The following is a 113,544-nucleotide window of genomic DNA, read 5'->3' as shown; positions in this document are numbered from 1 at the left end:
CGACGGCGTCGCCGGACCGCAGGACGCCCGCGCCGCGCGCGACATGCTCGACGGCGCCTGGGAGCAGCTGCGCGAGGGCGACATGCTCTACGAGCGCCAACTGCGGCACGTCACGGTCACCGACCCGCTGGAGACGTACGCCCACTTCGCCCGGGTCGGCTACCGGCACGCCGCGCTGGAGGAGTTGCTCGAATCGATCAGCCGGCTGCGGGCCGTCCACGCCGTCGAGATCCAGGGCAGCCGCCAGCTCGCGGTGGCGAACGCGCGGCGGGTCATCGGGCTGAGCCACCGACCGGACTGGGCCGAACTCGCCGCCCGTACCTGGCTCGGCGCGCTCCCCGAGCCGTGGACCATCGCCTGGTCGATCGCCTACCAGGTCACCCACACCGTCTTCCACCTCACCGACTGGGGCGCCCGGCCCGCGGACCTGCCCGCGCCGATGCGCGACTACCTGCGCGCCTGGCTGCCGGTCTGGCTCGACATCTGGATGGAGATCGGCCAGTGGGACCTGGTCGGCGAACTGCTGATCGTCGACGCGTGCATCGGTGAGCCCGCGCTCGGCAGTTCCGGCTGGGAGGCCCTGGCGGCGGTGCAGCGGGAGGACGGCCTGGTTCCCCGGGACGCCGAACCCATCGAGGAAGAGCCGGAGTCGGCGATCAGGGCGCACGAACACACCGCCGTGGTGGCGGTGGTGGCCGCGACGGTCACCCTCTCCCGGGCGCTCAACGGCACCGACGCGGCGGCAGAATGAACGAGCTCGACGCGGCCGTCCGGGCGGCAGTCCGGGCGGCCGCGCCGTACGCGACCGCCGTCACGGTGGCCGTGGCGAGCGGGGGGCGGGAGCAGGTGCGGTGCTACGGGCACCTCGGGCGCGCCGAGCGTCTCGGGTCTCTCTCGTGCCTCGGACGTCTCGAACGTCTCGGGCACGAACGGGCGGCCGCGGCGGGCAGGTCGGCCGCGTCGGCTCCGTGCACTCCGGACACCGTCTTCGAACTCGGCTCGGTCAGCAAGACGTTCACGGCCTTGCTGCTCGCGGCGGCGGCTGCGGACGGTGAACTCGCGCTGGACGAACCGGTGGAGCGCCACCTCCCGCCCGACTGGGCCCCGGTGACGGTGCGTTCGGGCGGTCCGATCCGACTGCTGCACCTGGCCACCCACACCTCGGGGCTTCCCCGGCTGCCGCCGGGGCTGCTCGTGGGGGCCGTCGCGGACTGGACCGGAAACCCGTACGCCGCGTTCGGCGAGGAGCAGTTGCGGGTCGCGCTGACCCGAACCACCCTACGGTGCGCGCCCGGTAGCCGGTACCGGTACTCCAACTACGGGGTCGGTTTGCTCGGCCGGCTGCTCGCCGAGGCGGGCGGACGGCCGTACGGACAGCTGCTCGCCGAGCGCGTCTGCCGACCGCTGGGCCTCGCCGCCACCACCTGCGCGCCGGACGCGCCGAACCGGGCGGTCGGGTACCGGCGCGGCCGGGCCGTCCCGCCGTGGAGCATTCCCGGGCTGCCGGGAGCGGGCGCGGTCCGGTCGAGCGGGGCCGACCTGCTGCGCTACCTCCAGGCGCACCTCGACGCGCCGCACCTCGACGCGCCTCACCTCGGCGGTCGGGGCGGCGCGCTGCGGGAGGCGCTGACCGAGGTCCAGCGGGCGCGGCTGCGACTGCCGCACTCCACCGACGAGTTGTGCCTGGTGTGGAACCGCCGCCGCTCGGGCGGGCGCGAGCTGTACTTCCACACCGGGGGGACCCGGGGCTTCACCGCCTTCGTGGGGTTCGCACCGGAGACGGCGGCCGCGGTCGCGGTGCTCGCCAACACCGGGCCGACACTGGACGGACGGTTCGTGCAGGCCGGGTACGAGGTGCTGCGGGCGGCCGCGCGGACGAGCACCGCCGGTCGCGGGTACCGCCCGGTGCCCCCGTCGACCACGGCCCCCGACCGTCCACCGGAGCGGGCCGGCAGCCGTTCCTCGCCTCCGGCTGCCGACGGTTCCTAAGCGGCCACCGCCTTGGCCCGGTCGGCGGCGATGTGCACGGCCAGGCCGGCGAGGACGGTGCCCATCACGTAGCGCTGGATGCGCAGCCAGGCCGGGCGGCGGTTGAGGAAGGCGGCGATGCCGCCCGCGCTCATCGCGATCAGTCCGTTGACGGTGATCGCGATCACGATCTGGATCAGCCCCAGCAGCAGGCTCTGCAGGGCGACGTGGCCGCGCTCCGGCGCCACGAACTGGGGCAGCAGCGAGAGGTACATGATGGCGATCTTGGGGTTGAGCAGACAGGTCAGGAACCCCATCGTGAACAGCCGGCGCGGCGGGTCCGGCGACAGCTGCTGCGGGGCGAACACCGCCGTGCCGCCCGGCTTGACCGCCTTCCAGGCCAGCCAGAGCAGGTAGCCGGCGCCAGCCAGCTTGATCGCGGTGTAGAGGGCGGGCACCACCGAGAACACCGCGGCCACCCCGGCCGTCACCGCGACGAGGTACACCAGGAAGCCGGTCGCGACCCCGAGCAGCGAGATCAGCCCGGCACGGCGGCCCTGCGCGATCGAGCGCGAGACCAGGTAGATCATGTTGGGCCCCGGCGACAGCACCATGCCCAGCGCCACGGCGGCGATCCCGAGCGCGGCGTGGCCGTCCACGGCGGATGTCAGCGTGTCCATGGGAGGAGGCTAGGACGGGCTCTCGGCTCGGCGCAATGACGACTTCGCGCTCGGTGCAATGATGGTGGGGCGCGACAGCTGCGCGGGGCACAGGGCGCGCAGGGCACAGGGCGCGCGGGACACATGCCACGCAGGACACGAGGGCCCGCAGGACCCGGAGGGATCGACGCCGATGGACGACTACCGCCTGATCGCCGACCGGGTCGCCGCCGACATCGCCGACGGACGGCTGCGGCCCGGCCAACAGCTGCCCACCCAGCGGGCCTTCGCCCGCAGCCGGGGCATCGCCGCGTCGACGGCCGGGCGGGTCTACCACGAACTGGGGCGTCGCGGGCTGACCGTCGGAGAGGTCGGGCGCGGGACCTTCGTCCGGGCCGGGCGCGGCGCGGACAGCGGACGGGTCGCGCTCGCCGAGCCGGCCGACGGGCCCGTGGACCTGGAGCTCAACTACCCGGTCGTTCCCGGGCAGTTCGAGCTGCTGACGGGCGCGCTGGCGCCGCTGCTGCGCGCGGACGCGCTCGGCGACGCGCTGCGGCCGGTCGGCGCGGCCGGGACGGGCGCGGCTCGACGGGCCTTCGCGGGCCTGCTCTCCACCGGCTCCTGGGAGGTCGACGCCGCGGACCTGCTGTTCGCGGGAAACGGGCGGCAAGCCATCACGGGTGCGCTCTCCGCGCTGGTGCCGCCCGGGCAACGGCTGGGGGTGGAGGCGCTCACCTATCCGGTCGTCAAAGCGGCGGCGGACCGGCTGGGCATCAGGCTGGTGCCGCTGGCGATGGACGAGCACGGACTGCTGCCGGACGCCGTCGCGGCCGCCCACCGGGCGGCGCCGCTGCGCGCCGTGTACGTGCAACCCCGACTGCAGAACCCGCTCGGCGTGAGCCTGCCGCGCGAGCGGGCGGTGGCGCTCGCGGAGGAGCTGGGGCGACTCGACCTGCCGGTGGTCGAGGACGCCGTCTGGTCCTTCCTGCGGCCCGAGCTGACACCGCTGGCCGCGCTCGCGCCGGAGCGCACCGTTCTCGTGGACAGCCTCTCCAAGCGGCTGGCACCCGGTCTGACCACCGGGTTCGCGATCGTCCCGGCCGGGCTGCGGGAGCAGGTGGCGGGCGCGTTGCGGTCGGGCGGTTGGGCGCCCAGCGGGTTCGCGCTGGAGGCGGCGGTGCGCTGGATCGGGGACGGCACGCCGGCCGCGGTCGAGGCGGCGAAGCGGGCGGACGCGGCGGCCCGGCAGCTGCTGGCGCGCGAGGTGCTGGCGGGACAGCGGCTGCGGGCCGACCCGTGCTCGTACTACCTGTGGTGGGAACTGCCGGACGCCTGGCGGGCCGAGACCTTCGTCGCGGCGGCGGCGCGCGCCGGGATCGCGGTCACGCCCGCGACGGCGTTCGCCGTGGACCCGCGGCGCTCGCCGTCCGCCGTCCGGGTCGGGCTGGCCTCGCCACCACTGCCGGTGCTGGCGCGGGCGCTGGGGGTACTGGCGCGGATCGCGGGCGAGGGCGGGGGCGGGGGCGACGAACAGATATCAGCTGACAGCTGACAGATTTCGAAATCTGTCAGCTGTCAGCTGTTACCTGTTACTTGTCACCCCTCGTGGGTCAACCCGCCGCCTGTCACGTGTCGGTCGTCAGCTGTCCGACCCGCTGCGGCTCCCTCGGGCCACCGTGTCCGCCGCGCCCCCGGCGCCGACGGCCCGCAGCCGGCTCGCGGCGGTGGCGGCGAGCTGCGGGGCGAGCCGGGCGACGTCCCGGGAGCCGACCACCGCGATCAGGCTCGGCAGCAGCCAGCGGACCGGCTGCATGCCGCGCAGCCAGGCCTGGGCGTAGACGTGCGCGGACCGACGGGCGATGCCGGCCACGATCCGGTCCACCGCGGGCTCCAACGGGTACGTCTTGTTCGCCGGCCACGGCAGCCGCGACCGCATCTGCTTCAGCACGGCGTCCTCGTCGGCCCCGCGCACCATGTCGGTGTCGGTCCAACTCAGGTATCCGACACCGACCTTCACACCCTGGTAGGCGACCTCGGCGCGGATCGAGTGGGCGAAGGCCTCCACCCCGGACTTGCTGGCGCAGTACGCGCTCATCAGCGGCGCCGGAGTCAGCGCGGCCAGCGAGGCGATCTGCAGCAGGTAGCCGCGGCTCTCGGTGAGGGCCGGCAGGAAGGCCCGCGCGGTGGCGACGCTACCGAGCAGGTTCACCTCGATGACCCGGCTGAAGGCCCGGTGGTCGCTGTCCGTCAGCGGCCCGCCGATGGCGATCCCGGCGTTGGCGACGACGGTGTCGATCCGCCCGTAGTGCTCCTTGATCCGGTGGGCGGTGTCGTCGAGCGCGTCGAGGTCGGTGACGTCGACCTCCCAGCTGGTCGCGTCCGGGCCGCACTGGGCGGCGACGGCCTTCAGCTCCTCCGGTTCCAGTCCCAGCAGGGCGACCTTGGCCCCGCGCCGGGCGAGCTTGCGGGCCAGCGACGCGCCGACCCCGCGGGCGGCCCCGGTGACGACGACGACCTGCGCGGACAACGGCGGGATGGCGGTCATGCGACGGCGGTCCTCTCATCGGCGGAGTCGGTGAACTCGGCGGAGTCGGCGGAAGCGCTGGCAGCGGTGGCGTCGGTGCCGGCGCCGACGCCGACGCCGACGCCGACGCCGACCAGGTGCTCGGCGGCCATCCGGTGGATCTCGGCGGCGACCTCCGCCGGGCGTTCCAGCGGCGACATGTGCCCGACCCCGGGCAGCAGCAACAGCCCGTGCGGGTTGTTGAGTTCGGCGACCATCCGGTGCGCGTGCACCGGCGGCGTCAGCCGGTCGCTGGTGCCGACCACCACCGCCGTGGGCGCGGCGAGCCGGGCGAGCCCGGCGTGGACGTCCAGCCGGTCGAGCACGGCGGCCCAGTTGGCCCGGACGGCGGTCGGGCAGGCGTGCACGATCCGGGCCGTCGCCTCGACCTGGCCGGCGGGTGAACTCGGTCCCATGGTCGCGTACTTGAGCGCCGCCCGGCTGACCGGCGAGACCGGTCCGAGCGGCAGCCGGGAGCGCAGCAACTGCCGGTGCAGGAATCGGCGCAGACCCGGGGAACGTACGCCCGGGGGCAGGACGGTGAGCTCGGCCACCAGTTCGCCCGGTCCGGTGGAGATCAGGACGGCGGCGGCGGTGCGCTCGGCGACCTCGGGGCGGCCGCCGGCGGCCATGATGGTCATCCCGCCCATGCTGTGTCCGGCCAGCACGGCCCGCTCACCCACCGGAACGGTCCGGGCGAGTACCGCGGACAGGTCCTCGGCGAGCGCCCTGGTCGAGTAGCGGGCCCGGCTCGGCGGGATCTCGCTCCGCCCGTGGCCGCGCTGGTCGTAGGCCACCACCCGGTAGCGGTCCGCGAGTCGGTTGATCACCGGGGCCCAGAAGGCGGTCGAGCAGGTCCAGCCGTGCGCCAGCACCACGGTGGGCGCGCCCGGTTGGCCGTGCACCTCGACGTGCAGCCGGACGCCGTCCGCCGATCGGACGCTCAACTCCTCCACGGGTACGGGCGGTTCGTACCCGTCAGGCAAGTGGACGGCACTCATGCGGAAACCTCCTGGACGGTACGGGCGGTGGCCGGTGCGGCGCGCATGATCAGCTCGTACTCCCCGAGGTCCACCTTGCGGGTGGCGCGGCGGAACGAGGTGGTGGAGCCGGGCCAGAGCACGGTGTTCTTGCCGCTCGGGTCGAGGTACCAGCTGCGGCAGCCGCCGGTGGTCCAGACGGTGCGGTCCATCCGGTGCTGCAGTTCGAGGTTCCACTGCCGCTGGGCCCGCGCCGTCGGCTGCATCGCGGCGGCGCCGATCGAGCCGAGCGTGGTCAACGCGTCGATCATGTAGTTCAGTTGGGACTCGATCATGAGGATCATCGAGCTGTTGCCGAGGCCGGTGTTGGGGCCGATCACGAAGAAGAGGTTCGGGAAGCCGCGCACGGTCGAGCCGCGCAGCGCCTCCATGCCGCCCTTCCACTCCTCGGCCAGGCTGGTGCCGTTCACGCCGAACACCCGGTCGCCGATGGGCATGTCGGTGACGTGGAAGCCGGTGCCGAAGACGATGGCGTCCACCTCGTGCTCGCTGCCGTCGGCCGCGACCAGCGTGGAGCCGCGCAGTTCGCGCAGGCCGGAGGCGACGACCTCGGTGTTGGCCGCGGCGAGCGCCGGGTAGTAGGTGTTGCTGAGCAGGATGCGCTTGCAGCCGATCCGGTAGTCCGGGGTGAGCTTGGCGCGCAGCACCGGGTCCGGGACGCCCTGTGCGAGGTGGCGCTCGGCGAACTGCTGGACCAGGCGCAGCAGTCCGGGGCGGCGGACGAAGGCGTCGACCTGGATCTCACGGAGGGCGAACAGCGCGCCGCGGCGCACCTTCGCGGTGACCGGCAGGCGGCCGTGCAGCCACTTCTCCAGTTGGCTGATCTCGCGGTCGCGGCGCGGCAGGACCCAGGCCGGGGTGCGCTGGAAGACGGTGAGCTTGCCGACCTTCGGCTGGATCGACGGGATGATCTGAGCGGCGGAGGCGCCGGTGCCGACCATGGCGACGCGCTTGCCCGTCAGGTCGTAGTCGTGGTCCCAGCGGGAGGAGTGGAAGACCTTGCCGGGGAAGCCGCTCAGCCCGGGCAGGTCGGGGACCTGTGGGTCGGCGAGCGGTCCGGCGGCGGAGACGACGGCGTCGGCGGTCCACTGGCCGGCCGAGGTGGTGATCCGCCAGCGGGTCCGGTCGGCCTCCCAACGCGCCTCCAGCACCTCGGCGTTGAAGCGCAGGTGGGGGCGGAGGCCGAAGACGGTCGCGACCTTCTCCAGGTAGGCGCGAATGTCCGGCTGGCCCGAGAAGCTGCGCGGCCAGTCGGGGTTGGGCGCGAAGGAGAAGGAGTAGAGGTGCGAGGGCACGTCGCAGGCACAGCCGGGGTAGCTGTTGTCGCGCCAGGTGCCGCCGACGGAGTCCGCGCGTTCCAGGACCACGAAGTCGGTGATCCCGGCGCGGCGCAGCCGGACCGCGGCGCCGAGGCCGCCGAAGCCGGAGCCGATCACCGCCACCCGGACGTGCGGTGCGGCCTCCTCCGCCACCCGGGCACCGGTAGCGGCCGAGGTGTCGGGCGTCTCGGTCGCGATGTCGGCGTCGGCACCGGCGTCGGCACCGTACGGACCGGACGTGCCGATCGCGTCGGACGTACCGGGCGTGCCGGAGCGGGGGCGCTTGCTGCTGGATGCCATGCGGCCTCCTCCTGAGGGTGGACGGTGATCGTCGCGCTCTCCGAGGATCCTGCCCCGGAACCCTGCCAACCATGCCAGCAATCACTGGCACGGTTGGCAGGGTAGCCCTTGCCGACACCGGATGGAAGAAGCACGACGACTCCGATCCCGGGAACCCTTCCAGCCGACACACCTATGCTGATCGCCGTGGACAAGGTCAGAGCTGCTGCGGGCGACAGAAAACGCGAGTACCGGGTGGAGGAACTGGCCGAAGCGGCCGGCATCACCACCCGCACCCTGCGCTTCTACCGCGAGCGCAAGCTGCTCCAGCCGCCCCGCAAGGAGGGCCGGATCGCCTGGTACGGCGAGGAGCACCTGTCCCGGCTGCGGATGATCGGCGAGCTGCTGGAACGCGGCCACACCCTGGGCGGCATCGCCGAGCTGATCGGCGCCGGCGAGAGCGGGCGGGACGTCGCGGACCTGATCGGACTGGAGGCGGCGATCGTCGCGCCCTGGTCGGACGAGGTCCCGGTGCGCCTGGACTGGGAGGAGCTGAGGACCGCCTTCGGGGACCAGCTCACCGAGGAGAACACCGCCGAGTCGATCGAGCAGGGCTACATCAGTATCGACGAGGACGGGATCACCCACGTCAGCCGCCGACTGATGGACGCCACCACCGAGCTGGTGGCGGAGGGCGTGCCGCTCTCGGCGGTGCTGGACGCCAGCCGGCGCACCCGGGAACACGTGGACGCCATCGCCGAGATCTTCATCGAGGTGGTCACCGAGCACCTGCTCAGCGCACTGGCCGCCGACACCCCGCTGCCGCCCGGCGAGGCGGCCCGGCTCACCGAGCGCATCCTGCGGGTGCGACCGCTGGCCCGGACCGTCGCCGACGCCCAGTTCACCCTCGCGATGGACCGCCGGGTGCACGCCGAGTACGACGAACTGCTGCGCCAGCGACGGGAGAACGGATCCGAGGAGTAGCGGGGCCGTCGCACCTTCGTGGCGTGCGCGGCGGGGCTGCTGCGACAGATGACAGATTCTGAAATCTGTCATCTGTTTGTTGTCATCTGTTTGCTGTCATCCGTTCGCCGCGATCCGTCGACCGCCGGTCGGCGCCGTACCGGGACGGGCGCAGCCGGCCGGTGAATGCGAGGAAGGCCACGAAGGCGCCGAGGACGATCCAGCCGGGCCAGCCGCCGAGCCCCATGGTGAGCGGGTCCAGCTCGGCCGCCGGGTCGGCGAACTCCCTGACCATCGACACGCTCATGCTGCTCGCGAAGGTGTGCGCGAGCACGGCCGGGACCACCGACCCCGACCGGAGCCGCAGCCAGGTGAAGACCGGCAGGACGAGCACGCAGCTCACCACGAAGGCGGGCACCGCGACGTACCAGGGCCGCCCCGGGTACTGGCCGCCCATCAGCAGCGGCGGCAGGTGCCAGAGCGCGAAGGCCGTACCGGTGAGCAGGTACGCCCGGACCAGCGCGCCCGTGCCGACCTCGGCCCCCTCCCGGGTGCCGCCCCCGGCACTGCCACCGGTACCGCCGAGCCGCACCAGCCGGGGGAAGAGGAAGCCCTGCCAGCCGAGTTCCTCGCCGAAGAAGAGCGGCAGCGAGAGCGCCATCCCGAACACGCCCTGGACCACCCAGGACCCGACCGCCCCCGCGTGCAGCGCGCCGAACCCGGCGAACGGGTAGCTGCCCGCCAGCGTGCCGAGCGCCAGTACCGCCGCCGTCAGCCCGGCGAGCACCCCGACCGGCAGCAGGCAGGCCCGGACCGCCCGAGCCCACGGGCGGGGCCAGTGCAGCGCGAGGGCGTCCCGCACCCCACCACCACCGCGACAGCCGGCACCACCAACGTCACCGCGGCCGCGACCGTACCCCCGACCGCGCTCGACGAAGCGGACCACGAAGAGCGCGGCCAGCGCCGGGGCGAACATCGCGGCACCGATGCACAGTTGCTCCAGCCCGCCGACCTCCTCCCGGGCATCGGCCCGTTGGTAGCCGTCGGCGAGCAGCGGCGCCATGGCCGCCCACATCCCGGCGTAGGCGAGGACCACGTAGACCACCAGGCCGCGCCGGCGGCTGCCGGTCCTCGACGGGGATTGCGTCAGTAGCGTCATGCCGAGGACGCTACGGACCCGAAGCACGCCGGCGGAAGCACGTTCCCTACCGGTCACAGGGGTTGTCGGCTGCCGGCGGATGGTCGAGTTTTCCGGGTGTACGGCGACCGGTCCGACGTGGTAGTCGTCGTCCGGCACATGAATCCCAACGACCCCGTGGAGCGGCGCCGTTGCCCCGAGGCCGCGCCCGTACGCCCGGCACCGGCCGCGTCCTCGCCGCCAACACGCGGGGCCCGCTGCACGGAAAGCGGCGGGGGCGACGGTGGTCCGCACACCGTCGCCCCCGCCACTCGCGGCCCTGCCGGCCGGCACCCCCGGCCCGGCAGGTCCCCTGGGCTCAGTTCACGTTGACCGCCGTCCAGGTGGCGGCGACCGCGTTGTACTCCGCGCTGCCCGAGCCGTACAGGTCCGCCGCCGCGCTGAGGGTGCCCGCACGGGCGCCCGCGTAGTCGGTGGTGGAGGTGAAGTACGTGGTCAGCGCGCGGTACCAGATCTGCGCGGCCTTGTCCCGGCCGATGCCCGCGAGCGTCGAGTTGTCGTACGTCGGGCTGTTGTAGGTGAACCCGTTGATGCTCTTCGCGCCGCTGCCCTCGGACAGCAGGTAGAAGAAGTGGTTCGCCACGCCGGACGAGTAGTGGACGTCCAGGTTGCCGACGTTGGCGTCCCAGTAGTCGGCGGACTGGCCGTCCTTGCTCGGCTGGTCCATGTAGCGCAGCGGGCTGCCGTCGCCGCGCAGGTTGATCAGCTCGCCGATCCAGTAGTTCGGCGGGTTGGAGGGCAGGTTGGCGTACCACTCGACCATCGTGCCCATGATGTCCGAGGTCGCCTCGTTGAGGCCGCCGGACTCACCCGCGTAGTTGAGGTTGGCGGTCGCGGCGGTCACGCCGTGGGTCATCTCGTGACCGGCCACGTCGATCTCGGTGAGCGGGGCCGCGTCGCCGCTGCCGTCGCCGTACGACATGCAGAAGCAGTCGTCGCTCCAGAACGCGTTGACGTAGTTGGAGCCGTAGTGCACCCGGCTCAGGGCGCCGACGCCGTCGTTGCGGATGCCACTGCGGTTGAAGGTGTTCTTGTAGAAGTCCCAGGTGGTGGCGGCACCGAACTGGGCGTCCACGGCGGCGGATTCGCGGTTGGCGGCGGTGCCGTCACCGAAGCTGTCGGAGGTGTTGGCGAACAGCGAGCCGCTGCCCGAGGTGCCGTTGCCCATGTCGGTGGTGGACTGGCCGCCCCGGGTGTCGTCCTTGAGCTGGTACTGTCCGCCGCTCTCCGCGGTGGTCAGCGGGACCTGGCCGACGAAGACGCCGTTGCCGGTGCCGGCGGCGGTCTGCACCTTCTCGTGGGTGGAGAGCACCCGGCCGCTCGCGGCGTCGGTCACCAGGACCTGGCTGCTCGGGGTGCCGTCCGCCCGCACGCCCTCGACGGTGGTGCGGTACGCCAGGCGCGGGTTGCCGTCGGTGGCCCAGACCACCAGCTGGGCCTCGCCGGTCCGGTGGACGTCGGCCAGCGGCGACTCGTCGGCGTCGAGGGTCGCCCCGACGGTGGCCTTGACCGCGCCGGTGGCCTGCGCGGCGGCCTGGTCGGCCGGGACCTTCGGGGTCACGCTCGGCAGGTCGATCCGCGCGGCGACCGCCTTGGACACCGACTTCACGGCGCCGTCGGCCTTCTGGTGGACGACCAGGTCGCCGCCGATCACCGGCAGACCGGCGTAGGTGCGCTCGAAGCGCAGGTGACGGGTGCCGTCCTTGTCCACGACGGCGTCCTTGGCGACCAGTCGCTCCTTGTCGCCGAGGCCGAGCGCCTTGGCGAGCGGACCGGCCTGGCCGCTCGCCACGGCGAGCACGGTGGCGTGCTGCCGGGCGGCCTGGGCCTGCAGCGAGGGGGTGGGGGCTGCCTGGGCTGCGGTGCTCACCTGGATCACACCGGTCAGCAGGGCCGTGGCCGAGAGTACGGCGACAGCCGCGAGCTTTCGCTTCACGTACGAGTCCTTCCGGGAAACCGCGTCTGGGCGCGGTCACGCCGCGTCCCGGGGGCCGGGATCGGCACCTGTGGGGCGGAACGGGCGCTGACGTGCTGAGATCCCGTGCAGTCGAATGGCTCGCCACCAAGGGGTGGGGGTGGGGGCTACCACTGGGGGATGACCAGAAGCATGACGATCCGACACGCAAAATGACAGGTCCGCATCAGAACTTGGCCAGGTCCCGCCACCGGGTAAAGGGTGTCCATGTGGCGGGTGAATCGGGGCGATTCATGACATTCAGAAAGCCGTTTCCGTCCGAACCACATCGGGCCGCCTGCACCGACGGGCACCCGCCCGCCGAACGCGGGTTCGGCGGGCGGGATCGATCGACCGGCGATCGACTTTTACATCTGTGTAGAAGTTTCCACACGCTCCCTTGACACCGGGGTGGCGAGGTTCCGCCATCCGGCGCCCTTGCCCGCCCGCTGACCGCCTGCTACCTCAGCAGCCCGTGCGCGAAGCGGAGTTGGGCACGGCCGACAGGCCCTGTCAGCCGTTCCGGAGGTACCGGGCGTGGTCGGACACCTCCAGGACGGCCGCGATGACGGCCCTGGGCCGGTCGGCGTGGACGGCGTGACCGGCGCCGCCCACCAGGATGTGCGTCCCCCTGGTGGCACCGGACGCGATCCGCGACTGCAGGGCCGTCCAGCGGGACCGCAGCACCCGGGGCAGCCCCTCGGTCGCGCTCAGGACGGCCACCGGCACCGCGGGCAGCCGGGAGGCCGAGCGGCGCCGCCTGAGCTCGGGGGTGGTGACGGCCGTCAGCCGGTTCTCGGCGAGGACGGTCCACCGCTGGTGCTGGTGCGCGACCACGGCCGCCCCGGCCCGGGCGAGCGGATCCGCCGGGCCCGCCGACGGAGTCGCCAGCGCCGAGCGAAGCAGCCACAGCCGGTTCAGCACGTTCTCGGCCACGCGGATGGCCTGCGGCTGGAACTCCTCGTGCGCCGGGTCCACCAGGACCAGCCCGGCGACCAGCTCCGGCCGCTGCCAGGCGAGGAGTTGGGCCAGCTGACCGCCCCAGCTGTGGCCGACCAGGACGGCCGGACCGGCGTCCAGGTGCCGTACCAGGGCGGCGAGGTCGTCGAGTTGGCCGTCCAGCGTCGGGGCCTCTGCCCGGCTCGCGCCGCGGTTGGGCTCACTGGCGCCGGTCCCGGCCCGGTCGTACGCCACCACCCTTCCGTGCCGGGCGAGTTCGGGCAGGACGGGCGTCCAGGTGAGCGAGGAGGTGCCGGAGCCCGCGATCAGGACGACCGGCGCGGCGCCGCCCTGGCCGGCTTCCACCCAGCGCAACGTCCTTCCCCCGCGGTCGAGTTCACCCGGCCGGACTCCGCCGGGCGTGGATTCGGCGAATGCCTGCGCGATGGCGCCCTGGACGCCGCGCAGGTCCGGCCCGGTCCGCGTCCCCCGCCTGCCTTGCATGGTGTGCACGTGCGGCTCCCCTGGATCCGTCGTTCCGGTTCGTTTCCGCTTCGTTCCCCCGATGCCCGCGCCCGGCCTTCCCGCTCCCGTGCCGACGCGGACCAAGCGGTCGTCAGGACACCGACGTTGTCCGCCCGTTCGCTCCGGCACCGCAATTCCGTCCGTCCCGGACGTGAACGGGAAGCCAAGAGATCGGGCGCGGAGCGTACCGGCGGGGCGGCCACGGCCGGGCGGGCGCCGGAGCAGCGGGTGCGGCCGGGCGAGCGGGTGCGGCCGGGCGAGCGGGCGGGTGCCGGAACGGCGGCTCAGGCCGGCAGGACGCGCTTCAGCAGGCCGAGCAGCGCCTCCCAGTGCCGTTCGTCGGCGGCCGCGTCGTAGCGGACGGTGTCGGCCTGGGTGTAGCCGTGCAGGGCGCCGGCGTAGACCTCGGCCCGGTAGCGGACGCCGGCGGCGGTGAGGGCCGCGGCGAGCCGGTCGATCTGCTCGGGCGGCAGCGACTCGTCCTGGTCGGCGTGGCCGAAGTACAGCTCGGCGGTGATCCTTCCGGCGCCCAGGTGCGGGCTGTCCGGGCGCTCGGTGGCGAGGTTGCCGCCGTGGAAGCCGGCCGCGAGGGCGATCCGGTCCGGGTGGCTCGCGGCGGTGCGCAGGGCGAGGAGGGCGCCGCGGCAGTAGCCGGTGAGGCCGACCGGGCCGTCCTGGACCAGTGGGGAGTCGGCCAGCCAGCGCAGGTAGGCGTCCGCGTCGCGCTCGGTCGCCTCGGGCGTGAGGGTGGCGAGCAGCGGGCCGAGCCGGTCGAAGAGCGTGTCGTCGCTCTCCGGGTCGATGGGTTCCGGCAGTTCGACGACCGGCGCGCGGCCGTTCCGGTAGTAGGCGTTGGGGACGAGCACGGTGTACCCGGCCGCGGCGAGGCGGTCGGCCATGCGCTCCAGGTGTGGCCGGAGCCCGAAGGCGTCCATGTAGAGGATCACGCCCGGGTGGGCCCGGTCGTCGTCGGGGTGGGCGAGGTAGGCGTCGGCGGTGCCGTCCGCCGTCCGGACGTCCACGCGGGTTCCGCGCACGGTCATGGTGAGGGCGCTCCTTCCGTTCGGGTGGCAGCGTATCCGGTGGACTCGCCGCACGGGCCGCACGGTCTGCACGGTCTGCACGGGCCGCACGGTCTGCACGGGTCGCACGGGAACGCCGCTGCCCCGGTTCGGTGTTGGGCGGCGAGCGCGGAACCGGCCGCGCCGGTCACTCCCCCCAGGTGCGGGCGCAGAGCACCAGCCGGTAGCCGTCCGGGTCGGCGATCGTCACGCCGAACTCGTCCCAGTACGGGTTGTGGGCCTTGACCCGGACCCCGCCGGCCGCCTCCAGCCGGGCGACCAGGGCCTCGTCGACCGGCGCGCCGAGGTAGACCACGAACAGGTCGTCCACCGTCGGGGTCGGCTCCAGTGGCCGCTCCGGGTCGCGGGTGAGCTCGAAGTGCCAGGCGCCGCCGGGCGGGCCGACCATCAGCAGGTCGTGCTCGCCGGACACCCGCTCTGTGGTGCGCCACAACACGTCGAGGCCGAGACCGCCGACGTAGAAGCGCTCGGCCGCCGCGAGGTCGCGCGAGGGTCGGGCGATCCGGACCCGCATGGTGGAATCGATCACGTCCGTGACCATAGCCGATGCCACTGACCGTGAACCACGGTGCACGACAGAGAGATGGACGGACCGTCAGAGCCGCCGCAGCCGCTCCCCCTCGGAGGTCCGCGGGCAGGTCAGGCAGGCGACGGCGGCCGGCGCCACCGCGTAGTGGAGGCAGCAGCCGAGCCGGGTACGGGTGTGGTGGGCACGCCCGTCCGGGGTGCGCAGGCGGCGGAAGTCGGCGGCGCCCGGAAGCGGCTGGGTGCCGCCGGGCAGGACGGCCTCGGCGGCGGCGACGGCGGCGTCCTCCGGAGTGCCTGCGCTCTCCTCGGCGGCGACGGGGTCCTGTTCAGCGGCGGCCACGGCGGTGACCTGCTCACCGAGCATCCGGCCGAGGTACCAGAGGGCGGAGGCGAGGTCGTCCGTCACCATGCCCCAGAGCGCCCGGTCGTGGCGCCGGGTGGGCGCGGCGAACGCGGCGAGCACCGGTCCGAGGTGCGCGACCACGGCGGCCCGCAGCTCGGCGCGCAGTTCGTCGTCACCGGGGAGGGTCACATGTCCGCGCGGGCGCAGCGCGAGTGCGCCGGTGGGCGCGTGCAGCCAGAGGTCGGCGGGGTCGACCGCGGGAACCCTCCGGGCGAGGTGCCAGGGGCCGGCGACGATCAGGCAGGCCGACCACACGTAGTGGTGCAACAGCCGCGAGGCGGTGACGTGCGGGCGCGGGGCGCGGCCGTGCTCGGCGGCGATGCGGGCCTCCTCACCGGCCAGAGCGGCGGCCAACGCCCCGTCTTCGGTCGCGAGTTCGGCGCCGGAGTACCAGCCGTCGACGGCCTCCGGAGCGGGGTCGGTGACGTCGAGGAGTCGAAGCTTCAGCGCCGGGCACAGCTCCAGCAGCCGCCGGTAGTCGCCGACGAGCGCGGGGGACGCCGCGGGCGGCAGGGCGACGCGAGGCGCGACGGACAGGGGTGTTCCGGGAACCATCGGCACTCCCGAGATCGATTCCAGATGATCGATTAAGGTGAGGCTCACCTTACAACGCCTCGCGTCGCCCGGCGACCACGCACGACCTGGCGCGACGCGGTCGATCGGCGCGTCGATCGCCGGATCCGACCAAAGGGAGCCGATCGAGCGCCAGTTGGAAACCATGCAGAGATCACGAGGGGACCACGCGAGGACTGCCAGGGATCAACCGGGAGCCGATCGGCCGAATCGCCCCAACCTTGACGAACTTAGGTAAACCTAACCTAAGATATCGCCTCGTGCTGAGAACCGACCGATCGGCCTCCGAAGCCCCGGCGCCCCGCGCCCCGGCGGTCCGGCAGCCCTTGCTGCTGGCCGCCGGCGTGTGCGCGCTCGTGCTGTGCGCGGCCCTGAGCCTCGCGCTGGGCTCCCGATCCATTCCGCTCCCCACCGTCGTCGACGCCCTCACCGGCGCCGCCCACGGCTCTGACGCCGATGTGGTGACGGGCCTTCGGGTGCCGCGCACGCTCATCGGGCTGGCCGTCGGGGCCGCGCTCGGCGTCGCCGGGGCCGTCGCGCAGGGCGTCACCCGCAACCCGCTGGCCTCCCCGGTCACCCTCGGCATCAACGCGGGCGCGAGCCTCGCCGTGGTCGCCGCGATCTACGCCCTGGACCTCGCCCGCCCGGTCGAGTACGTCTGGTTCGCCTTCGCCGGAGCGGCCGTCGCCGCCGTCGCCGCGTACGCGATGTCCCGGCGCGGTGGGGACCTGGACCCGGTCCGGCTCGCGCTCGGGGGCACCGTGCTCACCGTGGTGCTCACCTCCTGGACCTCGGCGCTGATGCTGGCCAGTCACCGCACGCTGGACGAGGCCCGGTTCTGGCTGGCCGGCTCGATCGCCGGGCGTCCCCTGGACACCCTCACCCCCGTCCTGCCGTTCCTCGCGATCGGCCTGATCGGCGCCCTCGCCATCTCGCCCGCGCTCAACGCGCTGGCCCTCGGCGACGAGACCGCGCAGTCGCTGGGCGTGCCGGTGGCCCGGATCCGGGTGGCCGGCGGGCTCGCCGTGGTGCTGCTCGCGGGCAGCTCGGTGGCCGTCGCCGGACCGGTGGCGTTCATCGGACTGGCCGCGCCGCACCTGGTCCGCCCGCTCCTGGGCAACGACCACCGCCTGCTGCTGCCCGGCTGTCTGATCGCCGGTCCGGTGCTGCTGCTCACCGCCGACGTGCTCGGACGACTGGTGGTCCGGCCGTCCGAGATCGAGGTCGGCATCGTGACCGCCTTCCTCGGCGCGCCGCTGCTCGCGGTGCTGGCCCGAAGGGTGGCCCGGTGACCGCGCTCGTCCTCCCCGCCCCGGGCGGCCGGACCCTCGCCCGCCGCCGGGCCCGTACCGCGCTCTGGTCACTGGTCGCCGCCGCACTGCTGGTGCTGCTGACCGGGATCGCGCTCGGCACCGGACGGGTCGGCATCCCCTTCTGGGACGCGCTGCGCGCGCTCTTCGGACAGGGCGAGCCCGGCAACGTCCTGGTGGTGCAGCAGTTCCGCGCGCCCCGGGTCGTCTCCGCGCTGATCGCGGGCGCCGGACTGGCACTGTCCGGCTCGATGCTGCAGCGACTGTTCCGCAACCCGCTGGCCGCCCCCGACACGATCGGCATCACCGGCGGCGCCTCCTTCGGCGCGGTGCTGATGCTCGCCACCGGCGCCTCCCAGCAACTGATCCCGCTCGCCGCGGTCGGCGGCGGAGTGCTCGCGGCACTGCTGCTCGGCGGCTTCGCCTGGCGCTCGAAGATGGCCATCACCCGGCTGGTCCTGGTCGGCCTGGCGGTGCAGCAGGGCCTGGCCGCCGCCGTGAACCTGATGATCGTACGGTTCCCGGCCGAGCTGGCCTCCTCGGCGCTGCAATGGACCACCGGTTCGCTCTACGGCCGCACCTGGACCGAGGTCTGGATCGGTGGCACCGCCATCGCACTGACCGCGCTCGGCGTCCTGCTCTGCCGACGCCGGGTCGCCGTGCTCGACCTCGGCGACGACTCGGCCGGCGGCCTCGGCCTCACCCCCGCCCGCGACCGGCTCGGGCTGCTGCTGCTCACCATCACCCTCGCCTCGCTGGCCGCCGCCCTCACCGGGCCGGTCGCCTTCGTCGCGCTCGCCGTCCCGCACCTGGTCCGGCTGCTCGCCGGGCCGCCCACCCTCGGCACCCTCGGCCTCACCGCGCTCACCGGCGCCGTGCTGCTGCTCTCCGCCGACCTCCTGGTGCTCCACGTGATCCCCGTCCACGGTCTGCCGGTCGGTGCCGTCACCGCCACCCTCGGCGCGCCCTGGCTCCTGGTGCTGATGATCCGCCAGGGCCGGCTTCCCCAGAGGAGCAGCTGATGACGTCCGTCCAGACCTCCGCCGCAACGTCCGACGAGGGTTCCGTCGGCTCCTCCGCCGCAGCCGCCAACCGGCTCGCCGCACGGGGCCTGGGCCTGCGCTACGGCGACCGGACCATCGTCGAGGGGCTCGACCTCGAACTGCCCGGCGACGCCGTCACCGCGATCGTCGGACCGAACGCCTGCGGCAAATCGACGCTGCTGCGCGGGCTCGTCCGGCTGCTCGACCCGGCCGCCGGGACCGTCACCCTGGACGGCGCCGACATCCACCGGATGCCGGCCCGGGCGCTCGCCAAGCGGATGGGCCTGCTGCCGCAGCAGCCGGTCACGCCGGAGGCGGTCACCGTCGAGGCGCTGGTGCGGCTCGGACGGTACCCGCACCAGCGGATGCTCAGCCCGTGGTCCAAGGCCGACCAGGCCGCCGTCGAGGAGGCGCTGGCGCGCACCGGCACCGCCGAACTGCGCGACCGGCAGGTCGACCGGCTCTCCGGCGGGCAGCGCCAGCGGGTCTGGATCGCGCTCGCGCTCGCCCAGGAGACCGACCTGCTGCTGCTCGACGAGCCGACCACCTTCCTGGACCTGCGCCACCAGCTCGACGTGCTCGACCTGGTCGCCGACCTGCACGCCGAGGCCGGGCGCACCGTCGTCATGGTCCTGCACGACCTCGGGCAGGCGGCCCGGTACGCCGACCACCTGGTGGTGCTCAAGGACGGCCGACTCGCGGCCGCCGGTCCGCCGGCGGAGGTGCTGACGGCGGAGCTGGTGGAGGCCGTCTTCCAGGTGCCGTGCCGGGTCGTGCCCGACCCGGAGACCGGCACGCCGCTGATCGTGCCCCGGGCCCGGGTGCGGGGGCGGGGGCGGGGCTCCGGTTCCGCCGGTTCCGCCGCTGTCGCCCCGGCTTCCGGCCCTTCCAGTGCTTCCGGCGACTCCCCGGCCCACTGAACTTTCATCCCCTGCCGACCTGTTCGACCCGATCCAAGGAACCCGATGAACCACCGACTCCCGACCGCCGCCCTCGCCGTCGCCCTCTCGACCACCCTGCTCACCGCCTGCGGCAGCAGTGGCGGGAGCGGTGCCGAGTCGGGCGGCGACTCCGCGTCCTCCGCGTCCTCCTCCTCGGCCGGCACCGCCGCCGGGTTCCCGCGCAGCGTCAAGCACGCCGCGGGCACGGCCGAGCTCAAGAGCCGGCCCCAGCGCGTCGTCGTCCTCGACAGCGGCGAGCTGGACGACGTCACGCTGCTCGGCATCACGCCGGTCGGCGCGGTGTCCCCGCACATGAAGACCGAGGGCGGGTTCCCGAACTACCTCAAGGACAAGGTCAAGGACACCAAGGACGTCGGCCCGATGAACGAGCCGAACCTGGAACTGATCGCCTCCCTCAAGCCCGACCTGATCCTCTCCTCCAAGGTCCGGCACGCCAAGGTGTACTCCCAACTGAACGCGATCGCGCCGACCGTCCTGGCCGAGACCACCGGGTTCCCGTGGAAGGAGAACCTGGCGCTGTACGCCCAGGCCCTCGGCAAGGAGGACGAGGCGAAGAAGGCGCTCGCGGACTACGAGGCGCGGGCGAAGAAGCTCGGCGAGGAGATCAAGGCCAAGTTCAACGGCACCGTGCCGACCGCGTCGGTGGTCCGCTTCGTGGCCGGCCCGACCCGCCTGTACGCCAAGTCCTCCTACAGCGGCGTCGTGCTCAAGGACGTCGGGCTGGCCCGTCCGGCCTCGCAGGACGTGGAGCAGAACATCGTGGAGATCAGCGCCGAGCAGATCAACCAGGCCGACGCCGACCTGCTGTTCGTCACCACCGCAGACGACCCGACCAAGACCAAGGAGAGCGAGGTCCAGCAGACCCCGGTCTGGCAGGGCCTGAACGCCGTCAAGAACAACAAGGTGTTCAACGTCCCGGACGAGACCTGGATGTCCGGCATCGGTGTCCAGGCCGCCGACGCGATGCTCGTCGACATCGCCAAGGCCGCGGGTGTGGACGCGCCCAAGTAGCCGTCGCGCGACACCGGTGACCGGATGACCGCCGACCGCCGACCGCCGACGGATGGCAGAGAACAGAGAACAGATGACAGGCGACAGATGACAGATGACAGATGACAGATTTCAACATCTGTCATCCGTCATCTGTCGCCGTTACTTGTCATCCGCCCCTCGCCCGCTCGCCGTCTCCGCCCTCCGTCTCCGCTTCCCTCCTCCGCCATCCCCCGAGGACCCCTCCATGCGCCTCTACCTGCTCGCCCTGAACCCCACCGACTCGGTGACCGACGGCTTCCTGCCCGCCGCCGCCCGGCTCGGGCTCGACGTCACCGTCCTGACCGACTGCGCCGAACCCCACCGGCTGGCCTACGCCGCGCTCCCCTTCGCCGCGCCCGAGGTCCTGGAGTGCGACGTGCGCGACTTCCGCGCCGTCGTCAGCCTGGTCTCCCGCCGCGCCCTGGCCTCCCCGGACCACGCGCCCGACGCGCTGTTCAGCAACAGCGACCACCTGCAGATCCAGACCGCCCTGGCCGCCGACTACTTCGGCCTCCCGGCCAAGGACTGGAAGGCCGCGCTGCGTGCCAAGGACAAGGGACAGCTGCGCCGCCACCTCGCGCTGACCGGCCAGGACACCGTCTGGTCGGCCGAGTTGGCCCCCGGGCAGGACCCGGGCGAGCTGGACCCCCCGTTCCCCTGCGTGGTCAAGCCGCGCGAGGGGGTGGCCAGCGAGGACGTCACCCTGGTCACCGACGCCGCCGAACTAGCCCGGCGCTGCCGGGAGATCCAGCACCGCCGGGCCGGCGCCACCCTGGTGGTCGAGGAGTTCCTGGACGGTCAGCTGTACACCCTGGAGACCCTCGGCGACGGGCGGCGACGGCACGTCCTCGGCGGCTTCCGCACCCGGCTCTCCCCGCCGCCGGACTTCATCGAGGAGCTGCTCACCTTCGTCCCGGCGCACCCGCAGCCGGTGATCGACCAGGTTCTCGCCCAACTCGACGCACTCGGCGTGGGGTTCGGCATCTGCCACACGGAGTTCGTACTCCAGCCGGACGGCCGCGCCCGCCTCATCGAAGTCAACTACCGGGCCATCGGCGACCAGTGCGACCTGATGCTCGCCGAGATCCTCGACCTCCCCCTGTTCGAGCTCGTCCTCGGCGTCCACCTGGGCCGCGAGCTGCCCGCCGATCTGGCCGAACGGTGCGCCGCCACCCCACGCCGGGCCCGCAACGAGCTGATCTGCGCCGACCGCGCGGGCACCCTCACCGCCGCCCCGGGCCCGTACGACGAGGAGCGGGACGGAGTCCGGCTCGCCTACCGCCCCCTGCGCCCGCTCGGCGAACGTCACGAGCACTACCGCACCAACCGGGACTACTTGGGCGTCATCTGGGCCGTCGGCACCGACCAGGGCGCGGTGGACACCGCCGTCGCCCGCTTCCTCGCGGCCAACCGCTGGGAGATCACCCCGTGACCGCCGGACACCGGCCCGCAGCCGTCGAGACCCGCGTCACGACCGCCGCCCGCCCGACGACCGCCACCGCCACCGCCACCGAGCAGCTCACCCTGCGGGTGCTCTCCGCCCTGCTGCGCGAGGACGTCCTCGGCCTGCGCACCCGCGGCACCGTCGAGGACCGTCCGGACGGGCCCTGGCTGACCGTCACCGAGGCACGCCTCGCCCTGCCGGTGGCCCCGGAGGGCTTCCAGTGCGAGTACGCCGCCCGGCTCCCGTTCCTGGAGCTCGACGGGCGCCGCCGCACCGGCCCGGACACCGTCGTGGCGGCCCTCGCCGGACTGGCCGAGGCCGAGGACCGGCCCGGCTGGGCGGCCTTCGCCGAGGAGTGCCGGCAGGCCCTCGCCAACATGGAGCTGCACGAACGGACCCGCGCCGAGGTGCACGACCGGCTGACCGACCTGTACGGCGCCGACCCGGCCGACTGGACCGGCCTCGCCGCCGCCCTCGGCCACGACACCCTGGCCGCCCACCTCGACCACCCGGTCTACCCGACCTCACGCGGCCGCTCCGGCCTCACCGAGCCCGAACTGCGCTCCTATGCACCCGAGTTCCACCCGGCCTTCGAACTGCACTGGCTGGCCGTGCCGACCGACGCGCTGACCCTCCACGGCGGGCGGCCACTGCCCGGCTGGTGGCCCACCCCGGCCTGGCTCGGCCTGGCCGGCCGCTGCCCGGGCGACGGCTGGACCACCCTGCCGGTCCACCCGCTCACCGTCGGCGCGCCGCTGGACGAGGCGTTGGCGGCCACCGGCCTGGCCGGCCGCGCGGTGCTCGCCGACCGGCCGTACCTGACCGTCGTCCCGACCCTGTCCATGCGCACCGTCGCCGTCGCCGACGCCCCCGCCTGCCACCTCAAACTCCCGCTCGCCACCGCCACCCTGGGCCGCCTCAACCGCCGCACCATCAAGCCCGGCACCCTGCGCGACGGCGCGGCCGGCCAGCGGCTGGTCGAGGCCGTGCTGAAGCGCGAACCGCGGTTCGCCGGCCGGATCCTGCACGCCGACGAGCAGACCTGGGCGCACGCCGGGCACGAGCTGCTGGCCGTCCTGCTGCGCCGCTACCCGGCCGGGCTGGAGCAGGCGTCGACCGTCCCGCTGGCCGCCCTGTCGGCCCCGGCGCCCGACGGCCGCCTGGTCATCGACCACCTCGCCGACCGCTACCACGGCGGCTCCGTCCTGGCCTGCTACGACGCCCTGCTCGAACTGCTGCTGGACTGGCAGACCACGCTGTTCGGCTACGGCATCGCCCTGGAGTCGCACCAGCAGAACACCTCGCTGGTACTCGACCGGGACGGTCTGCGGCTGCTCTTCAAGGACGACGACGGCCCGCGCGTGCACACCGCCCGGATGACCGCGACCCTCGGCGAACTGGCCCCGGACGTCGTGGAGTTCGATGACGCGCGGATCTTCGGCGCGGACGACCGGGCGCTCACCGACCTCTTCGCCACCATCACCGGCCACCTGTGCACCGGCTCGCTCGCCTTCGGCCTCGCCGACCACGGCCGGGCGGAACTCGCCGACACCCTGGCCCTGTTGCGCAAGCGCACGGCGGAGGCCGTGGAACGGCTCGGGCCGGTGGGCGAACCGCTGCGGGCGGCCCTGCTGGAGGCCGAGCGCCTGCCGGTCAAGGCCATGGTCACCGCCGGGACACTGCTCAGCAAGCAACGCTCGGGCGCCGCCGACATCAACAAGCACTACACCAGCGGCCCCAACTACCTGCGCGACCCTCTGCCCGACGCCGTACGCGAGCCCGCGCACCACTCCGCACACCACTCCGCAGGCGACTCCGTGGCCGCCCACCGGACCGCCCGATGACCGTGGAGACCCTGCAGCAGCAGTCACCGCCCTCGGCCGAGCACTCCGGCGGACTCGGTCGGCGCCAGGTGCACGCCGTCGCGGCCTGCTACTTCGTCGCCTCCTTCGCCGCGCTCGGCCTGCCGCCGTACCTGACCGCGATCCTGCCCCCGCTCGGCGACCCGCAGGCCCGTTGGGCGGGCCTGCTGTACATCGTGCCGACGGTGTTCAGCGGACTCGGCGCACCGTTGTGGGGCCGGCTGGCCGACCGGTTCGGCCGCAAACGGCTGCTGCTGCGCGCCCAACTCGGGCTCACGGCCTCCTTCCTGCTGGCCGGCGCCGCCGACAGCCTGCCCGCGTTCACCGTCGCGCTGGTCCTCCAGGGCTTCCTCGGTGGCACCTTCGCCGCCACCAACGGCTATCTGGCCGCCGCGCTCGACGGCTCCCGGCTCTCCCGCGCGCTCACCCTGATGCAGGGCAGCGCGCGGGCGGCCCTGGTGGCCGCGCCGATCCTGGTCGGAGCGCTCTCGCGGTGGATCGACCCGCACCGCCAGTACCTGCTGATGGCCGTACTCCCGCTCGCGGCAGCGGTGTTCCTCTCGCTGCTGCCCGAACCGGAGGGCCCCGAGGCCCCGGCGGCCGCCACGGACCGGGCGCCCGGGAAGACCGCCACGACGCCGCTCCTGACGCTCTACGTCTTCGAGTTCGCCTTCGTCTTCGCGACGGTCATCTCCTTCCCGTACCTCATCGCCCTCGCCGAACAGCGCCTGCCCGGCGTGGACGGCACCACCACCGGCGTGCTCTTCGCACTGCCGCACCTGTGCTACCTGGTGTTCGCCGCCCGCACCCACCGGGCCTTCGACTCCCGCCCGCACACCGGCATCGCGCTCGGCTTCGGCCTCGTCGCGCTCGGCCTGGCCGGACACGCCCTCGCGTACTCGCTGCCCGTGTTCGTCGCCGTCCGCCTGCTGCTCGGGGCCGGGCTCACACTGGGCCTCGTCTGCCTCGCCGTACTCGCCGCCGGGGCCGCCCGGGGCCGCCCGCCCGGCCGGATGTTCGGCAGCCTCGAACTCGTCTCCAAGGGCGGCGCCGTCGCCGCCGGCGCCACCGCCGCACTGGCCAACGGACGGTTCGGTGCCGCCGCCCCCGTGGTGGCCGGCACCGCCGCCGCCCTGCTGGCCGCCGTCGCGGCCACCGCACTCACCCTCCCGTCCCTCCGCCAGCGCTGGAGTCGCCGATGACCGCCGAGCAGACCACCACCGAGCACAACACCCCCGCACCCGGCGAACTCCCTACTGCTGACGTGGCGGTGGCCCACACCCTGCTGAACTGTCTGCTCCGCGAGGTCTCCGCACCCGAGCACCAGACCGCCGCCGCCGACGGCCGCCTGCTGCTGCGTCTGCCCCGCCGGGGCGCCCTGCTGCGGGTCGCCCTGCGCCGCACCTCGCTGCTCGGCGCGCACCGCTTCACCGGACCGGTCGAGGTCGAACGGGACGGCAGCTGGGTCGAGTTGGGCTGGCAGCAGCTGGCCGGGTACGTCCAGGACGAGCTGGAGCTGCGCACCGGCACGGTCAACGAGGAGTTCCTCGACCAGGTGGCGTCCAGCCACCACGGCGTCCACCAGGGCCTGGACCGCCGCCCGGCCGCCGGCCCCGACCGCTACCTGGAGTCCGAGCAGGCCCTGCTGTTCGGCCACCGCTTCCACCCGGCCCCCAAGTCCCGCTCCGCCGCCCACGACGACTGGCGCCACTACGCCCCGGAGTCCCGCGCCGACTTCCCGCTGCGTCACCTCGCCGTCCGCGCCGAGCTGCTGGCCGAGGAGTCGCTCGACGGAAGCGTCAGTGCCCTGCTGGACGGGCTCGGCGCCGTACCGGCCGGCTACCGACTGCTGCCCGCTCACCCCTGGCAGTTCCAACTCATCGGCGACCACCCCCTGTTGCGCGCAGCCATGGCCCGGGGCGATGTCCTCGACCTCGGCCCGCGCGGCGAGCGGTTCACCGCCACCGCCTCGGTGCGCACCCTGCACGGCGCCGGCGCCTTCCTGAAGTTCAGTCTCGACGTCCGCATCACCAACTGCGTGCGGAAGAACGCCGCTTACGAGCTCACCGGCGCCGTCGCGCTCACCAGGCTTCTCGCCCCGGCGTTCGCCGACCTCGCCCGGCGCTTCCCCGACGCCGCGATGCTGCGCGAACCGGCCTTCCGCACCCTCGCCCTGCCCGGCGCCGACGGCCACCCCGACCGCGCGCTGTACGAGGGCTTCGGCCTGATCGTCCGCGAGGGCCTGGACGGCGTGCTGCGCCCCGGCGTCACCCCGCTGCTGGCGGCCGCCGTCGCCGACGAGCACCCGACCAGCTCCGCCCACATCTCCCGTCTGCTGGAGGCCGGTTCGGACCGGAGCGCGGACGGCACGGCAGCGCTCGACTGGTGGCGCGGCTACCTGCGGCTGCTCGTCCCACCGGTCCTGGCCGCCTACTTCGACCACGGCGTGGTGCTGGAGCCGCACCTGCAGAACGTACTCATCGGCGTGGACGCCGACGGCCACCCCGTCCAGGTGCTCTTCCGCGACCTGGAGGGCACCAAGCTCGTCCCCGACCACACCACCGGCATCCTCACCGACGCCGACGTCCTCGGCCGTGCCGGCACCCTCACCAGTCCCGGCACCCTCACCAACGCGGACATCCTCGCCGCCCTCCCGCCCGACGTGGCCGGCCCGATGACGTACGACGCCGAACGCGGCTGGGACCGGGTGGTCTACTGCCTGCTGGTCAACCACGTCTCCGAACTGCTCGCCGCCCTCGCCGATCTCCACCCCGAACTGGAGTGCGCGCTCTGGCAGATCGTCCGGGACACCCTGGAGGAGTACGCCGCCGCCCACGGCTGCCCGCCCCGGCTGCGCGCCCTGCTCGCCGGGGTCCCGCTGCCCGCCAAGGCCAATCTGCTGACCCGCTGGGAGCGCAAGGCCGACCGCGAGGCCGGGTACGTCCGGCTGCCCTCCCCGCTGGCCGGCTCCGTCCTCGCCGAGGCCGCCCGGATGCCCGCACGCCCGGACGCCGACCTGCCCGCCCACGGACCCGTCCACGGACCCGTCCGCCTTCCCGTCGGCCTTCCCGTCCGCCTTTCCGCCGGGAGCACCGCCCGATGACCGAGACCGTCCGCCGCCACGTCGCCGTCCTCGCGCCCGACGAACTGCCCGCCTACGTCTACGACCTGGCCGCGCTGCGCGCGCACGTCGCCGCCGTCCGCGCCGCCCTGCCCGAGCGGGTCGAGCTGTACTACGCCGCCAAGGCCAACCCCGAGGTGCCGCTGCTCACCGCGCTGCGCGACCTCGTCGACGGCTACGAGGTCTCCAGCGGCGGCGAGTTGGCGCACGTCCGGGCCGCCGTGCCGGACGCCCCGCTGGCGTTCGGCGGGCCGGGCAAGACCCCCGCCGAGATCGCCGCCGCGGTGGCGGCCGGAGTGTACCGCTGGCACGTCGAGAGCGAGCAGGAGCTGCACCGGCTCGCCGCCGTACTCGCCGACCGGCCGGAGACCGTCGTGGACGTGCTGCTGCGGGTCAACCTGGCGGTCGGCACGGACGCGCTCGACGCGGTGCCGCTCGCGATGGGCGGACGGCCGACGCCGTTCGGACTGGACCCGGACCAGGCCGAGGGCTGCGTCCGGCTGCTCACCGGCGACGGCCCGCTGGGGCGGCAGCTGCGCCTGCGTGGCGTGCACGCCCACCTGGCGAGCGGGCTGGCGGCGGCGGAGCAGCTGTCGGTCGCGGCGCGGATCGTCACGTGGTCGGCCGCGCTCGCGGACCGGCACGGCTTCCCGCTCGCGGAGGTGAACATCGGCGGCGGCATGGCCGTGGACTACGCGGACCCGACCGCGCGCTTCGACTGGACGGCCTTCGGCGCGGGCCTGGCCACGCTGCTCGACGCCCACCCCGGACTCACCCTGCGGATCGAGCCGGGCCGGGCGCTGACCGCCCACTGCGGCTGGTACGCGACCGAGGTGCTGGACGTGAAGCGGAGCCACGGCGAGGACTTCGCGGTGGTCCGTGGCGGCACCCACCACCTGCGCACCCCGGCGACCCGGGGGCACTCGCAGCCCTTCGACGTGCTCCCGGTGGACGCCTGGCCGTACCCGTGGCCGCGCCCCGCCGTCACCACCGGCCGTGCCACCCTGGCCGGGCAGCTCTGCACCCCGAAGGACGTCCTCGCCCGCGCGGCCGAGGGGGCGGCGGGGCTGCGGGCCGCGGACCGCGTGCTGTTCGCCATGGCGGGCGCGTACGCGTGGAACATCTCGCACCACGAGTTCCTGATGCACCCCCGCCCGGGTTTCCACTACCTGGGCGGGTGACGGCAAGCGACGAGTACCGGATGACGGATACCGGATGACGAGTAACAGATGACAGGTGACAGATAACAGATTTCGAAATCTGTCCGCTGTTATCTGTCATCCGTTAGCTGAAGTCTGTCGGCTGTTGGCTGTTCGCACCCCCGTCCGCCGCCGCCCCCTTCCCGCGGTCGTGGGAGAGTGGTACACAGCGAAGGGAGCGCGAACGTGCTGATGGACAGGGTGGCGGAGATACTCGCCGAGGCGTCGGCCGAGGCGGTGGAGCCGCGTTTCCGGGCGCTGGCCGCCGGCGAGGTGATGGAGAAGGCGCCCGGGGAGATCGTGACGGTCGCCGACCGCGAAGCCGAGGCCATCATCGCCCGCCGCCTGTACGAACTGCTGCCGATCCCCGTGGTCGGCGAGGAGGCGGTCGCCGCCGACCCGTCCCTCGCCCGGGCCCTCCACGACGAGCCCGCCGCCTGGCTGGTCGACCCGGTCGACGGCACCGCCAACTTCGTCGCCGGCCGCCCCGAGTACGCCGTGATGTGCTCCCTCGTCCGCAGCGGCCGGACCGTCGCCTCCTGGATCTGGCAGCCCGCGACCGCCACGGCCTACCGCGCCGAGCTGGGCTCCGGCGCCTGGCGCGACGGCGAGCGGCTCACCCGCCCGCCGGCACCACAGGACGCCGCCGAACTGCGCGGCTCGGTGAAGAGCCGCCACCTCGACCCCGACCACCGCCACCGCCTGCAGGTCAACTGCGCGGCCTTCGCCGAGGTCTCCCCCGGCCGGCACGCCGCCGGGATCGAGTACCCCGACGTCATCGAGGGCCGCTTCGACTTCCTCCTCTACTGGCGCACCCTCCCCTGGGACCACGCCCCCGGGTCCCTCCTCGTCTCCGAGGCCGGCGGCGTCTCCGCCCGCCTGGACGGCACCCCGTACCGCCCCGAGGCCCCCGGCTGCGAGGACGGCCTCCTGGTCGCCGCCGACCCCCACACCTGGGAACTCACCCGCGAGATCCTCCTGGGCACCTGACCGGCCCCGCATCCGACCACCCCACCCGGCGGGCCCACCCCGACGAGCCCGGTGGCCGCCACCCCGCTACCCCGCGCGTTCGCCCGCCACCTTCCGGCCCGCACCCACCACTTCCCGCAGCAACGTCCCGACCTCCCCCACCGTCGTGTGCGGATTCAGCAGCGTCAGCTTCAGCCGCACCCGGCCCGGCCCCTCCCCCGGCAGCTCCGTACGCCCGACCACCGCGCGCCCGCCGCGCAGCAGCAACCGCCGCAGCCGACCGTTCATCTCGTCCAGCGCCGCCCCGTCCGTCACGCCCGGTGGTCGGTAGCGGAAGAGGACCGTGGTGAGGACCGGGTCGGCGTGCAGTTCGAGGGAGGCCTCGGCACGGATGGCGTCGGCGGCGGCCCGGGCGAGGTCGTGGCAGGTGTCGACGAGGCGGCCGAGGCCGTCCCGGCCGAGGGTGCGCAGGGTGACGGCGAGCTTGAAGGCATCGGCCCGGCGCGTGGTGCGCAGGGAGCGGCCGAGCAGGCTGGGGTAGCCGGCCTGCTCGTCGTCGACCGGGTTGAGGTACTCGGCGCGGCGGGCGAGCGAGACGTACGTTTCGGCGCGGCGGACCAGGAAGACCCCGGCGGCGGCCGGTTGCCAGCCGAGTTTGTGCCAGTCGAGGGCGACCGAGTCGGCGCGGGCGATCCCGTCGAGCAGCGGGGCGAGCCGGTCGGAGAGCAGTGCCCCGCCCCCGTACGCGGCGTCGACGTGCAGCCAGGCGCCGTAGCGGCGGGCGAGGTCGGCGGCGGCGGTGAGCGGGTCGACGGCTCCGGTGTCGGTGGTGCCGGCGGTGGCGACGACGGCGATCGGGGTCCGGCCCGCCCAGCCCGCCTCGGCCATCGCCCGCTCCAACTCCTCCTCCCTCATCCGGAGTCGCCGGTCCACGGGGACGGGCACGACCGCCCGTTCGCCGAGCCCGAGGAGCGCGGCGGCGCGCTGGACGGAGAAGTGCGCGGCTTCGGAGGCGAAGATGCACGGCCGGACGCCCGCGGGGATGCCGTCCAGCTCCACGATGCCGTCGAGCTTCTGGTCGCGGGCCAGCATGAGCCCCATCAGGTTGGACTCGGTGCCGCCGGAGGTGAGCACCCCGGCGGAACGCCGCGGGTCGTAGCCGACCAGGTCGGCGAGTTCGGCGAGCAGCGCGGTCTCCAGCGCGGTGGCCGCGGGGGCCTGGTCCCAGGAGTCCTGTGACGGGTTGAGGGCGCTCACGGCGAGGTCGGCCGCGGCGGCGACGGCGAGTGGCGGGCAGTGCAGGTGGGCGGCGCAGGCCGGGTCGGCGGGGTCGGCCGCTCCGTAGGCGAGGAGCTCGGTGAGCCGGGCGAGCGCGTCGCGGCCGCCGGTCGTGGCCAGGGCGTCGGCGACGAGCGCGGCGATCTCGGCGGGGCTGCCCGCCGGCAGCGGTCCGGAGCGCATGGCGATGCCCGCGTCGAGGGCGTCGAGGACGGTGGCCAGCAACGGCGCGAGCGCGCCGGGTCCGGCGGCGCCGCCGGAGAGCGCGTCCGACGCGACCTCGCCCCCCGGCAGCCCGACCGGTCCGGACCCGAGGCCGCTCACCGCTGCTCCGCCGTCCCCGTACCGCCCGCCGACGTCGCCGCACCGGCGACCACGGCCGCGGCCCCCGCCCCGGACGCGGCCCGAGACCCGGATCCAGCGCCGGCCCCGGAGTCAGACCCGGCCCCCGCCCCGGCTGCGATCCGGTGACCGGCGGCCGCCGCGATCGCCTCCGCCAGCCGGTCCAGCACCGCCACCACCTGCTCGTCCGTGATGGTGAGCGGCGGGAGCAGCCGCAGCACCGCGTCGTGGCGCCCGCCGAGCTCGACGATCAGGCCCCGCTCCAGGCACGCCTCCCGCACCCGTACGGCGAGTGCCGGGTCCGCCGGGCGGGCCCCGCAGGCGTCGGCCTCGGCCGTGGGGTCGACCAGCTCGACCCCGATCATCAGCCCCCGGCCGCGCACGTCGCCGATGACCGGCAGTTCCTCCGCGAGTGCGCGCAGCCGGGCGGCCATCCGCTCGCCGACGACGGCCGCCCGGCCGGCCAGTCCGTGCGCCGCGACGTACCGGAGGGTCGCGGCCCCGGCGGCCATGGCGAGGGTGTTGCCGCGGAAGGTACCGGTGTGGGCGCCGGGCCGCCAGCCGTCGTAGTCCTCGCGGTAGACGACGACGGCGAGCGGCAGGCTGCCGCCGATGGCCTTGGAGAGCACCATCGCGTCCGGGACGATGCCGCTGTGCTCGACCGCCCACATCGCGCCGGTGCGGCCGACGCCGGTCTGCACCTCGTCCACGATCAGCGGGATGCCGCGTTCGGCGGTGATCCGGCGCATCTCGCGCAGCCAGCCGTCCGGCGCGGGGACGACGCCGCCCTCGCCCTGGACGGCCTCCAGGATCATGGCGGCGGGCGGTACGACCCCGCCGGAGGGGTCGTCCAGCAGTCGCTCGACGTACGTCGCGGCGAGGTCGGCGCCGGCCTCGCCGCCGACGCCGAACGGGCAGCGGTAGCCGTACGGGTAGGGCAGTCGGACGACCTCGCCGCCGCTCGGCAGCGGCTCCTTGACGGCGACGTTGCCGGTGAGCGCGAGCGCGCCGGCGGTCATGCCGTGGTACGCGCCGGTGAAGGCGAGCGCGCCGGAGCGGCCGGTGGCGGTCTGCGTCAGTTTGAGCGCGGCCTCGACGGCGTCCGTCCCGGCCGGGCCGCAGAAGTGCACCCGGGCGCGGGTGGCGAACGCGGCGGGCAGGCTGTCGAACAGCGCGCTGGTGAAGTCGTCCTTCTCGGCGGTGGCGAGGTCGAGCAGGTGCAGCGGGGCCCCGCTGTCGAGGGTGCGGCGGATGGCTTCGCGCACCACCGGGTGGTTGTGGCCGAGGGCGAGGGTGCCGGCGCCGGAGAGGCAGTCCAGGTAGCGCCGCCCGTCGGCGCCCTCGACGGTCATGCCGTTGGCGCGGACCGGGACGATCGGGAAGGAGCGGGCGTACGTCCTGGCGGCGGACTCGCGGACGCGCTGACGGCGCAGGATGGCCTCACCCGCGGCCGGAGCTCCGGAGGCGGCCTGGACGGGTACGGCAGCGAGCGACACGACAAACCCCCAGGAGAAGTTAGGTAAGCCTAACTTTACCGCTCCTGACCTGGCGAAAAGCCTCCAGGGCATCCAGAATCACCCGCGCGAGTGAACCTCTCCCGGTTTCGCCCCGCCCCAGTCCTCCGACACCCCCGGTCCTTCCAACGACCGTCCCGCCGGAAGGTCACGCCCCGAATCGGAACGCCTCGAAAAGTCGCGTCCCGACCCGGCAGGCCCGCGGAGGGTCACCCCGGTCACCCCGGTCACCCCGGTCACACCGGTCACCCCGGTCACGCCGGCGAGCGGCCGTACCGCCGGCGCCCGGAGCGTTCAGACCTTCGCCTTCCACCGGTAGCAGAGCTCCGGCCGCCCGACGTTCCCGTACTGCGGCTCCCGCACCGCCCGCCCGGTGTCCACCAGGTGCTCCAGGTAGCGCCGCGCGGTGATCCGGGAGACCCCGGCGGCGCTGCCCGCGGCCGCCGCCGACAGTCCGGTCGCGGCGTCCCGCAGCACGGAGGCGACGGTGTCCAGGGTGGGTGCGCTCAGCCCCTTCGGCAGGGTGCTGCGCTCGGGGGTGCGGAGCAGGGCGAGCGCCTGGTCCACCTCGTCCTGGCCGGTCGCCTCGCCGGTGCGGCCGAGGCTGTCGCGGTAGCGGGCGTAGCGCTCCAGGCGGTCGTGCAGGGCGGCGGCGCTGAACGGTTTCAGCAGGTACTGCACGACGCCCGCCGAGACCGCCTGGCGGACCATGGCGAGGTCGCGGGCCGAGGTCACCGCGATGACGTCGGTGCCGTGGCCGGCGGCGCGCAGCGTGCGGCACAGCTGCAGGCCGTGGCCGTCCGGCAGGTAGAGGTCGAGCAGGGTGAGGTCGACGGGGGTCCCGGCGGCGCGGGCCCGGTCCAGGAAGCGCAGAGCGTCGGCGCAGCTGTGGACGGTGCCGACGGCGCGGAAGCCGGGTTCGCGCTCGACGTACAGGGTGTGCGCGGCGGCCGCCACCGGGTCGTCCTCGACGACCAGGACGGAGATCCCGGCCGGGCCGGCTCCGTCGCGCGCGGTCATGCCGGGACTCCTTCCGGCGCGCGCCCCGCCCGCCCGAGCCCGTCCGGCTCCCGCGGCTCACCCGGCTCCTGCGGCTCCCGCACCTCCCCCGGCTCCCCGGACCGGCGGGCCAGCGGCAGCCGGACCGTGAGCACCGCGCCCCGGTCCCGGCCGACCTCGACGGTGCCGCCGTTGCGCCGGGCGGCCTGGGCGACCAGTGCCAGCCCGAGGCCGTGCCCGCGGCCGTCCTGCTTGGTGCTCCAGCCGCGCCGGAAGACGTCCTCGACGGTCGAGGGGGCGATGCCCGCGCCGGTGTCGGCGACCCGCAGCAGCAGGCAGTCGCCGCCCGCGCCCGCACCACCGCTGTCGCGCGAACCGTCACCGCGTGCGCCGTCACCGCGTGCGCCGTCACTGCGGGAGGCGTCGCTGCGGGAGGCGTCACTGCGGGAGGCGTCACTGCGGGAGGCGTCACCGTGCGGGCCGGCCCCGCATGCGCCGGCCCCGTCGATCCGCGCCGTGACGGTGACCTCCGGCGGCACGGGGCTCTGCGCGGCCCCGGCGATGGCGGCGTCCACGGCGTTGTCGATCAGGTTGCCGAGCACGGTGATCAGGTCCCGGGCGGAAAGCCCCGGCGGGAGCACCCCGTCGTCGATCCGGCTGTCCTCGGTGAGGGTCAACTCCACGCCCCGCTCGGCTGCTTGGGCCGCCTTGCCGAGCAGCAGCGCGGCCAGCACCGGCTCGCTCACCGCCGCGACCACCCGGTCGGTGAGCTGCTGGGCGAGTTCGAGCTCGGCGGTGGCGAACTCCACCGCCTGTTCGTGGCGTCCGAGTTCGATCAGCGAGACGACCGCGTGCAGCCGGTTGGCGGCCTCGTGCGCCTGGGCGCCGAGCGCCTCGGTGAAGCCGCGCACGGAGTCCAACTCGCCGCTGAGCGACTGGAGTTCGGTGTGGTCCCGGAAGGTGACCACCCGGCCGAGGCCGGTGCCGATGGTGGAGGTGTTGAGCACCACGACCCGTTCGGCGGTCAGGTGCACCTCGTCCCGGACCGGATCCTCGCCCAGCACGGCCGCCACCAGCGCCTCCGGCAGCCCCAGCCCGGCCATCGGCCGTCCGTCCACGTCACCGGTCAGGCCGAGGAGCTCACGGGCGGCGTCGTTGCACAGCACGACCCGGTGCGAGCGGTCGAGCAGGACAAGCCCCTCGCGCACCGAGTGCAGCGTGGCCTGGTGGTACTCGTAGAGGTGGCTGAGCTCGTCCGCTCCCATGCCGTGAGTGTGCCGCCGCAGACGGGAGTTGGCGAGGTAGGTGCCGACGCCGCCGAGCGCGAGCGCGGCCACCGCCACCCCGACCAGGGCCATCAGCGGGCCGCTGAGCTGCGCGGAGATCGACTCGACGGTGAGGCCCGCACTCACCAGCGCGACCACCCGGTGCCGGTCGTCCCACACCGGCGTGACCACCCGGACGGACGGACCGAGCGTGCCGGTGTACGTCTCGCTCCGGGTCTGCCCGGCCAGCGCCCCGTCGATGTGCCCGAGGTAGCGCTTGCCGATCTGCTCGGGCAGCGGGTGGGTCCAACGCACGCCGTCGGTGTCCATGACGGTGATGAAGGAGACGCCGGTGTCCGTCCGCACCTGCTCGACGTACGGCTGGAGCACCGCGGTCGGGTCCGGGCCGGTCACGGCCGCCCGAACGGACGGCGAGTCGGCGACGGCGTGGGCGACCGCGGTGACCTGGCGGCGGGCCGCGTCCTCGTTCCGGTCGGCGGTGAAGAGGTACGCGAGCACCGCACCGCCCGCGACCACGGCGGCGACGATCACCACCTGCACGACGAACAGCTGCCCGGCCAGGCTGCGGACCAGTCGACGGGGCAGTCGGCGGGGCAGCGGACGGGACGAGCGGAACAGCGGCAGTCGACGGGGCAGCGGGCGGGAGAGACGGGACAGGGGGAACCGACGGCGCCGGGCGGTGGGGGCGGTGCGCTCGGACATGCCAGCCAGTGTGCACCACCGGAGGCGCGGCCGACCCCGGTGCACCGGCCGTGAACTCTATGAACGCAAACGTGACCCCCGTCACGCCCCGGCCCCATAGTCGGATCGGCCCACCACCCGGGGCCGCCAGGACTGCAGGGCGAAGGAGCCGCAGATGTCGATCGCTGGAGCCGCAACGGCGGGGGGACCCAGACGCAAGGACCGGACCCACTACCTCTACCTCACCGTGATCGCCGCGGTGGTCTCGGGTGTGGTGGTCGGGCTGGCCGCCCCCGGCTTCGCCGTGGAGCTCAAGCCGGTCGGCACCGGCTTCGTCAACCTGATCAAGATGATGATCAGCCCGGTGATCTTCTGCACCATCGTGCTGGGCATCGGCTCGGTGACCAAGGCGGCGAAGGTCGGCAAGGTCGGCGGCCTCGCCCTCGGCTACTTCCTCGCCATGTCGACCGTCGCACTGGCCATCGGTCTGGCCGTCGGCAACCTCCTGGAGCCCGGCGGCGGCCTGCACCTGACCGCCGCGCTCGCCAAGTCCGGCCACGCCCAGGCCGCGGCCGGCGGCGCCCAGTCGACCACCGACTTCCTGCTCGGGATGATCCCCGACACCATGTTCTCGGCCCTCACCCAGGGCAAGGTGCTGCAGACCCTGCTGGTCGCCCTGCTCACCGGCTTCGCCCTGCAGGCGATGGGCCCGGTCGGCGCCCCGGTGCTGCGCGGGATCGAGCACGTGCAGCGGCTGGTCTTCCGGGTCATGGCGATGATCATGTGGGTCGCGCCGATCGGCGCCTTCGGGGCGATGGCGGCCGTGGTCGGCGCCACCGGTACGGCCGCGCTGAAGAGCCTCGCGGTCATCATGATCGGCTTCTACCTGACCTGCGCGCTGTTCGTCGTCGTGGTGCTGGGCACGCTGCTGCGCGTGGTCGCCGGGGTCAACGTGTTCGCGCTGCTGAAGTACCTCGGCCGCGAGTTCCTGCTCATCCTCTCGACCTCCTCCTCCGAGAGCGCCCTGCCCCGACTGATCGCCAAGATGGAGCACCTGGGCGTCAGCCGCCCGGTCGTCGGCATCACCGTGCCGACCGGCTACAGCTTCAACCTCGACGGCACCGCGATCTACCTGACCATGGCGTCGATCTTCATCTCCGAGGCGATGGACAAGCCGATGTCGATCGGCGAGCAGCTCTCGCTGCTGGTGTTCATGGTGATCGCGAGCAAGGGGGCGGCCGGGGTCACCGGCGCCGGCCTGGCCACCCTCGCGGGCGGACTGCAGTCGCACAAGCCCGCGCTGGTGGACGGGGTCGGCCTGATCGTCGGCATCGACCGCTTCATGTCCGAGGCCCGCGCGCTCACCAACTTCGCGGGCAACGCCGTCGCGACCGTGCTGATCGGACACTGGACCGGTGAGCTCGACACCGAGCGCGCCCGCCGGGTGCTGGCCGGCGAGCTGCCGTTCGACGAGCTGACCCTGGTCGACAGCCACGGCGCCGGGAGCGCCGGCGCCGGAAACCCGGCACCGGAGGTCTCGCCCGAGGCCGCCCCCGGGAACACCCCTGCAGTCGCCCCCGCGGTCACCGCCGCGGTGGCCCCGGAGGCCGTCCCCTCCCACGACACCGAGCCCGCCGCCGCCTGAGCGGCCGCGCGTTCCCCCGCACTCCCCCGGCCCGGCGCCTCCCACCAACCCCCGGAAACGGCGCCGGGCCGGGGGTCCTCCCGTTCCCCGACCCCGCTACGACCGGCTGCCCTCACACCCCCGCGATCACAGCTCCTGCGAGCCGCTGACCGCCCAGGCCACCCCACTGGCCGGATCCTCCAGCGCGACGTGCAGGTGGTGCAGCCCGGCCGCCGGCTCCTGCCAGGTGAAGCAGCGCATCCGGTCCACCAGCGCGTTCACCTCACCCGGCGCCGACCCGTCCGCCCCGGCCATCGCGACCAGCGCCCGCCACAGCCCCAGCCGCCCGTGGGCGCAGCCCTGCGCCCGTCCGACGGCGGCGGCCCGCACCAGGGCCGGGTAGGCGAGCGCGAACGGCAGGTACCCGCCGACCACCCGTCGGCCGCGGGCCAGCAGGGCGGCCGCCAGCGGGGCCTCGCCGCGGACGCAGACCACCCGCGCCCACGGCGCCAGCGCGCCCAGTTCGGCGAGTGCCCGGGTGATCCGCTGCCCACCGGGCCGTCCGTCCGTCCGCGTGACCGGCGCCGGCAGTGCCACCTCGCCGAGGCCCTCCCGGGTGGCCGGCAGGGTCAGCAGCGCGCTCCGCGCACCCCCGCCGGGCAGGTACTCCCGCACCCGGGCCGACTCCTCCCACCCCGCCGCCTCCCACGGTTCCAGCCGCAGCGGCACGCCCTCCGGGTCGGGTTCGGCCCCGTACGAGAGGTCCTCGCCGAGCAGCACCCGGGTGTGCGCGACCAGGCGGCGCACCGGCGCCGGGCCGAGCAGCGGGGCCAGCCGCAGCCAGGAGTGCCGGGTCGCCAGCACCTCCCAGAGCGGTCCGGCGTCGTGGTCGGCCACCCCGGCGACCGTCCCCTCGCCGCCATCCCGATCGAACAGCCGGACGGCCAGCTCGGGCGGCGCGGCGTAGGCGATCAGATGACCGAGCGGCGCGGTCAGGGACGCCGCGGCCTCCTCCCCCGCTTCGACCACGGCGGCCGCCCGGCCCTGCCGGTAGGCGGCGAGCAGCTCGTGCCAACGGCCGTCCTCGGCCAGGGCGCGCAGGCGGTGGTCCTCGTACGTGATCACGATTTTCAGCGTACGGGCCGGGGCGGCACATCACCTGACTTGCCGTCAGCTCGGTGCGTCGGGCCGCCCCCCTCGCGGGCGGACAGCGGCGCAGTAGGCGGCGGTGTCGACACGGCACGGTCGGCGGCGGCGCGTGGGCGCCCGGTCGGTCCGGCGGGCGCTATCCGCAGCCCCGTTCGCGCTCCCGTTCGAGGACGGCGCGCAGCCGCCCGTGGGCGCGACGACGGGTGACGGCCAGGGTGCTGCGGTGCAGCCCGAGCAGTTCGGCGGCCTCGTCGACGCTGTAGCCGTCGAGGTCGACCAGCGCCACCGCCCGGGCCTGCTTGGCGGTCAGGAGGCCCAGCAGCCGGACGACCTCCCAGCGCGCCTGCAGCTCGGCCGTCCCGCCCACCCACGGATCGGACGCGGCACGGTCCCGTTCGACCCTCGCGACCGCCTCCGGCACCTCGGGCATCGGGATCCGCCGACGCTCCCGGCGCCACTGGTCGCGCAGGATGTTCACCATCGTGGTGAACGCGTAGGCGTACGGCTGCGGATGGCCGAGGAAGCGTTCCGGGCGACGGGCGATCCGCAGGTACGCGTCGTGGACGACGTCCCCGGCGGCGAGCGGATTCCCGGTGAGCGAGGCGGCCGCCTGCTGGAGCCTGGGCAGCAGGTCGGTGAACACCCGGTTGAATTCGGCCGATTGACCGCCGGCCCCGCGCGGGCCGAAGCCCCTTTCCGGCTCGGTGTCCATCCATCGACCGCTGCAATCCGCCATGCCGCTCTCCCCGGGAATCGGCACCCCGAACACCCGATCGGGCCTGGTCGCAGCCCAATCGGACGCATTGTGACACAGGTCACATCATAGTCCGCCGCCTCACTCTGCGCAGTCGTTCGCGAGCAACACGTCACCGATCGGGCAGGGAGGGAAAGTTCGCAACGGATAACAGATGACAGCGAACAGATTTCGAAATCTGTCATCTGTTCGCTGAAGTCTGTCATCTGAACTCTGAACGCTGTCAGCCGTCAGCCGTCAGCCGTCAGCCCCCGCCCCGACGCCGCCTCACCCGAAACCCGTCGGCGCGGCATCCGCGAGCAGCCGGGCGGCACGCACCCGGCCGGCGTGTTCGACCAGGTTGATCAGCACCTCCTTGCCCGACGAACGGTGGCGCGCGTCGCAGAGCAGCACGGGCGTACCGGCGTCCAGGTCCAGCGCGTGGGCGACCTCGCCCGGACCGAACTCCCGGGCCCCGGCGAAGCGGTTCACCGCGACCACGAACGGGATGCCCCGGTGCTCGAAGAAGTCGACGGCCGGAAAGCAGTCGGTCAGGCGCCGGGTGTCGGCCAGTACCACCGCACCCAGCGCGCCCTGGGCCAGCTCGTCCCAGAGGAACCAGAACCGGTCCTGTCCCGGGGTGCCGAAGAGGTAGACCGCCAGGCCCTCACGGATGGTGATCCGTCCGAAGTCCATCGCCACCGTCGTCGTGCTCTTGCGCTCCACGCCGTCGAGGTCGTCCACCCCGCGACCGACCTCGGTCAGCCGCTCCTCGGTGCGCAGCGGGCGGATCTCGCTGACCGCGCCGACCAGCGTCGTCTTGCCGACCCCGAAGCCGCCCGCCACCAGGATCTTGAGGGCGAGCACGCTGCCGACGGGGTCCTCCGCCGCGAATGCCCCGGACGCCCCGGACGCCCCGAAGGACTCGGTCGGATCGGACCGGCCGGACCGGTGGTCAGAGTGCGCGGAGTCCATGGACGACCTCCTGGAGGATGCGCTCGTCGGAGAGCAGGGCGGGCGGGACGGGGCGGTTGACCCGGATGAGCCCGGCCGCCAACAGGTCGCCGAGCAGCACGCGCACGACGCCCACCGGCAGGTCGAGTTCGGCGGCCAGCTCGGCCACGGACAGCGGCGTGCCCCGGCACAGCGCGAGGATGCGCGCCTGCTCCGGACCGACCGGCGGATCGGACGCGTCCGGGGCGAGCGCCGGGTCGGGCAGGTCGCAGACGACGACGGCGATCAGGTCGAGCTTCCGCTCACCGGCCCCGGTGCGCCCCCGGGTCATGGCGTACGGGCGGACCAGGGGGCCGGCCTCGTCGTCGTACCAGCGGGCCCGGTGGGCGGCGGCGAGCGGGTTACGGGGCGGGCCGCCGGGCTCGGCCCGCGGATGTTCCGGACGTCGGCCGGGGGGCGGGCCCGCCGGAAACGGGACCTCGGGAAACGGGCCCCCGGGCGACGGCCCTTCGGAGGACGGGCCCTCGGGCGACGGACGGGGCACCGGGCTCACCAGCCGTCCACCGCATGCGGCACCGTGCTCAGGTGCTCCCCGACCCGGCGGACCAGTCTGGCCATCTCGTAGGCGAGCAGACCGAGATCGGCCCGGGCGTCGGCGAACACGGCCAGGCAGGTGCCCTCCCCCGATGCCGCGACCAACAGGTAGCCGCCGTCCAACTCCACCATGGTCCGCCGGACTTCGCCCGCACCGAAGTGCCGGCCGGCGCCCTTGGCCAGCCCGTGGAAGCCGAAGGCGACGGCCGCCAGGTGCTCACCGTCCTCGCGCGGGCCGGCCGAGGTGCCGACGACCAGTCCGTCGACGGACAGCATCACGGCGAACCGCACCTCGGGGGCGCGCCGGACCAGTTCGTCGAGGAGCCGGTTCAGCTCGCCCACACGGTGGGTGGTGCCGATCACGGGCGATCTCCTTGGGGTCGGGGCGGGGGCAGCGGGCCACGCGGGCCCTGCGTCGGCGGCGGATCGGCGGGCGGCTGATCGACGGGCGGCCGAGTGGCGGGCTGCCGAGTGGCGGGCCGAGCGCCGGATCGGTCCATGAGCCGGTCGTCCGGCCCGTCGTCGGGGCGCAGGCCGCGCACCCACCCGTTCTGGAAGGCCGCCATCACCGCACGCGCCGCCTCGGGGCTGCGGCTCCCGGTGCTTTCGGATCTGCGGCGCCCCGGACGCCCAGGATGCTCACGATGCTCAGGACTCCCGGGACGCTCAGGACTCTCGGAACTGCGGCTCGCCGAGCCGCGCCCCGAGGTCCCCGTACCGGGCGCCGCCGCCGGACCGGAGGGAGCGGTGCCCGTACGGCGGGTGTGCGGGCCCGGTCCGGCCGGTGCCCCGCGCAGTTGCGGAGCGAGGTTCGCCTGGCGGGTCCGGCGCGGCAACTCCTCGGGCCCCGGGTCGAGTCGGCGCTCACCCGGCCCCGGGGCGGCCTCCGGCCCCGTGCGGTACGGCTGCGGCGGCCCGGACTGCGGACGGGCGGCCGCACCCGGGCCCCCGTCCGCAGCCGGACCTGCCGCCCGGGCCCCGGAGGCCCGGAGGGGAGTGCGGCGCACCGGCCCGGGGTCGCTCCCCCGGGCGCCGAACGGCAGCAGCGCCCCACCCTCCGGCAGCGGCCCACCCGCCGCCGGAAGTCCTGTGTTCCCGGTGTCCCGTGGGCCGTCCCCGCCGCCCGTCGGGGCGAACTCCCGGTCGTGCCGGCCCGGGTGGGCGCCGCCGACCGGAACGGAGGCGCCGGCATCGACCAGTGGGACATCCAGCTCGGGCACGGGGTCGTACGGTTGACGCCAGCCGTCCGCCGACTCACCGGCCGACCAACCCGCTGTCCGAGCCGCTGTCCGACCCGCCGACCGGCCGGCTGCCCAGCCCTCCGCCCGGCCCGCCGTCGCGTCGGCCAGCAGCGCGGTCGGCAGCAGGACCACCGCGGTGATGCCGCCGTACGCGGAGGTCACCAGCGAGACCTTGACGCCCTGCCGCCGGGCGAGCCGGCTGACCACGAACAGGCCGAGCCGGTCGCTGTCGAAGAGGTCGGTCTGCGCGGCGGCGGCGATCCGGCGGTTGGCCGCGCCCATGGCCTCCGGGCCCATGCCGAGGCCGCGGTCCTCGATCTCCAACGCGTAGCCGGTGCCGACCTGTTCGCCCCGGATGCGCACCCGGGTGTGCGGCGGGGAGAAGCCGGTGGCGTTCTCGACCAGTTCGGCGATCAGGTGGGCGAGGTCCGCGACGGCGTGCCCGCCGACGGCGGCGTGCGGCAGCGGGTGCACCTCGACCCGGGCGTACTCCTCGACCTCCGAGACGGCCGCGCGCACCACGTCCACCAGCGGGACGGGCCTGCGCCAGGCCCGGCCGGGCGCGGCACCGGAGAGGATGATCAGGCCCTCGGCGTGGCGGCGCATGCGGGTGGTGAGGTGGTCGAGCCGGAACAGGTCGGCCAGCTCGGACGGGTCCTCGGTGCGGCGCTCCATCGCGTCCAGCAGGGTGAGTTGGCGGTGCACCAGGACCTGGCTGCGGCGCGCGAGGTTGACGAACACCCCGGAGACCCCGGACAGCACCTCGGCCCGCTCGACCGCCGCCGTGACGGCCGCCCGCTGGACGGTGCCGAGCGCTCGGTGCACCTGGCCGATCTCGTCGTCCCGGCCCGTCGGCCGCGGCGCCTCCGCCTCGATGTCGACCTCCTCACCCTCCCGCAACTTCTGCATGGTGGAGGGGAGTTTGCGACCGGCCAGCTCAAGTGCCCGGTTTCGCAGGCCGATCAGGTCGGTCACCAGGTCGCGCCCGATCTGCACCGAGATCACCAACGAGGCCGCCGCGCCGACCAGGCCGAGCAGCACCGCCGCGCCTGCCGGGGTGAACAGGCCCAGGGCGTAGGGGTTCTGGCGCTCGGCGGCGACCCGTCCGGCCTGGTCCTCGACGGCGCGCAGGCCGCTCGCGACGTTCCCGGCGACCATCGCCCACCGGTCCGCCGGCACCGCGGCGACGGCCGTCCGACCGTCGGCGGCCGCCCGGACCTTCTCCTCGTACCCGACCAGCTCGCGGTGATCCGGTCCGCCGGTGACGGCCAGCAGCGCCTCCCGGTCGGCGGGACGCAGGTCGGCCGGGCGCAGGTCGGTGGCGGAGCCCCGCTCGAACTCCCGCCGGGCGAAGGCCGCACCGGAGAACTCGCGCAGTTGGTCCTCGCCGAGCGCGCCGGAGAGCTGGGCCGCGCGCAGCAGCGCGTCCTCGCGGGCCAACAGCTCGCGGGAGCAGGCCAGTTCCAGCAGCACCCGGGTGTCGGCAGCGGCCGGGTAATGCGGCTGCGACTGCGGCGTGACGGCGCCGGCTGCGGCGAGGGCCCGGTCGACCGCCTCGCCGTACGCGAGGTACACCTCGGGCCAGCCGATGCTGCGGGCCAGCACCCGGCCGCGCAGCTCGGGCAGGGCGGCGAGGGAGGCGCCGAGGGCGTCCAGGCGGGCGGCGGCGTCGGCGCCGAGACCCTGGGCGTCGGCGCGGTTGTAACCCTCGTCGGGGTGCCGGGGATCGGGGAACAGCGGGGTGATCGCGCGGTCGGTGGCGGCCGCGGCCGTGCGCAGGGCACTTTCCCGGGCGGCGGTGGGTGCGCTCGCCGGGGTCGCCAATAGCTGTCCGGCCGCGGCACGTTCGGCCTGCAGCCCGGCGACCGTGTCGGCGACGGGGGTGAGCACGGTGCGCTGGGCGTCGCGCTGGCGCAGCAGGTCCCAGACGCCCTGGGCGGTGGTGACGATGGCGAACCCCCACAGGGCGACGATCGAGACGACCGGGACCATCAGCAACGCGATGATCCGGGCGCGGACGGTCCTGGGGCGCAGTCCGCGCAGCCCACGCAGTCCGTGCAGTCCGTGCAGCCCGTGCAGTCCGCTCAACCCTCGCAGCCCACGCGGCCGGGGGCCTGGGTGGGGCGGGCGGGCGAGCGGCCCGGTGTGGGCACCGCGGCGGGTACCGGGGGCGGCACCGCGGTCATCTCGCATGGGTGAGGAGCCTTTCGGGCAGGAACGAGGGCGGAGGCCGACGCGACGGAGGCAGCAGAGCGAGCGGAGGCGGCGGAGTAGGTCCTGTCGCTCAGGCCACGCGGTCGTGCCGCTCCGGGTCGTGGCGCTCGGCGCCGACTCCGGGCCCGGCTCCGGACCCGTCCCCGAGTCCGTACACGGGTCCGTCCGCGGCTCCGACGCCGGGGAAGGCGATCTCCTGCGGTCCGGGCTCCGGGCGTGCGACCGCGGCGGGGAGCTCCTCGATGCCCAGTTCGCCCGCCTCCCGGTAGCCGGCCCGTTCCTGCGCGGTCGGCGAGAGCGCGACGAAGGCCGAGGCGAGGAACAGGGACGAGCCGAGGCCGACGGCCAGCGGGAAGACGAACTCCACCGCGCTGGCCCCGCCGAGGGCGGTCCGGATCGGCTCCAGCCGGACGTGCACGGCGGCCATGCCCGTGTAGTGCATGCAGCTGACGGCCAGGCCCATGGCCAGCGCGGCGGCCCCGGCCGCGTAGCCGTTGCGGACGGTGACGGCGGCCCAGAGCGCGGCGGTGGCGGCGCCGACCGCGACCAGTACGGACAGGGCGACCGTCCCGGCGTCGTAGCGCAGACCGGCGTGCATCCGTACGGCGGCCATGCCCAGGTAGTGCATCGCGGCGACACCGAGGCCGGTGGTGACGCCGCCGGCCAGCAGGGGGAGGCCGCGGTGCCCGCCGTAGCAGACGACGGTCAGGCCGAGACCGGTGACCAGCACCGCGACCGCGAGGCTGAGGACGGTCAGCGGGACGTCGTAGCGCAGCTCGGTGCCGTCGACGGTGAAGCCGAACATGGCGACGAAGTGCATGGTCCAGATCCCGGAGCCGATCGCGGCGGCCGCCGTGACCAGCCAGTTCCGCCGGGCGGCACCGCTCGCGGCCAGACCGCGCAGCGTGCAGCGCAGCCCGAGGGCGGCGCCGGCGCAGGCCATCAGGTACGACAGGGCGGGGCTCAGCCAGCCGAGGCTGAGGTGGTTGAGAGTGCCCATGGGACCTCCGGTCGACCGGTCGGGCCCGGGGCGGTACGCGGTGCGCCCGGGCTCCCCGGGTCGGGCGGACTCCGTGCGACCGGCGGCGAGGGGCCGTCAGGTCCGCGGGGACCGGGTCTCGTCATATGCCAGCCGCACGTGCGCCTTCGACCTGGGGTGCGTGGGACGCTATCGAGAGGCCGGAAACGGCCACCCGAAGATCTGAAAAGCTGCCCGCGAGCGGCGGGCGATGTGTTCGAATAACCCGGTCGTCTGCCCGGACAGCGGACGGCGATCGGTGGGACAACGGGCGGCGAACAACGGACAGCGAACAGATGACAGAGTTTGAATTCTGAAGTCTGAAAGCTGAAATCCGAAGGTTGTCATCTGTCCGCCGAGCGCCACCCGACGACCACCGCCGACCGCCACCGCGCCCCCGTCCGCGTCAGCCTCCGGCCGTCACCCGGATCCGCATCGGACTCGCCGCCCGCAGCGTGATCCCCTGGGCGAGCGCCACCCGCCGGTCCACCGCCTCCACCTCGAAGTCCCGCAGCAGCAGCCCCAGGGTCAGCACCGACTCCAGCATCGAGAAGTGCTGCCCGATGCACGCGCGCGGCCCGCCGCCGAACGGGAACCAGGCGTAGCGGTGCCGGCTCTTCTCCTCCTCCGGCAGGAAGCGGTCCGGGTCGAAGCACTCCGGATCCACCCAGTGATCGGGGTGCCGGTGGGTGACCAGCGGCGCGACGACGACCTGCGCCCCGGCCGGGATGGCGTACCCGCCGATGACGGTCCCCTCGACCGCCCGCCGGCCGACCAGCGACGCCGCCGGATAGAGCCGCATCGCCTCCTTCAGCACCCGGGTGGTGTAGGGCAGCGCCTCCAGGTCCGCCGCCGTCGGCGACCGTCCGGCCAGCACGGTCCGCGCCTCCTCCCGGGCGAGCTTCCGGTGCCCGGGGTGCTTGGCCAGCAGGTGCAGCGCGAAGGCCAGCGAGGTGGCCGTGGTCTCGTGCCCGGCGATCAGGAACACCAGGACCTGGTCCCGGAGTTCGGCCGGGTCCAGCCGCTCCCCGTCCTCGCCGCGCGCCCGTCCGAGCAGCGTGAGCAGGTCGTCCGCGTCCGCCTCGCCGCCTCCGCGCGCGGCCCGCTCGGCGATGATCCGGTCGCAGACCTCGTACAGCGCCCGCTGGGCTTCGAGGCCGCGCCGGTTGCCCGGGGTCGGCCAGGTGCGCGGGACGCGGACCGGGGCGAAGCCGCGCTCCTTGACGTACTCCCCGAGCACCGGGAAGTTGCGGTGCACCACGGCCACCGTCTCCTCCACGTCGGCGCCGAAGAGGATCCGCGCGACCGTCCGCATCGCGAACCGGGACATCTCCTCCGCCGCGTCGACCACCCCGCCCGGTGCCGCCCGCCAGCGCTCGGCGAGCGACTCCGCCTCCCGCGCGACCGCGCCCGCGTAGCCGTCCACCCGGCGGCGGGTGAACAACGGCTGGACCAGCCGTCGTTGACGCTGGTAGTCGCCGTCCTGGCTGGTCAGCAGCCCGTTGCCGACGCTGGTCCGCAGCTCGTCGTAGAAGGCGCTCTCCTTGCGGAAGTTGGCCGCCTCGCCGGCCAGCACCTGCTGGACACCGTCCGGGGAGAACACCGCGTAGAACTCGGCCCGCAGCCCGGGTGGGCCGGCCTGGAGCCGCACCACGTCCCCGTGGTCGCGGCGGGCGGCGAGGTAGGTGCGCAGCGGACGGCGGGTGAGGTCGAACAGCGACCCGACCAGCGGGTTTCCGGCCGGTCCGGGAACGGCGGTTTCGGTGGCCATGTGCGACTCCTTCTGCAAAGGAATGCCCACCGCCGACTGTACTGACGGGTAGCCCGTGCGGGAAGGTGCGGGCACCGCCCGCGCACGGGTCACCCGTGTGCAGGGGCCTGCACAGGACACCCAGGCGCAAGGGCCACCCGTGCGCACGGGCCTACTCGTACTCGGTGCCGCCCTTGCGCGTCAGGTAGGCGTCACTGACCACCTTGGCGATCGCCCGCCCGCCGGTCACCGGGCTCCAGCGCTCGGCCACCGGCCGCACCACGACGCCCTCGCGCAGGTGGAGCCGGCGCCCGGAGAAGGTCTCCCGGCCCTGCGCGTGCCCCAGCACGGTTTCCGGGTCGAACGGCCCGCGCCACAGCTCGGGCACCAACGGCAGCTCGCCGTCCAGCAGTTCGGGCGCGGACAGCCAGGTCAGCTGCCCGTCCACCACGGCCGAGACGTCGAACGCCGCGAACCCGGGCCGCTCGGTGCGCGCGGAGACCCCGTAGCTCAGGTCCTGCACGCCCTCGCCGAAGACCTCACCGAAGATGCCGACCCGCTCGGCACCGAGCCGCTCCGCCAGTCGGGCCGCCACCGCCGGGATGTCGTACGCGCGCACCGCCCGCCAGTAGACGTTGCGCTCGTCCTCGGCGAGTGACAGCCCCTGCGCGCCGATCCCCTTGGACGACACCTGCACCTCGCCCGTCCCGGCGGTGTACGTGACCAGGCAGCAACTGCCGTGCAGCTTCTCGGTCAGCACCACCGGCTCGCCGGGCTCGAAGACGTCGGGATAGCGCTTGAGGTTCTCGATGTCCACCCAGGGCAGCAGGTCCGGGGCGCTGAGCACGTCACCGCTCATCGACGTCGGTACCGGGGGCTGCCACTTGACCACGCCGAGCAGTTCGGCGAAGTCCGCGCCCTGCTCGGCCGCCGCGCCCAGGTCGGTATCGGCGAGCGCGGCGGGCCGGCAGACGATGCCCTGGGACAGCTCGCCGCGCAGCCGTACCGCCTTCACCCGGTTCGCCGACGAGCCGGCCAGTTTGCCGATCAGGCCCAGCTCCGCGATCAACTCATCGGGCAGGACGGACTGTTCGGGGATGTAGACAGCGAAGTCGCCGGTCCGGTACACGCCCTTCGCGACCACCGCCCGGTAGAGGCCGACCTGTGCGAGCTCCAGCGCATCGGCATTCGGGTGCTCCAGGATGGTCAGCTTCTCGGCGGTGACGCGCAGCGTGGACATGGGCGGACTCCTTCCCTCGGCTCGACCGGGGCGGCACACTTCCACCGCCCGGCCGCGTACCCGGATGCGTGCGGGCACCGATGTGCGCGCACGGATACGTCCGGGCATATGTGTACAGATACACGTACGGATGTCCGTGTGTACGGACGGCGACCACTCTGGCCCCTCGGCCGCCCTCGGCGCGACGCATTTTCGGCACGTCCTCCCACGTCACCCCGGCGCCCCACCGCCCTCGACGGCCGCCCCCACGGCCCTCGACGGCTGCCCCACCGCACCCGTTCGGGCCATCCCACAGCAGCCCCGAGACCACCGCCCGCCAACGGCTGTGCAAAGCGACAGGGGATTTATCGCTCGCATTTGCGGCACTATGATCGCCGTCATGGCCGCAGTTGCGGCCGGTCCCTCGCGCCCCTCCCGGCGCGCACCCGGAGGGGAAGCACCGATGAGCACCCGCACCACCGGCACCACCCGCAGAGTCGCCGTCGCCGCCGCAGCGACCCTCGCCCTGAGCCTCGGGGTCACCGCCTGTGGCAGCGACAGCGGCAAGTCCGCCGGCGCCACGGCATCGGACGCCGCGAACGCCGCCACCTCGAACGCCGCCGCTACGGGCAGTGGCGTGCCGAAGGCGAGCGGCGCCATCACCGTGTTCGCCGCCGCCTCGCTCAAGGAGAGCTTCACCGAGCTCGGCAAGAGGTTCGAGACCGCCAACCCGGGCAGCAAGGTCACCTTCAACTTCGGCGGCAGCTCCAGCCTCGCGACCAGCATCAACTCCGGCGCCCCGGCCGACGTGTTCGCCGCCGCCAGCCCGGCCACCATGAAGACCGTGTCCGACGCGGGCGGCGCGAGCGGTCAGCCGGCGACCTTCGTCAAGAACACGCTCACCATCGCCGTCCCCAAGGGCAACCCCAGGCACGTCGCGGGCCTCAAGGACCTCACCGCCTCCGGCGTGAAGGTCGCGCTCTGCGCAAAGGAGGTGCCCTGCGGCGCCGCCGCGCAGACCGCGCTCAAGGCCGCCGGGCTCGACCTCACCCCGGTCACCCTGGAGCAGGACGTCAAGGGCGCGCTCACCAAGGTCGAACTCGGCGAGGTCGACGCCTCACTGGTGTACAGGACCGATGTGCAGGCCGATGCTGCGAAGATCGACGGCGTGGACTTCCCCGAGGCCGCCAAGGCCGTGAACGACTACCCGATCACCGCGCTCGCCAAGGCGCCGAACAAGGACGGCGCCGCCGCGTTCGTCGCGTACGTCCAGTCGCCCGAGGCCACGCAGGTGCTGACCGCGGCGGGCTTCCAGGCACCGTGAGCGACCGCACCACCGGCTCCGCCGGGAACCACCCGGATCTGAACCGCCCGAACCCGACGGTCGGCGGCCCGACGGTCGGCGGCGCGGCAGGAACGGCGCAGGCCCTGCCGCGCCGCCGACGCCGGCACAGGACGACGGGTACCACCAGCGTCCCGGTCACCCTGCTGCTCCCGGCGCTGCTCGGGCTGGCGTTCCTGGTCCTCCCGGTGGTCGGCCTGCTGGTCCGGGCGCCGTGGAGCGACCTGTCCGAGCAGCTCGCCGGCACCGCCGTCTGGGACGCGCTGCGCCTGTCGCTGATCAGCGCGACCGCGGCCACCGCCGTGTCCCTGGTCCTCGGGGTCCCGCTGGCCTGGCTGCTGGCGCGCACCGAGCTGCCGGGCCGACGGGTGATCCGGGCACTGGTCACCCTGCCGCTGGTGCTGCCCCCGGTGGTCGGCGGCGTGGCGCTGCTGCTGGTACTCGGACGGCGCGGGATCGTCGGCTCCTGGCTGGACTCGGCCTTCGGCCTCACGCTGCCCTTCACCACCACCGGGGTCGTGATCGCCGAGACCTTCGTGGCGATGCCGTTCCTGGTGATCAGCGTCGAGGGCGCGCTGCGCGCCGCCGACCCCCGTTACGAGGAGGCCGCCGCGACCCTCGGTGCCTCCCGGCTGACCGCGTTCCGGCGGGTCACCCTGCCGCTGATCGCACCGGGGATCGCCGCCGGGGCCGTCCTGGCCTGGGCCCGGGCGCTGGGCGAGTTCGGTGCGACGATCACCTTCGCGGGCAACTTCCCCGGCCGCACCCAGACCATGCCGCTGGCCGTCTACCTGGCCATGGAGTCCGACCCGCAGGCCGCGATCGCACTCTCCCTGGTGCTGCTGGTGGTCTCCGTCGCCGTCCTGGTCGGCCTGCGCGACCGCTGGCTGTCGGCCCCGTGACGCGCCCTGCCGCGGCGCCGCCCACGACGGCGCCCACGCCCGCCGTGAGCCCGTCCGCGCCCGCCCGCGTCGCCTCGGACACCCCTTCGAACGCCTGGATGCCGACCCGATGAGCACCGAACCCCTCCCGAGCACCGCCGCCCTCGACGCCCGGCTGCGGGTCGACCGCCCCGCGTTCACCCTCGACCTCGCCCTCACCGCCGCCCCCGGCGAGGTGGTCGCGCTGCTCGGCCCGAACGGCGCCGGCAAGTCCACCGCGCTGCGCGCCCTCGCCGGCCTGCTCCCGCTCACCGACGGCCACCTGCGTCTGGACGGCCGCGCCCTGGAGGACCCGGCCGCGCGCGTGCACACCCCCGCCGAGGAGCGGCCGGTCGGCGTGGTGTTCCAGGACTACCTGCTGTTCCCGCACCTCAGCGCCCTCGACAACATCGCCTTCGGCCCGCGCTGCCAGGGCCTCCCCAAGCGCGCCGCCCGGGCCGAGGCCGCCGCCTGGCTGGAGCGGATGGGCCTGGCCGACCACGCCGCGGTCCGCCCCGGCCGGCTCTCCGGCGGCCAGGCGCAGCGGGTGGCGCTGGCCCGGGCGCTCGCCGCCCGCCCCCGGCTGCTCCTGCTGGACGAGCCGCTGGCCGCCCTGGACGCCCGCACCCGCCTCGACATACGGTCCCAACTGCGGCGCCACCTGGCCGAGTTCGAGGCGGTGGCGGTACTGGTCACGCACGACCCGCTGGACGCGATGGTGCTGGCCGACCGGCTGGTGGTGATCGAGCACGGGCGCGAGGTGCAGTCCGGCACCCCGGCCGAGGTCGCCCGGCGGCCGCGCACCGACTACATCGCCCGCCTGGTCGGGCTGAACCTGTACCAGGGCCGGGCCGAGGGCACCCGGGTCGCGCTCCCGGACGGCACCGTCCTGGCCACCGTGGACGAGCTGGACGGCCCGGCGTTCGTCGCCTTCCCGCCGTCCGCCGTGACGCTCTACCGGGAGCGCCCGCAGTCGAGCGCGCGCAACCTGTGGCAGGCCGAGGTCACCGGCCTGGACCTGCACGGCGACCGGGTCCGCGCCGACCTGGCCGGCAGCCTGCCGATGGCCGCCGACCTCACCCCGGCCGCCGTCGCGGAGCTGGAACTGGCCCCCGGGACGACGGTCTGGGCCTCGGTCAAGGCCACCCAGACCCACGCCTACCCGGCCTGAGCCACCGCCGGCCGCACGCTCGCCGGGCCATATCGACAAACGGCGAACAGATGACAGATTTCAGATTTCAGATTTCGAAATCTGTCATCTGTTCGCTGACATCTGCCACCCGCCGACGATCACGCGCGCGATCGCTATCTCCTGGCCCGCTCGGGACGCAGTCGTGGACGGTCGAAGTGCGCGTCAGCCGACCCGAAGACCCACCGCCAGGGTCAGTTCAAGGACCCGGTGCGGCGATGCGAGATCCGGAAACAGCTCCCGCAGCTGCGACACCCGGTACCGGACTGTCTGAGGATGGACGAACAGCGCCGCCGCCACCTCGTCCCGCCTGCCCTGGTGCAGGAGCCACGCCCGCAACGTCTCCTCCAGCCGCCGTGCGGTCGTGACGGGCAAGGTCCGCAACGGTGCGAGGGCCCGGGCACGCAGGTCCGCGAACGCGTCCATGTCGGCGCTCAGCACCAGCTCGGGCAGGTGGGCCTCGGTGTCGCGAATATCGGAGGAGAGGGAGCGCGCGCGTACGGCTCGTGCGTACGAGGCGGCCGCACGAGTCCATGGCCGGGCCGGGCCGACCACGGCGGTGCGGTCGGTCAGCTGCCGCAAGAGGTGTGGTCGGTCGGCATCGGGGACGAGCAGCACACCGGTGGCGTCGGGCAGATCGTCGAGGACGAGGGTGCTCGGGTCGAGCGTGCGGTAGGCGGGCCGGGCCTGGGCGGCGGGCAGCAGGACCGCGGTCAGCGAAACCGGGGGTTGCCACCCGGCCCGTTGAACAGAGGCCAGCAGCACGTCCGGGCTCGCGTCGGCGAGGAGGTCGCGGGCCAGGTGTTCCAGGTGGCGCTCGTGGGCCCTGCCCCGGGCGGCCAGCTCGTCGGCATGGCCCGCGGCGCTCGCGGCGGAGAGCTCGTCGATGTAGGCGAAGGTCAGCTCGGCGAACTTGGCGACCTCGGCGGCGGGCAGACCCGCGGGTACGGCACCCGCTGCCAGGCATCGCCAGGCCACGCGGGCGCCGACGCGGTAGGCGCTGAGCAGGGCGTCCATCGAACGGCCGTCGCGCACCTCGCCGCGGCCCAGCTCGTAGGCCGCGTCACCGGCGTCGCCACCCGTGGCGTTCCCGCTCGCGAGGTCCAGGTAGTGCCCCAGGGCGGTGCGGACGGCTCGGCGGATGGTGCCACCCATGCGGCCCGAAAGGGCGTTGGCGTAGGGAGGGACCTCGTCGATGATCGCCTCGACGACCTCGTCGGCGGTGGCCGTCAGCGCGGCCCGAAGCGCGGTGACCGTCGTCTCGTCCAGGACCAGCTCGCTGGCCCTCCGGATTGCATGGCTCACGTTCTTGTTCCCTGCGAACAATTCAGCCGACCAGATTTACGTCCTACGGTCAGGACTTTACGCCCTGAGGCGCAGCAAGCTGGAGTCATGACGAGTGCAGCCCTCCGCAGCAGGGCGTGGAAACTGCTGGAGATGGTCACGACGCCGCTGCTGCCGTCGGACTACCTCGACTTGGTCAGCCCGCTGCGCGCGGGCGCCGACCTGCGCGGGCGCATCGAGGCCGTGCACCCCGAGACGGGTGACGCCGCGACCGTCGTGATCAGGCCGGGACGGGGCTGGCGCGGCCACACGGCCGGTCAGTACGTACGGATCGGGGTCGACGTCGACGGGAGGCGCCTGTGGCGTGCCTACTCCATCACCTCACCGACAGACCGCCGGGACGGCCGCATCACGATCACCGTGAAGGCGATCCCGGACGGCAAGGTCAGCAACCACCTCGTCCACAGGGCGACACCGGGCACGCTGATCCAGCTCGACCAGCCGACCGGTGACTTCGTGCTGCCGCGTGCCAAGCCCACCAAGGTGCTCTACCTGACGGCCGGCAGCGGCATCACGCCCGCGATGGGCATGCTGCGCGACACCGCGTTCGACGACGTCGTCATGGTCCACTGCGCGCCACGGCCGCAAGACGTGATCTTCCGCAACGAACTGCATGACCTGGTCGCGGACGAGAAACTGCGCCTCACCGAGGTGCACACCGACACGGACGGCAGGCTCGACATCGCCCGTCTCGGCGAACTCGTGCCGGACTGGGCCGAGCGCGAGACCTGGGCTTGCGGGCCCGCGGGCCTGCTCGACGCCGCAGAAGAGCACTGGATCGAGCACGGCGTCCAGGATCGCCTGCACACCGAACGCTTCCGCCCCCGCATCGTCGTGGCCGCGGACGGCGACGGCGGCGAGGTCACGTTCAGCGCCACCGGCAAGACCGTCGACGCGAACGGCGCCACGCCGTTGCTGGAGGTCGGCGAGGAGGCCGGCGTGCTCATGCCCTCCGGGTGCCGCATGGGCATCTGCTTCGGCTGCGTCACGCCGCTCAAGGCGGGCGCCGTCCGCGACCTGCGCACCGGCGAGATCACCGAGGCCGAGCCGGGCGTCCTCATCCAGACCTGCGTGTCCGCCGCGGCGGGCCCCTGCGACATCGAACGGTAGAAGCACCTTGACCGCTATCGACCCCACCGCCCATCTGACCGCGGAGCAGATCGAGGAGCTCGGCCGCGAGCTGGACGCGATCCGCGACGAGGTGATCGCCGGCCGCGGCGAGAAGGACGCCGCCTACATCCGCAAGGTCATCTCGGCGCAGCGCAAGCTCGAGCTGGTCAGCAGGGGCGTACTGCTGTTCTCGATCTTCCCGCCCGCGTGGCTGCTCGGCACCGCCGGCCTGTCCGTGGCGAAGATCATGGACAACATGGAGATCGGCCACAACGTCCTGCACGGCCAGTGGGACTGGATGCGGGACCCGAAGATCCACTCCACCACCTGGGAGTGGGACCACGTCTCGCCGGCCGAGCAGTGGAAGCACTCGCACAACGAGCTGCACCACACGTACACCAACGTGATCGGCAAGGACAACGACCTCGGCTACGGCATCATGCGCGTCGACGAGGACCAGAAGTGGCACCCGTTCCACCTCGGCCAGCCGCTGTGGAACTTCGTCAACGCCTGCTTCTTCGAGTACGGCATCGCGGCGTACGACCTGGAGCTCGGCAAGAACCTGCACAAGCGCCGCCGCAAGGACCCGGAGTTCCGCGCGCGGGCCAAGGCCGTGGGCCGCAAGATCCGCAAGCAGGTGCTCAAGGACTACGTGATCCACCCGCTGCTGTCGGGCCCGTCGTTCCTCACCACGCTCGCCGCCACGTTCACCGCGAACCTGGTCCGCAACATCTGGTCCCACTCGGTGATCATGTGCGGGCACTTCCCCGAGGGCGTGAAGGTCTTCGAGCGCAACTCGGTCAAGGGCGAGACGCGTGGCCAGTGGTACCTGCGCCAGATGATGGGCTCGGCGAACATCAGCGGCAGCAGGGCCATGCACTTCATGACCGGCAACCTGTCGCACCAGATCGAGCACCACCTGTTCCCGGACCTGCCGAGCAACCGGTACGCCGAGGTCGCGGTGAAGGTGCGCGCGCTGTTCGAGAAGTACGAGCTGGAGTACGTCACCGGGCCGCTGCCCAAGCAGGTGTTCTCCGCGTGGCGCAAGGTCGTCCGGCTCTCGCTGCCGAACAAGAAGCCCAAGGTCAAGACGCCGGACCGCGAGCAGGAGCTCGTCGCGGCCTGATTCCCGGCATTGGTTCTCCGGGTGTGATGACGGTGCCTGGACGACCGGTCGCGGCAAACCGAGGAGGCAGCCCGACTTCCCATGACGTCGTACACCTCCCACGGCCCCGGCCAACCGGATCGGGGGGTTCCACACTCACCAAAGGCCGGTGCGCGGGTCCGGGGGCCGAAGCTCAACAGCCTCCTTGAACGGCTCCACGAGGGCCTCGGCGGTTGGCGCCTCTTGCGGGCGAGGAGTTCGGTGTTCCCGCTGGCCAGGGTGGTGCGTCCGCCGTAGGAGTAGTTCTCGCCGGGGCGGGAGACGTAGGCGAGCAGGACGGGGCCAGCACCTGCCGGGCCTTCCCGGGTGGGGCCGGTGGCCGGGGCGGCGGGGGTGGGTGAGCAGGCGCTCAGGTGGGTGCCGGTGGCGCACCGTCCTGCGCGCCCCGGGGTTCAGCTGTCGAGGCGGCGCACCTACGAGACCACCCGACTCACCGCCGACGACGGCCTCTACCTCATCCTGTGCGCCGTCCCGCCCGGCAGCCGCGACGCCGAAACCCTCGACCTCCTCGCCGGCTGGAACAGCCCCATCCCACGAACGGGCCATCCACACGGAGGACTTGACAGGAAATCCTCGTGAAAGCCCGAGGCCTAGCTGTCAGGTCGGAGCAGCGTGGTGCGTTCACGAGCGTCGTAGGCGCCCGACGGGGCAGTAGCGTGTGCCTCCTTCGAGTGCGACAGTCGGCCCGGGGGCGATCTCGGTGAAGCCCGCGTCATGGACCACCGGCAGGCCGCTGCGGACGAGGTCCTCCCACGCAGCCGGCGTGGCCGTCCGGACCGCCAGCGCGAAGCCGGACTCCGCCCATTCCTTGCGCTGCGCCTCGTCCAGCCGCCACCAGGCGAGCTGGGCGGCGTGTCCGGTCTGTGCCATCGTCTTGCCTGCGCTCATCTCCAGCTCCGGGTTGAGCCACAGCACCGGCAGCCCGGGCTCGGGAGCCCCGACCTCGGCCGTCTCCTCCAGATCCGTCCCGGAGACCTGCAGTTTGGCGAGCTCCTTGGGCCAGCCGTCCAGCGGAACCGGCGGGAACACCCGCACCTCCGCCTCCCGCCCCCGCACCGTGACGCCCGGCAGCTCGCCCGCCCGCCGCCACTCCCCGCCCCGGGCCCGCCGGACCACCTTGCGGATCCGGGCGTCCTCCCAGGCCGCGACCCGCTCGGCCCACTCGCCGTCCGGCTCGGTCACCCGCCGGTCGGCCAGCAGCGTGAGCACGGCCCGGGCCGAGGTCTCCAGCGCGTCCGTCCGCCCCGGCGGGGTGGCCCGCTCCAGCCGGACGAGCAGCGGCAGCACGTACTGCGGCCGCGCGTCGCGGCCCTCGGGGGCCGGGAAGTCGCCGGAGCCCGCGGCAGCCGGGGAAGGCGCGACCGGGGAAGGCGCGACCGGGGAAGGCGCAGCGGGGGCAGGCGCAGCGGGCGAGGAGGACGGGGGAACGGGAGCCGGGGCATCGAACGGAGAAGTCACCCGTCCAGCATGCCAGTCCAGCCCCACGCGGCTCGGCCCACCCCGTTCGCGCTCCCCTTCACCCCGCACGCTCACGGTTCGCCCCGCACGCTCACGGTTCGCCCCGCACGCCTCCGCGCGCCCCCGTCCGCCCCGGCTCAGCGCAACCGCTGCCGCAGCTCGTCCACGGCCGCCCGGATCCCCGCGCTGTAGACGTCCGCGGGCAGCGCGTCCAGGCTGCGCACGGCCCGCTCCAACTGCTCGCGCGCGAGGTCGGGCTCACCGAGCTTGAGGTGGTCCGAGGCCAGGTTGAGGTGCAGTGAGGGGTAGAAGGCACGCACCTGGAGGGCCGGTTCGTAGGTCTGGGCACGCTCGACCGTCAGCGAGTCGGCGGCGGCCAGGGCCCGGCGGTCCCACTCCAGCTCGGCCCGCGGGTCCTCCTGCAGATCGGCCAGATAGTGCGCCAGCACGCAGCGGTGGAAGACGTCCCGCTCCCCCAGCTCCTCCCAGAGCGCCTCGAAACCGGCCCGTGCCTCGGCCGTCCGTCCGCGCTGCGCCGCCCGCACGGCGTCCAGTCCGAGCGCGCTCCGGGCCAGCGCGGGCCCGTCCCCACCGGCCGGGGGTTCGTCCGCCCGACCGGAACCGACCGGGGACGCATCGTGCATACCAGACACATCGGACATGCCCGCAGCCTAGCCGCCCACCCGCCGAACCGCCCCGCCCGTCCCGGCCGCCCGGGGTCCGGCCGGCCGACCGACCAGCCCGACGCACCCGAAGTACCCGACGCGCCCGACGCGCCCGACGCCCGGTCAGCGCCGGTAGCCGCGCTGTGGGTCCCGCTCCTCCGCGTCCTCGTACATCAGGAACCAGCCCTCCGGGTGGGTGGCCGCCAGCAGCATCTCCGTCCGCTGTTCCGAGCCCAGCTCCGGGTCGCCGTCGTCCGGCCCGTACACGCCGAACAGCTCGTCGTTGCAGCCTTCCCAGTCGTAGTCGTAGAGGTCGGCCGGGAGGTCGCCCATCATGTCCGCCACCGACTCGGGCTGCGCGCCGAGCAGCGCCCGGGCGTCCACCAGCGCCATCCGCAGCGCGATCTCGTCCGCCAGGCAGCGCGGCAGCGGCCACTCGCCGAGCGCGAGGTCGTCGGCCAGGTCGTCGAAGGCCCGGGCCATCGCGCGGCGCCAGCTCCGGTGCATCCGCCAGGTGCGCTGGGGCAGCCGGGCGAACACCGTCCAGTCGGCGTCCTCGCTGTCGGCGACCGCCTCGTCCCCGTGCTCGTCGAGGTCGTCGTAGGCGGCGTCGGCCAGGCCGAGCAGCTGCGCGTGGAGCAGGCAGGCGGTGCGCGGAGTGAGTGTCCAGTCCGCGCCCGCGCCGCCGTCCTCCTCCTCGCTCTCCAGCGGGAACAGCTCGGCGAAGTCCGGCGCGAAGTCCTCGGTCACGCTGATCTCCAGCGTGCCGCCGATCGCCTCGACCCCGGGGATGGCGGCGACCAGCCGGTCCGGGTGCAGCAGCGCGCCGAGCGCCGCGTTGGCGTCCTCGGCGACCTCGCGCAGCAGTTCACGGCGCTGGCCCGCCGGATCGATGCCCTCGAAATCCAGTTCCTCGACGGCTCTGATCGCGGCCGCGCGCAGGGCCGGCCAGTCGGTGATCCGCAGGCCCAGCACCACCGTCGCCTCGATCTCCTGCGCGCCGGAGTCCTCCGCCGCGCCCGGCCCCTGTGGATGATCGCTTCGCTCGCCCATGGGGCTACGGTACGGCTTTTCGGCCGCTCGATCACCGGTCCGGACCAGCTTCCGGAAGCCTTCTCGGCCACGGCCCGGCCACGCCTCTGTCACCCGGACGCATTACCCGGGCAGGATGGGCCTCATGGCTGACATCAATGAGTACGGCGGCGGGCAGGGCCCGAACGCCGACGTCCTGGTCGTGACCACCAATGACATCCCCGGTTTCCGGGTCGATCACGTGATCGGCGAAGTCTTCGGACTGACCGTCCGCAGCCGCCACATAGGCAGCCAGATCGGTGCCGGCCTGAAGTCCCTGATCGGCGGCGAGCTGCGCGGTCTGACGAAGACCCTGGTCGAGAGCCGCAACGAGGCGATGCAGCGGCTGGTCGAGCAGGCCAGGGCGCGCGGCGCCAACGCCATCCTGATGATGCGCTTCGACGTGACGGAGGCGGCGGACATCGGCACCGAGGTCTGCGCCTACGGCACCGCCGCGGTGATCTCCCCGATCCACTGACCGCACGCGGCGGAAACGGCGGGAACAGTCACCGGGCCCCCGATGTTTCATGGGCGTGACTGTTTACGGTGCAACGAATGCCGGTGCTGCGAACGGCGCCGCGACGAGCGGTACGGCGAACGGCACGGTGAGCGGCACCCCGACCGCCGCGCCGCCGCGTGTGGACGTCGTGGTGGTGGGCGCCGGGCAGGCGGGCCTGTCCGCCGCCTACCACCTGCGCCGCCGCGGCTTCGCCCCCTACCGGGCGGACGCCGACGGCGGCTTCGTCGTCCTCGACGCCAACGCCGAGGCCGGCGGCGCCTGGGCGCACCGCTCGCCGTCCCTGCGGATGGCCACCGTGCACGGCTTCCACGACCTCCCGGACGCCGAACTCCCGCCGGTCGCCCCCGAGGCCCCCGCGCGCGCGGTGGTGCCGGGGTACTTCGCGGCGTACGAAGCCCGGCACGCGCTCCCGGTCGTACGCCCGGTCGCGGTGCGCGCCGTACGCGCCGAGTCCGAGCGCCCCGACTCCCGGCTGCTGGTGGAGACCGACCGCGGCACCTGGTCCACCCGCGCGCTGATCAACGCCACCGGCACCTGGACCCGCCCCTTCCTCCCGCACTACCCGGGCCACTTCGCCGGACGCCAGCTGCACTACGCCGACTACCGCGGCCCCGAGGAGTTCGCGGGCAAGCGCGTCCTGGTGGTGGGCGGCGGCGCCTCGGCGGTCCAGGTGCTGTCCGAGGTCGCGGCGGTCGGCGACACGCTCTGGGTGACCCGTTCCGAACCCGTCTACCACGACGGACCGTTCACCCCCGAGTACGGGCGCGCGGTGGTCGCCAAGGTCGAGGAGCGGGTCCGGCAGGGCCTGCCGGTGCGCAGCGTGGTGAGCGTGACCGGGCTCGGCCCGTCCGTCGCCTACCGGCGTGCCGAGGAGCTGGGCGCACTGCACCGCCGGCCGATGTTCGACCGCCTCACCGAGCACGGAGTCGCCTGGGGCGACGAGGAGTCGGCGGTGGACGCGATCGTCTGGGCCACCGGTTTCCGGCCCGAAGTCGGCCACCTCGCCCCGCTGGGCCTGCGCTCCCCCGGCGGCGGCATCGCGCTCACCGGCACCCGCGCCACCGCCGATCCGCGCGTCCACCTGGTCGGCTACGGCCCCTCCGCCAGCACGGTCGGCGCGAACCGGGCCGGGCGCGCGGCGGTCAACGACCTGGTCGGGCTGCTCGGCGATCCGGCGAAGCAGCCCGCCCCGGCGGCGGTCTGACCGTCCTCGGACTGTCGGACGCCAGGGGTCGGCGGTCAAGGCTCGGCGGTCACGGCCCAGCAGTCGCGGCTCGGTGATCGAGGCTCAGCGGTCGAGGCTCAGGTCAGCGGTCGTAGTCGACCGTCACCCGGTCGGTGACCGGACGGGCCTGGCAGGTGAGGACGTAGCCGGCGGCCAGTTCCTTCTCCTCCAGGGCGAAGTTGCGGCGCATCTCCACCTCGCCCTCGGTGACCAGGGCGCGGCAGGTGCCGCAGACCCCGCCCTTGCAGGCGAACGGCAGGTCGGGGCGGGAGCGCTGCGCGCCGTCCAGGATCGAGCGGTCCCGCGGGAGGGAGAGGGTGCTGCCGCGGCCGTCGAGCACGACGGTGACCTCGCTCGCCATGCCCGGCGCGCCGCCCGACGCGGCGTCCGTCCGGTCCCAGTCCTCGTCGCGCTCCGGGAGCGGCTCGTCCTCTGCGTGGAACAGCTCCTGGTGCACCCGATCGCCCGGGACGCCCAGCTCGGCGAGCAGGTCCTTCGCCCCGGTGACCATGCCGAACGGGCCGCAGAGCCACCAGTGGCCGACGCTCCCGACGTCCACCAGCGCCGCCAGCAGCGCCCGCACCCGCTCCGGGTCCAGGCGGCCGCTGAGCAGCTCCGCGTCCCTGGTCTCCCGGGAGAGCACGTGGACCAGCTGGAAGCGGCCGAGGTAGCGGTCCTTCAGGTCGGCCAGCTCGTCCGCGAACATCACGGTGTCGCTGCGGCGGTTGCCGTAGAGCAGGGTGACGGTCGAGCGGTGGTCGGCGGCCAGCACGGAGCCGGCGATCGACAGCATCGGGGTGATGCCGGAGCCGGCCGCGAGCAGCACGTGGTCGGCGGGGACGCCGAGTTCCGGGGTGAAGAGGCCCGACGGCGTCAGGACCTCCACCTCCTCGCCGGGCCGCGCCTCGCGCACCAGCCAGCGCGAGAACAGTCCGCCCGGCACCTCCCGGACGGCGATCCGCAGCGGTCCGCCGACGGGGGCGCAGATCGAGTACGAGCGGCGCTCGTCCGCGCCGTCCACCAGCTTGCGCAGCGTCAGGGTCTGCCCGGGGCGGAAGGCGAACTCCTCCGCCAGTTCGTCCGGCACCGCGAAGGTCACCGCGACGGCGTCCTCGCACAGCCGCTCGACCCGGTCGATCCGCAGCCCGTGGAAGGTGGGGCGGCGGGCCGGGCGGATGCCGGTGGCCCGGGTACCGGCGGCGGCCGAGACATCGGCCGGGCCGGAGGTCGAGGCGGGCACCGAGGCGGCGGCCGAGGCAGGGGCCGAAGCGGACGCCGGGACGGAGGCCGGGCCGGCGGCGGAAGGCGAAGCGGCGGCGGGCGAGGCGGCGGGCATTCAGATCTCCTTGACGCGTTCGAAGGGCTCCCGGCAGGCGCGGCAGCGCCAGAGCGCCTTGCAGGCGGTGGAGCCGAAGCGGGACAGCTCCTCCGTCTCCGTGCTGCCGCACTGCGGGCACGGCACGGGAGCCGCGGTGCCGACGGCCCCGGTCACGGCTCCGGACACGACTCGGGTCCGGGTCGCGGCTCCGCTGTGGACCTCGGCTCCGCCACGGGCCTCGGCCCCGCCACGGGTCGGGCCGAGGGCGAGCGGAACCGGCCCGGCCGCGCGGACGGCGGAGGTCGGACGGGGCGGGGCGATGCCCGCCTCGGCGAGCTTGCGACGGCCCTCGGCGGTGATCAGGTCGGTGGACCACGGCGGGTCCAGCCGCAGCCGCACCCGGACGTCCGGGTACCCGGCCGCGCGCAGCCGGCGGTCCACGTCGGCGGCCATCTCGGCGACCGCGGGACAGCCCGAGTAGGTCGGGGTCAGCCAGGCGGTGACCGCACCGGTGCCGCCGTCCACCTCGACCTCGGCCAGGACGCCCAGGTCGGCCAGGGTGAGCATGGGCAGCTCCGGGTCCGGGACGGCTCCGGCGACCGCCCGGGCCAGGTCGCGGGTGGTGCCCACGGTGGCCGCGCCGACGGTTCCGGTCACCGCGTCGTCGGCCGCGAGGCGCCCGGTCACCACGTCGCCCCCGGGTGTGCGCGGGCCACCACCTGCAGCTCGGCGAGCAGCGGGCCGAGGGCCTCGGTGTGCACGCCGTCGCGGCCGGCCCGGCCGAGGACGGTGGCCAGCGGCGGCACGTCCGGCACGGTCAGCCCGGCCTCGGCGAGGACGGCGGCGAGCGAGTGCAGCACCGGCTCGCGCAGGGTCGCCGGGTCGACGCCCACCCGCAGCTCCACCGGGTGCGCCGTGAACAGCTCCTCCAGCAGCGGCCAGACGGCGTCCAGTCCGGCCTGCATCCGCTCGGCGGAGTGGGGCGTGCCGTCGCCGAGGCGCAGCGTCCAGGCGGTGGCGTACTCGCGGTGGTACGCCAGCTCCTTGACCCCTCGGGCGGCGACCGCCGCCAGCACCGGGTCGGGGTGCGCGCTCAGCGCCTCGTACAGGGCGCCGCGCGCGGTGGCGAAGAGCAGCAGCCGGGCGATCGAGTACGCGAAGTCGCCGTTCGGCGTCTCCACCAGCCGGACGTTGCGGAACTCGTGCTCCTCGCGCCAGTACGCCAGGTCGTCCTCGGTACGGCCGGAACCGTCCGCTTGGCCGGCCCGGGTGAGCAGCAGGCGGGACTGGCCGAGCAGGTCGAGGCCCAGGTTGGCGAGCGCGACCTCCTCCTCCAGCTCGGGCGCCCGGGTGCACCACTCGATCAGCCGCTGGGCGAGGACCAGGGCGTCGTCGCCGAGCATCTGGCAGTAGGCGGCCAGATCCGAGCCGTCCAGCCCGGCGGGCAGGGCGGTGTCCACGCCGAGCAGCGGGTCGGCGAAGCCCGTCCCGTACGCCCAGCGGCCCTCGCCCTCGGGGTCGGGGGTGGCCTCGGCAAGGCTGAGGTAGAGGTGGTCGTCGTGGCCCGCGTGGTCGTCGTGGCCCGCGTGACCCGGGTGAACGGCGCCGGCGGTGTGCCCCTGCGTGGCGGTGTGGTCCTGCATGGCGGTTCCCCCGTCAGATGTGCGGGACATCCTCGGGGATGTCGTAGAAGGTCGGGTGGCGGTAGACCTTGTCGCCGCTGGGCTCGAAGAACGGGTCGCGCTCGTCCGGGGTGGAGGCGGTGATCGCGTCCGAGCGCACCACCCAGAGGCTGACGCCCTCGTTGCGGCGGGTGTAGAGGTCGCGGGCGGCGAGCAGGGCCATCCGGTCGTCGGCCGCGTGCAGCGAGCCGACGTGCACGTGGTTCAGGCCGCGCCGGGGGCGCACGAACACCTCGTACAGCGGCCAGCCGGCCTTGGACCCGGCCAGGGGCACGGGCGCGGGCATGGGCGCGGTCTTGGACTCGGCCGTCGGCGCGGCCTTGGACTCGGCCGTGGGCTCGGTCACTTTCCGTTCTCCTGTTCCGTGGCGTGCTGGGCTTGCCGGGCCGGCCCGTGGTGCTGCTCGGCCGCGGCGGACTGCTCCGCGGCGCGCTTGGCCGCGTAGGCGACGGCGGCCTCGCGGACCCAGGCGCCGTCCTCGTGGGCGGCGCGGCGGCGTTCGACCCGCTGGGCGTTGCAGGGGCCCTGACCTCGGATGACCCGGTTCAGCTCGTCCCAGTCCGGCTCGCCGAAGTCCCAGCCGCCGCGCTCCTCGTTCCAGCGCAGTTCGGGGTCGGGAAGGGTCACGCCCAGGTGCTCGGCCTGCGGGACGGTCATGTCGACGAAGCGTTGCCGCAGCTCGTCGTTGCTGTGCCGCTTGATCCGCCAGGCCATCGAGCGGGCGGTGTTCGGCGAGTCCGCGTCCGAGGGGCCGAACATCATCAGCGACGGCCACCACCAGCGGTCCACGGCGTCCTGGACCATCCGGCGCTGGGCCTCGGTGCCGCGCATCAGCGTCATCAGCAGCTCGTAGCCCTGACGCTGGTGGAAGGACTCCTCCTTGCAGATCCGCACCATCGCCCGGGCGTACGGGCCGTAGCTGCAGCGGCAGAGCGGGACCTGGTTGCAGATCGCCGCGCCGTCCACCAGCCAACCGATCACGCCGACATCGGCGAAGGTGAGGGTCGGGTAGTTGAAGATCGAGGAGTACTTCTGGCGGCCGGAGATCAGCTTCTCGGTGAGCTCGGCGCGGTCGACCCCGAGGGTCTCGGCGGCGGCGTAGAGGTAGAGGCCGTGGCCGGCCTCGTCCTGGGCCTTGGCGAGCAGGATGGCCTTGCGGCGCAGTGAGGGGGCCCGGGTGAGCCAGTTGCCCTCGGGCTGCATGCCGATGATCTCGGAGTGGGCGTGCTGGGCGATCTGCCGGATCAGGGTGGCCCGGTAGGCGTCGGGCATCCAGTCCCTGGGCTCGATCCGCTGCTCGGCGGCGATGACCGCCTCGAACCGGTCCTCCGGCGCCTGCGCCGGGACCGCCTCGGCCACCTCTGCTGTCACCACGGTCCCCTCTCGTGTCCTGCCTGTCTGCCGGTCCGCCCCGGTTCGGGGCTCAGAGCTCGGAACTCGGAGCCCCTGGCACCAACCGACTGACCGTTCGGTCGGTACCATTCTGCGCGGCGGGGCGGAGCGATGGCAAGGCAGGAAACAGATAACAGCTGACAGATTTCGAAATCTGTCAGCTGTTATCTGTCATCTGTTCGCCGTCGCCTCTCAGCTCCCGACGGTCAGCACTCGGCGATCAGCTCCGGGCAGCCGGCTCCCAGCGCTCGGCGGCCGGCCGTCACCCACCCACCATCCGCTCACCCCTCCCCGCGGTCGCGCAGTCGCGGCAGCGGCACGGCGAGGAGCGCGGCCAGCAGTGCGATCCGGGGGGCGATCTGGTCCAGCCGGATGTGCTCGTGCCGGGCGTGGGCCCCGGCACCCACCGCGCCGAACCCGTCCAGGGTCGGGAGCCCGCGCGAGCCCGGCAGGTTGGTGTCCCCCGCCCCGCCCGCCGGGGCGCCGTCCAACTGCTGCCCGAGCACCGCCGCCAGCGAACGCACGTGCCGCAACAGCGGGTTGCCGGTCCGCTCGGGCCACGCCGGACGGCTGGACAGCACCTCCGTCCGCACCCGGGCACCCGGACGCAACGCGGTGAGCCGGGCGAGGTGGTCGAGCGTACGGCGCTGCGCCTCTGCGGTGGAGAACCGCAGGCCGAGCTCGGCCTCGGCCCGGCCCGCGACCACGTTGGCCCGCGAACCACCGCTGATCCGACCGGCGTTGAGCTCCGTACCGGGCTGTCCCGCGAGGCCGCGGACCAGGACGAGCTGGTCCACCAGCTCGTCGACCGCCGACACCCCGTCCTGGGCGTCGTTGCCCGCGTGCGCCTCGCGCCCGGTCACGGTGAGCCGGACCCGGCTGCTGCCGCGCCGTGCGGTCTTCAACCGGCCGTCGGGGTGGGACGGTTCGAGCCCCAGCACGGCGGCGGCACCGCGCAGGTGGCGCTCGACCAGGCGCCGCCCGTCCGGACTGCCGACCTCCTCGTCGGAGACCACGACCAGGCGCACGGCCCGGTGCGGCCGCTCCCCCAGGTCCGCGAGCAGCGCCAACGCGCCTTCCAGGATGGCGAGTCCGCCCTTCATGTCGACCACCCCGGGGCCGGTCAGCCGACCGTCCTCCTCGGTGACCGGCCAGTCCGCCAGGGTGCCCGCCGGCCAGACGGTGTCGTGGTGGCCGACGATCAGCAGGTGCGGCAGGGACTCGTCCCGCCCCTCCCATTCCAGGACGAGGTGGTCCCCGGCCGGACCGGGTTCGCGGCGGGCGGTGGCACCGGTGGCACCGAAGCCGGCCGCCAACTCCTCGGCGAGGGCGTCGAGTCGGGGGGCGTCTCCACTGGGCGACTCGATCCGGGCCAGGTCGGCGCAGCGGCGTCGGACGGCACCGGCGAGGGTACGGGCCCGGACGCTGAGCGCCTGCGGCAGACCAGGCAGCGCCGCGGTGACCGTGGCACTCGCGGTGGCGGCGGCTCTGGGAGCAGCGGCTCTGGGAGCAGCGGCCGTCCCGGGGTTCGCGGTGGACGCCGCGGTCGGGACGGCCGGGGCGGTCGGCGCGGGCGAGGTCGGCGTTGCGGCTGCGGTGACTGCGGTGGCAGCAGTGACCGCGGTGACCACGACGGCCGCGGCGCTTGCCGTGACCGTGGCCGTGGCCGCTGCTCCCGCGGCAGGGGGACCCGCGGCCGCGGCGGCCGAAGCCGCGGCTAGGGCTTCGCCGTCAGCGGCCGCCGGGACGACGGCCGGGGCCCGGTCAGGTTCTGCGGTGGCATCCGTCGTAGCGGGCGTCCCGACGATCTGGGTACTCAACGCGCGCCTCCGCGGCCGCCGCCGGTATTCAGCGGTCGGACCGGCCGACCACTCCCGCCCGGCTGCCAGGCCCGGCCGGACCACGCCGTGCGGCCGGGATGATCGGCGGCCCTCCGGAACGGTCCGTCTGGCCCAAGTGCGGTGGAACGGCTGGGCGGCGTGCTTGGCATTGCGTCCTCCTCGCTCGATCCGGTGGCCCCGGTCCGCCCGGAGCCCCGTGGACGGCGGCCTCCCGGCGGCGGGCGCAGTGGCCGGACCGCCGCAGGGAAGCCGAGATGTGAGCCTAGAAGAACCGTTCGGTTTCCTGCGAGGTGGCCCTGCTCCCAGCGCGCCGGAACCGGGCCCGACCTCGGGCACCCGTCGGGGAACAGCGGCGGGCGCACGGCGCGCGGGCCTGGATCGGCGCGCGGGCGCGGTCGCCGGATCGCGCCCATCTCCACCATGGACCCGCCGCCCGAGTTCGGCAGCGCAAAGCGCCAAGGCACGGCATTTCCACGCCGGATGGGTGACAGCGGCTCAGCACGCGGTACGAACCGGGAGCACGCCACGGCTCAGGGAAGCCCGGCCGGGCACCCGACCCGACTCCGGGGGAACATCCGGGGAACACCCGCGTGAACAACGGCCGCTGGGATGCTCCGACGAGCCCCGCCGTGCGCCGCCACGGGTGCTGTCACCGCGAGTGCCGCCACGAGTGACGCCACCGATGAGTACCGCCACCGGGTGCCGCCACGGCGGGACGGCACAGCCGTCGCGCTCAGGCGCCGTCGCCGACCAGCCCGGCATCGCGTGCCAGCAGCGCGGCCTGGACCCGGTTGCCGACGCCGAGCCCGGTCAGGATCCGGCTGACGTGCGCCTTGACGGTGCTCTCGCGCATCCCCAGGGCGCCCGCGATCTCCGCGTTGGAGAGCCCGTCGGCGAGTTCGCGCAACACGTCGGTCTCGCGCGGGGTGAGTCCGGCGACCCGGCTGCGGGCGGCGACCGACCGGGGCGCGCCGACCCGGTGGTAGCGGTCGATCAGGCGTCGCGCGGCCGCCGGGTGCAGCATCCCCTGGCCGCCCGCGACGACGTGCACGGCCCGGGCGATCTCGGCGGGCGGGGTGTCCTTGAGCAGGAAGCCGTCGGCCCCGGCGGCGAGCGCTTGGTACACGTACTCGTCCAGGTCGAAGGTGGTGAGCGCGATGACCCGCGGGGCGTCGGGCAGTTCGCGCAGGCGGCGGGTGGCGGCGATGCCGTCGAGCCGGGGCATCCGGATGTCCATCAGCGCGACGTCGATCCGCCTGCTCCCGGCGAGTTCGACGGCCTGGAACCCGTCGACGGCCTCGGCCACCACGACGAGCGCCGGATCCTGGGCCAGCAGGTCGACCAGGCCGAGCCGGACCAGCGCGTCGTCGTCCACCACCATCGTACGGATCATGCGCTCTCCTCAGGCCGCTGCTTCGGTTGCTCGGGGTGCTTCGGTTGCCCGGGGTGCTTCGGTTGCCCGGGGTGCTTCGGACGGCCCGGCGCCGGGAGCGGGCTGCCGGTACGGGCGGGAGCGGGTCCGGGCGCCGTCCGGGACGGGCGGGCCGGCCCGGGCAACCGGGCGGAGAGCCGGAAGCCGCCGTTGCCGTCCGGGCCCGCGTCGAGGTGGCCGCCGAGCGCGTCGACCCGTTCGCCCAGCCCCACCAGGCCGTACCCACCGCCCGGGCCCGGACCGTCCGGCGGCACCTCCCCCGGGCCGTTGCGGACCTCGACGGTGGTCGCCGGCTCCCCGTAGCCGACCCGGACGGTGACCGAGGCGGCGGGCGCGTACTTGCGGGCGTTGGTGAGCGCCTCCTGGACCAGGCGGTGCACGGCCAGCCGGTGGGTGGTCGGGACGGCCTCCGGGTCTCCGGAGAGGGCCAGTTCGACCTGCTGCCCGGCCTGGGTCGCCTCGGCGGCGAGTTCGGTGAGGTCGCGCAGCGCGGGCGCCGGGACGGACCCGGCTCCGCCCGGCGCGGAGGGCCCGCCACCGGTGTCGGTCCGGGCCGGCGGATCGGCGCGCAGCGCTCCCAGCACGTCGCGCAGGTCGTCCAGCGAGCGGGCGGCGGTGGTGCGCAGCAGTTCGAGCCGGTGGGTGAGCCGGTCCGGGTCGGCGGCGACGGTGCCGGCCCGGGCCTGGTCCCGCAGCACCCCGGCGTGCAGCACCAGCAGGCTGAGGCGGTGGGCCAGCACGTCGTGCATCTCCCGGGCGATCCGGGCCCGTTCGGCGGCCCGGGCCTGTTCGGCGCGCAGCTCGCGTTCGCGGCGCAGCGCGTCGACCTGGGCGTGCAGGGTGTGGATCAGCACCCGTCTGCCGTGCAGCCACAGGCCGACCGCCAAAGTAGCCGCCTGGACGAGGAGTTGGGACGCAGCGGCACCGGCCCAGCCGACCAGGGACGCCGCGCCGGACGCACTGACCACCGCGATGACCACGCCCCCGGCCATCGCCGGACCGGTCCGGCCGAGGTAGGCGAGGTGGAAGACGCTGAACAGCCCCGGGAAGGCCCGGTCGAACAGGCCGGCGGTGAGCACCGGCAGGACGGCGGAGGCGACGGGGTGGCGGCGGGCGAACAGCAGCGAGAGCGAGGCGAGCGCGGCAACGGCCGTACGCGGTGCGCGCAGCGGGCCGTCCGCCCGGAGCCACTGCACCACGGCCTCCTCGGTGGCGAGGCCGAGCAGGCCGAGCAGCAGCAACGTGTCGATCCAGGGCCGGTGGTCCGGGTCGTACCAGCCGAGCAGGTTCCTGCGCATCGGGCTCCTCCTCCCCTCACTCCCTCTGCCCTTCCGTCCCGCCGTTCCTTCCATCCCTCCGCCTTCCCGCCTCCCTGTCTCCCTGTCGTTCGGTCCGTCGGGCCCAGGCGACGCCTCGGGCTCGGGCTCGGGCTCGGGCTCGATGCTAGGGGCGCTGGGCGTCGAACCGCCCCTGTCTTCCGGCCATCCGCATCCTCGACTTTGGTCGGGGGCGCGCGTCGCTGACCGGCCGATTCGCAGCGATCCGACCCTGCCTAGCGTCGATGACATGACGAACCACCAGCTCCGGCACCGCCCCGAATCCGCCACTCCGAAACGCAGTTCGCTCTCCGGAGGGGACCGTCTGCTGTTCCTCGCCGAGGCCCTGCGCACCTTCCACGACACCGGTGCGCTGGCCCCGAGCGGCCCGGAGCTGGTGAGCGCGCTGGTCGTGCCGGTCACCAGCCGCCCGAACCACCCGATCTCCGTGCTCGAAGTGGGCGCCGGCACCGGCGTGGTGACCCGCCGACTGGTCCACGTGCTGCGCCCGGGCGACCGGTTGCACGTCGTCGAGGCGAACCCGCGGTTCGTCGACCGGCTGCGGGAGGACCCGGTGCTCGCCGCCCGCCACCCGGGGATCGAACTGCGGCTCTCGGCCTGCCGGGTCGAGGAACTGCCCTGCTGCCGCCCGTCGGTGCCGGCGGGGGCCGAACCGGAGGAGCACGCGGAGCGGTACGACGCGATCGTGTCCGGGCTGCCGTTCACCAACTTCGACCCCGCGCGGGTCCGCGAGATCCTCGACCTCTACGTGCGGCTGCTGACGCCCGGCGGCGAGCTGACGTACTTCGGGTACCTCGGCACTACGACGGCCCGCACCCTCACCTCGGGACCCCGCCGGAGCGCCCGCCACCGGGCGGTGGTGCGGCTGCTGCGGCAGTTCGAGGCGGCGTACGGGCTCGGCGCGCGCACGGTGTGGCGCAACCTGCCGCCCGCCCGCGCCCACCTCCTCCGCTCCCCGGGCGGGCGCGAGGACTGGGCGACCGAGCCGACGGGCGGGGCGGCCTCTGTCGCTCGATGACCGACAGAATTCAACTTTCAGATTTCAGATAACAGACGACAGCGAACAGATTTTGAAATCTGTTCGCTGTCGTGGCATAGTGCCACCCGGACCACCCTGCCCACACCCCCGCGCCGCCCGCGCCTCCGCACCACCCGGCCTCGCACCCTCCTCTTGGACCCTGGAGCACCCATGTCCTCGAACTCCCGCCCCGCGCAGCGCCCGCTCGGCAGCACCGGGCCCGTCACCTCGGCTCTCGGCCTCGGCTGCATGGGCATGTCCGACATGTACGGCCCGGCCGACGAGGCCGAGAGCATCGCCACCATCCATGCCGCCCTCGACGCCGGGATCACCCTCCTCGACACCGGCGACTTCTACGGCATGGGCCACAACGAGCTGCTGATCCACGAGGCGCTACGCGGCCGCGACCGCGACCGCGTGCAGATCAGCGTGAAGTTCGGCGCCCAGCGCGGCCCGGACGGCCAGTGGCTCGGCTACGACACGAGCCCCGCCGCCACCAAGACCGCCCTGAGCTACACCCTGCGCCGCCTGCGCACCGACCACGTCGACGTCTACCGCCCGGCCCGTCTCGACCCGAACGTCCCGATCGAGGAGACCATCGGCGCCATCGCGGACCTGGTGAAGGACGGCTATGTCCGCCACATCGGCCTCTCCGAGGTCGGCGCCGACACCCTGCGCCGCGCCGCCGCCGTTCACCCGATCAGCGACCTGCAGATCGAGTACTCGCTGCTCACCCGTTCGTTGGAGACCGCCGTCCTCCCCGCCGCCCGCGAGCTCGGCATCGGCATCACCGCGTACGGGGTGCTCTCCCGCGGCCTGCTCAGCGGCCACTGGGATCGGGAACGCGCCCTCACCGGAACCGACTTCCGCAGCCAGAGCCCGCGCTTCCAGGGCGAGAACCTGGCCCACAACCTCGCGCTGGTCGAGCAGCTGCGCGCGATCGCCGCCGAGAAGGGGGCGAGCGTCGCGCAGGTCGCCATCGCCTGGGTGGCCGCCCAGGGGGAGGACATCGTCCCGCTGGTCGGCGCCCGCCGCCGGGAGCGCCTCACCGAGGCCCTCGGCGCCCTGGACGTCACCCTGACCGGGGCCGACCTCGCCGCCATCGAGGCGGCCGTCCCCGCCGGCTCCGCCGCAGGTGACCGGTACGCTGCCGCGCAGATGGCCCGCCTGGACAGCGAGCGCTGACCGGCCCGGGCCGCGACACCCGCACCACCCGACGACGCCAACAGCCCACCGACGCCGAGCACCTCGACACTGCAGCTCCACGACACCAAAGCACCGCAGCTCCACAGCACCGACCGCCCGCACGACCCCAAGGACGGACCCCCGTGACCACGGACACCACACTCACCGCCGAGCAGATCCTGATCGCGGCGGAGGACGTCCTCCGGCGGTTCGGCCCGGCCAAGGCCACCGTCGTGGACGTCGCCCGCGCCCTCGGCGTCAGCCACAGCAGCGTCTACCGCCACTTCCCGAGCAAGGCCGCACTCCGCGAGGCGGTCACCCAGCGCTGGCTCGACCAGGCGCACCACGAGCTGGCCGCCATCTCCACCGAGGGCGGCCCGGCCGCCGAGCGGCTGCACCGCTGGCTGACGACGCTGTTCGCGGCCAAGCGGAGGAAGGCGCTCGACGACCCCGAGCTGTTCGCCACTTACACGGTGCTGGTCGACGAGAACAGCGGCACCGTCGACGCGCACATCGAGACCCTGGTCGAGCAGATCGCGCAGATCTTCCAGGACGGCGTGGACGGCAAGGAGTTCAAGCTCGCCCACATCCTGAACACCGCCCGCGCCGTCTTCGACGCCACCGCCCCGTTCCACGACCCGGCCTACGCGTCCACCTGGTCCGCGCCCGGCGCCGACGCCCGCTTCGAGGCCGTGTGGAAGCTCGTCCTCGGCGGCCTGAAGGCCAAGTGACCCACCCGCACGGGTGATCGGGGCGCCGGCGGACCGGAGGGAAATCGGGTGGCCGGCGCCCCGAGTCGTCCGGCAGACTGCCGCGCACAGTTGATCTCACATGGAGGATGACATGCGTGCGGCCGGACCGGTCCTGGACAGCCTGCAGGGGCTCGCCCTCGGCGACGCCTTCGGCGACCGCTGGTTCTCGGTCCCGGTGGCCGAGGCGCCCGCGGCGCTGGCCGCGCGCCTGGCCCGCCCCGCGCCCTGGCACTGGACCGACGACACCGCGATGGCCCTGGTGCTGGTCCGCCACCTGGTCGTCCACGGCGAGGTCCGACAGGACGCGCTGGCCGGAGAGTTCGCCGCCGAGTACACGCGGGAGTACGGCCGCAAGTACGGCCCGTCGATGCACCGGGTGCTGCGCGGAATCGAGGCGGGCGGGGACTGGCGCGCCGTCACCGCGAGCCAGTTCGAGGGCCGGGGATCGTACGGGAACGGTGCCGCGATGCGGGTCGCCCCGCTCGGCGCCTGGTTCGCCGACGACCTGGACGAGGTCGCCCGGCAGGCCGAACTGCAGTCACTCACCACGCACTTCCACCCTGAGGCGGCCGTCGGCGCGGTGGCGGTCGCCCTCGCGGCCGCGTTCGCCGTCCGGAGCCGGGGCGCAACCCCGCCCGACCGGGCCGAGTTGCTGACCGAGATCGCCGGACGGCTGCCGGACAGCGACGTCCGCTCCGGCCTGCGGATCGCCGCCCGGATGCCCGCCCACACCAGCGTCCGGCACGCCGCGACCGTGCTCGGCTCCGGGGCGCAGCTCTCCGCCCCGGACACCGTCCCGTTCGCCCTCTGGTCCGCCGCCGGGCACCCGGACTCGCTGCCCGAGGCCGTCTGGCGCACCCTGGAGGGCTGGGGGGACAAGGACACCACCTGTGCCATCGCCGCCGGGGTGGTCGCCGCCCGGACCGGGCTCGCCGACGTCCCGGCCCGCTGGCTGCACGCCCGCGAGGACCTGCCTGACTGGGTCACCGAGGTGGCCTGACCAACCGGACCAACCGGTCAGGGCGGCCGGTCAGCGCCGGACTATGCGGACGAGCACCCCGTAGAGGAACAGCAGCACCACCGCGCCGCCGATCGCCGACACCCAGGTCGTCAGGTCGAGGAAGCTCACCTTCACCGACCCGTGCATCCAGTGCGAGACGATCCAGGTGCCGACGTAGGAGCCGGTGATGCCGATCAGGGTGGTGCCGATCAGACCGCGCTCGCCCTTGCCCGGCATCGCCATCCTGGCCAAGGTCCCCGACACCAGGCCCAGCACGATCCACGCCATCCAGCTCATCAGTCGCCCCTCGCGTCATCGGCGTGACGGCCCCGTTCCACGATCCGGGCCCGGTCCGAAGGACGCGGGAGGGCGCCGCTTGGTTTCCGGCGCCCACGACGACCGGCGCGAACCGGCCACTCCGACGGACCCGTTTCCCCGCGACGCCCGGTGACGCGACGCCCGGTGACGTCCGGCGACTCCTCGCCGTTCCTACCGACTCCCCACGCCCCCTACCGGCGCGAGCTGCCGAACAGCAGCCGGTAGACGATGAGCAGCACCAGCGCGCCGCCGATCGCCGACACCCAGGTCGCCCCGTCGAAGAAGTGCGCGGTGATCGACCGGTGCATGAAGTGCGACGCGATCCAGCCGCCCACGAAGGACCCGGCGATACCGATCAAGGTGGTCACGATCAGGCCGCCCGGGTCCTTGCCCGGCAGCAGCAGCTTGGCCAGCGCTCCCGCCAGCAGACCCAGCACGATCCACGCGAGGATGCCCATCCGTCCGTCCTTCCCGTCATCGGCGCGACGGCCCCGTCCCGTCCGCTCTGCCCCGAAGGACGCCACCGCCCGCCGCCCGGTTCCGCCGGCGCGGGGCGGAGCACCCGGAACCGGCCGCCTCCCCTCCCTTCCCGGGCGCGCGTGGCGTCCTTCCGGCGGGCCACCCGCGCCGGAATACTGCGGCCATGCGCATCCTGATCGCCACCGCCGGATCCCGCGGCGACGTGGCTCCCTTCACCGGGCTCGGGGTCCGTCTGCGGGCGGCAGGCCACCGGGTGGCCATCGCCACCCACACCACCTTCGCCGGATCCGTCCGGGCGGCCGGGCTGGAGTTCCGCCCCCTGCCGGTCGACCCGCGCGCCGAACTCGCCTCCGCACAGGGGCGGCGGCTGCTGAAGGCCGGTGGCGGACCGGCGGTCGTCCTCCGACTCCTGCGCCTTGGCCGGAGGTTCATGCCCGCACTCGGCGAGGGCATCGTGGCGGCCGTCGCCCTGGGCACCGACCTCCTGCTGACCACCAGCACCACCAGCGCACTCGGCCAGGTCGCCGCCGAGGCAGCCGGCCTCCCCACTCTCGGACTGTTCCTCCAACCCATCGCCCCAACCCGGGAGTTCGCGCCCGCCGTCACCGGCACCCGGTCGCTCTCCCGGCCCGGGAACCTGCTCGCCGGCCACGCCGTCCAGGCCGCGACCGACCAGCTGTTCGCCCCGGCCGTCCGCCGACTGCGCCGCCGGCTCGGCCTGCCGCCGCTCGGTATCGCCCGGGCCCGGCGCGACCACCCGGTGCTGCACGGGTTCTCACCGACGGTCGTCCCCCGCCCGGCCGACTGGCACCCCCGGCTGGACGTGGCGGGCTACTGGTGGCCGGCTGCCCAGTCGGACTGGCAACCCCCGGCCCGGCTCGTCGACTTCCTCTCCGCCGGACCGCCACCGGTCTTCGTCGGTTTCGGCAGCCTGGTCGTCCCGGACCCGGAGCGGCTCACCGCCACCGTCCTCGCCGCCGCCCGCGCCGCCCGGGTCCGCCTGCTCCTCCAGGAGGGCTGGAGCGGCCTGGCCGCCGAAGACTCGGACACCGTCCTGACCATCGGCGACACCCCGCACGACTGGCTGTTCCCGCGCACGGCCGCCGTGGTCCACCACGCCGGCGCCGGCACGACCGCCGCCACCCTCCGCGCCGGCACCCCCACCGTCCCCGTCCCGGCCCAACTGGACGCCCCCTTCTGGTCCGCCCGGCTCACCGCCCTCGGCGTCTCCCCCGGTCCCGTCCCCCTCCGCGCCCTCACCCCCGCCCGCCTCGCCACCGCCCTCCGGCGCACCCTCGACACCCCCCGCTACCGCACCCGCGCCCGAGCCCTCGCCGCCACCCTCACCACCGAAGACGGCGCCGCGAAGGTCCTCACCGCCGTCGAACGGGTGGCGGCGGCCCGGTGACGGGCGGCAAGCGGCGCGGAGCGAGCAGCGGGCGACCGCGGGCACCCCACGGCGCCCCCGTCCGCCCGCTACCCCCTCCTCCTCCCCCTCCTCCTCCCCCTCCCCGCCGGCCCGCGCCCGAGACCGCGCCCGAGACCGAAGAGGAGGTAGAGGCTCGCCGACGACGCCAGGCCCACGGCCCAGCCGTAGTCGGCGAGCGGCTTGAGGAGGGGGACGAGACCGTCGGCCGGGAAGGGGCCCTGCTCGACGCCGTGGGCGTCGACGGTGGAGTACGAGCCGCCGACGGCCAGGAGGCCGCCCAGCAGCAGCGCCGCGACGGCCCGCCAGTTCCAGCCGGCCGCGTACCAGTACGTCCCGCCCGGCCGGTACAGCTCGGCGAGTTCGAGGCGGGTGCGGCGCACCAGCCAGTAGTCGGCGATCAGGACGCCGGCGACCGTACCGAGCAGGCCGCCGACCACGCCCAGCCAGGTGTAGATGTAGACGTGCGGGTCGGAGATCAGCCGCCATGGGAAGATCGCGATCCCGACGACGCCCGTGATCAGCGCCCCGGTACGGAAGTTGACCAACCGGGGCAGCAGGTTGGCGAGGTCGTAGGCCGGCGAGACGACGTTGGCGGCGATGTTGACCGACAGCGTCGCGATCAGGACGGTCAGCAGGGCGAACAGGATGCCGACCGGGCTCTCCATCTTCGCGGCGAGCCGGATCGGGTCCCACACCGGTTCGCCGTACACGGCCTGGGAGCCCGAGGTGACCAGCACGGACAGCAGCGCGAACAGCGTCATCGTGGTCGGCAGGCCGAGCGCCTGGCCGCGGATCTGGGCCCGCTGGCTCCCGCCGAAGCGGGTGAAGTCCGGGATGTTGAGCGCGAGGGTGGACCAGAACCCGATCATGCCCATCAGTGCCGGGAAGAAGACCTTCCAGAAGTCGCTGCCCCACCCCAGCGAGGACGGCTGGTCGAGCAGCGGCCCGAACCCGCCCGCCTTGACCGTGATCCACGCCAGCAGGGCGAGCGCGCCGACGATGACGAACGGCGCCGCCCAGTTCTCGAAGCGCCGCAGCGCCTCCATGCCCCGCGCGATGACGACCATCTCGATCAGCCAGAACAGCAGGAAGGAGAGCCACTGCGTCCACGGGTAGCCGGCGAACTCCCCGGCGGTGCGCCAGGATTCGCCGAGCAATGTACCGGCCAGCAGGAAGATGCCCTCCCCGCCGATCCAGGTCTGGATGCCGAACCAGGCGCAGGCCACCGCCGCCCGCAGGAGCGCGGGCAGGTTGGCCCCGCGCAGCCCGAACGAGGCCCGGGCGAACACCGGGAACGGGATGCCGTACTTGGTGCCGGCGTGCCCGGTGAGCAGCATCGGTATGAGCACGATCAGGTTGGCGAGGGCGATGGTCAGCACCGCCTGCTTCCAGTCCATGCCGATCGCGACCAGGCCCGAAGCCAGCGTCCAGGAAGGGATGTTGTGGGCCATGCCGACCCAGAGCGCGAGGAAGTTGTACGTGGACCAGGTGCGCCGCGCCACCGGGACCGGCCGCAGGTCGTCACTGGTGAATCCGTTGGAAGGCAACTCCCCGACAGACGGGTCGAGTTCGACCCGGCCGTCGGGGTGCTGCCACTGACTGCCGCCGCCTATCGCGGTGTCGTCCATGGTCAACTCCCTTCTGCTGCTGGGATCACAGGTGTCGCACGGTCATCACACGTGGGGGATGACGTCCGTCCCGTAGGCGTCGATGGTGGCTTCGATCGCGTCGTGCATCGCGTAGACGGCGAACTGGTGGACGCCCAGCGAGCGCAGCTCCGCCAGCCGGGCGCGCTGCGCCTCGGGCGGGCCGATCAGGCAGAAGCGGTCCACGATCTCGTCCGGGACGAAGGCCGTGTCCGGGTTCCCGGCCCGGCCGTGGTGGCTGTAGTCGTAGCCCTGCCGGCCCTTGATGTAGTCGGTGAGCGCCTCCGGCACCAGGTCGGAGTGCTCGCCGTAGTGGGTGACCAGGTCGGCGACGTGGTTGCCGACCATCCCGCCGAACCAGCGGCACTGCTCCCGGGCGTGGGCGAGCGCGGCGGGCGAGTCGTCGGCGGTGACGTAGGCGGGGGCGGCCACGCAGATGGTGACCGAGTCCGGGTCCCGGCCCGCCTCGACGGCGGCGGACCGCACCGCCTTGATCATGAACTCGGTGAGGTAGGGGTCGGCCAACTGCAGGATGAATCCGTCCGCCTGACGGCCGGTCAACGCAAGTGCCTTCGGCCCGTACGCGCCCATCCAGATCGGCAGCGACGCCCCCGGGCCGACCCACGGCAGGTGCATCTCGGTGCCGTCCACCTCGACGGTGCGCCCCTCCGCCAACTCCTTGACGGCGTGCATGGCTTCGGAGAGCCGGGCGAGGGTGGCCGGGCGGCGGCCGGCGACCCGCATGGCGGAGTCGCCGCGGCCGATCCCGCAGACCGTGCGGTTGCCGTACATGTCGTTGAGCGTGGCGAACAGGGAGGCGGTGACCTCCCAGGTGCGGGTCGAGGGGTTGGTGACCATCGGGCCGACGGTCAGCCGCTCGGTCTCGGCGAGGATCCGGCTGTAGATGACGAAGGGCTCCTGCCACAGGACGCAGGAGTCGAAGGTCCAGCCGTGGCTGAACCCGGCCCGTTCGGCGCGGATCATCCGGTCGATGAGCTTGCGGGCGGGCGGGTCGGTCTGCAGGACGAGGCCGATGTCCATGACTGGCTCCAGGGAACAAGGGAACAAGGGTGGGACCGCCGCCCGCACCCGCAGGTCGGGCCCGGGCGGCGGCTGGTCGACAAAGGGGACGTGCGGGTTCAGACCAGGTACTGGCAGGTGTCGCGGCGCAGGAAGGTGCCGTGCCCGGCCCGGCCGAGCCAGGTGCCGTCGTCCAGCACGACGGTGCCGCGCGAGAGCACCGTGCGCGCCCGGCCGGTGAGCCGGCGGCCCTCGTACGCGGAGTAGTCCACGTTCATGTGGTGGGTCGCGGCGGAGACGGTCTGCACCGCGGTGGGGTCGTAGACGACGAGGTCGGCGTCGGCGCCCGGAGCGATGGTGCCCTTGCGCGGGTGCAGCCCGAACATCCGGGCGGGCGTGGTGCAGGCGATCTCGACCCAGCGGCGCCGGCTGATGTGCCCGTCCAGCACGGCCTGGTGGAGCAGGTCCATCCGGTTCTCCACGCCCGGAAGGCCGTTGGGGATCTTCGAGAAGTCGCCGCGCCCGAGTTCCTTCTGCCCGACGAAGCAGAACGGGCAGTGGTCGGTGGAGACCACCTGGAGGTCGTTGGTGCGCAGCCCGCGCCAGAGCGCCTCCTGGTGCTCGCGCGGCCGCAGCGGCGTGCTGCACACGTACTTGGCGCCCTCGAAGCCGTCGGCGCCCTCCTCGGCGAGGTTGTCGGTGGAGAGGAAGAGGTACTGCGGGCAGGTCTCGCCGAAGACGTTGAGGCCGTCGTCGCGGGCCCGGGCGAGCTCGGCGAGGGCGGAGGCGGCGGAGACGTGCACCACGTAGAGCGGGCTGCCGGCGACCTGGGCGAGCTTGATCGCCCGGTGGGTGGCCTCGGCCTCCAGCAGTTCGCGGCGGACCTCGCCGTGGTGGCGCGGGGCGGTGCGTCCGGCGGCGAGCGCCTGTTCGACCAGGACGTCGATGGCGATGCCGTTCTCGGCGTGCATCATGATCAGCCCGCCGTTGACGGCACCGCGCTGCATGGCGCGCAGGATGCGGCCGTCGTCGCTGTAGAACACGCCGGGGTAGGCCATGAAGAGCTTGAAGGAGGTGGACTCGCCGGAGTCGACGAGGGCGTCCATCTCCTTCAGCACACCGTCGTTCACGTCGGAGACGATGGTGTGGAACGCGTAGTCGACGGCACAGTTGCCCTCGGCCTTGGCGTGCCAGGTGTCCAGGCCCTCGCGCAGCGAGCCGCCGACCGGCTGGACGGCGAAGTCCACGATGGTGGTGGTGCCGCCCCAGGCGGCGGCCCGGGTGCCGGTCTCGAAGGTGTCGGAGGCCGCGGTGCCGCCGAACGGCAGCTCCATGTGGGTGTGGGCGTCGACGCCGCCCGGGATGACGTAGTGGCCGGTGGCGTCGATGACGGTGTCGGCGGTCCAGGCCTCGGCGGCGGAGCTGCCGGTGGCGGCGAGGGCGGCGACGCGCTCGCCCTCGATCAGGACGTCGGCGTGGAGTTCCTCGGTGGCCGTGATGACGAGGCCGCCGCGGACGACGGTGCGCTGGTGCGGGTCGCGGGTGGTCATCGCGCTGCTCCTCAGGCCTCGGCGAGCGGTCCGTAGGCGTCGGGGCGGCGGTCGCGGTAGAACGCCCACTGCTGGCGGACCTGTTCGATCAGGCCGAGGTCGAGGTCGCGGACGACCAGTTCCTCCTCCTTGTCGGAGGCGACGTCGCCGACGAACTGGCCGCGCGGGTCGACGAAGTAGGAGGTGCCGTAGAAGTCGTTGTCGCCGTACTCCTCGGTGCCGACCCGGTTGATGGCGGCGACGAAGTACTCGTTGGCGACGGCGGCGGCGGGCTGTTCGAGCTGCCAGAGGTAGGCGGACAGGCCGCGGCTGGTGGCGGAGGGGTTGTAGACGATCTGCGCGCCCGCCAGGCCCAGGGCGCGCCAGCCCTCGGGGAAGTGGCGGTCGTAACAGATGTAGACGCCGACCTTGCCGACGGCGGTGTCGAACACGGGCCAGCCGAGGTTGCCGGGCTTGAAGTAGTACTTCTCCCAGAAGCCCTTGACCTGCGGGATGTGGTGCTTGCGGTACTTGCCGAGGTAGCTGCCGTCGGCGTCGATCACGGCGGCGGTGTTGTAGTAGACCCCGGCCTGCTCCTCCTCGTAGACCGGGACGACGATCACCAGGCCGAGTTCGCGGGCGAGGTCCTGCATCCGGCGTACGGTCGGGCCGTCCGGGACGGCCTCGGCCCAGCGGTAGTGCTCGGGCTCCTGGACCTGACAGAAGTACGGGGAGTTGAAGACCTCCTGGAATCCGATGATCTTCGCGCCCTGGGCGGCGGCCTCCCGGGCGTACCGCTCGTGGAGGGCGATCATGCTCTCCTGGTCGCCGGTCCAACGGGTCTGGACGAGCGCGGCACGGACGATCTGCGACATGGGTACCTCCGCAACTCCGCGGCCCGGCCGTGCGGTCGGGCTCGCGGTCCGATGGTTGACGGGGCGGGACTCACCCGCGGGTCCGCTCGGGGATCCGCAGGGGTCTACGTGCGTAGAAAGCGATCTGTAGACGGTAGGCCGGGCCTTGGTGGCCTGACAATACGTTGGGGGTAACGCGTCTGAGGCGATCCTGTTGCGCGGACACGCGGACGGGTCCTGGGTGGGAGGAACAGCTCATCTACCCCGCAGGTAGCCTCCTTACTCATCCGCTCCTTGCTCGTTCGAGTGAAACCGGGCACTCGGGATGCGGTTTCGGCCAGACCGCGGTTCGGCCCGTGCCGAGTCGGAGCCGAGCGGAGCCGGCAGGTGTCGGCGGCGGCTGAACCGTGACCCACTTTGGGCGGTTGAGTTCTGACCCTCGCGTCGTCGGTGGTTGTGTTCAGTCGTTGTCGGTGGAGGTGGGGACGCGGCCGAGTTCGCGGCCCCGCATGCGGTAGGACTCGCCTTTGAGGGAGTGGACCTCGGCGTGGTGGACGAGTCGGTCGATCATGGCGGCGGCAACGGTCTCGTCGCCGAAGGTCTCGCCCCACCGTCCGAACGGTTTGTTCGAGGTGACGATCACGCTGGCCCGTTCGTATCTGTTCGAGATCAGCTGGAAGAACAGGTTCGCGGCCTCGGCTTCGAACGGGATGTAGCCGACCTCGTCGATCACGATCAGCGGGTAGCGGCCGAGCTTGACCAGTTCGTCCTGGAGGCGGCCGCCGTGGTGGGCGGCGGCGAGGCGGTCGACCCATTCGGCGGCGGTGGCGAACGCGACGCGGTGGCCGGCCTGGCAGGCCCGGACGGCGAGCCCGGTGGCCAGGTGTGTCTTTCCGGTGCCCGGCGGTCCCAGGAAAATGGCGTTCTCCTTGGCCGCTATGAAGTCCAATGTTCCCAGATGCGCGAGTTGTTGGCGCGTCAGGCCGCGCAGGTGGGCGACGTCCAGTTCCTCGATGGTCTTGATCGCGGGGAAGCGGGCGGCGCGGATTCGGCCCTCGCCGCCGTGGCTGTCGCGGGCGGAGACCTCGCGCTGCAGGCAGGCGACCAGGTATTCGGTGTGGGTCCAGGCCTCGGCCTGGGCGCGCTCCGCGAGGCGCTCGGCGGCGTCCAGCAGGGCCGGGGCCTTCATCGCGCGGGCGAGGAAGGCCAGGTCGGCGGCGGTCTGCCGGCCGGTGCGGGTGGCTTGGCCGTCCGTCTTCGCCGTGTCGGTCGCGGTGTTCGCGGCAGTGCGGGCCATCAGGTGTCCTCCTTCCCGGCGCCGCCCTCGATGAGGGTGAACATACGGTCATAGGTGCCGAGCTCGCGTTGTTCGACCTCGATGCCGAGGCTGTCCGGGGCGAGGAGAGCGGCTCGGGCGGTGGCGGCGCGTGCGGCCTGCTGGTGGATCACCTCGCCGCGCAGGACGGCGGCCGCGGCGGCGTGGTCGGGGTCGGTCAGGCTCTGGTGTTTGGCCCAGCAGCGGGTGTGCCGGGCGACGATGTCGTTGCCGGCGATGACGGTCACCTCCTCGTTGTCGGCGCGGACCATCACCGTCCTGCCGATCGCGCGGGGGTGGACGGAGTAGTCGTTGGTGTCGACGCGGATGTAGTGATCGCGGCCGATGCGGGTGTGGAATCGCCACCAGTGCGGCGGGGTGACCGGAGGGATGGTGAGCATCGCGGCGCGGTCGGCCTCCCAGCGGTCGACGGGCCGGGCACCGATCGAGCGGTGCTGCCTGCGGTTGGCGATCTGCAGCCAGGCGCTCAGCTGCCGGTTGAAGTCGTCCGGGCCGCTGAACGTGCGGCCGGGCAGGAAGCTGGTCTCCAGGTAGCCGTTGGCGCGCTCGACCAGGCCTTTCGCCTCCGGATCGCGGGGCCGGCAGAGGTGGATCCGGATGGCGAGCAGGCCGGCGAATGCGGCGAACTCGCTGGTCAGCCGGCCTTTGCCGACGCCGGTCTCGTTGTCCCAGACCAGAGTCCTGGGGACGGCGCCCCAGCCGGTCAGGAGGCGCCAGTGGCCGTCGATCAGGTCGCCGGTCTGCCGGGAGGGCAGCATTCTGGCGGTGATCACCCGCGAGTGGCCGGACACGAGGACCAGGACCGGCGGCCGGCCGGACTGGCCGTAGCCGAGCGGGATGTCCACTGGCGGGAACCACAGGTCGCACTGGGCGAGCTCGCCGGGCTGGTAGACGGTCCTCGAGACCGGATCGACGGGAAGGTAGGCCGGGCGGAGCTCGCGTACGCGTTCCTTGAGGATCGTCATCCCGCGCTCCCAGCCGATCCGCTCAGCGATCACGGTGGCCGGCATCGTCGGGGTCGCCTTGAGCAGCTCACGGATCGCCGGCTCCATCGCGTCCACCGCCGAGCCCTTCAGCGGACGCTGGTAGACCGGCGGCCGGTCCGTGGCCAGGGCCCGTTTCACCGTGTTCTTCGAGATGCCCAGGTGCCGGGCGATCGCCCGGATCGGCAGGTGCTCGGCCCGGTGCAGCCGGCGGATCTCAGCCCAGTCCTCCACGGAAATCACCCTCTCCTCCTGACCCTCAATGAAGATCAGGATGATCAGACGATCGCGAGGTGGGTCACCGTTGATCCGCCGTTCAGCGGTCAGTTTTCACCCGTCGCCGAGAGCAGCCCGACCACGGGGTGACCGGGAGCCCGGCTTGACTTCGTCCGGTTCGCTCGGGAAGGATCCGGCGCATGGACTCCGGCACCACTCTGGTCTGCCGCCTGCACGTCGATCTGCGACGCCAGGCGAGTTCCATCTGTGCCTGTTGACCTTGAGCTACCCCGCCGGTCCCGCCCTGTGACGTCTGCCAGGGCCCGCGCCGCGCACCCGCACCCGCAGTCCTGACCTCCCGCCCCGCCCCGGCGCACCCGTGCGTGCCGGGCCGCTCCGTCGGCCCGCGCCCGCCCGCGTCGCCGGACCCGGGCACCCCCTGCCGACGTTCCCGCGCACCCGAGGACGCCTTGATGAGCCCGCACACCAGCCCGGCCCCCGTCTCCGAGAGCCCGACGACCGCTCCCCCCGCGGCCGAAGCCCGGGCCCCGCTCTCCCCCGGCACCCTCCGGACCCTCGTCCGCGAGCTCGCCGAGCAGCCGGACCAGTGGATCCACCACGTCCGCCTCTCCACCGAGGAACGCTGGTACCGGCGCCTGGTGGCCGAGGACGACCACGAGGTGTGGCTGATCAGCTGGCTGCCCGGCCAGTCCACCGGCTTCCACGACCACGGCGGCTCGCGCGGCGCGTTCACCGTCGCTCTCGGAGAGCTGGAGGAACTGTCCCTCGGCGGCCCGGACCAGGGCCTGCTGATCCGCCGGATCCCGGCCGGCACCGCCCGCGCCTTCGGCCCCGAGTACGTGCACGACGTGCGCAACACCGCCTCCGGGCCCGCCGTCACCCTGCACGCCTACTCGCCCCCGCTGAGCTCGATGGCGCACTACGATCTGCGGGCCGGAGGGCTCGTCCGCACCTCGGAGGAAGGACCGGAGCAATGGTGACCACGATCGACGACCTGGTGGAGCGGGCCCGCGAGGGCGTCCACCGCCCGCGCGCCCGGGAGGCCTACCAGGCCCAGCTGGACGGCGCGCTGCTGGTGGACATCCGTCCGGCGGCGCAGCGGGCGGCCGAGGGCGAGATCCCGGGCTCGCTGATCATCGAGCGCAACGTGCTGGAGTGGCGGCTCGACCCGACGGGCAGTCACCGGATCCCCGAGGCCACGGGCTACGACACCGAGGTGATCGTGGTCTGCTCCGAGGGCTACGCCTCCAGCCTGGCCGCCGCCTCGCTGCGCGAACTGGGGCTGCACCGGGCGACCGACCTGGACGGCGGGTTCGTCGGCTGGGCGGCGTCCGGCCTGCCGACCCGTCAGGGCGGCTGAGCCTGAACCTGCGCCGGACGAGGCGGACAAGCGGCCGGACGAGCAGGCACGCGAGCGGCCGGACGAGCACGCGGACGAAGGACCCGGCGGCACGCGCCCGGCGGTAAATCAGAGACAGGAGATGACGCAGGTCATAATCTGATCGGAGTTTCCGCCGGTCCGAACCTGGGCAGCCACGCGGGCGGAAGAACGCCCGGGCGGTTGGTACGACAAGCGTCACCAGCATCGATCCGCACCGCCGTTTGTCGACGAGCCACCAACAACCGAACGACCGACCGACACAGGCGCCGCCTCCCCGGGGCGCCCTGATGAGGAAACACCCCGTGATCAGATTCGAGGGCGCCGGAAAGCGCCACCCCGACGGCACAGTCGCCGTCGAGGGCTTGGACCTTGAGGTCCCGACCGGCCGGATAACCGTCCTGGTCGGACCGTCCGGCTGCGGCAAGACCACCCTGCTCCGCATGGTCAACCGGATGGTCGAGCCCACCTCGGGCCGGGTGCTGCTGGACGGCGCCGACGTCGCGAAGCTGGAGCCCGCCAAGCTGCGCCGCGGCATCGGGTACGTGATCCAGCAGGCCGGACTGTTCCCGCACCGCAAGGTGATCGACAACATCGCCACCGTCCCCTACCTGCTCGGTTGGGACCGCAAGAAGGCCCGGGCCCGGGCCGCCGAACTGCTCGAACTGGTCGGACTCGCGCCCGAGACCGCCAAGCGGTACCCGTTCCAGCTGTCCGGCGGCCAGCAGCAGCGGGTCGGCGTGGCGCGCGCCCTGGCCGCCGACCCGCCGGTGCTGCTGATGGACGAACCGTTCAGCGCCGTCGACCCGGTGGTGCGCGCCGGGCTCCAGGAGGAGCTGCTGCGGTTGCAGTCCGAGCTGCGCAAGACGGTGCTGTTCGTCACCCACGACATCGAGGAGGCCGTCCGGCTCGGCGACCAGGTGGTGGTGCTGCGCGAGCACGGCCGGATCGCCCAGCTGGCCGACCCGCACACCCTGCTCACCACCCCCGCCGACGACGGCGTGGCCGCCTTCCTCGGCCGTGACCGCGGCCTGCGCGGCCTCGGGCTGCGCCCCGCGAGCGCCGTCGCCCTGCGCCCGGTCGGCGACCCGCTCAACGGCGGCACCGAGGACGGGTCGGCGGACGGGTCCGCGGACGGACTCAGGTACGGCGGCTGGGAGTTGGCCCTGGACGACGAGCGCCGCCCGATCGGCTGGATCGACCGCTACGCCGTCACCGCCGAACTGCACCCGGCGGCCGGCTTCCGGCCGGACCTCGACACCCTGCGCACCGCGCTGGACGCCGCCGTCCTCTCCCCCGCCGGAGTCGCGGTCGCGCTGGACGCCGAGGGCCGGGCGACCGGCACCGCGAGCCGCGAGGCCATCCTCGCCGCACTCCACCCCGGGGCCGGCGGGCCCACCGGAATCGACGGACCCGCCGGGACCGACGGACCCGCCAGGACCGACGAGCCCTCCGATCGCGACACCCCCGACGGAGCCCCCGGTGGACGATGAACCGATCGTCCGCTGGTACTGGATCGGCGACCACCTCGGCTACCTCGGCCACCTGCTCGCCGACCACGCCGTGATCGCCCTCGTCCCCGTGCTCGTCGGTCTGCTGCTGGCCGTCCCGCTCGGCCTGGCCTGCGCCCGCTTCCCCCGGCTCTACCAGCCGCTGTCCGCCGTCTTCAACATCGTCTACGCGCTGCCCTCGCTGGCCGTGTTCGTGGTGCTGATCCCGTACACCGGGCTCGCCACCCAGGCGACCGTGATGATCCCGCTCACCTTCTACGCCCTGGCCGTCCTGCTGCCGACCACCGTGGACGGGCTGCGTGCCGTCCCGGACGCCGTCCGGCAGGCCGCCACGGCGATGGGGTACGGGCCGTGGCGCCGGCTGACCTCGGTCGAACTGCCCGCCGCCGTCCCGTACCTGATCGCCGGGCTGCGGGTGGCGGCGGTGTCCAGCATCTCGCTGGCCAGCGTCGGGGCGCTGGTCGGACGCGGCGGGCTCGGGTACCTCTTCATCGACGGCTTCCAGCGCACCTTCCCGACCCCGATCGTGGCCGGCATCGCGCTGATCGCGGTCCTCGCGCTGGCCGTCGACCTGCTGCTGGTGGGCGCCCGGCGGGTGCTGGCGCCCTGGGCCGTCCAGGAGAAGGGGGCGGGCTCGTGAACTGGCTGAACTGGCTGGGTGACTTCTTCACCGCCACCGATCACCGCACCGGACCGGACTCGATCGCGCACCGGGTCGTCGAGCACCTGCTGCTCTCCGGCGAGGCCCTGCTGTACGCGGCGCTGCTCGCCGTCCCGCTCGGGCTGCTGATCGGTTACACCGGGCGCGGCGTCACCGTGGTGACCGCGCTGGCCGGCGCCGCCCGCGCCCTGCCCACCCTCGGCCTGGTGACGCTGGCGGTGCTGTTCGCCGGGGTCGGCGACACCGCGGTCCTGATCCCGCTGGTCGCGCTCGCCGCGCCGCCGCTGCTGGTGGCCTCCGTCGAGGGGGTGCGCGGCACCGACCCGGACGTCCGGGACGCCGCGCGCGGCATCGGCCTGACCCATCCCCAGGTGCTGCGGCAGGTCTGCCTGCCCTCGGCCGCGCCGACCCTGCTGGCGGGCTTCCGCACCGCGACCGTCCAGGTGATCGCGACCGCCACGGTGGCCGCCTACGTCGGCCTGGGCGGGCTCGGCCGCTACGTCATCGACGGGCTGGCGACCCGCAAGTACGCCGTGACCGTGGGCGGGGCACTGCTGGTGGTGCTGCTCGCGGTCGCCGCCCAGGTGTTCTTCGCCCTGCTCGCCCGGTTCGCGCTCCCGCCCGGGGTGCGCGCCCGGCACCGGGCCCGCTGACCTCCTCTCCCCATCCTCTCCGGAAGGACATCTGTCACCATGTCGACAATGAAGCGAGGCCGCCGCGCGGTCGTCCTCGGCACGCTCGCCGCGCTCGCCCTCGGCGCCACCGCCTGCGGCTCCTCCGGCGGCGACCCGCTCGGCGGGGGTTCGAGCGCCTCGGCGGCACCGGGCGGCTCGGGCGGCCCGGGCGCGGGCGGCGGCTCCGGGTCGACCGTGGTCGTCGGCTCGGCGAACTTCCCGGAGAACGTCCTGCTCGGCTCGATCTACTCGCAGGCCCTCAAGGCCAAGGGCGTCAAGGTCGAGGAGAAGTTCAACATCGGCAGCCGCGAGGTCCTGTACGGGCAGTTGCAGAGCGGCAACCTCACCGTCCTGCCCGAGTACAACGGCGCCCTGCTCGCCTACCTGGACGCCAAGTCCACCGCGGTCAGCACCCAGGACGTGAACGCGGCGCTCGCCACGGCGCTGCCCGCCTCGCTGGGGATCCTCGCGTCCTCCCCCGCCGAGGACAAGGACTCGCTCAGCGTCTCCCAGGAGACCGCCGACAAGTACAACCTCAAGAGCATCTCCGACCTGGCCGCCAAGGCCGGTGAGTTGAGCATCGGCGGCCCGCCGGAGTTCAAGTCCCGCCGCGAGCAGCAGTTCAAGGACGTCTACGGGCTGACCTTCAAGGAGTGGAAGCCCACCGCCGACACCACCGCGAACGCGCTCAAGGACGGTGGCATCCAGGTCGGCAACGTGTTCACCACCGATCCGAAGATCGTCCAGTACAAGCTGGTCCCGCTGGCCGACCCGAAGAACGTCTTCGGCGCGCAGAACGTCACCCCGCTGGTCAACAAGTCGGGCGTGGACGCCACGGCCACGGCGGCGCTCGACGCGGTGTCGGCCAAGCTCGACACGGCGGGGCTGACGGCGCTGATGAAGCGCGTCGCGGTGGACAAGGAGGATCCGTCGGCGGTGGCCAAGGACTGGCTGAAGTCCAACGGCCTCGGCTGACGGCCGGCGCGGCGGACGGCGGGCGGCGGCCCGGGGGAGCACTCTCCCGGGCCGCCGCCCGCGTGCTCCCGCCCCCGCACTCCCCCGCCCACTCCGCCGACGGACCTTCCCTTTCGCGCCGCGAACATGACAGTCTGGGCGCCATGCGCACTCGTCTCCTCGCCGCCACCCTCACGGCACTCGCCGCGGTGAGCCTCGCTGCCTGCTCCAGCTCCGGATCCGGCTCGGGCAAGGCCACCTCCGCGGCCGGCTCCCCCACCGCCACCGCGGCCTCGACCGCCGCGCCCTCCGGTGCCGCACCCTCCGATGCCGCCTCGGCTCCGACGGCCCCCGCGCCCGGCACGGCCGCCCCCACGGCCGACGGCACGACGGGTACGCCCGCTCCCGACGCCGGCACCCCGGGAGCCCCCGCACCGGCCAAGCCCGCTCCGCCCGCCGACGCCGGTCTGCCCACCAAGCCGGGCGCCGACCTGACCGCCAAACTGATCGGCGCGCTGAACGCGATCGACCCGGCGATCGTCGGCGGCAAGCCGGACCAGGCCGTGGACCGGGCCCGCAACCAGTGCCAGTCGCTGTACCAGTTCCCCAAGGACACGGCGAAGCTGGTCGAGCTGGCCAACCAGCGCTTCACCTCGCCCGACCACCCGCAGGGCTTCGGGCCGGACACCGCTGCCAGGATCAACGACACGCTGCGCGCCACGCTCTGCCCCCCGCCGCGCTGACCCCGTTCGCGGCACCCGCGCCGCGATGCCAGAACCGCCCGGTGTCCTGAGCGCCGGGCCGCCGTGGCCGCGCCCCGTCACCGGGTGCGCGGCCACGGTCTTTTCGTTCCCGGCCACCCCGCGCCCGGAGGGCGATCCGCACCCTTCGGCCACCCGGGCCGTGTGCTGACGAACTGTTAGGTCTCTTGACAGACCAGTGGTCTAGTCCAAACATAAGCATGTCGATCCGACCGGGATGCACTGTGGGGGTGTGACCACCGGCGGCTGAGGCACTGCCCTGCCCTGCTCCGCTCCACCCCCGCCCCGTACGGCCGCGCGCACTCGCACCGCCGCCCGCGTCCACGCGAGTCGGTGGGCTGCCGCACGCCCACACACCCCCGTCTCCACCCCGCTCCCGCGTTCCCGTGTTCCTCTGCTCCCGTGCTCCCGCTCCCGCGTTCCCCCGTTCCACCCGATCCCGATCGGATCCCGGGCCAGGGGTCGCCCGGCCACACCCCACACGGCCGGCACGCCCCGGACCGCCCGCACCTCCCCAACGTCCTGCCCCACCAAGTCTGTTGGAGAATCCATGCGTCTTCGCCGAACGATCCAGGCCGCGCTGACGGCCTGTGCCACGCTGGCCGCCTCGGCCGGCCTGGTCGCCGCCGGGACGGGCTCCGCCCAGGCCGCCACCCCGCTCCCCAGTCGGGTCTTCGCTCCCTACTTCGAGGCCTGGACCGGCCAGAGCCCGGCCCAGCTGGCCGCGCAGTCCGGCGCCAAGCACCTGACCATGGCGTTCCTGCAGGCCGCCACCAAGGGCTCGTGCACGCCGTACTGGAACGGCGACTCCTCGATGCCGGTCTCCTCCGCGACCTTCGGCGCCGACATCGCCACCATCCGCGCCAACGGCGGGGACGTGATCCCGTCCTTCGGCGGCTACACCGCCGACAACACCGGCACCGAGCTGGCCGACAGCTGCACCGATGTCAACCAGATCGCCACCGCTTTCGAGAACGTCATCACGACCTACGACATCAGCCGGATCGACCTCGACATCGAGGACAACTCGCTGACCAACACCGCCGGGATCGACCGCCGCAACAAGGCGATCAAGCTCGTGCAGGACTGGGCCGCCACCAAGGGGCGGAGCATCCAGTTCTCCTACACCCTGCCGACCACCACCAGCGGGCTCGCCGACAGCGGCCTCGCGGTGCTCCGGAACGCGGTCAGCAACAACGCGCGGATCGACGTCGTCAACATGATGACCTTCGACTACTACGACAACGCCAGCCACGACATGGCGGCCGACACCCAGACCTCCGCGCAGGGCCTCTACGACCAGCTCGCCGGGCTCTACCCGTCCAGGACCCCCGCCCAGCTCTGGGGTTCGATCGGGATCACCGAGATGATCGGCGTCGACGACTTCGGACCGGCCGAGACCTTCACCCTGGCCAACGCCACCACCGTCTACAACTGGGCCGTCGCCAAGGGCATCAACACGCTGTCCTTCTGGGCGCTCCAGCGCGACAACGGCGGCTGCCCGGGCACGAAGGGCAACGACAACTGCTCCGGGATCGCCCAGAACACCTGGGACTTCACCCACGTCTTCGCGCCCTTCACCAGCGGCTCCACGGTGAGCAACGACTTCTCCGTCACCGCCAGCCCGAACTCCGGGACGGTCAAGGCCGGTTCGTCCACCTCCGCCACCATCGCGACGGCGGTGACGGCGGGCTCGGCGCAGAACGTCAACCTGTCGGTCAGCGGCGCCCCGGCCGGCGTCACCGCCACCGTCACCCCCGGCAGCGTCACCGCCGGCACCAGCGCCACGCTCAACATCACCACCACCTCGTCGGTGGCGCCCGGGAGTTACCCGATCACCGTCACCGGCACGGCGGCCTCCGGCAACCACACCGGCGTCTTCACGCTGACCGTCACCGGCACCCAGCCGGGCAACGACTTCTCGGTCGCGGTGAACCCGAACTCCGGTACCGTGGCGGCCGGTTCGTCGGTCTCAGCAGCCGTCGCGACGGCCGTGACGGCGGGCTCGGCGCAGAACGTCAACCTGTCGGTCAGCGGCGCCCCGGCCGGCGTCACCGCCACCGTCACCCCCGGCAGCGTCACCGCCGGCACCAGCGCCACGCTCAACATCACCACCACCTCGGCCGCGGCGGCGGGCACCTACCCGATCACCGTCACCGCCGGCGCGGCGTCCGGCACCCACACCGCGACCTACTCGCTGACCGTCACCGGGACCACCCCGGCGACCGGCCTGGTCAACGGTGACCTGGAGACCGGCAGCCTGGCCCCGTGGACCTGCCAGAGCGGTGGCGCCGTGGTCTCCACCCCGGCCCACTCCGGCACCCACGCGCTGCAGGCCGCGGCCACCGCGAGCCAGACCGGCGAGTGCTCCCAGACCGTCACGCTGAAGCCCAACACCAGCTACACGCTGAGCGGCTGGGTGCAGGGCAACTACGCCTACGTCGGCGTCAACGGCGGCGCCACCGCCAGCTCCTGGGCCGGCTCCGCCGGCTGGACGAAGCTGTCCATCCCCTTCACCACCGGCGCCTCCGGCACCGTCACCGTGTACCTGCACGGCTGGTACGGCCAGGGCAACGTGTTCGGGGACGACTTCTCGATCGCGTAGCGGACGACGGGCAACCGGTGGCCGCCAGCCGGTAACGGGTAGCGGGTAGCGGGTAGCGGTAACGAATGACGGATAACAGCTGACAGATTTCAACATCTGTCAGCTGTTATCCGTTGTCTGACCACTGTCCGCTGTCAGCTGTCGCCTGTCGGCGGCTCCCGCCGCCGTTTGGCCCCTGGCCGTCAGGCCCCCGGCCCCGCCCCGGCCACCGCCATCCGCGCCGGCCGGCACAGCGCCAGGTACGCCGCCGTCGCCAGCACCCCGCAGACCAGGACCACCAGCGCCAGCAGCGCCGCGGACGGCCGCCCGCCGAGGCTGCTGAGCGGGGCCACCACCGCTCCGACCAGGAAGTTGCCCGTCCCCAGCAGCGCCGACGCGGTGCCCGCGACCTGGGGCTCGACCAGGCCGAGCGCCTGCGCGGCGGTGTTCGGCAGGAGCACCCCGAGGCTGCCCATCAGCACGAACAGCGGTGCACAGAATCCGACCAGCCCGAAGTCCCACACCGTCGTCAGCAGCACCAGCGCCACCCCGGCGGCGACCGCCACCGCCAGGCTGCCCAGCATCAGCGCCCGCGGCGTGCAACGCGGCGCCAGCACCCGCCCGTTCAGCTGCGTCATCACCACGATCGCGACCGAGTTCAGCCCGAACAGCAGGCTGTAGGTCTGCGGCGAGACCTGGTACACGTGCTGGAGCACCGTCGACGACCCGCTGATGTAGCCGAACAGCGCCCCGAAGGCGAGCGAGCTGGTCAGCGCCAGTCCCAGGAACGGCAGGTCGCGCAGCAGCCGTCCCATCGTCCGCAGGGTCGCGCCCACCCCGCCGCGGTCCCGGGTCTCCGGCGGCAGCGTCTCGCGCAGCGCGCCGAACGCGGCCACGGTGAGCAGCAGGCCGAGCGCGGTGAGCGCGCCGAAGGTGCCGCGCCAGGAGGTGAACCGCAGCAGCTGTGCGCCGATGATCGGGGCGAGGATCGGCGCCAGGCCCGATATCAGGGCGATCGAGGCGAGGAACCGAAGCAGCGCGACGCCCTGGAAGCGGTCCCGGGAGATGGCCCGCGCGATCACCAGTCCGGCGGAGCCCGCCGCCCCCTGGACGAAGCGGGCGGCGATCAGCACCGACAGGTTCGGCGCGAGCGCGCACACCACGCTGGACAGCGTGTAGGCGACCAGTCCCACGAGCAGCGGCGGGCGCCGCCCGAAGCGGTCGCTGAGCGGCCCGAAGAGCAGCTGCCCGGCCGCGACCCCGAACATCGAGAAGGTGAGGGTGAGCTGGACGGCGGCCGGTTCGGCGACCAGGTCCTCGGCGATCGCGGGCAGGCCCGGGAGGTAGAGGTCGGTGGTGAGGGGTCCGAGCGCGGTCAGGCCGCCGAGGACCGCGATCGTGGCCCAGCCGGTGGCGGCCCTGCCGGCGGCGGGTGTGGTGGCGGCAGCGGTCGACGTGTCATCGGCGGGGCCGACGGTCGGGCCGGGCATGGTTCTCCTCACGGACGGGGCGACGAGGGATTCGTTCGCGCTCCGTCCTATCGCAGCCCGGCCCGGTCCCGACAGCAGGGGGTGCGTCAGAGCGCGACCGCTGCCCGCGCACACCGACGAACCGTACACGCGCGACGGCGCACCCCGCGCCCCGGCGGCGGCCCGCCGTACCTCCCGGTGCCCGGTGGAGCCGCTTGTCCGTCCGGCGGGGCCGCTGAGCCGTCCGGCGGGACCACTGGGCCGTCAGGCCGCCCCGCGGTCGGGACGGCCGGTCCCGGCCCGGGGTGCCCGATCCCCGGTCGGCACGCTCAGTGCTTGGCGACGTGCTCGGCCCGCAGCGCCGCCTGCACCGCCGCGCCGTCCTGCCAGGCGTAGAGCTGGTTGCCGTTCAGTGCCACGTTGTAGTGCCCGCAGGTGCCGCTGGCTTTGGCCGCGACGTTCTCGGGGAACCAGCCGGCCTTGAGCGACATCGGCACCGGGTGCGCCGCCTTGCCCGGCTGGCCGGCGACGCAGCCGACGGGCAGCCGCCCCTCCGGGAGGGTGGCGCGCAGCAGGCGGTCGTCGCCCGTGGTGGACATCAGGTACTTGACGCCGGAGGCGTTGTCGGGCAGCCAGGACGGCATCGAGTGGCGCTCGGCCTTGGCCTGGGTGCCGGTCGCGTACGAGGCCTGCTCCTGGTGGCGCTCGTCGTACCAGTCGGACAGCCGCGGGCCGACTGCCACGGCCGCCACGGCCACGGCCATGCCGGTGCCCGCGACTCCCAGCGCGACCTTGCTCACGATGCCCTTCATGCCCGACTGTCCTCTCCGTGTCCGTTTGCCGCGTGTCCGTGCCGGTCGCCCACTGCCAGCGGGCTGCTGTCGGCCGCCCGCTGCCGAGCGGCCGCCCGTCCGGTGTCACCATCGTGGCCCGTGTCACCCCGGCGGAGCGTCACCACCAAGTCGCGATCTTGACTCCAACCCACGGGGTACGGTCTCCACCTTCAGGCGTATGTCCTTCGGCAGGAGCAGGGAGTCCCGCAGGCCGGCGTTGCGGGGCCCGGGGCACCGGTCCCGACCGCCCGGGGGACGTGCCGACCCGGCGCTCAGGTTCGCATGCCCGGATCGAGCACGGCCCGAGCCCCGATCGAGCTTCGCTCAAGCCCGCCCCCGCCGCAGCCGGGCCTGCTGCACCCGGGGCGCGGGGGCGGCGGCGCGGGGAGGCTCAGACCGTCACGGGCACCGGGCGGGCGACCGGGAAGGGGCGGCCGTCGAGCGTCCAGTGCGGGTCGATCGGGCGCAGCAGGGAGGCGTACACCTGGGCGGCGACGTCCGGGTGGCGGAGCTCGCCGGTGGGCGGTCCGGCCGGGATGTCGTGCCCGGCGCAGGCGATCCAGGCGGTGCGCTCCTCGACCGTGCGGCCGCCGTGGCCGCCGGCGTCGACGTGACCGTGGTCGGTGACGACGATGACGGTCCACTGCTCCTCGGCGTACGTGGCCCGGGCCCGGACGGCGTCCAGGAGGCGGCCGAGGCGCTCGTCGGCGGCGCGCATGGCGGCGCGGTACTCGTCGCCGCAGCCGAGGAAGTGGGCGGTCTCGTCGACGGCGCCGAGGTAGACGAAGGAGGCCTCGGGATCGGCGGTGCCGAGGACGTGGACGGCCTCCCGGGTGACCTCCTCGTCCACGACCTCCCAGGCCTCGGGGGTGTCCTCGGCCGGGGCGATGTAGGAGAGCCGACCGGGGGCGCGGAAGAGCGGGCCGCCGGACTCGTTGATCATCAGCGGGTCCCAGCCCGCCGCGACGAAGGTGCGGCGGCGGTCGCCCCGGTTGAGGCGGGTGGCGAAGTCGGGGAACACGTCGAGCCGGTTGCCGGCCAGGTGGTTGCCCCAGACGCCGTGCTTGGCGGGCTCGACGCCGGTCACGATGGTGGCCCAGCACGGCCCGGACATGGTCGGCGTGGTGTCCGCCACGGTGACCGGCACCAGGAACCCGGCCACGCCGACCTCGTGGAGGCGCGGCATCGGCACCTCCGCCAGGTAGTCGTACCGGACGCCGTCGATCCCGACGACGAGCACCCGGGGGCGGGGCCACTGGACAGCGGACATGGCGGGGGTTCCTTTCGGTCGTGCACACGGTCGGCCGCGCCCGTCGAGGGCGCCGCCGACCGCGCCATGCTTCACCGGCCGCCGTACCGGACGGCGTCGCACCGTCGAACGGCAGGTGTCCTGCGGGTGTCGGAAGGACGTCCGTGACTCCCGGGCGGCTCCCGGGAGCTGCGCGGACCCGGGGAGTCGCGCGGAGGCCGTCGGGGAGCCGCGCGGACGCTGCCCGGGAGGCGCCGGGGTGCCCGGCGGGTGCCGAACGGGCGTCAGGCGGCCGTCCGGACGAACCGCCGGTCGGCCTCGGCCAGCTCGGCGGCCGGTCCGGCGGCACGCAGCACGACGTCCAGGACCCGCTCCGGGTCGGCGGCGTAGCAGTGCGCGAACCACGGCAGGTTGGCCTCGACCACGGCCCAGCGCTCGACCGGGTCGTACGGGTCGGCGATCGGTCCGACGTCCAGGGCGACCGCGCCCGGCAGGGTGTCGCCGACGGCGGCGAGCAGCCGGCGGGCGAAGTCGACGGCCGCGGCGGTCACCGGCGCTGGGTCGAGCCGGCCGAAGCGGGCGTAGCGGCTGCCGGTGAGCACGTCGCCGTCGCGGACGAACAGCCGGTACTCGGCGGCGAAGGTCACCGGCTCGCTGACCAGCACGGGCGTGTCCGGGCCGATCCGCTCACCGGTGCGCGGCAGCCGGGAGCCGTCCGGGTAGACGGCGGGCGGCAGCGACTTGTCGGCGGGCGGCTTGACGAACGCCGGGTGGCGCAGTGTCCAGGCCTCGGCGAGGGTGGTCAGTTCGATCCGGCGGCGGGTGAACTCCGTGGGGAGACGGGCGAGCCAGTCGTCCGCGGGTTCGAGCAGGCCCAGGCCGAGCGGAGCGGCGATCCGGGCGGCGGCGAGCGGCCCGCCGTACCAGTGGACGGGCCGCCCGGCGAACCGTTCGACCGTCTCCGGGCCGTCGAGGACGGCGGTGGTGAGACCGCGTCGGGCGGCGGCCTCGACGAGCAGGACGGTGGTACTGGTCCGCTGCGCCGAGGTGAGCAGGACTCGGTCGGCCGTCGTCGGCCCGTCCGTCCCCATGGGGGCCCGCCCGGTCACGGCCGGGGCCGGAACTCGCGGACCACCTCGATGCGGCCGACGATGTGCCGGTTGAACTCGGCCAGTTCCTCGGCCGGCACCCAGAGCTCCAGGATCGTCCGGCCGCCCGCCTGCCGCACGGGGTAGCGGGCGAGGAAGTCGGTCTCGACCCGGAAGCGGGTGACGTAGCCGACGCCGGAGGCGGGCACGTTCCAGTCACGGGCGATCCTGATCGCGTAGTCCTCGTTGAGGACGGGGTAGAAGATCGGCTGATCGGGCAGGCGGGGCGGCCAGGCACGCCAGTCGGCGGCCTCGACCAGTGCCAACTCCGCGGGGCCGGTGGGGCGCCAGAGGGTGGTGGTCGGGGGCGTCCGGGCGGGCTGACTGGTCATGGCGGGGAACGGTAGCCGGGCCGCGACGGACCCGGCCACCGGATTTCCGCTGCTCGCGGGGCGGAGGAACCGTCAGCGGTACGCGGCCTCGCCGGTGATGGCCTCGCCGAGGACCAGGGTGTGGATCTCGCTGGTGCCCTCGTAGGTGAGCACCGACTCCAGGTTGTTGGCGTGCCGCAGCACCGGGTACTCGGTGGTGATGCCGTTGGCCCCGAGGACCGTCCGGGCACTGCGGGCGATCTCCAGCGCGGCGCGGACGTTGTTGAGCTTGCCGAAGCTGATGTGCGGCGCGCGGGCGGCGCCCTCCTCCTTGAGCCGGCCGATCCGCAGCGCCACCAGGTACGCCTTCTCGACCTCCAGCATCATCTCGACCAGCTTCTGCTGGGTCAGCTGGAAGCCGGCGATCGGGCGGTCGAACTGGATCCGGCTCCCGGCGTAGTCCAGGGCGGCGGTGTAGCAGTCACGGGCGGCGCCGACGGTGCCCCAGAGGATGCCGTAGCGGGCCTCGTTGAGGGAGGAGAGCGGACCGCGCAGACCGACCACCCCGGGGAGCACGGCCTCGGCGGGCAGGACCACCTCGTCGAAGGCCAGCTCGCTGGTGACGGAGGCGCGCAGGGAGAGCTTGCCGTGCACGTCGGTCGTGGTCAGGCCGCGGGTGCCGCGCTCGACGAGGAAGCCGCGCACGCCCTCCTCGGTCTGCGCCCAGACCACGGCGACATCGGCGATGCTGCCGTTGGTGATCCACATCTTGCTGCCGGAGAGCACCCAGTCGCCGCCCTGGCCGCCCTTGCGGACCGCCCGGGTGCGCATGTTGGCCGGGTCCGAGCCGAAGTCGGGCTCGGTCAGGCCGAAGCAGCCGATCAGCTCGCCGGCGGCCATGCCGGGCAGCCAGCGCTGCTTCTGCTCCTCGGAGCCGAAGGCGTGGATCGAGCGCATGGCGAGCGAGCCCTGGACGGAGACGAAGCTGCGCAGCCCGGAGTCCGCCGCCTCCAGCTCCATGCAGGCCACGCCGTACGCCACCGCGCCGGCGCCCGTGCAGCCGTAGCCGTCGAGGTGCATGCCCAGCACGCCCAGGGCGCCGAGCTCGGGGGCGAGTTCACGGGCCGGGAAGACCCCGCGCTCGAACCAGTCGCCGATGTGCGGGCGGATCCGCTCCTCGGTGAACCGGCGGACGGTGTCGCGGATCAGCCGCTCCTCGTCCGAGAGGAGGTCACCGACGGCGAGCAGGTCGGACGGGTCGATCCGGGTCGGCTTCGTCATTGAAGCTCCTTGTAGTCTCGGCGGGGTACCGGCGAGTATTCCGCACCCGGCCGGACGGCGGGTGGGCACGAGCGAGTGAGGAAAGCGACATGGGTGGCTTCGTGGCCGGGGACGCGGTCGGACTCGGCAGCCCGGACGGGCGCGGGGGCGAGAGCCGGAACGGGAGCGGGGACGGGAGCCTGGACGGGAGCGGCGCCGCGACCGGAGGCAGGGACCGGTACGCCGTCGGCCGGGTGACGGCGGCGGAGCTGCACGGTGCGGCGGGGGAACTGGCCGCGCTGCTGGTGGAGACCGTCCGCGACGGCGCCTCGCTGGGCTTCCTCGCGACGCTGGACCACGACCGGGCCGCCGCGTGGTGGCGGGCGCTGGGCCCGGAGGTCGCGGACGGGCGGCTGCTGCTGTGGACGGTCCGGGCGGCGGACGGGCGGCTGGCCGGGACGGTGCAGCTACGCCCGGCGGCGGCCGCGAACGGCCGGCACCGGGGCGAGGTGGCCAAGCTGATGGTGCATCCGGCGGACCGCGGGCACCGGCTGGCCGGACGGCTGCTGGCGGCGCTGGAGGAGCGGGCGCGCGAACTGGGGCTGCGGCTGCTGGTGCTGGACACCGAGACGGGCAGTCCGGCCGAGCGGATGTACGAGGCGGCGGGCTGGACCCGGGTCGGCTCGGTGCCTGACTACGCGACGGACCCGGCGGGCGTTCCGCATCCGACGACGATCTTCTTCAAGGCGCTGGGCGGCTGACGGCGAGTCCGCGAACAGATGACAGCGAACAGATGACAGCGAACAGATTTCGAAATCTGTTTGCTGTCATCTGTTCGCTGAAAGTTGTCGGTTGTCAGTTGCCGACCGTCGGCCGTCGGCCGCCACCCGACCGCTCACCCCACCCCGCACAACCGGAGCACCGCCGTCGTCGCCGCGCCCGCGACGACGACCAGCGGGAACGGCGCCCGGCGCAGTGCCAGCACCCCCGCGACCAGCACGCCGGCCGGGCGGGCCCAGCCCGCGAAGCCGTGCCCCTGGGTCAGCGCCCCGGTCGCCGCCAGGGCGACCAGCAGCACCGCCGCCGCGACCGCCAGCAGGTGCCGCAAGCGCTCCGAGAGGGCGAACCGGCCACCGAGCAGCGGCCCGGCGAGCCGGAACGCGTACGTCCCGACGGCCAACAGCAGGACGGCGTACAGCGGCATCATCGGACCGCCTCCTTCGTCACCGGCGCCATCCGGTCCGCCACCGCCGTCGACTCCCCCTGCTCCACCCGGTCCACCGGCTCCGCGACCCCGGACGCCTCCGCCGCCCCCGGCCGCCCGGCGAACAGCAGTCCGACGAGGGCGAGCAGCACCGGCAGCCCGGTCGGCACGAACGGCGCGGCAGCGACCGCCACCACCGCGCCCACCACCGCCGCCGTACGGGTACGCCGGTCCGTGAGCGAGGGCAGCACGAGCGCGAGCAGCACCGCCGGGAAGGCGGCATCCAGGCCCAGTGCGTCCGTGTCGCCGATCAGTCCGCCCGCACCGGCGCCGAGCAGCACCGAGAGGTTCCACACCACGTACAGGGCGATCCCGCAGAGCCAGAACGCGGCCCGGCGCCGGCGCGGCTCGCCCTGCTGCAGGACGAAGGCCGCGGTCTCGTCGGTGATCAGCTGCGCACCGAGCAGGCGTCGCCACCTCGGGCCGTCGAGGACGTCGGCCACGGTGAAGCCGAAGGGCAGCAGCCGGGCGTTGAGGACCAGCCCGGTGGCGACCGCCGCGAGCACGCCGCCACCGGACAGCACCACACCGACCGCCGCGAACTGGGAGCCGCCGGCGAACACGAGGGCGGAGAGCGCGATCGGCACCCAGAGGGGCAGACCGCCGGAGACGCTGATCGCGCCGAAGGAAGCGCCGACGAGGGCGTCGGCCAGGCAGACCAGAGCGATGTCCCGAAGGGTGGCACGCTCCAGTGTTCGGAGTAGCGAACGCATGTCCATTAGAGTGAACCCCTCACCCGAGTTCGTCAAGCCGAACGAGGGGACCGCCAGACCGAACGGCCATCACCCCTGCCCTCCCCACCGGCCAGGGCAACCGCAGCGGCCCGCGGCAGCCGAACAGCCGGCGGCATCAGCGAACGTGAAAGCATGACCGGCACCGGACGCACCGGACGCACCGGCCGCGCCGGACGTCGACAGCCGGTGGGCAGCGCAGGAGCCAGAGGAAAGCGTGAGTGGCGAGCATGAGTGACCAGACCACCCCGGCCACCGCCGTCGGCGGCTCCGGAACCGAGCTGATCGGCCAGATCGCCGCCTCGATCCGGCGCGAGCGCGAGCGCAGCGGGCTGTCGATGGCCGAGCTGGCCCGGCGCGCGGGCATCGCCAAGTCGACCCTCTCCCAGCTGGAGTCGGCCGCGGGCAACCCCAGCGTGGAGACGCTCTGGGCGCTGGGGGTCGCACTGAACGTGCCGTTCAGCCGACTGGTCGACCCGCCGCGGCCCGTGGTCAAGGTGATCCGGGCGGGCGAGGGCCCGGTGACCCACTCCGAGCGCGCCGACTACGCCGCCACCGTGCTCTCCTCCTGCCCGCCCAACGCCCGGCGCGACATCTACCGGATCGAGGCGCAGCCGGGCGAGACCAGGGCCTCCGACCCGCACATGCCCGGCAGTGTCGAGCACGTGATGATCGGCGCCGGACGCGCGCTGGTCGGGCCGACCGAGGCACCGGTCGAGCTGGGCCCGGGCGACTACGTCAGCTACCCGGGCGACGCCCCGCACGTGTTCCGCGCCCTCGCCCCGGACACCCTGGCGGTGATCGTGATGGAGCACATCTGACGCACCGTCAGTTCATGCGGTCAGCCGTAACCCACCGCCACCGCCGTCACCGCCGTCACCGCCGTCACCGCCGCCGTCACCTCAACAGCCCGTCCAGGAAAGGGTTTCCGAACACCCGGTGCGGGTCGTACCGGTCCAGGACGGCGACCGCCTCGTCCCAGCCGGGCCCGCCGCCGGCCCGCAGGCTGTCGGGGATGACCCGGTCGATCAGGTCCCGGTCCGACCAGGCCGCGTCGGCGGTGTAGGCCCAGCCCTTGGACCACTCGACCCGCAGGCCCGCCCGGGTGCCGTCGAAGGTGCGCAGCAGCCACTGCTCCAGGTCCCGGGCGAAGCGTTCCAGCCCGGGGGTGCCGGGGAAGGCGAGGACGTCGAGCCAGACCGCCGTGTCCCACTCCGGACGGTCGGCGCGCGGGCGCAGCGCGGACAGCAGCGGAGGCCGGGCACCGGGGACGCCGGAGTACGCCGGGTCGTCCAGGCCGGTGACCCGGATCTCCACCGCGCCGTTCACCGGGTACTCACCCCGGGACCGGTAGTCGGCGAGCAACGTCCGGTAGTGGGCGGCGAATTCGCTGACCACCCACTGCAGGTCGGCGCGCCGGGCGAGGACCGCGTAGCCGTTGGCGGTGACCCGCAGGGTGGTGGGGCGGACGTACTGCAGCAGGGTGCGCGAGGGGCCCCAGAGGTCGGAGCGCAGGCCGCCCGCGAGCAGGTGGGTGAGCACGTCGCCGCTGAGCAGTCCGCGGAGCAGGCCGCCGGCGAGGAGGACGTCCGCGACGTCGCCGGTGAGAGCCACCTTGGCGACCAGGTACTGGAGTTGGCCGAACAGCGGCGCCGATCCCCAGGCACCGGCGACGATCTGTCCGGCCAGCCTGGCCACCGGCTCCGGAACGATGTCGGAGAAGGGGTAGTTGTAGGGCTGCTCGACGGTGAGGGAGCCGAGCGGCTTGGCCGGGGCGACGCTCCAGGTCTTGAGCCAGGGGTAGTCGGTGTAGGCGAACCAGATCGCCTCGGCCCGGCCGTCGCGTTCCACGAATTCGGCGAAGGTCCGCGGGCCGCCGCCACTACCACCCACGCCGCCGCCACTGCCACCGCCGCCCGGGACACCGCCCAGCACGCCGCCCAGTACTCCCCCGAGCAGCCCTCCGTCGCTCTCACCGCCACCCCCGGCACCGGAGGCACCCGGCCGGGCGAAGAGCTCGCTCGCCGGGATGTCCAGCCGGCTGGCGCAGCGCAGCGGCCGGTCGGCGCCGGCCCGGAGGACGACCTCGGTGAGGAAGGCGCGGCCCAGGTGCACCAGGAACGCGGCGCTGTCGGCCTCGGCGCGGTCGAAGGTGCGCAGGGTGTAGCGACCGGTGGCGGGGTCGAGGACGACGGCGGTGAGCCGGACGACCTGGTTGCTCACCGAGCCGTAGCCGTGTCCGTCCGGCCGCACCTCCCCCGCGGCGGGGACGGCGGTGCCGTGGCCGCCGATGGCGAGCACGCCGCCGACGGTGAGCTCGCCGGGGGCCGGACACGAGGTCAGGCCGAGGCCGCGGTCGGCCAGGTGCGCGAGCAGGGCCTCCATGGTGGCGCCGGTCTGCGCCCGGACGGTGCCGGGCGAGTCGGCGGTGACGGCGGTGAGGTGCCGACTGGTGTCCACGAGCAGGACGCGGGCGCTCCCCGGGGTCCGGTCGGCGACGGTGAGCGGCGCCCAGGTGTGCCGGTAGCCGCAGGCGCGCAGGCGCCAGCCGTTGGCGTGCGCCCAGTCGGCGAGGGCCGGGACCTCCTCGGGGGTGCGGGGCGCGCACGTCCACAGCTGGTCGGTGCGGATCTCGCCGGACCAGTTCTGGAAGACCCGCTGGTAGAGCTCGGTGCCGGCGGGGAGTCCGGGCGGGGCCGGGGTGGCGGCCCGGGCGCTGTCCGGTCCGATGGTGCCGCGCAGGGCCCAGGCCGCGCCACCGAGCGCGGCCGACGCGCCGAGCAGCTGCCGCCGGGTGAGGCCGCTTCCGGTGCCGCTCCCCGGGCGCGGCTCGTCACGGCCTCGGCCGACCGCACCGCCGGCTCCGCCCGTCGCGTCCGTCGCGCCGTGTCCCCTGGTCATCCGTCCGTCCCCCTCTTGCGTTGGTCCCCCCGGGGCCTGGCTGCGGCTTCCGGGCCCGGCCGGCAGTTCACCCGGCCCGCTGAGGAGCGTACGAAGGGTCCAACGACGGTTTGCAGCGGTCCGCCCGGCGTCTCACTCGTTCGAGTGAGCGTGGGCCGATCGCCCCGCATTCACCCCCGGCACGGGGCAGCCTGCGCCGCCGGCCGGAAATACCCGGGCCCCGCTCGCGGCTGTCGTGATCGGAGATCCGTTCCGGGCCGGCCCGGCCCGTACAGGAGGTGCAGCGCGCGATGGGTGACGAGCAGCAGAAGCCGCAGGAGTACCGGGTCGAGCACGACTCGATGGGGGAGGTCAGGGTGCCGGCCGCCGCGAAGTGGCAGGCGCAGACGCAGCGGGCGGTGGAGAACTTCCCGGTGTCCGGCCAGCGGCTGGAGCGCGCGCACATCGCGGCGCTGGCCCGGATCAAGGCCGCCGCGGCGCGGGTGAACGCCCGCCTCGGCGTCCTGGACGAGGCGACGGCGGAGGCGATCGTGTCGGCGGCCGAGGAGGTCGCGGAGGGGCGCTGGGACGCCGAGTTCCCGGTGGACGTGTTCCAGACCGGTTCGGGCACCTCGTCCAACATGAACACCAACGAGGTGATCGCGACCCTGGCCGGGGAGCGGCTGGGCCGCCCGGTCCACCCGAACGACCACGTCAACGCGAGCCAGTCGTCCAACGACGTCTTCCCGTCCTCGATCCACATCGCCGCCACCGCCGCCGTGACGCACGACCTGATCCCGGCCCTGGAGCACCTGGCGGAGGCGCTGGAGCGCAAGGCCACCGAGTTCGCCCGGGTGGTCAAGTCGGGGCGCACGCACCTGATGGACGCGACACCGGTCACGCTCGGCCAGGAGTTCGGCGGCTACGCGGCGCAGGTGCGGCACGGACGGGAGCGGCTGCTGGCGACCCTCCCCCGGGTGGCCGAACTCCCGCTCGGCGGAACGGCCGTGGGCACCGGCATCAACACCCCGCCCGGCTTCCCGGCGGCGGTCATCGCGGAGGTCGCCCGCGCCACCGACCTGCCGCTGACCGAGGCCCGGGACCACTTCGAGGCGCAGGGCGCGCGGGACGCCCTGGTCGAGCTGAGCGGTCAACTGCGTACGGTGGCGGTCGGGTTCACGAAGATCGCGAACGACCTGCGGTGGATGGGGTCCGGTCCCCGCACCGGGCTCGGCGAGATCAACCTGCCGGACCTGCAGCCCGGTTCGTCGATCATGCCGGGCAAGGTGAACCCGGTGCTGCCCGAGGTGGTGCTGATGGTCGCCGCCCAGGTGGTCGGCAACGACGCGACGGTGACGCTGGCCGGCGCGAGCGGCAACTTCGAGCTGAACGTGATGCTCCCGGTGATCGCCCGCAACGTTCTGGAGTCGGTGCGGCTGCTCGCCAACAGCGCCCGGCTGCTCGCGGACCGGACGGTGGACGGCATCACCGCCAACGTCGAACGGGCCCGGGAGTACGCGGAGTCCTCGCCGTCGGTGGTGACGCCGCTGAACCGGTACCTCGGGTACGAGGAGGCCGCGAAGGTCGCCAAGCAGTCGCTGGCCGAGCGGAAGACGATCCGCCGGGTGGTGCTGGAGCGCGGCTACGTCGAGCAGGGCAAGCTCACCGAGGAGCAGTTGGACGAGGCGCTGGACGTCCTGCGGATGACCCGCCCGTAGCAGCCGGAGCCCCGGGCGCTCCGGCCCCGGTAACCCCGGTAACCCCGGGACGCCCCCGGGCGCGCACCGGGGCGCGGTGGGCGGTCGTACGCCCGCCGCGCCCCGGCACGGACTGCGGGGAGTTCAGCCCCTGGCTCGGCCGGCCCGGCCGCGCCGCATTGCCGCTCCGTTCGACGTCATGGTGGCCATCGAGATCGCCGCGAGGCCGAGCAGGAACATCACGGCACCGACGATGATGCAGGTGACGATGTTCTTGCCGTGTGCGGCGGAACCGGAGACCACCCACGGGGAAATGATCGTCCAGGCACCGAGCGCGGTGGCCGCCCAGGCCCTCGCGTGGGTGCGCTCGTAGGCCGACCCGTAGCCGGCCATCAGCGCGGTGTAGGCCAGACCCACGATCAGGCAGGTCACGGTCAGGGTGCTGAACGCGGTGAAGCCGACGATCCATGGCGATGCCGCCAGGAAGAGGCCGGCCAGGATGGCCAGGGCTTCGATGCCCTGGGCGCGGGGGGTCGACGTGACCCGCTCGTAGTGTTCGCGTAGTTCGACGATGTCCGGATGGTGCTCCATGCCCGTCGGGATATGGGTTGCCACCGATACCACCTCCTGTGGTCCGGAACTTGGAAGGCTTCGCCCCGTAAAAGGCGTTTGCCCCGTACCCATTCTGTCCCTTATCTAACGTTTTGCACCTGATCGTCCACAATGATCGATAACCATCCGATCACGCCGGTGACCTGCGTCTCAACGTCGCCGGCCGCCATTGCCTATGCAACTCGTTGCATAGCAGGATGCGGGGCATGGCACTGGAGCACGCGATCCTCGTCTCGCTGCTGGAGCAGCCCGGCTCCGGCTACGAGCTGGCCCGGCGCTTCGACCGCTCCATCGGACGCTTCTGGACCGCCACCCACCAGCAGATCTACCGGGTGCTGCGGCGGATGGAAGCGGACGGCTGGGTGGCCGCGCAGGAGGTCGCCCAGGACGGGCGCCCGGACAAGAAGGTCTACTCGGCGTCGGAGGCCGGGCGGGACGCGCTGTCCGACTGGCTGCGCGAGCCGGTCGAGCCGGAGACCGTCCGGCACGAACTCGCGGTCAAGATCCGGGCCGCCGCCTTCGACGACCCGGCCGCGCTGGTCTCCGAGGTCGAACGCCACCGCGAGAGCCACGCCGCCCTGCTCGCCCGCTACCTGCACGGCGAGCAGCGGGACTTCCCCGACCTCGGCGCGCTCGACACCCGCCAGGAACTGCAGCACGTGGTGCTGCGCGGCGGCATCGAGTTCGAGCGGATGACCCTCGCCTGGCTCGACGACGTGCTCGCCACCCTGCGCCGCCTCGCCGCCGACAGACCCGACGGATCGACGACCTGACGGACGCCTGACGGCCCGACGACCCGACGACCCGACGGCCCGACGGCCCGACGGCCGACCGGTCAGCCGTCCTGCCCGACTGGCGGATCGGCGGATCGGCGGATCGGCGGATCGACGGCCCACACCCTCGCCCCCCTCGACACCCAGGAGCCCGCGATGCTCTTCAACCCGCGCACCTACGACCCCGCACAGTTCGACGAGCCGACCCGCCGGCTGCTGCGCGCGACCGTGGACTGGTTCGAGTCCCGCGGCAAGAAGGCGCTGATCGACACCTACATCGACCGCGCCTGGTACGCCGACTTCCTCGAATTCGCCGCGAAGGAAGGCCTGTTCGCGGAGTTCCTGACCCCGTCCGCGGCCGACCCCGACAAGCGCTGGGACACCGCGCGGATCGCCGAGCTGAACGAGATCCTCGGCTTCTACGGCCTCGGCTACTGGTACACCTGGCAGGTCACCATCCTGGGCCTCGGCCCGGTCTGGCAGAGCGAGAACGAGGCCGTCCGGGCCCGCGCCGCCAAGCTGCTGGCGGAGGGCCACGTCATGGCCTTCGGCCTCTCCGAGCGCTCCCACGGCGCCGACATCTACTCCACCGACATGATCCTCACCCCGGACGGCGAGGGCGGCTTCACCGCGACCGGTCCCAAGTACTACATCGGCAACGGCAACGTGGCCGGCCTGGTCTCGGTGTTCGGCCGCCGCTCGGACGTCGAGGGCCCCGAGGGCTACGTCTTCTTCGCCGCCGACAGCCGCCACGAGGCGTACCACCTGGTCAAGAACGTGGTGAACGCCCAGATGTACGTCAGCGAGTTCCGCCTGGAGGACTACCCGGTGCGCGCCGAGGACGTGCTGCACACCGGCCAGGCCGCCTTCGACGCCGCCCTGAACACCGTCAACGTCGGCAAGTTCAACCTCTGCACCGCCTCCGTCGGCATCTGCGAGCACGCGATGTACGAAGCCGTCACGCACGCCCGGAACCGGGTGCTGTACGGCAAGCACGTCACCGACTTCCCGCACGTCAAGCGGGAGTTGACCGACGCGTACGTCCGCCTGGTGGCGATGAAGCTGTTCAGCGCGCGGGCCGTGGACTACTTCCGCACCGCCTCCGCCGAGGACCGCCGGTACCTGCTGTTCAACCCGATGACCAAGATGAAGGTCACCACCGAGGGCGAGAAGGTCATCGACCTCATGTGGGACGTCATCGCGGCCAAGGGCTTCGAGGCGGACACCTACTTCGACAAGGCGGCGAAGGACATCCGCGGCCTGCCGAAGCTGGAGGGCACCGTCCACGTCAACCTGGCGCTGATCCTCAAGTTCATGGGCAACTACCTGTTCGCCCCGGCCGATTACGCCCCGGTGCCGACCCGCCTGGACGCCGCCGACGACGCCTTCCTGTTCCGCCAGGGCCCGGCCCGCGGCCTCGGCGCGATCCGCTTCCACGACTGGCGCGCCGCCTACGACCGTCACGCGCAGCTGCCCAACGTCGCCCGCTTCCGCGAACAGGCCGACGGCTTCTGCGAGTTGCTGCTCAGCCACGCGCCGAGCAAGGAGCAGCAGGCGGACCTGGACTTCCTGCTGGAGATCGGCCAGCTGTTCGCGCTGATCGTCTACGGCCAGCTGGTGCTGGAGCAGGCCGAGTTGACCGGTCTGAGCGGGTCCGACGAGGGTGGCGACGTGCTGGACCGGCTCTTCGACGCCCTGGTCCGCGACTTCTCCGCGCACGCCACCGAGCTGCACGGCAAGGCCTCCGCCACCGAGGAGCAGGCCGCCTGGGCGCTGGCGAACGTGCGCCGCCCGGTGGCGGACCCGGCGCGGGCCGCGCGGGTGTGGGAGCGGGTCGAAGCGCTCTCGGGCTCGTACGAGATGCAGCCGTAGCGGGGTCGCGGGACCGGGGTACGGCAGTACCCGAGGGACCCCGGGGGTGCCGGTCGGCGGACCGGCACCCCCGGTTTCTTCACCTCCGCACGCGATGACGCCGGCCCGGCACCCTGGCTGCGACAGGTGCAACAGGTACAGCGGGTGCGGCGGGTGCGGCGGGTGCAGCGGGTGCAGCGGGTGCGGCGGGTGCGGCGGGTGCAGCGGGTGCAGCGGGTGCGGCGGGTGCGGCGGGTGCGTCAGCCGTCGCCGAGGCCCATGTCGCGGGCCCGGGCGACCGCCTCGGCGCGGGTGGCGACGTGCAGCTTCTCGAAGATGTGCGTGATGTGGTTGCGGACGGTCTTCTCCGCGACCACCAGCTCCCGGGCGATCCGCCGGTTGTCCAGCCCGCGCGCGACCAGGTCCAGCACCTCCGCCTCGCGGGCGGTGAGGTCCGGGAACAGCTGGCCCGCCTCGCGCATCCGGGCTCCGGCCAGCAGGGCGGCGATCCGCCCGGCCACCTCGCCGCCGAACACCGCGCCGCCCGCGGCGACCGTCCGCACCGCGTGCAGCACCTCCTCCCGGCCGGCGCCCTTGACCAGGTAGCCGCGCGCGCCCGCCTGGAGCGCGGCGAGCAGGTTGCCGTCGTCGTCCGACATGGTCAGCATCAGCACCGGCGGGGGCGCCTCCAGGGTGGCGAGCCGGCGGACGGCCTCCAGCCCGGAGCCGTCGGGCAGCGAAAGGTCCATGATCACCACGCCCGGGCGGTGCCGGGCGACCGCCTGCGGCACGTCCGCGACCCGCTCGGCCTCGGCCACCACGAGGACGCCGTCGGCGCTCTCCAGCGCCGCCTTGAGACCCTCGCGGAAGAGGGGGTGATCGTCGACGATCAGCACACGGACGGGCGAGGCGTCGCGCGGGTCCGGAGGTTCCACCGGCTGTTCTTCATCCACACGGCCGACGCTACCAGCGACAAATCGACTACTTTCCGTGACATGCTCGGGAAGTCGTCCGCGTGGCGGGGCAGTGCGGGTGCCGATCCGGCGATCCGGCTCCGGACACCGAGGATCGGGGACGGGGACGGGGACGGGGACGGGGACAGGGATCGGGGACTGGGACGGGGATCGGGGATCGGGGACCACGGTGCCCACGTCGACCTGCCGCCAGGCGCTGGCGGGCTCCGGGCCCGAGCGCTGGGCCGGGACGCCGCCCCGGGGCGGCGTGGGCCGCACGGTGAGCACGGTGGTCGGCGCACCCCGGGCGGCGGTGAGCCGGCAGCTGCTGCCGGGCCGGTGGTGCATCGCCTCGCCCGGGGTGAGGATCCGGCCGGCCGCGAACAGCCGGCCGGAGAGCACCACCGTCACCGACTCCGCTGATTCGTACGGAAGTTGGTCGATCCGGACGCCGGGCGGCAGGGTCTCGACGGTCAGTCCGGCGCGGACGGCGGGCCGCTGCTCCGGGTCGATCAGCCGCCGGAAGACGGGTGCGGTACGGGGGACGGCCGCGGGTACGACGATCACGAGTGGTCTCCTCGAACGGGGACTGGCAGGGCCGGTCGGGGACGGACGGGAGGGGCAGGGCCGCCCTGGAGGTTCAGGGCGGCCGGGACGGTCAGGGCCGGTCGCGGCGGGCGGCGCGGCACCGGGCCAGGGCGGCCCGGGTGCCGGCGGTGTGCCGGGGCACGGCGAGGGTCAGGCAGAGCAGTTCGGCGCCGAGCGGCCCGGCTTCGAGCTGCAGCGTGCGGCCGCGACGGGCCAGCAGCAGGTCGCCTTCGGAGGCCAGGTGGTCCGGCTCGTCGGTGAGTCGGCCGACCACGGCGGCGCCGCGCAGCACGTGCAAGACGGTCTCGGCATCGGGCCGGCCGGTCAGCTCGTGGTGGGCGCCCGGGCTCAGCCGCAGGTGGTCGAAGGCCTCGCAGGCGCTGGTGAGCATCGAGCGCCGGGCCAGGGAGCGGATCCGTACGCGTTCGCCGTTCGGGCCGAGGAGGACCATGGCGGCGCCGGTGTCGGTGGTGACGATCACGCGGGTTCATCTCCGTTCGAAGGGGTGCGGTCGCCGGCGGGGACGGTCAGGACGGCGTGGAAGTACTCCATCCCGGCGGTGCCGGCGGTGAGGACGGTCCGGGTGCCGAGCGGGAGGACGACGGCGGTGCCCTCCACGAGGGGGATGCCGGAGTCGCGGGGCCCGTCGTCGCGGTCGTCCGACGAGGCGTCCCGCCGCAGCGCCTTCCCGGGCGGTTCGGCGAGGCCGGAGCCTGCGGTGACGTAGAGCGCGTGCTCGACACCGTCGGCTGCCAGCTCGGCGCTGCGGCCCGCTTCGAGCCGCTGCAGGCCGACGCCGCGCAGCGGTCCCGCGAGCAGGCGGCCGGGGTCGACGACGCCGCGTCGGCGCAGGTCGGTGATGACGGTGCCCGGCATGTCGGGCGCTCCTTCCGGTCGTCGGCGGGCCCTGCGGTCCGCCGCTGCGCTCCACGGTGCGGCGCCCGCTGTCCCGGCCGCACGGGGGTTCCGTCCTGTCCGGCTCCCGGCCCGCTCCCGGGCGGATCCCGGCCCGCTCCCGGGGGGATCCCGGGGTGCTCCCGAGCGGATCCCGGGCCGGTCCCGGGCCCCTGACGGCCACGCCCGCCCTCCCCGGCCGGAACGACGTACGGTGGAACGGGAGGCCGTGTCATGCACGTCACCGGAAGTCACTTCACCCAGTTCGCCGACCGCACCGACGCCGGCCGGCGGCTGGCCGCACGCCTGGGCGACCTCGGCGGCCCCGGGACCGTCGTCGTGGCGCTGCCGAGGGGCGGGCTGCCGGTCGCCGCCGAGGTGGCCCAGGCGCTCCGGGCGCCGCTGGACATCTGCGTGATCCGCAAGCTCGGCGTGCCCTACCAGCCCGAGCTGGGCATGGGGGCGATCGGCGAGGAGGGCATCCGGGTGCTGAACGAGCAGGTCATCCGGATCGCCTCGGTCACCGATGACCAGCTGGCCGAGGTGGAGCGACGCGAGCGCGCCGAGCTGGAACGCCGGGCCCGCCGCTACCGGGGCGACCGCCCGCCCGCGGACCTGCGCGGCCGCAGGGTGATCGTGGTGGACGACGGCATCGCCACCGGGTCCACCGCCAAGGCGGCCTGCCGGATCGTCCGGGCGCGGGGCGCGGCCCGGGTGGTGCTCGCCGTGCCGGTGGCGCCCCGGGACTGGACCGACCGCCTGGAGGAGGTCGCCGACGATCTGGTCTGCGTCGACACCCCGTCCCCGTTCTTCGCGATCGGCGAGTTCTACGCCGACTTCTCGCAGACCGAGGACACGGAGGTGCTGCGGGTGCTCGCCGAGGCCCGAGCACGCGAACGGGACTGGGCACAGGAACAGGACCGGGCACAGGACGACGACCCGCCTGCGGCCTCCCCCGGGGTCGACCGCGACCTGGTGCTGCCCGCCGCCGGGGTCCGCCTCGCGGGGCGGCTGACCGTCCCGGCGGGCGCACTCGGCGTCGTGGTCTTCGCCCACGGCAGCGGCAGCTCGCGGCACAGTCCGCGCAACCGGTACGTCGCCGACCAGCTGAACCGGGCCGGGCTGGCCACGCTGCTGTTCGACCTGCTCACCGAGGCCGAGGAGGCCGACCGGCGGAACGTGTTCGACGTCCGGCTGCTGGGCTCCCGGCTCACCGCCGTCGCCCGCCGACTGGGCGCCGGGGACGGCAGCGGGGACGGCGTCGGGGACGCGGACGGCACCGGGGACGCCGTCGTGCCCGAGACCTGCGGCCTGCCGCTCGGCCTGTTCGGCGCCAGCACCGGCGCCGCCGCCGCGCTGCACACCGCCGCCGAGCTGGGCCCGGCCGTGCGCGCCGTGGTCTCCCGGGGCGGCCGGCCGGACCTCGCCGGGGCCGAGGAACTGGCCCGGGTGAGCGCGCCGACGCTCCTGGTGGTCGGTTCCCTGGACACCACCGTGCTCGACCTCAACCGGCGGGCCGAAAGCCGGCTGCTGCGCTGCGAGAGTGAACTGGCGGTGGTGCCCGGCGCGACCCACCTGTTCGAGGAGCCCGGCACCCTGGACGAGGCCGCTGAGCTGGCCCGGAACTGGTTCCTGCGCCACCTCCCCGAGCCCGGGTCCGCCGTCGGGAGCACCTGAACACGCCGCGATCGCGGATTGCGCAGACTTGGTGTATCGCCCGGGATCGGCAGCACATTTTGCGCAGTGCACGCCGGGAAATCCTGGCCAGCTTGTACACATTGAGCAGTGAGAAACCGACCTGTTGCCCAACCACCCCGACAGGAGCAAGCTCTCCGCAACCGCACCGCCCACCCATCCGCGGTGTGGCCGCGATCCAGCGGAAGCCTCGACGCCGAGGCCCGAAGTGGAGGAACGAGCGATGACCACGCAGTCCCACGCCCTTGAGCTGACCCCCGAGGAGCGCGAGGCCGGTCTTGACGCCGACCAGCTGCGCCGTCTGGTCGGCCTCGTCGAGCACGACCCGGCCGGCGACCCGTTCCCCGTCACGGCCCAGGACGCGGTCGTCTTCGTGGTCGGCAACGCCACCCAGACGGCCCAGTTCTACCAGGTCGTGTTCGGCATGGAGCTGGTCGCCTACTCCGGCCCGGAGACCGGCCGTCGCGACCGCAAGGCGTACGTGCTCCGCTCCGGCTCCTGCCGCTTCGTGATCAAGGGCGGCGTCCAGCCGGACAGCGCGCTGCTGGACCACCACCGCCGCCACGGCGACGGCGTCGTCGACCTCGCCCTGGAGGTCCCGGACGTCGACAAGTGCATCGAGCACGCCCGCGCGTCCGGCGCCACCGTCCTGGAGGAGCCGAACGACGTCTCGGACGAGAACGGCACCGTGCGCCGCGCGGCCATCGCCACCTACGGCGAGACCCGGCACACCCTGATCGACCGCTCCCGCTACCACGGCCCCTACCTGCCGGGCTACGTCGTCGCGGAGAGCAAGGTGAAGCACCCGGAGGGCTCGCCCAAGCGCCTCTTCCAGGCCCTCGACCACGCCGTCGGCAACGTCGAGCTGGGCCGGATGGACGAGTGGGTGTCGTTCTACAACCGCGTCATGGGCTTCGTGAACATGGCCGAGTTCGTCGGCGACGACATCGCCACCGAGTACTCCGCGCTGATGTCCAAGGTCGTCGCCAGCGGCAACCACCGGGTGAAGTTCCCGCTCAACGAGCCGGCCATCGCCAAGAAGAAGTCCCAGATCGACGAGTACCTGGAGTTCTACACCGGCCCCGGCTGCCAGCACATGGCGCTCGCCACCAACGACATCCTCACCACCGTCGACGTGCTGCGCTCGCGCGGCGTGGAGTTCCTCAACACCCCCGACGCGTACTACGACGACCCGGAGCTGCGCGAGCGGATCGGCAAGGTCCGGGTGCCGATCGAGGAGCTGAAGAAGCGCGGCATCCTGGTCGACCGCGACGAGGACGGCTACCTGCTGCAGATCTTCACCAAGCCGATCGGCGACCGCCCGACCGTCTTCTACGAGTTCATCGAGCGGCACGGTTCGCTGGGCTTCGGCAAGGGCAACTTCAAGGCGCTCTTCGAGTCCATCGAGCGCGAGCAGGACCGACGCGGCAACCTGTGAGCGTCGGAGAGCTCTGACCAACGGTCGAGGAGGACCACGGAGATGGCGTACTACCGGCAGCTGGGCAGCATCCCGCCCAAGCGACACACCCAGCACCGCACTCCCGAAGGCGGGCTGTACTACGAGGAGTTGATGGGCGAGGAGGGGTTCTCCTCGGACTCCTCGCTGCTCTACCACCGGGGCATCCCCTCGGCGGTGGTCAACGCGGTGCCGTGGGAGCTGCCGGACCAGTCCACGGTGCCCAACCACCCGCTGCTCCCCCGCCACCTCAAGCTGCACGACCTGTTCGCGGGCGAGGAGTGGAAGTCCGCGGACGTCGTGGGCAGCCGTCGGCTGGTCCTCGGCAACGGCGACGTGCGGATCTCGTACGTCGCCGCCGGGGCCCCCAGCGAGCTCTACCGCAACGGACTCGGCGACGAGTGCGTGTACGTGGAGTCCGGTTCGGGCACGGTCGAGACGGTGTTCGGCTCGATCGAGGTCGGCCAGGGCGACTACGTGATCATCCCGCGCGCCACCACCCACCGCTGGGTGCCCGCCGGCGACGAGCCGCTGCGCGCGTACTGCATCGAGGCGAACAGCCACATCACCCCGGTCAAGCGCTACCTCTCCAAGTACGGCCAGCTGCTGGAGCACGCGCCGTACTGCGAGCGGGACTTCCGCGGACCGGTCGGCCCGCTGGTGGTCGACGCCCCCGGGGACGTCGACGTGCTGGTCAAGCACCGCGGCCCGCACGGGGTTTCGGGCACCCGCTACACCGTGCCGCACCACCCCTTCGACGTGGTCGGCTGGGACGGCTGCCTCTACCCGTACGCCTTCAACGTCAGCGACTTCGAGCCGATCACCGGCCGGATCCACCAGCCGCCGCCGGCCCACCAGGTGTTCGAGGGCGACAACTTCGTGATCTGCAACTTCGTCCCGCGCAAGGTGGACTACCACCCGCTGTCGATCCCGGTGCCCTACTACCACGCCAACGTGGACAGCGACGAGGTCATGTTCTACTGCGGCGGCGACTACGCGGCGCGCAAGGGTTCGGGCATCGGCCAGGG

At 73.7% G+C, this 113,544-nt stretch carries 100 protein-coding genes (2 of these 100 cut by a window edge); 44 read left to right on the top strand and 56 right to left on the bottom strand.

The genetic code is table 11. The features are described 5' to 3' along the window. On the top strand, positions 1–751 hold the 3' portion of the coding sequence (locus tag AB0Q99_RS05940) for a hypothetical protein (RefSeq protein ID WP_363568882.1). 185 nt of this gene lie to the left of the window's left edge; 751 of the gene's 936 nt are visible here — the last part of the coding sequence; its start codon lies beyond the left edge, outside the window; it ends in the stop codon at positions 749–751. Continuing rightward, complete coding sequence (locus AB0Q99_RS05935) at positions 748–1,989, top strand: serine hydrolase domain-containing protein (protein WP_363568880.1); 1,242 nt, start codon at positions 748–750, stop codon at positions 1,987–1,989. The genes AB0Q99_RS05940 and AB0Q99_RS05935 overlap by 4 nt, the downstream gene beginning before the upstream one ends. Here the strand turns inward: AB0Q99_RS05935 and AB0Q99_RS05930 are convergent. Beyond that, positions 1,986–2,648, bottom strand: a complete 663-nt coding sequence (locus AB0Q99_RS05930; protein WP_363568878.1) for a LysE family translocator — start codon at positions 2,646–2,648, stop codon at positions 1,986–1,988. The genes AB0Q99_RS05935 and AB0Q99_RS05930 overlap by 4 nt on opposite strands. A 172-nt stretch (positions 2,649–2,820) precedes the next feature. Between AB0Q99_RS05930 and AB0Q99_RS05925 the strand changes: the two genes are divergently transcribed. Next, positions 2,821–4,179: a PLP-dependent aminotransferase family protein gene (locus tag AB0Q99_RS05925; protein WP_363568876.1), complete on the top strand. Its 1,359-nt coding sequence runs from the start codon at positions 2,821–2,823 to the stop codon at positions 4,177–4,179. Positions 4,180–4,266: 87 nt separating this feature from the next. On the opposite strand, the gene AB0Q99_RS05920 is transcribed toward AB0Q99_RS05925, so the two are convergent. The 3 genes from AB0Q99_RS05920 to AB0Q99_RS05910 are packed head-to-tail and all read right to left on the bottom strand — an operon-like array spanning position 4,267 to position 7,849. Continuing rightward, positions 4,267–5,172 (bottom strand): SDR family oxidoreductase, encoded by a 906-nt coding sequence (locus AB0Q99_RS05920; RefSeq protein WP_363568874.1) that lies wholly within the window; start codon positions 5,170–5,172, stop codon positions 4,267–4,269. Then, complete coding sequence (locus AB0Q99_RS05915; protein ID WP_363568872.1) at positions 5,169–6,191, bottom strand: alpha/beta hydrolase; 1,023 nt, start codon at positions 6,189–6,191, stop codon at positions 5,169–5,171. The genes AB0Q99_RS05920 and AB0Q99_RS05915 overlap by 4 nt, the downstream gene beginning before the upstream one ends. Next, positions 6,188–7,849 carry an NAD(P)/FAD-dependent oxidoreductase gene (locus tag AB0Q99_RS05910; RefSeq protein WP_363568870.1) on the bottom strand — a complete coding sequence of 554 codons (1,662 nt, stop codon included), beginning with the start codon at positions 7,847–7,849 and terminating at the stop codon, positions 6,188–6,190. The genes AB0Q99_RS05915 and AB0Q99_RS05910 overlap by 4 nt, the downstream gene beginning before the upstream one ends. A gap of 186 nt (positions 7,850–8,035) precedes the next feature. Here AB0Q99_RS05910 and AB0Q99_RS05905 point away from each other — a divergent pair, with 186 nt between their 5' ends. Beyond that, complete coding sequence (locus AB0Q99_RS05905; RefSeq protein ID WP_363568868.1) at positions 8,036–8,812, top strand: MerR family transcriptional regulator; 777 nt, start codon at positions 8,036–8,038, stop codon at positions 8,810–8,812. 82 nt (positions 8,813–8,894) lie between these two features. Here the strand turns inward: AB0Q99_RS05905 and AB0Q99_RS05900 are convergent, their stop codons facing one another. The 6 genes from AB0Q99_RS05900 to AB0Q99_RS05875 form a co-directional block, all read right to left on the bottom strand. Continuing rightward, positions 8,895–9,950: a CPBP family intramembrane glutamic endopeptidase gene (locus AB0Q99_RS05900; protein WP_363568866.1), complete on the bottom strand. Its 1,056-nt coding sequence runs from the start codon at positions 9,948–9,950 to the stop codon at positions 8,895–8,897. Between the two features lie 337 nt (positions 9,951–10,287). Continuing rightward, positions 10,288–11,925 carry a M4 family metallopeptidase gene (locus tag AB0Q99_RS05895; protein ID WP_363568864.1) on the bottom strand — a complete coding sequence of 546 codons (1,638 nt, stop codon included), beginning with the start codon at positions 11,923–11,925 and terminating at the stop codon, positions 10,288–10,290. Between the two features lie 531 nt (positions 11,926–12,456). Beyond that, positions 12,457–13,386, bottom strand: a complete 930-nt coding sequence (locus tag AB0Q99_RS05890) for an alpha/beta hydrolase (RefSeq protein WP_363569270.1) — start codon at positions 13,384–13,386, stop codon at positions 12,457–12,459. Between the two features lie 305 nt (positions 13,387–13,691). Then, positions 13,692–14,450: a dienelactone hydrolase family protein gene (locus tag AB0Q99_RS05885; RefSeq protein ID WP_363568862.1), complete on the bottom strand. Its 759-nt coding sequence runs from the start codon at positions 14,448–14,450 to the stop codon at positions 13,692–13,694. A gap of 166 nt (positions 14,451–14,616) precedes the next feature. After that, positions 14,617–15,003: a VOC family protein gene (locus AB0Q99_RS05880; protein ID WP_363569269.1), complete on the bottom strand. Its 387-nt coding sequence runs from the start codon at positions 15,001–15,003 to the stop codon at positions 14,617–14,619. Positions 15,004–15,084: 81 nt separating this feature from the next. Beyond that, complete coding sequence (locus AB0Q99_RS05875; RefSeq protein ID WP_363568860.1) at positions 15,085–15,975, bottom strand: (2Fe-2S)-binding protein; 891 nt, start codon at positions 15,973–15,975, stop codon at positions 15,085–15,087. A gap of 281 nt (positions 15,976–16,256) precedes the next feature. Between AB0Q99_RS05875 and AB0Q99_RS05870 the strand changes: the two genes are divergently transcribed. The 10 genes from AB0Q99_RS05870 (at position 16,257) to AB0Q99_RS05825 (ending at position 28,956) form a co-directional block, all read left to right on the top strand. Next, on the top strand, positions 16,257–17,285 hold the full coding sequence (locus tag AB0Q99_RS05870; protein ID WP_363569268.1) for an iron ABC transporter permease: 1,029 nt from the start codon (positions 16,257–16,259) through the stop codon (positions 17,283–17,285). A gap of 71 nt (positions 17,286–17,356) precedes the next feature. Next, the gene (locus tag AB0Q99_RS05865; protein ID WP_363569267.1) at positions 17,357–18,325 is read left to right on the top strand and encodes an iron ABC transporter permease; all 969 of its coding nucleotides are present in this window, start codon (positions 17,357–17,359) and stop codon (positions 18,323–18,325) included. Then, positions 18,325–19,266 carry an ABC transporter ATP-binding protein gene (locus tag AB0Q99_RS05860; protein WP_363568858.1) on the top strand — a complete coding sequence of 314 codons (942 nt, stop codon included), beginning with the start codon at positions 18,325–18,327 and terminating at the stop codon, positions 19,264–19,266. Before AB0Q99_RS05865 ends, AB0Q99_RS05860 begins: the two co-directional genes overlap by 1 nt. 45 nt (positions 19,267–19,311) lie before the next feature. Next, positions 19,312–20,319 carry an iron-siderophore ABC transporter substrate-binding protein gene (locus AB0Q99_RS05855; RefSeq protein ID WP_363568857.1) on the top strand — a complete coding sequence of 336 codons (1,008 nt, stop codon included), beginning with the start codon at positions 19,312–19,314 and terminating at the stop codon, positions 20,317–20,319. A gap of 226 nt (positions 20,320–20,545) precedes the next feature. Further along, on the top strand, positions 20,546–21,772 hold the full coding sequence (locus tag AB0Q99_RS05850) for an ATP-grasp domain-containing protein (RefSeq protein WP_363568856.1): 1,227 nt from the start codon (positions 20,546–20,548) through the stop codon (positions 21,770–21,772). A 98-nt stretch (positions 21,773–21,870) separates the two neighbouring features. Next, positions 21,871–23,628, top strand: a complete 1,758-nt coding sequence (locus AB0Q99_RS05845) for an IucA/IucC family protein (RefSeq protein WP_363569266.1) — start codon at positions 21,871–21,873, stop codon at positions 23,626–23,628. Next, positions 23,625–24,848 carry an MFS transporter gene (locus tag AB0Q99_RS05840; protein ID WP_363568854.1) on the top strand — a complete coding sequence of 408 codons (1,224 nt, stop codon included), beginning with the start codon at positions 23,625–23,627 and terminating at the stop codon, positions 24,846–24,848. Before AB0Q99_RS05845 ends, AB0Q99_RS05840 begins: the two co-directional genes overlap by 4 nt. Then, complete coding sequence (locus AB0Q99_RS05835; RefSeq protein ID WP_363568852.1) at positions 24,845–26,749, top strand: IucA/IucC family protein; 1,905 nt, start codon at positions 24,845–24,847, stop codon at positions 26,747–26,749. The genes AB0Q99_RS05840 and AB0Q99_RS05835 overlap by 4 nt, the downstream gene beginning before the upstream one ends. Further along, complete coding sequence (locus tag AB0Q99_RS05830; RefSeq protein WP_363568851.1) at positions 26,746–27,948, top strand: type III PLP-dependent enzyme; 1,203 nt, start codon at positions 26,746–26,748, stop codon at positions 27,946–27,948. Before AB0Q99_RS05835 ends, AB0Q99_RS05830 begins: the two co-directional genes overlap by 4 nt. A 210-nt stretch (positions 27,949–28,158) precedes the next feature. Then, a complete protein-coding gene (locus tag AB0Q99_RS05825; protein ID WP_363569265.1) occupies positions 28,159–28,956 on the top strand; it encodes an inositol monophosphatase family protein in 798 nt (265 codons plus the stop codon). 66 nt (positions 28,957–29,022) lie between these two features. On the opposite strand, the gene AB0Q99_RS05820 is transcribed toward AB0Q99_RS05825, so the two are convergent. The 4 genes from AB0Q99_RS05820 to AB0Q99_RS05805 all read right to left on the bottom strand — a co-directional run bounded on the left by AB0Q99_RS05820 (position 29,023) and on the right by AB0Q99_RS05805 (position 35,056). Beyond that, a complete protein-coding gene (locus AB0Q99_RS05820; RefSeq protein ID WP_363568849.1) occupies positions 29,023–30,537 on the bottom strand; it encodes a pyridoxal-dependent decarboxylase in 1,515 nt (504 codons plus the stop codon). Continuing rightward, positions 30,534–32,051, bottom strand: coding sequence for a diaminobutyrate--2-oxoglutarate transaminase (locus AB0Q99_RS05815; RefSeq protein ID WP_363568848.1), 1,518 nt, complete (start codon positions 32,049–32,051; stop codon positions 30,534–30,536). Before AB0Q99_RS05815 ends, AB0Q99_RS05820 begins: the two co-directional genes overlap by 4 nt. 312 nt (positions 32,052–32,363) lie before the next feature. Next, a complete protein-coding gene (locus AB0Q99_RS05810; protein WP_363568846.1) occupies positions 32,364–33,089 on the bottom strand; it encodes a response regulator in 726 nt (241 codons plus the stop codon). Further along, positions 33,086–35,056 carry an ATP-binding protein gene (locus AB0Q99_RS05805; protein ID WP_363568844.1) on the bottom strand — a complete coding sequence of 657 codons (1,971 nt, stop codon included), beginning with the start codon at positions 35,054–35,056 and terminating at the stop codon, positions 33,086–33,088. The genes AB0Q99_RS05810 and AB0Q99_RS05805 overlap by 4 nt, the downstream gene beginning before the upstream one ends. A gap of 154 nt (positions 35,057–35,210) precedes the next feature. Between AB0Q99_RS05805 and AB0Q99_RS05800 the strand changes: the two genes are divergently transcribed. Beyond that, positions 35,211–36,680 (top strand): cation:dicarboxylase symporter family transporter, encoded by a 1,470-nt coding sequence (locus AB0Q99_RS05800; RefSeq protein ID WP_363568842.1) that lies wholly within the window; start codon positions 35,211–35,213, stop codon positions 36,678–36,680. 126 nt (positions 36,681–36,806) lie between these two features. Here AB0Q99_RS05800 and AB0Q99_RS05795 read toward each other — a convergent pair whose 3' ends face one another. The 9 genes from AB0Q99_RS05795 to AB0Q99_RS05755 form a co-directional block, all read right to left on the bottom strand. Further along, the gene (locus AB0Q99_RS05795) at positions 36,807–37,784 is read right to left on the bottom strand and encodes a hypothetical protein (RefSeq protein WP_363568840.1); all 978 of its coding nucleotides are present in this window, start codon (positions 37,782–37,784) and stop codon (positions 36,807–36,809) included. A gap of 160 nt (positions 37,785–37,944) precedes the next feature. Next, positions 37,945–38,544 (bottom strand): RNA polymerase sigma factor, encoded by a 600-nt coding sequence (locus tag AB0Q99_RS05790; RefSeq protein ID WP_363568839.1) that lies wholly within the window; start codon positions 38,542–38,544, stop codon positions 37,945–37,947. Positions 38,545–38,829: 285 nt separating this feature from the next. Further along, positions 38,830–39,516 (bottom strand): ATP/GTP-binding protein, encoded by a 687-nt coding sequence (locus tag AB0Q99_RS05785; RefSeq protein WP_363568837.1) that lies wholly within the window; start codon positions 39,514–39,516, stop codon positions 38,830–38,832. Then, complete coding sequence (locus tag AB0Q99_RS05780) at positions 39,497–39,844, bottom strand: DUF742 domain-containing protein (RefSeq protein ID WP_363569264.1); 348 nt, start codon at positions 39,842–39,844, stop codon at positions 39,497–39,499. Before AB0Q99_RS05780 ends, AB0Q99_RS05785 begins: the two co-directional genes overlap by 20 nt. A 200-nt stretch (positions 39,845–40,044) precedes the next feature. Then, positions 40,045–40,452, bottom strand: coding sequence for a roadblock/LC7 domain-containing protein (locus AB0Q99_RS05775; RefSeq protein ID WP_363568835.1), 408 nt, complete (start codon positions 40,450–40,452; stop codon positions 40,045–40,047). Next, positions 40,449–43,418 (bottom strand): nitrate- and nitrite sensing domain-containing protein, encoded by a 2,970-nt coding sequence (locus AB0Q99_RS05770; RefSeq protein WP_363568833.1) that lies wholly within the window; start codon positions 43,416–43,418, stop codon positions 40,449–40,451. Before AB0Q99_RS05770 ends, AB0Q99_RS05775 begins: the two co-directional genes overlap by 4 nt. A 196-nt stretch (positions 43,419–43,614) precedes the next feature. Then, on the bottom strand, positions 43,615–44,544 hold the full coding sequence (locus AB0Q99_RS05765) for an MHYT domain-containing protein (RefSeq protein WP_363568831.1): 930 nt from the start codon (positions 44,542–44,544) through the stop codon (positions 43,615–43,617). A 424-nt stretch (positions 44,545–44,968) separates the two neighbouring features. Further along, entirely contained in the window at positions 44,969–46,333 is a 1,365-nt protein-coding gene (locus tag AB0Q99_RS05760) for a cytochrome P450 (protein WP_363568829.1), read from the bottom strand. 151 nt (positions 46,334–46,484) lie between these two features. Continuing rightward, positions 46,485–47,552 (bottom strand): RNA ligase (ATP), encoded by a 1,068-nt coding sequence (locus AB0Q99_RS05755; RefSeq protein ID WP_363568827.1) that lies wholly within the window; start codon positions 47,550–47,552, stop codon positions 46,485–46,487. A 442-nt stretch (positions 47,553–47,994) separates the two neighbouring features. On the opposite strand from AB0Q99_RS05755, the gene modA reads away from it, so the two are divergent. The 3 genes from modA (at position 47,995) to AB0Q99_RS05740 (ending at position 50,964) form a co-directional block, all read left to right on the top strand. Continuing rightward, positions 47,995–48,855 carry a molybdate ABC transporter substrate-binding protein gene (modA, locus tag AB0Q99_RS05750; protein ID WP_363568825.1) on the top strand — a complete coding sequence of 287 codons (861 nt, stop codon included), beginning with the start codon at positions 47,995–47,997 and terminating at the stop codon, positions 48,853–48,855. A gap of 104 nt (positions 48,856–48,959) precedes the next feature. Beyond that, the gene (locus AB0Q99_RS05745) at positions 48,960–49,775 is read left to right on the top strand and encodes an ABC transporter permease (RefSeq protein ID WP_363569263.1); all 816 of its coding nucleotides are present in this window, start codon (positions 48,960–48,962) and stop codon (positions 49,773–49,775) included. Positions 49,776–49,884: 109 nt separating this feature from the next. Beyond that, positions 49,885–50,964, top strand: a complete 1,080-nt coding sequence (locus AB0Q99_RS05740; protein WP_363568823.1) for an ABC transporter ATP-binding protein — start codon at positions 49,885–49,887, stop codon at positions 50,962–50,964. Positions 50,965–51,147: 183 nt separating this feature from the next. Here the strand turns inward: AB0Q99_RS05740 and AB0Q99_RS05735 are convergent, their stop codons facing one another. Then, on the bottom strand, positions 51,148–52,287 hold the full coding sequence (locus AB0Q99_RS05735; RefSeq protein ID WP_363568821.1) for a helix-turn-helix domain-containing protein: 1,140 nt from the start codon (positions 52,285–52,287) through the stop codon (positions 51,148–51,150). Between the two features lie 87 nt (positions 52,288–52,374). On the opposite strand from AB0Q99_RS05735, the gene AB0Q99_RS05730 reads away from it, so the two are divergent. Then, positions 52,375–53,436: a ferredoxin reductase gene (locus AB0Q99_RS05730; RefSeq protein ID WP_363568819.1), complete on the top strand. Its 1,062-nt coding sequence runs from the start codon at positions 52,375–52,377 to the stop codon at positions 53,434–53,436. Between the two features lie 7 nt (positions 53,437–53,443). After that, positions 53,444–54,562, top strand: a complete 1,119-nt coding sequence (locus AB0Q99_RS05725; protein WP_363568817.1) for an acyl-CoA desaturase — start codon at positions 53,444–53,446, stop codon at positions 54,560–54,562. Positions 54,563–55,222: 660 nt separating this feature from the next. Here AB0Q99_RS05725 and AB0Q99_RS05720 read toward each other — a convergent pair. From AB0Q99_RS05720 to AB0Q99_RS05710, 3 genes are all read right to left on the bottom strand, one after another. After that, a complete protein-coding gene (locus AB0Q99_RS05720; protein WP_363568815.1) occupies positions 55,223–56,059 on the bottom strand; it encodes a peptidyl-tRNA hydrolase in 837 nt (278 codons plus the stop codon). Positions 56,060–56,196: 137 nt separating this feature from the next. Next, complete coding sequence (locus AB0Q99_RS05715; RefSeq protein ID WP_363568814.1) at positions 56,197–56,703, bottom strand: hypothetical protein; 507 nt, start codon at positions 56,701–56,703, stop codon at positions 56,197–56,199. Positions 56,704–56,847: 144 nt separating this feature from the next. Then, positions 56,848–57,777 (bottom strand): hypothetical protein, encoded by a 930-nt coding sequence (locus tag AB0Q99_RS05710; RefSeq protein WP_363568812.1) that lies wholly within the window; start codon positions 57,775–57,777, stop codon positions 56,848–56,850. Between the two features lie 124 nt (positions 57,778–57,901). On the opposite strand from AB0Q99_RS05710, the gene AB0Q99_RS05705 reads away from it, so the two are divergent. Next, a complete protein-coding gene (locus AB0Q99_RS05705; protein WP_363568810.1) occupies positions 57,902–58,273 on the top strand; it encodes a YbjQ family protein in 372 nt (123 codons plus the stop codon). Between the two features lie 127 nt (positions 58,274–58,400). Next, a complete protein-coding gene (locus tag AB0Q99_RS05700) occupies positions 58,401–59,519 on the top strand; it encodes an NAD(P)-binding domain-containing protein (RefSeq protein WP_363568808.1) in 1,119 nt (372 codons plus the stop codon). Between the two features lie 103 nt (positions 59,520–59,622). Here AB0Q99_RS05700 and paaE read toward each other — a convergent pair whose 3' ends face one another. From paaE to AB0Q99_RS05660, 8 genes are all read right to left on the bottom strand, one after another. Beyond that, positions 59,623–60,876 (bottom strand): 1,2-phenylacetyl-CoA epoxidase subunit PaaE, encoded by a 1,254-nt coding sequence (paaE, locus tag AB0Q99_RS05695; protein ID WP_363568806.1) that lies wholly within the window; start codon positions 60,874–60,876, stop codon positions 59,623–59,625. Next, positions 60,877–61,488, bottom strand: coding sequence for a 1,2-phenylacetyl-CoA epoxidase subunit PaaD (paaD, locus tag AB0Q99_RS05690; RefSeq protein ID WP_363569262.1), 612 nt, complete (start codon positions 61,486–61,488; stop codon positions 60,877–60,879). Between the two features lie 53 nt (positions 61,489–61,541). Next, positions 61,542–62,501, bottom strand: coding sequence for a 1,2-phenylacetyl-CoA epoxidase subunit PaaC (gene paaC / locus AB0Q99_RS05685; RefSeq protein ID WP_363568804.1), 960 nt, complete (start codon positions 62,499–62,501; stop codon positions 61,542–61,544). Between the two features lie 13 nt (positions 62,502–62,514). Then, entirely contained in the window at positions 62,515–62,826 is a 312-nt protein-coding gene (gene paaB, locus AB0Q99_RS05680) for a 1,2-phenylacetyl-CoA epoxidase subunit PaaB (protein WP_363569261.1), read from the bottom strand. A gap of 56 nt (positions 62,827–62,882) precedes the next feature. Then, on the bottom strand, positions 62,883–63,914 hold the full coding sequence (gene paaA / locus AB0Q99_RS05675) for a 1,2-phenylacetyl-CoA epoxidase subunit PaaA (RefSeq protein ID WP_363568802.1): 1,032 nt from the start codon (positions 63,912–63,914) through the stop codon (positions 62,883–62,885). Positions 63,915–64,213: 299 nt separating this feature from the next. Beyond that, positions 64,214–65,563: a M20 family metallopeptidase gene (locus AB0Q99_RS05670; protein ID WP_363568801.1), complete on the bottom strand. Its 1,350-nt coding sequence runs from the start codon at positions 65,561–65,563 to the stop codon at positions 64,214–64,216. A 943-nt stretch (positions 65,564–66,506) separates the two neighbouring features. Beyond that, positions 66,507–67,166, bottom strand: coding sequence for a response regulator transcription factor (locus AB0Q99_RS05665; protein ID WP_363568799.1), 660 nt, complete (start codon positions 67,164–67,166; stop codon positions 66,507–66,509). After that, on the bottom strand, positions 67,163–68,503 hold the full coding sequence (locus AB0Q99_RS05660) for a histidine kinase (protein ID WP_363568797.1): 1,341 nt from the start codon (positions 68,501–68,503) through the stop codon (positions 67,163–67,165). Before AB0Q99_RS05660 ends, AB0Q99_RS05665 begins: the two co-directional genes overlap by 4 nt. 268 nt (positions 68,504–68,771) lie before the next feature. Here AB0Q99_RS05660 and AB0Q99_RS05655 point away from each other — a divergent pair, with 268 nt between their 5' ends. The 4 genes from AB0Q99_RS05655 (at position 68,772) to AB0Q99_RS05640 (ending at position 72,497) form a co-directional block, all read left to right on the top strand. Then, positions 68,772–69,560: a class I SAM-dependent methyltransferase gene (locus tag AB0Q99_RS05655; protein ID WP_363568795.1), complete on the top strand. Its 789-nt coding sequence runs from the start codon at positions 68,772–68,774 to the stop codon at positions 69,558–69,560. A 171-nt stretch (positions 69,561–69,731) separates the two neighbouring features. Beyond that, positions 69,732–70,745, top strand: coding sequence for an aldo/keto reductase (locus AB0Q99_RS05650; protein ID WP_363568793.1), 1,014 nt, complete (start codon positions 69,732–69,734; stop codon positions 70,743–70,745). 143 nt (positions 70,746–70,888) lie between these two features. Beyond that, the gene (locus tag AB0Q99_RS05645) at positions 70,889–71,476 is read left to right on the top strand and encodes a TetR family transcriptional regulator (protein WP_363568791.1); all 588 of its coding nucleotides are present in this window, start codon (positions 70,889–70,891) and stop codon (positions 71,474–71,476) included. 112 nt (positions 71,477–71,588) lie between these two features. After that, entirely contained in the window at positions 71,589–72,497 is a 909-nt protein-coding gene (locus AB0Q99_RS05640; protein WP_363568789.1) for an ADP-ribosylglycohydrolase family protein, read from the top strand. Between the two features lie 30 nt (positions 72,498–72,527). Here AB0Q99_RS05640 and AB0Q99_RS05635 read toward each other — a convergent pair whose 3' ends face one another. Both AB0Q99_RS05635 and AB0Q99_RS05630 read right to left on the bottom strand, forming a co-directional pair. Then, positions 72,528–72,794, bottom strand: a complete 267-nt coding sequence (locus tag AB0Q99_RS05635; RefSeq protein ID WP_363568787.1) for a GlsB/YeaQ/YmgE family stress response membrane protein — start codon at positions 72,792–72,794, stop codon at positions 72,528–72,530. A gap of 212 nt (positions 72,795–73,006) precedes the next feature. Next, entirely contained in the window at positions 73,007–73,273 is a 267-nt protein-coding gene (locus AB0Q99_RS05630) for a GlsB/YeaQ/YmgE family stress response membrane protein (protein ID WP_363568785.1), read from the bottom strand. 185 nt (positions 73,274–73,458) lie between these two features. On the opposite strand from AB0Q99_RS05630, the gene AB0Q99_RS05625 reads away from it, so the two are divergent. Continuing rightward, the gene (locus AB0Q99_RS05625; RefSeq protein ID WP_363568783.1) at positions 73,459–74,703 is read left to right on the top strand and encodes a glycosyltransferase; all 1,245 of its coding nucleotides are present in this window, start codon (positions 73,459–73,461) and stop codon (positions 74,701–74,703) included. Positions 74,704–74,771: 68 nt separating this feature from the next. Here the strand turns inward: AB0Q99_RS05625 and AB0Q99_RS05620 are convergent, their stop codons facing one another. The 6 genes from AB0Q99_RS05620 to istA form a co-directional block, all read right to left on the bottom strand. Then, positions 74,772–76,352 carry an NCS1 family nucleobase:cation symporter-1 gene (locus AB0Q99_RS05620; protein WP_363568782.1) on the bottom strand — a complete coding sequence of 527 codons (1,581 nt, stop codon included), beginning with the start codon at positions 76,350–76,352 and terminating at the stop codon, positions 74,772–74,774. A 45-nt stretch (positions 76,353–76,397) separates the two neighbouring features. After that, a complete protein-coding gene (locus AB0Q99_RS05615) occupies positions 76,398–77,411 on the bottom strand; it encodes a TIGR03842 family LLM class F420-dependent oxidoreductase (protein WP_363568780.1) in 1,014 nt (337 codons plus the stop codon). Positions 77,412–77,509: 98 nt separating this feature from the next. Further along, on the bottom strand, positions 77,510–78,940 hold the full coding sequence (hydA, locus tag AB0Q99_RS05610; protein ID WP_363568778.1) for a dihydropyrimidinase: 1,431 nt from the start codon (positions 78,938–78,940) through the stop codon (positions 77,510–77,512). Positions 78,941–78,951: 11 nt separating this feature from the next. Further along, positions 78,952–79,794, bottom strand: a complete 843-nt coding sequence (locus AB0Q99_RS05605) for a nitrilase-related carbon-nitrogen hydrolase (protein WP_363568776.1) — start codon at positions 79,792–79,794, stop codon at positions 78,952–78,954. A gap of 439 nt (positions 79,795–80,233) precedes the next feature. Continuing rightward, a complete protein-coding gene (gene istB / locus AB0Q99_RS05600; protein ID WP_363568774.1) occupies positions 80,234–81,070 on the bottom strand; it encodes an IS21-like element helper ATPase IstB in 837 nt (278 codons plus the stop codon). Next, complete coding sequence (gene istA, locus AB0Q99_RS05595; protein ID WP_363568772.1) at positions 81,070–82,335, bottom strand: IS21 family transposase; 1,266 nt, start codon at positions 82,333–82,335, stop codon at positions 81,070–81,072. Before istA ends, istB begins: the two co-directional genes overlap by 1 nt. 173 nt (positions 82,336–82,508) lie before the next feature. Here istA and AB0Q99_RS05590 point away from each other — a divergent pair, with 173 nt between their 5' ends. The 9 genes from AB0Q99_RS05590 (at position 82,509) to AB0Q99_RS05550 (ending at position 90,873) form a co-directional block, all read left to right on the top strand. After that, on the top strand, positions 82,509–82,586 hold the full coding sequence (locus tag AB0Q99_RS05590) for a putative leader peptide (protein WP_101948289.1): 78 nt from the start codon (positions 82,509–82,511) through the stop codon (positions 82,584–82,586). A 195-nt stretch (positions 82,587–82,781) separates the two neighbouring features. Next, positions 82,782–83,309 carry a cysteine dioxygenase family protein gene (locus tag AB0Q99_RS05585; protein WP_363568770.1) on the top strand — a complete coding sequence of 176 codons (528 nt, stop codon included), beginning with the start codon at positions 82,782–82,784 and terminating at the stop codon, positions 83,307–83,309. Further along, positions 83,303–83,689: a rhodanese-like domain-containing protein gene (locus AB0Q99_RS05580; protein ID WP_363568768.1), complete on the top strand. Its 387-nt coding sequence runs from the start codon at positions 83,303–83,305 to the stop codon at positions 83,687–83,689. Before AB0Q99_RS05585 ends, AB0Q99_RS05580 begins: the two co-directional genes overlap by 7 nt. A gap of 323 nt (positions 83,690–84,012) precedes the next feature. Then, positions 84,013–85,200, top strand: a complete 1,188-nt coding sequence (locus AB0Q99_RS05575) for an ATP-binding cassette domain-containing protein (RefSeq protein WP_363568766.1) — start codon at positions 84,013–84,015, stop codon at positions 85,198–85,200. Next, positions 85,190–85,858: an ABC transporter permease subunit gene (locus AB0Q99_RS05570; protein WP_363568764.1), complete on the top strand. Its 669-nt coding sequence runs from the start codon at positions 85,190–85,192 to the stop codon at positions 85,856–85,858. The genes AB0Q99_RS05575 and AB0Q99_RS05570 overlap by 11 nt, the downstream gene beginning before the upstream one ends. Further along, on the top strand, positions 85,855–86,532 hold the full coding sequence (locus AB0Q99_RS05565) for an ABC transporter permease (protein ID WP_363568762.1): 678 nt from the start codon (positions 85,855–85,857) through the stop codon (positions 86,530–86,532). The genes AB0Q99_RS05570 and AB0Q99_RS05565 overlap by 4 nt, the downstream gene beginning before the upstream one ends. A gap of 48 nt (positions 86,533–86,580) precedes the next feature. Then, entirely contained in the window at positions 86,581–87,528 is a 948-nt protein-coding gene (locus tag AB0Q99_RS05560; RefSeq protein WP_363568760.1) for an ABC transporter substrate-binding protein, read from the top strand. 143 nt (positions 87,529–87,671) lie between these two features. Continuing rightward, on the top strand, positions 87,672–88,250 hold the full coding sequence (locus tag AB0Q99_RS05555) for a hypothetical protein (protein WP_363568758.1): 579 nt from the start codon (positions 87,672–87,674) through the stop codon (positions 88,248–88,250). Positions 88,251–88,818: 568 nt separating this feature from the next. Beyond that, complete coding sequence (locus AB0Q99_RS05550) at positions 88,819–90,873, top strand: glycosyl hydrolase family 18 protein (protein WP_363568756.1); 2,055 nt, start codon at positions 88,819–88,821, stop codon at positions 90,871–90,873. 182 nt (positions 90,874–91,055) lie between these two features. On the opposite strand, the gene AB0Q99_RS05545 is transcribed toward AB0Q99_RS05550, so the two are convergent. From AB0Q99_RS05545 to AB0Q99_RS05520, 6 genes are all read right to left on the bottom strand, one after another. Continuing rightward, a complete protein-coding gene (locus tag AB0Q99_RS05545) occupies positions 91,056–92,342 on the bottom strand; it encodes a multidrug effflux MFS transporter (protein WP_363568754.1) in 1,287 nt (428 codons plus the stop codon). 308 nt (positions 92,343–92,650) lie between these two features. Continuing rightward, on the bottom strand, positions 92,651–93,133 hold the full coding sequence (locus tag AB0Q99_RS05540; RefSeq protein ID WP_363568752.1) for a hypothetical protein: 483 nt from the start codon (positions 93,131–93,133) through the stop codon (positions 92,651–92,653). A gap of 412 nt (positions 93,134–93,545) precedes the next feature. Continuing rightward, complete coding sequence (locus AB0Q99_RS05535) at positions 93,546–94,424, bottom strand: alkaline phosphatase family protein (RefSeq protein WP_363568750.1); 879 nt, start codon at positions 94,422–94,424, stop codon at positions 93,546–93,548. Positions 94,425–94,687: 263 nt separating this feature from the next. Beyond that, positions 94,688–95,494: an ATP-grasp domain-containing protein gene (locus AB0Q99_RS05530; RefSeq protein WP_363568749.1), complete on the bottom strand. Its 807-nt coding sequence runs from the start codon at positions 95,492–95,494 to the stop codon at positions 94,688–94,690. A 14-nt stretch (positions 95,495–95,508) separates the two neighbouring features. Beyond that, positions 95,509–95,883, bottom strand: a complete 375-nt coding sequence (locus tag AB0Q99_RS05525; RefSeq protein ID WP_363568747.1) for a hypothetical protein — start codon at positions 95,881–95,883, stop codon at positions 95,509–95,511. Between the two features lie 72 nt (positions 95,884–95,955). After that, a complete protein-coding gene (locus AB0Q99_RS05520) occupies positions 95,956–97,143 on the bottom strand; it encodes an acyl-CoA dehydrogenase family protein (RefSeq protein WP_363568745.1) in 1,188 nt (395 codons plus the stop codon). A gap of 89 nt (positions 97,144–97,232) precedes the next feature. On the opposite strand from AB0Q99_RS05520, the gene AB0Q99_RS05515 reads away from it, so the two are divergent. Next, positions 97,233–97,883, top strand: a complete 651-nt coding sequence (locus AB0Q99_RS05515; protein ID WP_363568743.1) for a GNAT family N-acetyltransferase — start codon at positions 97,233–97,235, stop codon at positions 97,881–97,883. A gap of 134 nt (positions 97,884–98,017) precedes the next feature. On the opposite strand, the gene AB0Q99_RS05510 is transcribed toward AB0Q99_RS05515, so the two are convergent. Both AB0Q99_RS05510 and AB0Q99_RS05505 read right to left on the bottom strand, forming a co-directional pair. After that, positions 98,018–98,329 carry an AzlD domain-containing protein gene (locus AB0Q99_RS05510; RefSeq protein ID WP_363568741.1) on the bottom strand — a complete coding sequence of 104 codons (312 nt, stop codon included), beginning with the start codon at positions 98,327–98,329 and terminating at the stop codon, positions 98,018–98,020. After that, a complete protein-coding gene (locus AB0Q99_RS05505) occupies positions 98,326–99,099 on the bottom strand; it encodes an AzlC family ABC transporter permease (protein WP_363568739.1) in 774 nt (257 codons plus the stop codon). Before AB0Q99_RS05505 ends, AB0Q99_RS05510 begins: the two co-directional genes overlap by 4 nt. A gap of 248 nt (positions 99,100–99,347) precedes the next feature. Between AB0Q99_RS05505 and AB0Q99_RS05500 the strand changes: the two genes are divergently transcribed. After that, positions 99,348–99,938, top strand: a complete 591-nt coding sequence (locus AB0Q99_RS05500) for an XRE family transcriptional regulator (RefSeq protein WP_363569260.1) — start codon at positions 99,348–99,350, stop codon at positions 99,936–99,938. 76 nt (positions 99,939–100,014) lie between these two features. Here the strand turns inward: AB0Q99_RS05500 and AB0Q99_RS05495 are convergent, their stop codons facing one another. Next, positions 100,015–102,018, bottom strand: coding sequence for a cholesterol oxidase substrate-binding domain-containing protein (locus tag AB0Q99_RS05495; protein WP_363568737.1), 2,004 nt, complete (start codon positions 102,016–102,018; stop codon positions 100,015–100,017). Positions 102,019–102,308: 290 nt separating this feature from the next. Here AB0Q99_RS05495 and AB0Q99_RS05490 point away from each other — a divergent pair, with 290 nt between their 5' ends. Beyond that, a complete protein-coding gene (locus AB0Q99_RS05490) occupies positions 102,309–103,715 on the top strand; it encodes a class II fumarate hydratase (RefSeq protein WP_363568736.1) in 1,407 nt (468 codons plus the stop codon). 123 nt (positions 103,716–103,838) lie between these two features. On the opposite strand, the gene AB0Q99_RS05485 is transcribed toward AB0Q99_RS05490, so the two are convergent. Further along, positions 103,839–104,309, bottom strand: coding sequence for an SPW repeat protein (locus tag AB0Q99_RS05485; protein WP_363568734.1), 471 nt, complete (start codon positions 104,307–104,309; stop codon positions 103,839–103,841). A 203-nt stretch (positions 104,310–104,512) separates the two neighbouring features. Here AB0Q99_RS05485 and AB0Q99_RS05480 point away from each other — a divergent pair, with 203 nt between their 5' ends. Both AB0Q99_RS05480 and AB0Q99_RS05475 read left to right on the top strand, forming a co-directional pair. Beyond that, positions 104,513–105,079: a PadR family transcriptional regulator gene (locus tag AB0Q99_RS05480; RefSeq protein ID WP_363568733.1), complete on the top strand. Its 567-nt coding sequence runs from the start codon at positions 104,513–104,515 to the stop codon at positions 105,077–105,079. 156 nt (positions 105,080–105,235) lie between these two features. Next, on the top strand, positions 105,236–106,951 hold the full coding sequence (locus AB0Q99_RS05475; RefSeq protein WP_363568731.1) for an acyl-CoA dehydrogenase family protein: 1,716 nt from the start codon (positions 105,236–105,238) through the stop codon (positions 106,949–106,951). 239 nt (positions 106,952–107,190) lie between these two features. Here AB0Q99_RS05475 and AB0Q99_RS05470 read toward each other — a convergent pair whose 3' ends face one another. The 3 genes from AB0Q99_RS05470 to AB0Q99_RS05460 form a co-directional block, all read right to left on the bottom strand. Next, entirely contained in the window at positions 107,191–108,450 is a 1,260-nt protein-coding gene (locus AB0Q99_RS05470) for a response regulator transcription factor (RefSeq protein ID WP_363568729.1), read from the bottom strand. Between the two features lie 91 nt (positions 108,451–108,541). Next, positions 108,542–108,952 carry a hypothetical protein gene (locus AB0Q99_RS05465; RefSeq protein WP_363568727.1) on the bottom strand — a complete coding sequence of 137 codons (411 nt, stop codon included), beginning with the start codon at positions 108,950–108,952 and terminating at the stop codon, positions 108,542–108,544. Continuing rightward, positions 108,949–109,347, bottom strand: coding sequence for a hypothetical protein (locus AB0Q99_RS05460; RefSeq protein WP_363568726.1), 399 nt, complete (start codon positions 109,345–109,347; stop codon positions 108,949–108,951). Before AB0Q99_RS05460 ends, AB0Q99_RS05465 begins: the two co-directional genes overlap by 4 nt. Positions 109,348–109,599: 252 nt before the next feature. Here AB0Q99_RS05460 and AB0Q99_RS05455 point away from each other — a divergent pair, with 252 nt between their 5' ends. From AB0Q99_RS05455 to AB0Q99_RS05445, 3 genes are all read left to right on the top strand, one after another. Continuing rightward, the gene (locus AB0Q99_RS05455; protein WP_363568724.1) at positions 109,600–111,042 is read left to right on the top strand and encodes a phosphoribosyltransferase family protein; all 1,443 of its coding nucleotides are present in this window, start codon (positions 109,600–109,602) and stop codon (positions 111,040–111,042) included. A gap of 241 nt (positions 111,043–111,283) precedes the next feature. Further along, positions 111,284–112,498: a 4-hydroxyphenylpyruvate dioxygenase gene (hppD, locus tag AB0Q99_RS05450; protein ID WP_363568722.1), complete on the top strand. Its 1,215-nt coding sequence runs from the start codon at positions 111,284–111,286 to the stop codon at positions 112,496–112,498. Between the two features lie 42 nt (positions 112,499–112,540). Next, positions 112,541–113,544, top strand: the 5' portion of a protein-coding gene (locus tag AB0Q99_RS05445; RefSeq protein WP_363568720.1) for a cupin domain-containing protein. 199 nt of this gene lie beyond the right edge of the window; only the first 1,004 of its 1,203 coding nucleotides appear in the window; its start codon is at positions 112,541–112,543; its stop codon lies beyond the right edge, outside the window.

Origin of the sequence: Kitasatospora sp. NPDC086791 (assembly GCF_040685975.1) — a bacterium.
Lineage (GTDB): Bacteria > Actinomycetota > Actinomycetes > Streptomycetales > Streptomycetaceae > Kitasatospora.
The sequence above is the reverse complement of the archived record's forward strand: the minus strand, read 5'-3'. Positions and strand labels throughout refer to the sequence as shown.

Bases quoted from the DNA above. Each gene is read 5' to 3' on its own strand.
- AB0Q99_RS05790 (WP_363568839.1), bottom strand. From the start codon at position 38,544: ATGGCGGATTGCAGCGGTCGATGGATGGACACCGAGCCGGAAAGGGGC.
- AB0Q99_RS05585 (WP_363568770.1), top strand. From the start codon at position 82,782: ATGAGCCCGCACACCAGCCCGGCCCCCGTCTCCGAGAGCCCGACGACC.
- AB0Q99_RS05605 (WP_363568776.1), bottom strand. From the start codon at position 79,794: ATGTCGCAGATCGTCCGTGCCGCGCTCGTCCAGACCCGTTGGACCGGC.
- AB0Q99_RS05855 (WP_363568857.1), top strand. From the start codon at position 19,312: ATGAACCACCGACTCCCGACCGCCGCCCTCGCCGTCGCCCTCTCGACC.
- AB0Q99_RS05640 (WP_363568789.1), top strand. From the start codon at position 71,589: ATGCGTGCGGCCGGACCGGTCCTGGACAGCCTGCAGGGGCTCGCCCTC.
- AB0Q99_RS05630 (WP_363568785.1), bottom strand. From the start codon at position 73,273: ATGGGCATCCTCGCGTGGATCGTGCTGGGTCTGCTGGCGGGAGCGCTG.
- paaC (WP_363568804.1), bottom strand. From the start codon at position 62,501: ATGCAGGACCACACCGCCACGCAGGGGCACACCGCCGGCGCCGTTCAC.
- paaE (WP_363568806.1), bottom strand. From the start codon at position 60,876: ATGCCCGCCGCCTCGCCCGCCGCCGCTTCGCCTTCCGCCGCCGGCCCG.
- istB (WP_363568774.1), bottom strand. From the start codon at position 81,070: ATGGCCCGCACTGCCGCGAACACCGCGACCGACACGGCGAAGACGGAC.
- AB0Q99_RS05535 (WP_363568750.1), bottom strand. From the start codon at position 94,424: ATGTCCGCTGTCCAGTGGCCCCGCCCCCGGGTGCTCGTCGTCGGGATC.
- AB0Q99_RS05890 (WP_363569270.1), bottom strand. From the start codon at position 13,386: ATGCAAGGCAGGCGGGGGACGCGGACCGGGCCGGACCTGCGCGGCGTC.
- AB0Q99_RS05455 (WP_363568724.1), top strand. From the start codon at position 109,600: ATGCACGTCACCGGAAGTCACTTCACCCAGTTCGCCGACCGCACCGAC.
- AB0Q99_RS05825 (WP_363569265.1), top strand. From the start codon at position 28,159: ATGGACAGGGTGGCGGAGATACTCGCCGAGGCGTCGGCCGAGGCGGTG.
- AB0Q99_RS05625 (WP_363568783.1), top strand. From the start codon at position 73,459: ATGCGCATCCTGATCGCCACCGCCGGATCCCGCGGCGACGTGGCTCCC.
- AB0Q99_RS05930 (WP_363568878.1), bottom strand. From the start codon at position 2,648: ATGGACACGCTGACATCCGCCGTGGACGGCCACGCCGCGCTCGGGATC.
- AB0Q99_RS05785 (WP_363568837.1), bottom strand. From the start codon at position 39,516: ATGGACTCCGCGCACTCTGACCACCGGTCCGGCCGGTCCGATCCGACC.
- AB0Q99_RS05850 (WP_363568856.1), top strand. From the start codon at position 20,546: ATGCGCCTCTACCTGCTCGCCCTGAACCCCACCGACTCGGTGACCGAC.
- AB0Q99_RS05920 (WP_363568874.1), bottom strand. From the start codon at position 5,172: ATGACCGCCATCCCGCCGTTGTCCGCGCAGGTCGTCGTCGTCACCGGG.
- AB0Q99_RS05660 (WP_363568797.1), bottom strand. From the start codon at position 68,503: ATGCGCAGGAACCTGCTCGGCTGGTACGACCCGGACCACCGGCCCTGG.
- AB0Q99_RS05530 (WP_363568749.1), bottom strand. From the start codon at position 95,494: ATGGGGACGGACGGGCCGACGACGGCCGACCGAGTCCTGCTCACCTCG.
- paaB (WP_363569261.1), bottom strand. From the start codon at position 62,826: ATGCCCGCGCCCGTGCCCCTGGCCGGGTCCAAGGCCGGCTGGCCGCTG.
- AB0Q99_RS05590 (WP_101948289.1), top strand. From the start codon at position 82,509: ATGGACTCCGGCACCACTCTGGTCTGCCGCCTGCACGTCGATCTGCGA.
- AB0Q99_RS05765 (WP_363568831.1), bottom strand. From the start codon at position 44,544: ATGGGCACTCTCAACCACCTCAGCCTCGGCTGGCTGAGCCCCGCCCTG.
- AB0Q99_RS05650 (WP_363568793.1), top strand. From the start codon at position 69,732: ATGTCCTCGAACTCCCGCCCCGCGCAGCGCCCGCTCGGCAGCACCGGG.
- AB0Q99_RS05615 (WP_363568780.1), bottom strand. From the start codon at position 77,411: ATGGACATCGGCCTCGTCCTGCAGACCGACCCGCCCGCCCGCAAGCTC.
- AB0Q99_RS05880 (WP_363569269.1), bottom strand. From the start codon at position 15,003: ATGCGGGTCCGGATCGCCCGACCCTCGCGCGACCTCGCGGCGGCCGAG.
- AB0Q99_RS05730 (WP_363568819.1), top strand. From the start codon at position 52,375: ATGACGAGTGCAGCCCTCCGCAGCAGGGCGTGGAAACTGCTGGAGATG.
- modA (WP_363568825.1), top strand. From the start codon at position 47,995: ATGAGCACCCGCACCACCGGCACCACCCGCAGAGTCGCCGTCGCCGCC.
- AB0Q99_RS05460 (WP_363568726.1), bottom strand. From the start codon at position 109,347: ATGCCGGGCACCGTCATCACCGACCTGCGCCGACGCGGCGTCGTCGAC.
- AB0Q99_RS05580 (WP_363568768.1), top strand. From the start codon at position 83,303: ATGGTGACCACGATCGACGACCTGGTGGAGCGGGCCCGCGAGGGCGTC.
- AB0Q99_RS05710 (WP_363568812.1), bottom strand. From the start codon at position 57,777: ATGGGCGAGCGAAGCGATCATCCACAGGGGCCGGGCGCGGCGGAGGAC.
- AB0Q99_RS05875 (WP_363568860.1), bottom strand. From the start codon at position 15,975: ATGGTTCCCGGAACACCCCTGTCCGTCGCGCCTCGCGTCGCCCTGCCG.
- AB0Q99_RS05490 (WP_363568736.1), top strand. From the start codon at position 102,309: ATGGGTGACGAGCAGCAGAAGCCGCAGGAGTACCGGGTCGAGCACGAC.
- AB0Q99_RS05525 (WP_363568747.1), bottom strand. From the start codon at position 95,883: ATGACCAGTCAGCCCGCCCGGACGCCCCCGACCACCACCCTCTGGCGC.
- AB0Q99_RS05810 (WP_363568846.1), bottom strand. From the start codon at position 33,089: ATGACCGCGCGCGACGGAGCCGGCCCGGCCGGGATCTCCGTCCTGGTC.
- AB0Q99_RS05755 (WP_363568827.1), bottom strand. From the start codon at position 47,552: ATGTCCACGCTGCGCGTCACCGCCGAGAAGCTGACCATCCTGGAGCAC.
- AB0Q99_RS05540 (WP_363568752.1), bottom strand. From the start codon at position 93,133: ATGAAGGGCATCGTGAGCAAGGTCGCGCTGGGAGTCGCGGGCACCGGC.
- AB0Q99_RS05800 (WP_363568842.1), top strand. From the start codon at position 35,211: ATGTCGATCGCTGGAGCCGCAACGGCGGGGGGACCCAGACGCAAGGAC.
- AB0Q99_RS05500 (WP_363569260.1), top strand. From the start codon at position 99,348: ATGAGTGACCAGACCACCCCGGCCACCGCCGTCGGCGGCTCCGGAACC.
- AB0Q99_RS05715 (WP_363568814.1), bottom strand. From the start codon at position 56,703: ATGCACGATGCGTCCCCGGTCGGTTCCGGTCGGGCGGACGAACCCCCG.
- AB0Q99_RS05635 (WP_363568787.1), bottom strand. From the start codon at position 72,794: ATGAGCTGGATGGCGTGGATCGTGCTGGGCCTGGTGTCGGGGACCTTG.
- AB0Q99_RS05835 (WP_363568852.1), top strand. From the start codon at position 24,845: ATGACCGCCGAGCAGACCACCACCGAGCACAACACCCCCGCACCCGGC.
- AB0Q99_RS05555 (WP_363568758.1), top strand. From the start codon at position 87,672: ATGCGCACTCGTCTCCTCGCCGCCACCCTCACGGCACTCGCCGCGGTG.
- AB0Q99_RS05705 (WP_363568810.1), top strand. From the start codon at position 57,902: ATGGCTGACATCAATGAGTACGGCGGCGGGCAGGGCCCGAACGCCGAC.
- AB0Q99_RS05740 (WP_363568823.1), top strand. From the start codon at position 49,885: ATGAGCACCGAACCCCTCCCGAGCACCGCCGCCCTCGACGCCCGGCTG.
- AB0Q99_RS05935 (WP_363568880.1), top strand. From the start codon at position 748: ATGAACGAGCTCGACGCGGCCGTCCGGGCGGCAGTCCGGGCGGCCGCG.
- AB0Q99_RS05560 (WP_363568760.1), top strand. From the start codon at position 86,581: ATGAAGCGAGGCCGCCGCGCGGTCGTCCTCGGCACGCTCGCCGCGCTC.
- AB0Q99_RS05545 (WP_363568754.1), bottom strand. From the start codon at position 92,342: ATGCCCGGCCCGACCGTCGGCCCCGCCGATGACACGTCGACCGCTGCC.
- AB0Q99_RS05550 (WP_363568756.1), top strand. From the start codon at position 88,819: ATGCGTCTTCGCCGAACGATCCAGGCCGCGCTGACGGCCTGTGCCACG.
- AB0Q99_RS05760 (WP_363568829.1), bottom strand. From the start codon at position 46,333: ATGGCCACCGAAACCGCCGTTCCCGGACCGGCCGGAAACCCGCTGGTC.
- AB0Q99_RS05515 (WP_363568743.1), top strand. From the start codon at position 97,233: ATGGGTGGCTTCGTGGCCGGGGACGCGGTCGGACTCGGCAGCCCGGAC.
- AB0Q99_RS05860 (WP_363568858.1), top strand. From the start codon at position 18,325: ATGACGTCCGTCCAGACCTCCGCCGCAACGTCCGACGAGGGTTCCGTC.
- AB0Q99_RS05480 (WP_363568733.1), top strand. From the start codon at position 104,513: ATGGCACTGGAGCACGCGATCCTCGTCTCGCTGCTGGAGCAGCCCGGC.
- AB0Q99_RS05925 (WP_363568876.1), top strand. From the start codon at position 2,821: ATGGACGACTACCGCCTGATCGCCGACCGGGTCGCCGCCGACATCGCC.
- AB0Q99_RS05915 (WP_363568872.1), bottom strand. From the start codon at position 6,191: ATGAGTGCCGTCCACTTGCCTGACGGGTACGAACCGCCCGTACCCGTG.
- AB0Q99_RS05830 (WP_363568851.1), top strand. From the start codon at position 26,746: ATGACCGAGACCGTCCGCCGCCACGTCGCCGTCCTCGCGCCCGACGAA.
- AB0Q99_RS05620 (WP_363568782.1), bottom strand. From the start codon at position 76,352: ATGGACGACACCGCGATAGGCGGCGGCAGTCAGTGGCAGCACCCCGAC.
- hydA (WP_363568778.1), bottom strand. From the start codon at position 78,940: ATGACCACCCGCGACCCGCACCAGCGCACCGTCGTCCGCGGCGGCCTC.
- AB0Q99_RS05665 (WP_363568799.1), bottom strand. From the start codon at position 67,166: ATGATCCGTACGATGGTGGTGGACGACGACGCGCTGGTCCGGCTCGGC.
- AB0Q99_RS05520 (WP_363568745.1), bottom strand. From the start codon at position 97,143: ATGACGAAGCCGACCCGGATCGACCCGTCCGACCTGCTCGCCGTCGGT.
- AB0Q99_RS05910 (WP_363568870.1), bottom strand. From the start codon at position 7,849: ATGGCATCCAGCAGCAAGCGCCCCCGCTCCGGCACGCCCGGTACGTCC.
- AB0Q99_RS05475 (WP_363568731.1), top strand. From the start codon at position 105,236: ATGCTCTTCAACCCGCGCACCTACGACCCCGCACAGTTCGACGAGCCG.
- AB0Q99_RS05840 (WP_363568854.1), top strand. From the start codon at position 23,625: ATGACCGTGGAGACCCTGCAGCAGCAGTCACCGCCCTCGGCCGAGCAC.
- AB0Q99_RS05805 (WP_363568844.1), bottom strand. From the start codon at position 35,056: ATGTCCGAGCGCACCGCCCCCACCGCCCGGCGCCGTCGGTTCCCCCTG.
- AB0Q99_RS05655 (WP_363568795.1), top strand. From the start codon at position 68,772: ATGACGAACCACCAGCTCCGGCACCGCCCCGAATCCGCCACTCCGAAA.
- AB0Q99_RS05885 (WP_363568862.1), bottom strand. From the start codon at position 14,450: ATGACCGTGCGCGGAACCCGCGTGGACGTCCGGACGGCGGACGGCACC.
- AB0Q99_RS05505 (WP_363568739.1), bottom strand. From the start codon at position 99,099: ATGCGTTCGCTACTCCGAACACTGGAGCGTGCCACCCTTCGGGACATC.
- hppD (WP_363568722.1), top strand. From the start codon at position 111,284: ATGACCACGCAGTCCCACGCCCTTGAGCTGACCCCCGAGGAGCGCGAG.
- AB0Q99_RS05495 (WP_363568737.1), bottom strand. From the start codon at position 102,018: ATGACCAGGGGACACGGCGCGACGGACGCGACGGGCGGAGCCGGCGGT.
- AB0Q99_RS05510 (WP_363568741.1), bottom strand. From the start codon at position 98,329: ATGATGCCGCTGTACGCCGTCCTGCTGTTGGCCGTCGGGACGTACGCG.
- AB0Q99_RS05900 (WP_363568866.1), bottom strand. From the start codon at position 9,950: ATGACGCTACTGACGCAATCCCCGTCGAGGACCGGCAGCCGCCGGCGC.